The organism is Streptomyces sp. IBSNAI002 (genome assembly GCF_052244475.1).
Classification (GTDB): Bacteria; Actinomycetota; Actinomycetes; order Streptomycetales; family Streptomycetaceae; genus Streptomyces.
The window spans coordinates 6,789,788-6,903,121 of sequence record NZ_JBQPXG010000002.1 but is presented as its reverse complement, the minus strand read 5'-3'; the positions used below and the strand labels follow the sequence as shown (position 1 = coordinate 6,903,121).

Genomic DNA, 113,334 nt, shown 5'->3' with positions numbered 1-113,334 from the left:
GGCCTCGACCACGTCGACCTGTACCTGATCCACTGGCCGCGCCCGATGCGCGACGACTTCGTCTCCATCTGGCAGACCTTCGAGGAGATCGCGGCGGGCGGCCGGGCCAGGGCCGTCGGCGTGTCGAACTTCCGCCCGGCGGACCTGGACCGGCTGGCCGGGGCGAGTGCGCTGGTGCCGGCGGTGAACCAGATCGAGCTGCACCCGCTGTTCCCGCAGGACGAGCTGCGCGCGCTGCACGCGGAGCGCGGGATCACCACCGAGGCCTGGTCCCCGCTGGGCCAGGGCAAGGAGCTGCTGACGCTCCCGGCGGTGACCGCGATCGCCGCCAAGCACGGGCGCAGCGCCGCGCAGGTCGTGCTGCGCTGGCACCTGCGGAACGGCAACGTCGCGATCCCCAAGTCCGTGACCCCGTCCCGGATCCGGGAGAACCTGGACGTCTTCGGCTTCGAGCTGGACGCCGAGGACGCCGCCGCGCTGGACGCCCTGGGCGCGGGCTCCGCCGCCCGGCGGATCGGTCCGGACCCGGCCGTCTTCGACGTGTGAGCGGGCCCCGCGTGAACCTTGCCGAGGGGCTCTACCGGATCCGCAACGTGGACAGCGGCCTGGTGCTCCAGCTGGAGGGGGCCTCCCGGGTGCGGGTGGGCCCCGACGGGCCGCCCGCGCCGGAGGCGGCCCGCCGGTGGCGGATCTCGCCGGTGCACAGCGGCGGCGGGATCTTCCACGTCGTGAGCGAGGACAACGAGCGCCGCCTCGACGTCGCGAACGCCTCCACGGACAGCGGCGCCCGGGTGCAGGTGTGGCGGGCCAACGCCTTCGGCGCGCAGGAGTGGATCGTCGAGGAACACCTCGACGATCCGGGCGTGGTCTCCCTCATCGCGTGCATCAGCGACCTCGTCCTGGAGGCGGACGGCCAAGGCCGCGTCCGCCAGGGCGAGGACACCGACTCCCCGGCCCAGTGGTGGCGCCTGGAACCGGCCTGACCGCACCGGCTCGGGCGAGTTCGCCGTGCCGGACCCCGGCCTCGGCGCCGGGGTCCGGCAGGCGGTGTGCCGTCAGCTCGCGCCGTGGGCCGGGGCGAGGGATTCGACGCGCTCGGCGAGGGCGAAGTCGTTCGCCGTCACCACACCTCCCGCGTCGTGGCTGTTCACCGACAGCCGGACCGTGTTGTAGCCGAGGGTCAGGTCGGAGTGGTGGTTCAACTCCTCCTGGACGGAGGCGATGTGGGTGACGAGGGCGCTCGCCGCGAAGTGCGTGCCCAGCCGGTAGGTGCGGAAGATCCGGTCGTCTTCGAAGGCCCAGCCGGGGAGGTCCCGCAACCGGTCCTCGATCTCCTTCTGTGACAGCGGTTCACTCGGCATCCACCGGCTCCTTTTCCCCGTGACGTGGAGTCAAGGTTCCCACAGTGCGCGCCGGAGCGACCCTTTCGCGCCATAGTGCGCTCGGGTGCTTTCCGGGCCTTCCGCGCCCCACCCGGTCCCCTTAGGCTCCTGCGCCGGACGCGACTGTTACCAACGGTAACAAGGGGACGAAGGGGCGGCACCTCGATGGCGAGCACGGGAAGTTCCAGACGTACGTTCATCGCGGGCACCGCGGCCGCCACGGCCGGCGGAGCCCTGCCCGCGGCCCTGGCCGCGGCGCCGGCGGCCGCGGCGGAGGCGGGCGCCGGGACGGGTCCCGGGGCCGCGCCGAACGGCCGGCGCGTCGCCGTCCTCGGCGGCGGGGTGGCCGGGCTGACCGCGGCGCACGAACTCGCCGAGCGCGGCTACGCCGTCACCGTGTACGAACGCCGCGCGCTCGGCGGCAAGGCGCGCAGCATGGACGTGCCCGGCAGCGCCCGGGGCGGACGCCGCCCGCTGCCCGCCGAGCACGGATTCCGCTTCATCCCCGGCATCTACCACAACCTGCCCGACACCATGCGGCGCATCCCCTTCCCCGGGAACGCGAACGGGGTGTGGGACAACCTCGTCGCCCCGCGCGAGATGATGTTCGCCCGGGCGGGCGGCCGCGAGGACCTGCGCGGGCCCATCCCCTGGCCGGAGCACTCCCCCGCCGAGCTGACGCCCGAGGAGATCCGGCGCGCGCTCACCGGCATCCTGCAGTCGCTGGTCAGGCTGCCGCTGCACGAGACGGCGTACTTCGTCAACCGCGTGCTGGTCTTCCTCACCAGCTGCGACGAGCGGCGCAACGAGGTCTGGGAGCACACCCCTTGGTGGGACTTCGTGCGCGCGGCGCGGATGTCGAACGAGTACCAGCGGATCCTCGCCGTCGGCATCACCCGCAACATCGTCGCGACCAAGGCGGAGGAGGCCTCCACCCGGACCGTGGGCACCCTCGGCGAGGCCTTCGTCTTCAACCTGCTGGGCCGCGGCGCGGACGGTCCGCCGGACCGGATCCTCAACCTGCCCACCAACGAGGCGTGGATCGACCCGTGGGAGGCCCATCTGCGCTCGCTCGGGGTGGAGTTCAGGATCGGCTGGACCGTGCGGGAGGTGCAGTACGGCAGCGGCCGGGTGAGCGGGGTCGCCGTCCTGGACCCGTCCGGTGCGCGGCAGACCGTCACCGCCGACCACTACCTCTCGGCGCTGCCCGTCGAGCACGCCCGGCGCACGTGGAGCGCCGGGCTGCGGGCCGCCGATCCGATGCTGGGGCGCTGCGACAGGCTGGAGACGGACTGGATGACGGGGATCCAGTTCTATCTCACCGAACGGGCCCCGCTGGTGCACGGCCACCTCAACTGCATCGACTCCCCTTGGTCGTTGACGGCGATCCAGCAGGCCGAGCACTGGCCCTCCCGCGACTTCCCCGCCGACTACGGCGACGGCGCGGCGGTCGACTGCCTGTCGGTGGACGTCTCGGAATGGGACAAGCCCGGGATCCTGTACGGGAAGACGGCCAAGCAGTGCACCCGCGAGGAGGTGGCGCGCGAGGTGTGGGCCCAGCTGAAGGCCTCCCTCAACGACACCGGGAAGACGCTGCTGAGCGACTCCGCACTGCACTCGTGGTTCCTGGATCCGGGCGTGGACGGGCTGGGCACCCCCCATCCGACCAACGAGGACGAGCTGCTGATCCACCCGACCGGCACCTTCCACAACCGGCCGAGCGCGGGCACCCGCATCCCGAACTTCTTCCTCAGCGGGGACTACGTGGCGGTCGACATCGACCTGGCGACGATGGAGGGCGCGAACGCATCCGCCCGGGCCGCCGTCAACTCCCTGCTGGACCGGGACGGTTCGAGGGCCGACCGGTGCACGGTCAGGCCGCTGTACCGGGCCCCTGAGGTCGAGCCCGCCAAGCGGCACGACCTGTGGCGCTACCGGATGGGCCTGCGGAACGTCTTCGACCTGGGCTGACCGGGGCGGCGCGCGGCACGCTCGGCTACCGTCGAGGGCATGACCACCACGATGCCCACGGTCGGCACCCTGCTCCGTACGTGGCGGGAGCGGCGCGGCATCAGCCAGCTGGAGCTGGCGGGCCGCGCCGACTCCTCGTCCCGGCACATCAGCTTCATCGAGACCGGGCGGTCCCGGCCGAGCCAGGAGATGGTGCTGAGGCTCGCGGACCGCCTGGACGTGCCGGTGCGGGAGCGCAACGCCCTGCTCCTGGCAGCGGGTTACGCCCCGCACTACGCGCAGACCGCCCTGGACGACCCGTCCATGGCGGCGCTGCGCGAGGGCATCGAACGGCTGCTGACCGGCTATGAGCCCTACCCGGCGCTGGTCGTCGACGCCACCTATCACGTCGTCGCCGCCAACCGGGGCATCCTGATGCTGATGGACGGGCTGCCGGAGCACCTGCTGGCCCCGCCGCTGAACGCCATGCGGATCACCCTGCACCCCGAGGGCCTGGCCCCGCGGATCCGCAACCTCAGGGCGTGGCGCGGGCACCTGCTGGAGCAGATGGGGCGGCAGATCGCGCTGGCCCGGTCCGAGCCGCTGCGCGCCCTGTACGAGGAGGTCGCGGCCTATCCGGTCGCCGAGCGGGCCGGCGGCGAACCGGAGGCGGACGAACCCGTCCCGTACATCGCGCTCCCGCTCGTCATCGAGCACGACGGCCACGTGCTGTCCTTCGTGTCCTCGATCGCCACCTTCAACACGCCGATGGACGTGACCGTCGCCGAGCTGGCCATCGAGACGATGCTCCCGGCCGACCCGGCAACGGCGAAGTACCTTCGCTCACTTGACGGCTGAGCGCAGCGCGAGCTGCTGGAGCAGGGCGAATCCGGCGACGACGAGCGCCTGCGCCGGGATCCACACGGCCCCGGCGGCCGTCGGCGAGAACCAGACGGCGAGGGAGAGCAGGCTCAGCGCCGCCCAGGCGCAGTTGGTCTCGATCACGAGCTTCACCGGCAAGGCCGGCGGACGCCTGCGCGAGGCCAGCAGGCCCACGGCCGCGCCGTAGGCGACGAGCAGGATCCCGAGCCCCAGCAGCACCTGCTGCCCGACCCCGAGCAGCCGGCCCAGCGGGGCCGAGAAGGCGGCGTACGCCAGCCCGTTGCCGGTGGTGACCACGGAGTCGAGGGCGAGGAAGCGGCGCAGCACCGCCTGCGGTTCGGCGGTGCGGGCGATGCTGCCGATCAGGGTTGCGGACATGGGGAATCAGCCTCCGTCGAGGTCGGATACGGGAGGGGGCATCGGGTTCCGGATCCGAGTGCGCGGAACCGGAACCCGATGCCCCCAGCGTGCCGCCCGACCCCCGGCGGGGTCGATTACCTCTGAAGTAGGGCCCGTTGCGGTGCGGCCTCCGCCGGAGGGCCGCGACTACCAACCAGTAGCTTTGCGCCACTTGCGCTCAGCTCCGCCCAACAGGTGCCGCCGTGACCGAAATGAGATGTCATTCCGCTTCCCGGAATGGATCATTTCGCGCGCTTGCTGATGATTTTTGATCTTGTAGGGACGGCTACTTTCAAGCCAGTGATCACTTGCGATGTGCAGGTGACCGAATCGTCATCCCCTGGGGGGATCTTGCGTTACCGAAGAAGACCGGACGGGCCCGCGGGGCGCGTCCGTTCGCCGTTCAGGGCGCCGGCCGGGCTGGGTGCCACGGCCGCCGCGCTGGCCGTCGTGATGACCGTGTCGACGATCTACGGAGCCGAGGCCGCCATCGCCGCCCCGGCTGCCGCGGCCGGCAAGGCGAAGCAGGCCAAGGAGACCGCGCAGTCCGCGGCGGACATACCGTCCGCCCGGGTGGCCGCTCGTCTGTACAAGCACCGCGTGGAGGCGCTCTCGGAGCGTTCCGAGACGTCCACCACGTGGGTGAACCAGGACGGATCGCTGACCACCGAGGTCGCGGCCGGCCCGATCCGCTTCAAGGACGCCGCCACCGGCCAGTGGCGCGACGTCGACGTGAACCTCACGGCCGCGCCCGACGGTTCGGTCGCCTCCAAGGCCCACCCGCAGGGCCTGCGCCTGTCCGGGAAGACCGCCTCGAAGGTGTCCTTCCTGAAGTCGGCCCCGCCGGCCGAGCCCGCGAACGCGGCCGCGGACCTGGTGACGCTGGGTTCCGGCGACGAGGCGATCACGCTCCAGTGGCGCGGCGGCCTGCCCGCCCCGAAGCTGGACGGCACCCGCGCCACCTACGAAGGCGCGATACCCGGCGCGGACCTGATCGTCGAGGCGACCCGGACCGGCTTCGAGCAGTTCGTCGACCTCAAGGCGAAGCCCGAGGCCGGCTTCGGCTACACCCTGCCCCTGAAGACCAAGGGCCTGAAGGTCGAACAGCAACCCGACGGCAGCGTGCTGTTCACCGACAAGAAGTCGAAGAAGACCGCCACCATGCCCGCCCCGGTCATGTGGGACGCCACCGTCGACCCCGCCTCCGGCGAACACACCCGACGCGCCAAGGTCGGCCTCAAGGCCGTCAAGACCAAGGACGGCGTCGACCTCGTCATCACCCCCGACGCCGCCTTCCTCGCGGACCCCGCGACGAAGTACCCCGTCACCGTCGACCCCTCCACCTCCTCACTCGGCAACCTCTTCGACACCTACGTCCAGCAGGGCGAAACCGTCGACTGGTCCAACGACACCGAACTCGACCTCGGCAACCCCGGCACCAAGAACGCCGACGGAACCTGGCGCACCGCCCGTTCCTTCATCACCTGGAACACCGCACCCGTCGCCGACGCACTCATCTCCGACGCCAAGCTCTCCCTGTGGAACTTCCACTCCGGCAACACCGACTGCACCACCCAGCCCTGGGAGGTGTGGACCTCCAACGGACCCACCACCGCCTCCCGCTGGACCAGCCAGCCCGCCATGGTCACCAAAATGGCCACCTCCACCGAGACCAAGGGCAACCCCGGCTGCGCCGCCCAGCCCGACGGCTGGATCAACGCCAACGTCACCAACCTGGTCCAGCACTGGTCCAACAACAAGTGGACGTTCTCCAGCATGGGCCTGCGGGCCACCGACGAGAACAACACCAAGCAGTGGAAGCGCGTCAACTCCTCCAACGCCGCCTCCAACGTCCCCAAGCTGACGGTCACCTACAACTACCGTCCCCGCACCGGCACCAAGCAGGAAGCCGGCCCGCCGTTCTTCTCCTACGGCGGCGCCTACACCGTCAACACCCCGACCCCCACCCTGCGCGACACCTTCGTCGACGCCAACGGCGACCAGGTCAACGGAACGTTCCAGATCTTCGACTCGGCGACCGACACCCAGGTCGGCAACGTCATCGTTTCGCCGTTCGTCGCCTCCGGCGAGGCCGCCTCGGTGACCGTTCCGGCCGGCGTGCTGGCCAACGGCAAGACGTACAAGTTCCGTTCCAACCCCTACGACGGAACCCACTACAACACCGGCTGGTCGGCCTGGAAGACGTTCACCGTCGACACCACCGCCCCCTCCGCCCCCACCGGGCTGACCTCGACGGACTACCCGTCCAACGTCTGGGTCAAGGGCGCCGGGCAAGCGGGGGACTTCACCGTATCCCCGCCCGCCGGCACGGACCACCAGTGGCTCGAATGGTCCCTGGACGCCGTCGAGTGGACGCGCGTGCCCACCGATGGCGCCGCCGGCAGCCGGACCCTGTCCGTCACCCCGCCGTCGAACGGAAGCCACACCCTGTACGTGCGCGCCGTCGACAAGGCCGACAACGAGTCGGAGGCCGTCGAATACGACTTCCACGCCGGACCGGGCGGCTTCGTCCAGCCCGCGGACGGCGAGCGCACGGCGCGACGGCTCCCGCTGACCGCCGAAGCGGACGGCGCCACCTTCAACGCTGCCTCCTTCTCCTGGCGCCGCTCCGAGGCCGACCCCTGGGTGCAGATCCCGCCGGGACACGTCACCAACGGCGGCACGCCGCTCACGGCCTGGCCCGTGTCCATGACCTCGGGGCGCACGCCCGCACTGGTCTGGAACACCACCGACACGGTCGACCCGGACGGCAGCGTCCAGATCAAGGCCGACTTCACCGGCCCGGCGAGCGCCACCGGCGCCACCCAGCCCCTGGCCGTGGTCGTCGACCGCAACGCGAGCGGCGCCGCCACCAGCCCGGTCGGCCCGGGCACGCTGAACCTGCTGACCGGTGACTTCGAGGTGTCGGCCACCGACGTCTCCGCCTTCGGCATGTCCGTCTCCCGCACCACCTCCTCGCGCGACCCGCACAAGGGCGCCAAACAGGAGGGCCAGGCCGCGATTTTCGGCCGGGAGTGGTCCTCCGGCACGGCGGCCGAGATCGTCCAGTCCGACTACTCGCACGTCGCGCGGGTCTCGGACACGGCCGTGGACGTCGTGACCACCTCGGGTGACGCGCTGCACTTCACCGCCAACGCGGCACGCAACGGCTGGGTCTCCGAGCCCGGCGCCGGCATGACCCTGACCGGCAGTGTCAGCGGCTCGTTCACGCTGACCGACGACGGCGGCACGGTCACCGAGTTCACCCGTGGCGACCCGGCGATGACCACCTGGCAGGTCTCCACCACCCAGGTCGGCGGAGTCGACAACTCGACCACCACCGTGGTGTCGGAGGCGGTCACCGTCGACACCAAGAAGCTGGCCCGCCCCAAGCGGGTCATCGCCCCGACCTCCGCCACGACCGCCTCGGCCTGCACCACCACCCCGCAGACCAAGGGATGCCGCTCGCTGGAGTTCGTCTACGCGACCGCCACCACCGCCACCGGATACAGCACCTCCGCCGACTTCGGCGACTTCGCCGGCCAGGTGAAGGAGATCCGGCTGTGGGCCACCGAGCCCGGCGCCGCGAACGCCACCTCGAAGGCGGTCTCCGCCTACCGCTACGACGCCGGCGGCAACCTCCGCCAGCAGAGGGACCCCAACCTGGCGCAGAGCACCCAGACGCAGTACGCGTACGACACCGCGGACCGCGTCAAGTGGCTCCAGGCCAAGTCCGAACTGCCCTGGTCGTTCACGTACGGCCAGGCAGGATCCTCTCCCACCGCCGGTGACGGCATGCTCCTCAAGTCCTCCCGGTCCGGCCTGAAGCCGGGCACGGCGGGCGAGGAGCAGGGCACCGCGGCCACCAGCGTGGTCTACGGCGTCCCGCTGACCGGCGCCGCGGCCCCGTACCCGATGGGCACGGCCGATGTGAAGACGTGGGGGCAGACCGGCGCACCCACCGACGCGACCGCCCTGTTCCCCGCCGACGCGGTCCCCTCGTCGCACTCCGGTCCGGCACTCGCCGCCTCGGCCTACGCCCGGGCGTCGGTCACCTACCTGGGCGCCTCCGGACGGCCCGTCAACAGCGCGGCGCCCGGCGGACACATCACCGCCACCGAGTACGACCGGTACGGGAACACCGTCCGCGAGCTCTCTGCCGCCAACCGCGCCCTGGCCCTGGGCGCCAGCCCCGCGGACCAGGCCGCACAGGCCGACCTGGGCATCGGCCAGCTCACCAGCGCGGAGCGCGCCCTCCAGCTGAGCACCACGACCACGTTCGACGCGGCCGGAGTGCGGCAGCTCGGCAAGCTCGGCCCGCTGAGGCGGGTCGACCTGACCGCCGACCTGAAGAACGGCGCGACCCTGCTGGTTCCGGCCGGCACCTCGGTGACCGCCCGCGACCGGTCGGTCCTCGAATACGACGCCGGTCGGCCCACCGACGGCACCGCCAGGGTCAAGGACCAGGTCACCAAGGCCACCGTCGGAGCCCAGGTCCGTGAGCACCCGACGGTACTCGGCGAGCCCCGCGCCACCGAGACCGTGATCGACTGGGGCAGGGGCCTGCCGGTCAAGACCGTCCGGGACCCCGGTGGTCTGGCTATCACGGAGACCACCGAGTACGACGCCAAGGACCGGGTCTCCAAGCAGCTCCTTCCCGGCGCGAACGGCAGCGACGCCGCCACCCGCGTCACCACGTACTGGTCGGCGACCGGCACCGGCACCTGCCAGGGCCGCCCCGAGTGGGCCGACCTGGTCTGCACGACCGGTCCGGCGGGTGCGGTCACCGGCGGCGGCGGAAACCCGTCGCAGGTGCCGACGACCACCACCGAGTACAACTGGTGGGGCAACCCGGCCAAGCAGATCGAGACGGCGAACGGGTCCACGCGGACCACCACCACCGAGTTCGACGCGGCCGGCCGGACGACCAAGGTCACCACCACCGGCGGTACCGGGACGGCGGCTCCGGAGTCCACCACCGAGTACGACGCGGTGACCGGCCGGGCCGTCAAGAACACCTCGCCCACCGGCGGGACCATCGTCAAGCAGTTCGACAAGCTCGGCCGGACGATCTCCTACACCGATGCCGACGGCGGTGTCACCACCACCGAGTACGACCTGCTCGACCGTCCGACCAAGGTCACGGACAACGTGCCGTCGACCGTCACCTTCACCTACGACCACGCCGCCGAACCCCGGGGCCTTCCCACGAAGACCACCGACTCGGTCGCCGGCGAGTTCCGGCCGACGTTCGACGCGTCGGGCGCCGTCCGCAGCGAGAAGCTGCCCGGCGGGTACACGCTCCACATCAGCACGGACCCGGGCGGTGACGCCACGAAGCGCAGCTACGTGCGCGACAGCGACTCGGCCGTGGTCTACAGCGACACCGTGAACGAATCCGTCCACGGCCAGATCACCACCCACTCCGGCGTCTCCGACCAGCGCTTCCGCTACGACACCGCGGGCCGCCTGGCCTCCGTCGAGGACACGGCGGACACCGTCTGCACCCGTCGCGGCTACACCTTCGACGGGCGTTCGAACCGCACGGGCCTGACCACGGCCGCCGGCGCCCCTGGCGCCGACTGCCCGGCCACCGGCGGAACCACCACCACCCACACCTACGACAGCGCCGACCGGATCGTCGACAGCGGCTACGCCTACGACGAGTTCGGGCGGACCACCACCGTCCCCGGCCACGGGAGCGTCGCCTACTACAACAGCGACCGCACCCGCCAGCAGACCCTGTCCAACCAGCGGCAGACCTGGAGCCTCGACGCGGCCCAGCGCTACCGCGGGTGGACGAAGGAGTCGTACGACGGCTCGGCCTGGACCCAGACCGCGTCCCGCGTCAACCACTACGGCGACGACGCGGACAACCCGCGCTGGATCGTCGAGGACACCGCGACCGGTGCGGTGACCCGCAACGTCGTCTCCGCCGGCGGCCTGACCACGACCAGCAAGACGGGAGACGTCGTCCTGCACCTGACGACGATCCAGGGCTCCGTCGCCGTCCAGCTCCCGCTGACCGCCGGCCAGCCTCCCGTGGTGCTGGACACCGACGAGTACGGCAAGCCCCGCACGGGGCAGGCCGCGGCCCGCTACGGCTGGCTCGGCGGTCACCAGCGCTCCGGCGAGACGCCCAGCGGTCTGACCTTGATGGGCGCCCGTCTCTACAACCCGTCCACCGGCCGCTTCCTCTCCTCGGACCCGGTCTACGGCGGCAGCGCGAACGCGTACGAGTACGCCAACGCGGACCCGGTCAACCAGCGGGACCTGGACGGCCGGATGTCCAAGTCCTGGCGCAAGAAGATCATCGAGGCCAACGCCTGCATGTCGCTCGGATGGCGCGGCTGCGCCCTCGCCTCGGCGATTTCGGCAGCGCTGCTCGCGACCTTCCGGAGCGGCGCGAGGAACAACGCGATCCGGCACTTCATGTGGCAGGCGAGCCTGACCTTCTACTTCGGCGCACGAGCGGCCAAGAGGCTGGGAGACGCGCATGAGTGGGGCCAGACCGGACGCGACACCCAGATCGACCAGCACAACAACGCCGTCGCCCGCAGCTTTGCCGTGCGGAACTGGTGGGCCATGCTGGCCTGGCACTCCTACGGCGTGCTCTGGGCGAGCCTCTACTTCTACGCACGCGTCTACCTCTACAACGGCAAGCTGTGGGGTTAGGAAGGGAACCTGTGATCACCACACAATCGCCGCGCCGCGGACCGTTCGTGGTCCTGGCCGTCACCGTCGGCTGCCTGACCGGGCTCGCCCTGCTGGCCGGGTCGGTGTACGTGCTCTTCTACGGGTCGGAGGGATCGTGCCAGGAGAGCAAGGCGGTCGAGCGCATGGCTCGGGTCTCGGCCGCGGCGCCCGCCGTCATAGCCGGCGCCACGCCGGTCACGGATCGGACCTACGTGGAGTGCATGGACGACAGCGGTGATCCCTGGGTGATGGCGAACAGCGCCTACACCCACGGCACGGACGCCAAGTCGCTGGTCGCCCACTACTGGGACACCGCGGGCAAGGAAGGATGGAAGGCGGTCGGCACCCGGGCTCAGGCCCCGGACCGGTTCCGGAGCGGCCCCGGCATGTGTTTCCACAAGGAGGTGGACGGCGCCCCGGCTCTGCTCCGGGTGGGGTCCGACGGGCCGACGGAGTTCACCGTGACCGTGGAGTCCGCTCTGGACGGATCCACGATCCCCTGCTGAACCGCTGACAGCGCACCGAGGCGCCCGGCGGGCCATTGGCCCGCCGGGCGCCTCTGCCGCTCCTCCGCCCCAACTCCACTGCCATGCCAACCTTTTTTGAGCCGTACGGCAGGAAATGTTGCGTTACCGCTGGTTCGGCGCGGGGCGGGCGGCTAGGCTTCACGCAGCCCAGCCCCCTCGAACGTCTTGTCGACTTACGGAGAAGCAGCCGGTGCGAGCCGCCGCCCGACCCGATCTCACCGCGCTCTGGCAGCGCGTGGAGGAACTGTCGGAGCGGCACGGGCAGGATCCGGCCCACGTGCTGGCCGTACCGCGGCTGAGCCACCTCTCCGGGGTCGAACCCGGCCGGATACCTGCGGTCATCGCGGGCCGGGCCGCCGAACTGCCCCTGGAACAAAGGGTGCACCAGCGCTTCCTGCGACTGCGCGCCACCCGCCGCGACAAGCACGGCCGGGAGTGGCCGCTCGCCGCCATCGCCCAGGACTTCGACGCGCCCGGGGCCTCGCTGGGCCCCCTCAACGCGGGCACCGGACTGCTCCGGCTGGGCCACGCGGCCGGTGTGCAGCGGTTCTTCGGGGTGTACGCCGGCTTCCTGCTGGCCGACGCCAAGAGCGCGGTCGAACGGGCCCTCGCCCTCATCCCCGACGGGCGCGACGACCTGGAACACCTCTCCCGCCTCACCGGCATGACCCCGCAGGCCATCCGGCTCACCCTCGACGGCCGGCCGCCCCGGCTCCCGTTACGGGAGCAGGTGCGCGAGCGGTTCGAGCACCTGCGCCGCACCCGGGTACGGGAGGACGGGCAGCCCCACTCACTGGCGGCGATCGCCAAGTCCTTCGACGCCTCGGGCCAGTCGCTGACCCGCCTCACCCAGGGCGAGGGCCTGCCGAACCTCGCCGCGGCCGCCGGGATCCAGCGGTTCTTCGGCGTGGAGGGCGGATTCCTGATGTCCGACGACACCGAGGCGCTCGGCACCGCCCTCACCGCCCTCGCGCGCGAACTGGAGTGCGCGCAGCGGCAGCAGGAGAATCCGATGCTCGCCGTGCTGCGCGCCCACGACGTACGGAGCATCGTCACCCGGGCCGGCCGGCTCTCCCCGCGGGGGTGGAAGTCCCTCGCCGACCACCTGGACGATCTGCTCGCCCGGGAGGGCCAGCTCGGCCGCCCGGCGCGCGGCGAAACCGGCGGCGACACCGACGGCGAAACCGACGGCTCCCCGTCGGCCACGGACCCGGCCGCCGAGGGGGGAGCGCGATGAGGACCACGCGCGCGATGCGCGGCCTCGCCGGGGAACTGCTGGCCGACCTCCGGCTGTCGCCGCCGGCCGCCGCCGGCGAGATCATCGGGCGGCTGTGCGCCGCCTACGCCCGGCGGCGCGGCGGCCGCACGGTCGACTTCCGTTTCGCCTCCTTCCCGCCCGGCACCGCCAGCGGGCTGTGGCTGGAGATGGACGAGCGCGACCTGCTCGTGATCGAGGAGCGCACCCGCCCCGAGCACCAGCTCGTCATCGCCTGCCACGAGTTGTGGCACGTCGACGAGGGAACCTGCGACGGCCACGGGCCGGGCATGGCGGTGGCCGCGCGCCTGACGGGGCGCCACGGCGACCTCTCCGAACTGCTGTACTCCGACGCCGGACTCACCCAGGTGATCCGGCAGGCCGCCGCCCGGGCCGACCAGGGGGATCCGGCGGAGATCCGCGCCGAGATCTTCGGCCTGCACCTCGGCAAACTCCTCAGGCCGTACCTGCCTCCACCCCGGGAAGAGCAGTTCCCCGAGGCGATCGAGCGCATCCAGACCTCGCTCGGCTGGGGGAGCCCCGGATCACGACGGTGACCGGCGCCCGCCCCAGCCCGCACCCCTCGCGCCGATGCCCTCAGCACGGCCCCGACAGAGAGCACGACACGATGACCCAGTCTTCCCCGCCCCGCCACGCCGTCGTCATCGGCGGCAGTCTGGCCGGCCTGCTCGCGGCCGCCGTCCTCGCCGAGCACGCGACGGTCACCGTCGTCGACGCGGACCCTCTCCCCGAAGGCCCGGCGCCGCGGCGCGGACTGCCCCAGGCCCGGCACACCCACCTCCTGTGGTCCGGTGGTGCCCGCGCGATCGAGAGGATCCTGCCCGGCATCACCGACGACTGGACGGGCGCGGGCGCCATCCGCCGCAGCCTGCCCACCGACCTGGTGACCAAGACCGCGCAGGGCTGGATCCCGCGCTGCGGGGAGAAGCAGTTCAACATCTCCTGCAGCCGCGACCTGCTCGACTCGGTGGTCCGGGCCCGGGTGACCGGCCTGAAGGGCGTCACCACGCTCCAGCAGACCCGCGTCCGGGCCCTGGAGGGCACGGCGGCCCGGGTCACCGGCGTGCGGGTCGACACCGCGGACGAGCAGGGCCTGCTGCTGTCCGCCGACCTCGTGGTCGACGCGAGCGGACGCGGCTCGCGGGCCCGGACCTGGCTCCAGGCCCTGGGCGTGACCGGGATACGGCAGGCCGAGGTCGACTCGGGCCTCGTCTACGCGACGAGGATCTTCGAAGCACCGGCCGGAGCCCACGAGATGGGCTTCCCCATCGTCAACGTGCAGTCGGACCCGCGGGTGCCCGTCCCCGGGCAGACGGCCACGATCGTGCCCATCGAGAACGGCCAGTGGCAGGCCACCCTCTCCGGCACCCGCGGCGGCCAGCCGACCGGCGACCCCGACCGGTTCATCCCCTTCGCCAAGAGCATCCGGGACCCGATCGTCGGCGAACTCCTCGAGGGGAGGAAGCCCCTGACGGACGTGGCCGTCACCCAGGGCACCGCCAACCGCCGGATCTACTTCGAGAAGGCCGAGCTGCCCGACGGGTTCTTCGCCGTCGGCGACTCGGTCGCCACCTTCAACCCGCTGTACGGACAGGGGATGACCGTCGCCGCCCAGGGACTTCAGGCCGTGCGCACCCTGCTGCGGCAGAAGGGGCTCGCCCACCCCGGCTTCGGCCGCGAGGCGCAGCGCGTGATCGCCCCGCAGGTCGCGACCGCCTGGGAGCTCGCCACCTCGCAGGACATCCTGTATCCGGGGGCCACCGGGATGAAGCCGCGGGCCGGAACCGGCCTGCTCAATGGCTACGTCAACCGGCTGATGACGGGCGCCACCACCCACGAGGCGCTCACCGCCGCCCTGTTCAAGGTGCTGACGATGAGCAGCGGGCCCGGCCACTGGCTGCACCCGTCGGTGGTCTGGCACGTCCTGCGCGCGTCGGAGCGGGGCGCGCTCAAGGCGCCGCCGCTCACCGCTGCCGAGCGGGCCGTCGCCGGGCTCGGCCCGGTGCCCGGCCCGGCGGGGCCGGTGGACCCAGTCGGCCCGGCGGACCCCGTCGGACAGGCCCGGTGAGCGAGGAGGTCCTGCGCTACCTGCCGGGATCCGTGATGATCCTGGCGCTGCTGATCAAGGCGCCCACGCTGCGCCGGGGATGGGACCAGCCCCTGAACCGGGCCGCGTGCGCGCTGCTCGTCGTGGGCGCCCCCCTGACGTTCCTGGCGTCGCCGTCGACGATCTCCACGGTCAACCGCCTCACCGGCGTGGTCAACTTCTCCGCGCCGCTGGTGTTCGGCCTGATCACCGTGTTCTCCGGGGCGTGCGTCGTGCTGGTCCTCCAGTGGGGCGGCGGCCCGCCCGCGGCCGTGCGGCGGGCCACCCGGCTGACCGTGGCCGTGTTCGGCTCGGTGACCGTGGCGATCGTGGTGCTGTTCGTGATCGGCGACGCGCCGGTGGAGCGGCTGCGGGACCTGGACACGTACTACGCGACCACGCCGTGGATCCGCGAGATGATCGTCTGCTTCCTGCTGGCCCACACCGCGGGGAGCTCGGCGCTGACCGTGCTGTGCGGGAAGTGGCTGTGGCGCGCGGACCGTTCGCTGCGCCCGCTGCGCACCGGGCTGGCGCTGATCGTCTTCGGCGGGCTGCTGGACCTGGCCTACCTCGCCGGGAAGTGGGCCTCGGTGACGGCCCGCTGGGCCGGCCGCGACTGGGTGGTCGCGGCGGACCTGTCGCTGGGGCTGGCCTACGGGGCGGCCCTGATGATCGGCGCGGGGTTCGTCGCGCCGCTGGTCGGCGGGTCGGCCGCCTGGCAGGACTTCGGCCGGTACCGGCGGCTGCGTCCGCTGTGGAAGGCGCTGCGCGGGTGCGCCGGCGCCCGGGCCCGGACCGTTCCGCTGGCCTGGTGGTCGCCGGTCGGGATCCGCCTGGTCCACCGCGAGTCGGTCATCGACGACGGCATCCTGGCGCTGGCCCCCTGGTTCGACCCGGCCGTACGGGACACCGCGTACGAGGTGGCGCGCGGGCAGGGTCTGGGCGAGGACCGGGCCGCCGTGGTCGCCGACGCGGCGATGCTCGCCGCGGCCTGCCGGCGCCGGGCGGGCGCCGCGTCGGAGGGCGGGCACCCGGAACCGTACCGGCTGGACAGCGGCCCGCTGGACTCCCTGGCCCGGGAGTTCAGCGCCTCGCCCATCGTCGCGGCGGCCCGGGAGGGGGCGACCGCGGGCACCTGAGCGCCGGGCGCGGGGCCCGGCCGCCCGGCCCCGCGCCCCCTCCGGGCCCGCCCCGCGCCCGCTCCGGACCCCGGTCAGGCGGCCGCCGCTGCCGGCTCGCGGGCGGCGGAGGCGGCCTCGCCGGTGAGGACCTTCAGGCGCCGGGTGAAGTAGACCATCACCGCACCCGCCGCGATGACCATGGCGCCCTGCCACAGGAAGTTGAGGCTCTGGCCGATCACCGCGTCCAGCCGCGGCAGCTGCGCCCCGATGGCGTCACCGGTGGCGGCGGCCAGGAACCAGACGCCCATCATCTGGTTGGTGAAGGCGCGCGGCGCGAGCTTGGTGGTGACGGACAGGCCCACCGGGGACAGGCACATCTCGCCCATGACCTGGATGACGTACACGCCCACCAGCCACATCAGCGAGACCTTCACGCCCTTGGAGGCGATCGCGGCCGCGCCCGACATGACCACGAAGGAGGCGCCGGTCAGCAGCAGTGCCAGGCCGAACTTGAACGGCGTGCTCATCCGGCGGCCCCGCCGCACCCAGAAGGCGGCGAAGAGCGGAGCGAGGACGATCACGAACAGCGCGGGCAGGGACTGGGTCCAGCTGGCCGGGATGTGCCAGCCGAGCAGGGACAGGTCGGTCTTCTGGGCGGCGAACATGTTCAGCTCGTTGCCCATCTGGTCGTAGACCAGCCAGAACAGCGTCGCGGCCAGGAAGAGCCAGACGTAGGCGCGCAGCCGGGTCTTCTCGACGGGCGTGACCTTGGGGCTGCGGTACATCGAGAGCAGCACGCCGGCGGGCACGACGACGGCGACCACGGTGAGCACGAAGGTGATGCCGTCGATGCTCAGGGCGTGCCCGGCGGCGAGCAGGGCGATCAGCACGGCCGTGAAGAGCAGGCCGTACGCGGACGTGCGCCGGATCCTGGACCGCTCGGCGGGCGTCAGCCGCACCACGGGCTCCTCGCGCAGCTCCCGGGACAGCCTGCGGCCGCCGAGGACGTACTGGACCAGTCCGAGGGCCATGCCGACCGCGGCGGCGCCGAAGCCGAGGTGCCAGTCGACCTCCTCGCCGAGGTAGCCAACGACGAGCGGGGCGATGACCGCGCCGAGGTTGATGCCCATGTAGAAGATCGAGTAGCCGGCGTCGCGGCGCTGGTCGTCGTCGGCGGCGTAGAGGCGGCCGACGAGGGCGGAGATGTTGGGCTTGAGCAGGCCGGTGCCGATGACGATGAGGACCAGGCCGGGCCAGACGAGGGCGGGCTGCGGGAAGGCCATCAGGACGTGCCCGGCCATGATCACCACACCGCCCCACAGGACGGCCCGGCGAGCCCCGAGGAAGCGGTCGGCGATCCAGCCGCCGGGCAGCGCCAGGAGCGAGATCATGGCCATGTAGACCCCCTCCACCGCCTCCGCGGTGCCCTCGTGGAGGCCCATGCCGCCGTGGCTCCGGGAGGCCGCCAGGAAGTGCACGAGGATCGCGACCATGCCGTAGAGGCTGAAGCGCTCCCACAGCTCGGCGAGGACGAGGGTGGCGAGCCCGCGCGGGTGCCGCTTCGGGCTCCGGGGCTGCTGCGTCTGCGTATCCGTCGGTCCGTTCACCTCCCCAGTGCAGCGCCGCGGCCCGGGTGCGGGGATCGGTCCTTCGGCCCCTTACCGGGGGAAACGCGACGCCCCGGACCGAAGGGCCCGGGGCGTTCGCCGTACGGAGGGGGGTGCGGGGCGGGTCAGAGGTCCGCGAGGTCCAGCCCGGCCTGCGCGGCGGCGGCCCGGACGGTCTGCTCCAGCAGCACGGCGATGGTCATCGGGCCGACCCCGCCCGGTACCGGCGTGATCAGCGAGGCGCGGGCGGCGGCGGACTCGAAGTGCACGTCGCCGACGTTGCCCTCGTTGTACCCGGCGTCCAGGACCACCGCGCCCGGCTTGATGTCCTCGCCGCGGATGAATTCGGCCTTGCCCACGGCGGCGACCAGCACGTCCGCCTGGCGCACGATCGAGGGGAGGTCGCGGGTGCGGGAGTGGCAGTAGGTGACGGTGGCGTTCTGCTCGAGCAGCAGCATGCCGGCCGGCTTGCCCAGGATCGCGCTGCGGCCGACGACCACGGCGTGCTTTCCGGTGAGGTCCACGTCGTAGGCGGCGAGCAGGCGCATGATGCCGCCGGGGGTGCACGAGACGAACCCGGGCAGGCCGAAGCCCATGGCGGCGAAGGAATGCATGGTGACCCCGTCGACGTCCTTGCCCGGGGCGATGGCCTCGAAGGCGGCGCGCTCGTCGATGTGGTGCGGGACGGGGTGCTGGAGCAGGATGCCGCTGATCTCCGGGTCCTCGGAGAGCCGGGTGAGGGTGGCGACCAGTTCCCCGGTGGTGGTCTCGGCCGGCAGCTCCACGTGGCGGGAGGTGATGCCGGCCTTGGCGCAACGGTTCTGCTTCATGCGCACGTACGTGACGGAGGCGGGGTCCTCACCGACCAGCACGGTCGCGAGACAGGGCGCGGTGCCGGTGCGCTCGGTGAGCCGGGCGGCGTGGGCGGCGGTCTCCTCCGAGATGCGGCGGGCGAGGGCGGTGCCGTCCATCAGCCGCGCCGTGGCCGTCTCGGCGGCCGTTCCGTCGGAGGGGGCGGAGGAGGTCTGGGCGGTCGTCACGGGGTCTCCTGAACGTCGCTGCGGATCGCGGTTCGCCCAGGCGCGCGGCAGTCGGCGTACGAGACGTACGCGGGCCGCTCCCCGGTGGTGATCCACCCGAACGCCAGTCACGGCCCGCCGCCCACTGTAGTCGACGGTCGGGCAATCCGGTGGTTGACCGGCGTCCGACCTGGGACGATCCAGACATGACGCGTACTTTCGACCATCTCGTCGCCGAGGCCGAAGAGGTCTCCGTGGACGGCTGGGACTTCTCGTGGCTCGACGGCCGGGCCACCGAGCAGCGCCCGTCCTGGGGCTACCAGCGGCTGCTCGCGCAGCGCCTCGCCCGGGTCCGGTCCGCCCTGGACATCCAGACGGGCGGCGGTGAGGTGCTCGCGGGCGCGGGCCCGCTGCCCCCGCTGACGGCGGCCACCGAGTCCTGGCCGCCGAACATCGAGCGGGCGACCCGGCTGCTGCACCCGCTGGGCGCGGTGGTGGTCGCCGACGCCGACGAGCCGCCGCTGCCCTTCGGCGACGAGGCCTTCGAGCTGGTCGCCAGCCGGCACCCGGTGACCGTCTGGTGGGACGAGATCGCGCGGGTCCTGCGGCCCGGCGGCACCTACCTGTCCCAGCAGGTCGGTCCGGCGAGCGTCTTCGAGCTGGTCGAGTACTTCCTCGGCCCGCAGCCGGAGGAGGTCCGGCGCGGCCGGCACCCCGACGACGCCGTGCGCGACGCCGCCGGGGCCGGCCTCGAAATCGTCGATCTGCGCTCGGAGCGGCTGCGCACGGAGTTCCACGACATCGGAGCCGTGATCTACTTTCTGCGGAAGGTGATCTGGATGGTGCCCGGCTTCACGGTCGGGCAGTACCGGGAGCGGTTGCGCGAGCTGCACGAACGGATCGAACGCGAGGGCCCGTTCGTCGCGCACACCGCCCGCTTCCTCGTCGAAGCCCGCAAAACGGGCTGACGATCGGGGGCGGACGGATCCCGCGCGGATAGGTTGCGCGGCCACAGCGTGGCGCAGGTCACTCAATTCAGCGCGTAACGAATCGACTCGGGCATGCGATGAACCGACAGGCGTCCTCGCGCGGCCCCGGAATACAGACCCCCCTCGGGTCTGTTTCCCGAGTTCGCGCGATGATGTCCCGCCCACCCTTTTTCTGTTCGCAACGAGAGGCTCCTTGTGTCGCTCAGCCCGTCCCGTACGTTCCCTCCGGAGATCGCCGAATCCGAGGCCCTCGTCGCGCTCGTCGAGCGCGGCCGCGAGCAGGGTCACATCAACGGTGACGACGTGCGCCAGGCCTTCGAGGCCGGCCGCATCCCGGTGGACCAGTGGAAGCGGGTCCTGCGCAGCCTGAACCAGGTCCTGGACGAGGAGGGTGTCGCCCTCCACGTCAGCGCCGCCCCCGCCACGAAGGCTGCTGCCAAGAAGCCCCGCAAGGCAGCCGCCGCTCCGGCCCGCACCGTGGCCAAGAAGGCGACCGCGGCGCCGCGCCCCATCGGCGCGCGCAAGACCTCGGCCGCCGCACCCCCGGCCACCGCTGCGGCGATATCCGCTCCGTCGGCCTCCGCCACCGAGGACGAGGCGGCGGCCGAGGCCGCCGCCGAGCCGAAGAAGCGGACGGTCAAGAAGACGGCGACCGCCGCCAAGAAGACCGCCACCAAGAAGACGGCGGCGAAGAAGACCAGCGCCAAGGACGCCGACGAGGGCGAGACCCCCGCGGTCGAGGGCGAGGACTGGGCAGCCGAGGACCTCGCGGACGAGGCCGAGGAGGAGGCCCCCAAGGCCGGGGGCACCCAGGGCTTCGTCCTGTCCGACGACGACGAGGACGACGCTCCGGCTCAGACGGTCATGGTGGCCGGCGCCACCGCCGACCCCGTCAAGGACTACCTCAAGCTGATCGGAAAGGTGCCGCTCCTCAACGCCGAGCAGGAGGTCGAGCTCGCCAAGCGCATCGAGGCGGGCCTGTTCTCGGAGTACAAGCTCGAAGAGGAGGAGGACCACAAGCCCGCGTTCAAGCGCGAGCTGGAGATCCTCGTCGAGGACGGCCGCCGGGCGAAGAACCACCTGCTGGAGGCCAACCTCCGTCTCGTGGTCTCCCTCGCCAAGCGCTACACCGGCCGCGGCATGCTCTTCCTGGACCTGATCCAAGAGGGCAACGTCGGCCTGATCCGCGCCGTGGAGAAGTTCGACTACACCAAGGGCTTCAAGTTCTCCACGTACGCGACCTGGTGGATCCGGCAGGCGATCACGCGTGCCATGGCCGACCAGTCGCGCACCATCCGCATCCCCGTGCACATGGTCGAGATCATCAACAAGCTCGCCCGCGTGCAGCGCCAGATGCTCCAGGACCTGGGCCGCGAGCCCACCCCGGAGGAGCTGGGCAAGGAACTCGACATGACCCCCGAGAAGGTCATCGAGGTCCAGAAGTACGGCCGCGAGCCGATCTCCCTGCACACCCCGCTGGGTGAGGAGGGCGACAGCGAGTTCGGTGACCTCATCGAGGACTCCGAGGCGGTCGTGCCCGCGGACGCGGTCTCCTTCACCTTCCTCCAGGAGCAGCTCCAGTCGATCCTGGGCACGCTCTCCGAGCGTGAGGCCGGCGTGGTCTCCATGCGCTACGGCCTCAACGACGGCCAGCCGAAGACCCTGGACGAGATCGGCCGCGTGTACGGGGTCACCCGTGAGCGCATCCGCCAGATCGAGTCCAAGACCATGTCGAAGCTGCGCCACCCGTCGCGTTCGCAGGTGCTGCGCGACTACCTCGACTAGGCCCTCGGGCCGGTCGGAACGGCAGGGCGGCAGGGCGGCACCCTGCGGAACCGGACACGCGTGCGCGCGCCGGATCCGCAGGGTGCCGCCGTTGCACCACCCGTCCGTGACCACGCGCGCCCCGTCCGTGACCGCGCGCGCCGGAGTCAGCCCGCGGAGTGCTCCAGCAGGTGTTTGAGCTTCTCCTCGCTGCGGGGCATCTCCTTGCGGACCATGGGCTTGACCGCGAGGGGCACCAGCGCCCTGCCCATGCCGTGGCCCTCGAAGTCGACGGACAGGGTGACGCGCGAGCGCGCGCCGTCGTCGAGGGGTTCGATGTAGCCCCGGAGGTCCGGCCGGACCGGCCCGTCGATGCCGTGGACGTGCCAGCTCCTCGGCGGGTCGAGTTCCGTGTACTCCATGGTCGTGGGGACCCGGCGCCGGCCGACCTGCCGGGTGACGAGGACCCTCGAGCCGATGTGGACGGGGAGGTCCCCCATGGGGACGGCGGACACGGCGGTGTCCTGCCACTCCGGCAGGTGGGTGGGGTCCGTCACGTACGCGTAGACGTCCTCGGGCGTACGGTCGATGTCGATGCTGTTGCTGATCGCGGACACGGCGACCCCCTGGAGCCCCCCTGGCTGCGCTCTCCTTCCACGCTACCCCGCGGGTGGGACGGTCGCGCGGCGCCTGCGGGCGGCCAACACGGCGTACACCGCGACCCCCGCGAAGAGGAAGAGCACTCCCTGGTAGACGGCGGCGTAGCCGGAGCCCGCCACCAGCCACATGGAGAAGGCGAAGGCCAGGCCGGCCAGGACGCCGTCGCGGACCAGGCGCCCCCGGTCCACCCGCTCGGACCGGCCCGAGAGCAGGAAGTAGAGCTGCGCGGCGGTGGAGAGCAGGTACGGGACGGTCGCCGTGAACGTGGTGACCAGCACGAGGATCTCGAAGACGCCCTCCGAGCCGGCCGTGTAGTTGTAGACGGTCAGGGCGGAGGCGAGGACCACCGTGACGACCACGCCGACCACCGGGACACCGCGCTTCTTCGTCTCGAAGACCTTCGGGAAGAGCCCGTCCTTGGCGGCGGCGTACGGGGTCTGCGCGCTGAGCAGGGTCCAGCCGTTGAGGGCGCCGACCATCGATACGACGGCCGCGCAGGCGACCACGGTGCCGCCCCAGGTGCCGCCGAACATGGCGTTGACCGCGTCCGTGAAGGGTGCCTGCGAGGAGACGAGGGTGTCGTGGGCGACCAGCCCGAAGACGGCGAGGGTGCCGAGCAGGTAGACGGTGGCCGCGCCGACGGTGCCGAGGATGGTGGCCCGGCCGACGTTGCGGGCGGGGTCGCGGACCTCGCCGGCGCTGACGGCGGCGGACTCGACGCCCAGGTAGCTGAAGAGCAGGATCGCGGCGGAGGCCGACACGGCCCCGACGGCGGTCTGGTCGGTGGCCCGGAAGGGTCCGAGGTTGGCCGGGTCGAAGAACAGCAGACCGCCGACGGCGACGAGCAGCAACGGGGCGAACTTCAGGACGGTGGCGACGAGTTGGACGGCGCCGACGTAGCGGGTGCCGGCCAGGTTGGCGAGCGCGGGCAGCCACTGCACGACGAGGGCGGCCAGGCACATGGACCACTTGTGCGCGCCGATCGCGGGGAAGAGCACGCCGAGGTAGCCGACGGCCGCGACCGCGAGGGCCGCGTTGGAGACCCAGGTGGTGATCCAGTAGCTCCAGGCGGCGAGGAAGCCGGCGAAGTCGCCGAACGCGGCCCGGGCGTAGACGTACGGGCCGCCGGTCTGCGGGTGCCGCCGGGCGAGGCGGCCGAAGACCAGGGCCAGGGCGACCGCCCCCAGGGTGAGCACGGCGAAGGCGACGAGGCTGATGGTGCCGAAGGGGGCCACCGACGCGGGCAGGAGGAAGATTCCGCCGCCGATGATGTTGCCCATGACCAGGCAGGTGGCGACGGGCAGACCGAACCGCCGGTCACCGTGCGGCTGGGGCCGGGGCTGGGGCTGGGGCTCCGCAGTCCTGGGAGTTTCGGTGGGCGGGGCTGCGGTGCTGGTCATCGGTGGTGCGCCTCGGGGTGTCTCACATGGTGGGCAGGTCCCCACATGGTTGACCACGGTCAAGGAGGTACCAAATCACCGGGTTTCGTCCGGCACGGGGCGCCCTGCGGAAGGAAACGTTCCGCCCGGGGTGCGCAACGGCCGGGAATTCTCCTCCCGCTCCGGAACCGGGCGGTACGGCCCGGGCTCTCCGGCTGCGGGGCGTGGACCGTCCTCCCCGGCTGCGGGGCGGGGACCGTCCTGCGGGCCGGAGCTTCGGGCGTCCGGCCGGCGGTCCACCGGGACCTGCGGGCCGTCCGCCTCCCGCAGCCAGCGCCGCAGCACGCCGTGCACCGCCTCGGCGCCCACCAGCTCGCCGCCGGGGTCCGACAGCTCCGTCGGCCACATCAGGAACGGGTGCCCCTGCTCCCCGCCCAGGCCGCCGTGCGAGCCGATCTGCTCCTCGAAGGCGTGCACCTCGCCCGTCCGCGGGTCGTAGGCCGAGTTCACCATCACGTCGGCGACGTGCGGGAAGGTATCGGTCCGGCGCACCGCCGCGGCCGCTCCGGGGCCGAACGGAGCCAGCAGTTCCTCCGCCTCCCCGGGCACGTCCAGGCGGGCCACCGCCCCGCCGGGCCCCAGCACCACGCCGTCCACGAGCACGAAGCCCACGCCGGGGTGGTTCGCCAGGGTCGCCAGCAGAGCCGGGTGCGTGCGCTCGATGCGCGCGCGTGAGGCCCGGCCGGGAACGTCCGGGAAGGAGATCAGCCCGAGGTTGCCGGAGGCGAGCACCACCGGGTCGGACCCGCGCCGCGGACGGGCCTCCTCGCCCTCCTCCACGGGCCGGTGCAGCGCCGCCAGCACGGCCGCCCGGGCCTCGGCGCCGCTGCGGGTGCGGCCGGCCCGGCGCGGGACGGGCAGACCGCAGCCCGCCCGGACCAGGTCCTTCAGGGTGAGCCCGTACCGCCCGAGGAAGGTCTCCCCCGGGCTCTGCCCGTGGTCCGAGAGCAGCACGATCCGATAGGCGCGCGGCGCGTGCTCGGCGACCCGGGCGATCATCGCGAGGCTGCGGTCGAGGCGGGCCAGCACCTGGTCGGTGTCCCGGCCGTGCGGGCCGGAGTGGTGCGCGACCTCGTCGTAGGCGACCAGGTCGGCGTAGACCGCGGCGCGCCCGGCCAGCATGTCGCCGATCACGGCGGCCACGACCACGTCCCGTTCGACCACGGTCGCGAAGGCCCGGATCAGCGGGTACAGCCCGCCGCGCGCGACGCGCGGCCGGTCCCCGCGGATCCGGGCCCGCAGGGACTGGCGGATCTCACGGGCGACCTCGGCCACGAAGGACAGGGCGGTGCGGACGGCGTTGGCCGGATCGGAGAAGTACGCGAAGTAGCCGGCGCGGGACCGGTTCGCGCGGCCCCGGCGGGCGGACACCGAGAGCACCAGCGCCAGCTGGTCCGCTCCCCCGCTGAACAGGTTGCCGCGGCTGGCTCCGTCGAGGGTGAGCAGCCCGCCGTCCGCGGTCCGCGCCACGGCGCGCCGCTGGAGCTCGGCCGCGCTAGTGGGCCGGTTGCAGACGACCACCTCGCCGGTGTCCTTCTCGTACCAGCGGAAGGCGGGCACGTCGAAGGTGGAGCCGTGCAGGATGCCGAGCTGGCTGGCGCCGGTCTGGCTCGACCAGTCGGTGCGCCAGGGCGCGATGCGGTGGCTGCCGACCAGCCAGCCCGCGACGGACGGCATCAGGCCGTCGCCCGCGGCCCGGCGCAGCGTCTCGTACCCGACCCCGTCGAGCTGGAGGAAGACCAGCCCGGGCGCGGACTCGTCGGCCCCGGGCGCCCCCGTCCGCTTCTGCCTGCGCCGGCGCCGGTCGGCGAGGCGGTAGAGGCGCCGCCGGTAGGCCTCGTCGTCGCGCACGGCGAGCGCGGTCGAGGTCGCGGAGGCCACGGCCGACATCACCGCGGCCACCACGACGGCCGTTTCGGGGGCCGCCTCGCCCCGCCCGGCCGGGATCAGGCTCAGGGCTATCAGCAGCAGGGAGCCGTTGAGGAAGAAGACGAGCAGCCCGAGCACCAGGGCGGGCACCAGCAGCAGGGCCCGTACGAGCACGGGCCAGACCAGCGCGCTCAGCAGGCCGAAGGCCCCCGCGCCCCAGGCCGCCGTCAGCCCGATCTGCGTGATGCTGTCGCCGTCCCCGGACTGGAGCCGGAAGTCCGGCAGGATGCCGGCCAGGGCGAGCATCGTCAGGGAGGACACCGCCCAGACGAGAACCACCCGCACCAAGGCGCCGCCCGCGGTCCGCCACCGTCCTCGCCACACGCCGCAACCTCCCGCGAGCCCGTCCCGCCTTCAGGCTCGCACAGCGCGGCGCACCCGGCCGGACGACACGGACGGCGCACGGATGTGCAGGCCGGACCCGGTCCGGGGGACGGCCTACGTGCCGTCGTAGCCGGCCGTCGGCATGGACAGCCGACGGTGCACCTCGGCCTTCATCGCCGAGGTGTACGGGGGCTCCTGGTGTCCGGCGGTCTCCAGCCGCACCCCGCGCCGCTCGCACTCGGCGCTGAACTCCTCGACGGAGCCCAGCGCACGGGCCAGCACCCGCTGGTTGGCGGCGACGAAGAGGTCGACGTGCCCGGCGTCGACGTCGGACCACAGTCCGCAGTGGTCGGCGCGCAGCCCGTAGACGAGCAGGTGCCTCGTGACGACGTACCCGCGGTCGGCGGCCCACCGCGCGCACGCGGCGTGCTGGCTGCGGGTGTCCACGGCGAAGGGGTCGGCGTCGAGTTCCTCGAGCGGGGCCAGGCTGGCGATCGCGGCCACGCGCAGCTCTTCCATGCCGCCCGACCCTACTCCGATCCGGCGCCGGGGAGGAGGGGCGGCGGCCTTCCGGTTCCGGGCGGATCGGCGGGGCAGCCTTTAGGGTCGTGGGAGCCGTGCGCAGCGGTGCGCAGCGTACGGCTCCGCGAGGGAGGGAGGCCGGTGCCGGTGGAGGTCACTTGGTGGGGTCATGCCACGTGCACGGTCGAGGACTCCGGGGTGCGGCTGCTGACGGACCCGCTGTTCGCGCGGCGGCTGGCGCATCTGCGGCGGCGGCGCGGCGCGGTGCCCCCGCCCGAGGCGGCGCGGGCGGACGTGGTGCTGGTCTCGCACCTGCACGCCGACCACCTGCACCTGCCCTCGCTGGCGCGGCTCGCGCCCGGCACCCGGCTGCTGGTACCCCGCGGCGCCCGCCGGGCCGTTCCCGGGCTGGGCCGGACCGCCGGGCTGCGCGGTCTGACGGTGACGGAGGTGGCGCCGGGGGACGAGGTGCCCGTGGGAAGCGGCGTACGGGTACGGGTGGTCAGTGCCCTGCACGACGGCCGGCGGCTGCCGTTCGGGCCGCGGCTCGCGCCGGCCCTCGGGTACGTGGTCCAGGGCGCGGCCCGGACCTACTTCGCCGGGGACACCGGGCTGTTCGCGACGATGGCCGAGGAGGTCGGACCGGTGGACGTGGCCCTGCTGCCGGTGGGCGGCTGGGGTCCCTACCTCGGTCCGGGGCACCTGGACGCGGGCCGGGCGGCGCGCGCGCTGGCCGAGCTGGCCCCGGCGGCGGCGGTCCCGGTGCACTACGGGACGTACTGGCCGATCGGGATGGACGCGGTGCGTCCGCACGAGTTCCACGCGCCGGGCGAGGAGTTCGCGCGGCGTGCGGCGCGGCTCGCGCCGAAGGTGACGGTGCGGGTCCCCGCGCACGGCGAGCGGGTGCGGCTGCCGTGACCTGGTGCGAGACCACGGTGGCGGCGGCCGGTCAGGTACCGCCGGAGACCACCCAGCAGGCGGTGGGGTACCCGGCGTTGTTCGTGCTGGTGGCGCTCGGCGCGCTGGTGCCGGTGATCCCGACGGGGGCGCTGGTGAGTTCGGCGGCGGTGGTGGCGTTCCATCAGGAGTCGCTGCCGTTCGGGGTGTTGCTCGTGTTCGCGGTGTCGGCGCTGGCGGCGTTCACCGGGGACATCGCGCTGTACTGGCTCGGCCGGCGCGGGGTGCGTTCGCGGGGCGGCTCGCGCTGGCTCGAGGCACTGCGCGGCCGGGCCACGCCCGAGCGGCTGGAGCAGGCACAGGCGCGGCTGGACGAGCACGGCGTACTGGTCCTGGTGGTCTCCCGGCTGGTTCCGGCGGGCCGCATCCCGGTGATGCTGGCCTGCCTGCTGGCGGAACTGCCGCTGCGCCGCTTCGCCCGCGGCGACGGCCCGGCCTGTCTCGCCTGGGCGGCGACCTACGGCCTGATCGGCATCCTGGGCGGCTCCCTCTTCTCGGAGCCCTGGAAGGGGGTAGCCCTGGCGGTGGGCCTGACCTTGCTCATCAGCGCGGGCCCGGCGGCGTGGCGGCGGATCCGCCCGGGGCGGGCCGGCCGGGCCTAGGGCCTGTCGGGCCGAGGGTGCGGGAGGCGCCGATCGGGAGGTCCCAGAGGTGCTCGCGGGGCAGGGCGGCGCGGGACCAGGCGGCCCGGACGCGGTGCAGGGGTTCCATGACGGGTTCGGCGGACAGGACGAAGGCCGCCCAGTGCATGGGCGCCATCCGCCGGGCCCCGAGGTCGAGGAAGGCCCGCACGGCCTCCTCGGGGTCGGCGTGGACGTCGCCGAGCCACCAGCGCGGGGCGTAGGCGCCGATGGGCAGCAGCGCGAGGTCGATGCCGGGGTGGCGGCGGCCGATCTCGCCGAACCAGTGGCCGTAGCCGGTGTCCCCCGCGAAGTAGAGCGTGCGCGGGGCCGGGCTGCGGGTGTCGGTGAGGATCCAGCCGCCCCACAGGGACCGGCAGGTGTCGAGGAGCGAGCGCTTGGACCAGTGGTGGGCCGGTACGAACTCGAAGCGTACGCCGTCCAGTTCGGCCGACTCCCACCAGTCGAGCTCGGTGACCCGGGTGAAGCCGCGGCGGCGGAACCAGCGGGCCAGGCCGGCCGGGACGAAGAGCGCGGTGTGCCGCGGCAGCCGCTTGAGGGTGGGCGCGTCGAGGTGGTCGTAGTGGTTGTGGCTGATGACCACCGCGTCCACCGGCGGCAGGTCCTCCCAGCGCACTCCGACGGGCGTCATCCGGGACGGGGTGCCGAGGATCCGCCGGGACCAGACGGGGTCGGTGAGCACGGTCAGCCCGCCGGTCCGCAGCACCCAGCTGGCGTGCCCGGCCCAGGTCACGCAGACCGAGCCGGGGCCCGCCGGGGGCAGCGGGGCGGGCGCGTACGGCAGGTCGGGGATCCCGCGCAGCCCTTGCGGCCCGGGCCGGAAGGCGCCCTCCCGCGCGAGCCGGGCGAAGCCCCGGACCCCGGGGAGCGGGGTGGTCAGCCGGTCCGCGAAGGAACGGGGCCAGCGCCGGTGCTCACCGAGCGGCCGCGGGGCCGGCGCCACGGCCGGCGGGACGACGGCAGCGGTCCGCACCCGGGCGCCGGGGGACGCGGGGGCGGGAGCGGGCCCCACGGGAGCAGCCGCGGGAGCGGCGGCGAAGCCGGGCTCGGAGGCGGCCCCGGCGGGCGAAGCGGCCCCCGCGGGCGGCGCGGCCCCGGCGGGCGGGGTGGGCGGACGGTTGGGCATCGGGCGGGCTCCGTTCACCGGGGTGGGCATCAGGTCAGGCCGGCCAGGACCGATCCGAGGAGGTCCAGGGAGCGCCGTACGTGCGGCAGCGCGAGCGGGTCGGGGGCGGCGAGTGCGGCCAGCCGTTCCTCCGGGGTGGCGCCCAGCAGCGGCCCGGTGGACAGCCGTACCCGCAGGGCGACCGGTTCGTCCGCGAACCGCTGACCGCCGGGTGTGGGCGCCCCCAGCCGGGCGCCGAGCCAGTCCTCCAGCTCCATGGCGTCGCCGACCCCGTGCCGCGCCAGCCCCTCCCGCAGCGGGGTCAGGTCCGCGTAGAGGTGCCGGCCGGCCTCCGGGGGCCGGGCCAGCGCCCCGACGGCCAGGAGCTCCCGGTGCGCGGCGGCCGCGACCGCCCCGTGCAGGGCGGCGGCCGCGCAGGCCCGTCCGGCGACGGCGTCGGGCTCTTCGAGGGCGTACGCGGCGGCCCCGGCGACCGGGCCCGCGACCAGTGCGCCGGTGGCGGTCAGGACGTCGAGGGTGCGGGCGCGCAGCCAGGTCCCGCGCGGGGTGTCGGGGAAGCGGACCACTGCGGCGGGCCAGCCGGTGGGCAGCAGCGCCCCGGACAGGTCGACGAGGACGGCCGCCCGGTCGGGGAGCATCTCGGCGGGGCTCAGGACCAGGGTGTCGCGCGGCCGGTGCACGGTGTCGCGCCAGCTCTCGTCGCTGACGACGAAGAGCCCGGCGGATTCGGCGGCCTCGCAGGCCTCGCGCAGCATCTCGGGCGACGGCACGGTCGCGGTCGGGTCGTCGGCCACCGACAGGAGCAGCACGCGCGGGTCGCCGCCCTCGGCGCGCACCCGCCGTACGGTCTCCAGCAGGGCGTACGGGTCGGGGATGCCTCCGCATTCGGCCGGCGTCGGCACGTGATAGGCCCGCCGTCCCAGCAGCCGGACCTGCGGGGTCCACCAGGCGGGACAGGGGCGGGGCAGCATCACGTCGCCCCCGTACGCGCCGAGCAGCGCGAGCAGCAGCGCGGGGGCTCCGGGGCCGGCGGCCACGTTCTCCGGGGTGGTGATCAGTCCGCGGCGCCCCCAGTGGCGGCAGGCCGCCTCCCGGACGGCCTCCCCGCCGCCGGGGGGTTCGGGGGCCGAGCGTCCGGCGGCCGCGGCGAGCACGCCGACGAGTCCGGGGAGCACGGGCAGCCCGGGCCCGGGCGACGGCGGGCCGAACCGGACCGGGCCGCGGCCCTCCGCCGTGGTGCGCTGCATCCCCTCCACCGTCGTCCGCCTTCCGCGCTCGTCCCGCAGCTCCTCCAGACCTGACCTTTATACGATTAATCGGGACGTTACGCCCGCTTTCGATATCCGGACCGGTCCCGAGGGCTCAGCCCCGCCTCCCCAGCAGTCCCAGCAGCCTCGTCTGCGCGTCCGCCCCGGCCGGCACCTCGAGCGGAGCCGCGTACATCCCGCTCGCCGCGAGCCCGTCGGCGTACGGCATGACCTCCTTGATGGAGAACTCCACGAGGCCGTCCGGCAGCCGGTCGTCCGCGCCGATCGCCCGGGACAGGTCCCAGGTGTGCGCGACGCAGTCGGCGGTCAGCTCGGAGCAGTAGGCGGAGCCCAGCGCGGGCCCGTAGGAGAGCCGGACGGTCCGGGCGAGCGCCCCCGGTGCGGCGAAGGCGGCGTGCGCGGCGGCGGCGGCCCGGTCCCAGGCTGCGACCGGGTCCTCGCCCAGCACGTCGCCGGAGAACGCGTCGCCCAGCTCGGCGACCGTGCGGCCCTCGGAGACCAGCGGCGGGATCCACAGCTGCTCCCCGGTGACGTGGCTGACCAGATCCCGCACGCTCCACTCCGTGCACGGGGTCGGCGCGTCCCACTGGTCGTCCGCGACGGCGCGCAGACGCTCACCGAACAGGCTCAGCGCCTCGGCGTGCCGCTCCAGCAGCGATTCCGGCATGGCTCCCACCACCCTGGCGTGACCGTTCCCCCTGGGCCCCACTCTCCTCGCCCCCACAGGGCCCTGCCAGCCGGGCCGCGAGGAGGTGGGTGTCGGCCCCGGGGCGGGACCCACCGCATCCAGTGCGCATGTCATTCGCTTCCCGTCGCAACGTCCTGACCGTCCTCGCCTCCGCGGCCGCGTCCGTCCCACTCGGCTCCATGACCGCCGCGGCCTCGCCCAGAGCCGCCGCGCCGGCCGCGGCACCGGCCGGCGCCCCCGCCGCCGCACCCGCCGCGGTCGCGGGCGCGCCCGTGCCGCCCGCCCTCACCTCGCCGCGGTCCTCGGTCACCATGCCCCCGCTCGAGCCGTCCTACTTCGCCCAGGTCTCCCTCGGCGCCCCGTCCGCGAAGGTGCTGCCGGAACACCGGAGCGCACGGAGATCACCTCCGGTGGCGCCCGGGTGGCCGTGCTGACCAAGGGGGCGCGCACGGTGGCCGTGACCGGCCCCGAGCGGACCTTCACCGAGAACAAGCAGTCCTTCGCCGACGACTTCCAGCGCACCCTGCCCGACCCGGCGCCGCCGGCCGCGGACCGCACGTACTGGGGCACCTCCCCCGGCGGCGGCAGCTGGTCCACGCTCGGCCCGGCCGACACCGACTACTCGGTGGTCCCGGGCAGCGCGGTCATCGCGCTCACGACCGACTACGCCAGCCGTCACGCCACGCTCCGGGACGACGAGATCACCGACGTCGACGTCCGCGCGGTGGCGGGGTTCGACAAGGTGCCCACAGGCCAGGCCTGTTCTGGACGATCCGAGTGCGCCGCGAGGGCACCCGGATCCAGGTCAAGGCCTGGCGCACCGACTCCGCCGAGCCCGCCGCGTGGGCCGCGGACGTCACCGACGCCACCTTCGCCAAGGGGCGCGTGGGCCTGCGCGCGCTCGCCAACCAGGGCTGCACGAACCTCCCGGTCAAGCTGGTGGTCAGCCGCTTCCAGGTGGACGCCGCGACCTGGCAGCAACCGCCGGCCGTCACGCACACCTCCTGGGTACGGGTCCTGCCCGCGCCCTTCGACGGGACCTGGACCCCGGAGCTGGAGCAGACCGTGCGCGGCTGGGCCGCGTCCACCGGCCCCGACGTCCTCGCGTACGCGGCCGTGTTCCTCGCCGGGGCGCCGGCCGTGGCCGCCGGACCGACCATGTCCGACCTGGGCGGCGCCTCGCCGATCGACGGAACCGGCACGTACGCGCAGAAGCTGCACACCGTGCACCGCATCTGACGAGGCGCCGGCCCGCCCGTCAGTCCGACGGGCGCATGCGGAAGTCGTAGCGGGGCGGGAGCGGGCGGCCGGTGAGCGCCGACCAGGCCTCGCCGAGGGTTTCCTCGCCCTCCCGCAGGTCCGGGATCTCGAAACCGTCCTCGAAGACCCGCCGGGCCGCCGCCACATGCCCCTCGGCCGCCAGGAGCCGGACGGCCAGGAGCCGGAAGCGGCCCCGCTCGCGCAGGGCGGGCCGCAGCCGGTCCCAGACCCGGCGCGCCTCGGGCGGGCGGCCGGCGGCCAGCAGGGCCGCCATCGCCTCCTGCCCGAGCGCGGACTCCGCGGCCGTCCACGACTCGCCGCCGCGGCTCTCCGCGGCCAGGTCGTCGAAGGCCGCCGCGTACCCGTCGGCCGCCCTCGCCCGGTCACCGGCGAGGGCGTCCGCGAGCGCCAGGCAGCGCAGCAGCGGCCAGCGCGAGGGGGCCAGCGCCAGGCCGCGCTCCCAGCTCCGTACCGCCTGGGCCACGTCACCGGCGTGCCACTGGGCCACACCCAGGTGGTACTCGGTCAGCGGCTGCGCCGGGGCCGTCTCAAGCATGTCCCGCCAGTGGGCGGCGACCAGGCTCGGCCCCGGCGGCGCCGCCCGGCGCGGGGGCGGGAAGACCCCGGTGCGCCACAGGTCCAGCCAGGGCTCCTGGGCCTCACCGAGCCGGGACTCCTCGAAGGGGGTGCCCGGCAGCTTGAAGCCGCCGCACAGCACCTCCAGCGAACCCCAGCCGGAGCCCGCGGCCAGCCGCTCCCCCGGTTCGGTGTCGGCGCACCCGCGCCACGCCTCGTACGCCGCGTCCACCCGCTCCCCGGGCAGTACGGCATCCAGCGCGTCCCGCGCCGCGCAGCGGGCGGCCGCCCAGTCGGGGCCGTGCACGGCCGCGGCGTCCGCGGCCAGCGGGCCGTACGCCTCCAGCCAGCTGAACTCCGCCCCGCCCTCGAGCCGTACGTGCTCCAGCTGGGTGCGGGCCAGCCCGGCCTGGATCTCCGCGTAGCCTCCCGTGCCCGGTTCGGTCAGCCATTCCTGCCAGCGGCGGCCGCCGCCGCCCGCGCCCCAGACGAACAGTTTGCGCCCGCGCAGCCGCGCGGTGGAGGTCTGCACGAGGCCGTGCCCGGCGGCGTCCAGGGAGGCGATCCAGGGCCGGGCCCCGTCCGGGACCTCGTAGAAGAAGTCGGCCGGGTACGCGCTGCGCAGCGGGTAGGTGCGGTCCGCACCGTCCCACTCGGGTACGGGGATGCGGCGCAGCGCACGCTCGTACCCGAAGTTCCAGGCCTCGTCGGCGGGGGCCAGGACGCGGGTGCCGGGGTCCTCGGGGACGGCGGTGTTGGACCACCAGTAGACGGGGGCGGGCCGCTCGTGGGGGTTGCGCACGCGGACGCCGACGTAGAGGAACTCCGAATCCCCGGGCAGCCACAGGTCCACCTGGAAGGGCAGGTCGCGCAGCCGCTCCCACTCCCACAGCCGGACCATCACGCCGCCGTCCGGGGCCGGGACGAGCGCGGCGTGCAGCGGAGCGCAGGAGAGGGTGGTGTGGCCGGTGGCCCCGGTGTTCCACTCGATGCCGCCGGAGAACCAGGCGCCGTTGAGGGCGAAGTTGGCGGGCTGGAACACCGGGTTGCGGTAGAGCAGTTCGCGGCCGGTGGGCAGGTGCACGAGGGAGTGGACGCGCCCGCCGAGGCCCGGGAGCACGGTGACCCGCAGGTGCTCGTTCTCGATGACGACCGACTCGAACTCCCCCTGCGGCCGCTCCCGTCCGTAGCCGTCGCGGATCCGCACCGGCAGCAGCGAGCGCAGCGGCTCGTAGCCGATCTGCCGCGCCATGTCGCGCGGCAGCCCTTCGCGGGCCCGCTCGTCCAGTGCGTGGACCCCGTCGGGCGCGCGGAGGGCGGGCAGCGGGTTCTCGGGCCCCAACGGGGCTGCGGGAAGGGTCAGTACGGCGCGTCTGACGGTGGTGGCCATAGGGAAATGGAACACGCAGCGGGGGGCGCTGCACAGAGGTTGCGCAGATCACCGCCGGTCAGGATTGGGCAAAGGCCCTCAGGCGAAGGCGCCCGCGACGAGGTCTGCGAGCAGGGCGCCCGCCCGGCCGTCGGGGTCCAGGTCCGGGTCGTAGATCGTGACGTTGATCCCGACGCATCGCGGGCTGCTCACCAACACGCCCAGGAGTTCTGCGAGTTCGTCGGGCAGCAGGCCGCCGGGGTCCGGGCTGTCCACGGCCGGCATGACACCCGGGTCCAGTACGTCGGCGTCCAGGTGCACCCAGAACCCGGCGGTGGCCGGCGGGTGCAGCCCGTCCAGCGCCGCCCGGGCCGCCGGCCCGGCGCCGTGCTCGCGGATCTCCCCGACGGTCGCCACCCGGATCCCGGCCGCGCGCAGCTCCGCGAGGTCGGCGTCGCCGTCCCGGATCCCGAAGAGCCGTACGTCGTCGTCCCGCAGGTACGGGGAGCGGCCCTCCAGGTCGGCGAGGACGGCCTGCCCGCGTCCCGTCGCGAGGGCGAGCTCCTCCCCGCCGGCGGCGCCGACCGGCCCGTTGACGTCCTCGTTGCCGGGGTGGCGGAAGTCGGCGGAGCCGTCGATGGCGGCCAGTCCGTACCGGCCCAGCCTGCGCATGGCCAGCGAGGCGCCGAGCTGGATCGAGCAGTCCCCGCCGAGGACCACGGGGAACTCCCCGGCCCTCAGGTGCCGTTCGATCCGGTCGGCGAGGGTGACCGTGTACGCGGCCAGGGCGTCGGCGTGGAACACGCCGTCGCCCTCCTTCCAGTCCCCGCGGTCGTAGCGGGGCGGGACCACCACCCCACCCTCGCGCGCGCCGAGCCGGGCCAGCAGACCCTGCTCCCGCAGCGCTCCGGCGAGCTTGTAGACGCCGGGTACCGTGCCGGGCGCGGGCGGGCGCAGGCCGAGGTTGGACGGGGCGTCGAGGAGCACGAGGGATCGCATGGCCCCATCCTGGCCGACGGAGCCCTCAGGGGACGGGCATTTCCTCGGTGACGGCCCAGCGCTCGTGGTCGCGCCAGGCGCCGTCGACGTGGAGGAAGTCCGGGGAGAGTCCCTCCAGGCGGAAGCCCGCGCCGCGGACCAGCGCGATCGAGGCGGTGTTGCCCGGCTGGATGTTGGCCTCCAGCCGGTGCAGGCCGAGGCCGCCGCGGCCGCCGTCGGGGCCCTCACCGCCGTCACCGCCGTCGCCGGCCGGGGCGAAGGCGTGCGCGAGGACCAGGCGCAGGGCCTCGTGGAAGAGTCCCCGGCCCGCGGCGTGCGCGAAGGCCCCGTAGCCGAGGGCTCCGCACCGGAAGGCGCCCCGCACGATGTTGTTGATGTTGACGAAGCCCGCGAGGGCCCCGGTGCCGAGCTCGCACACGAGGAACCCTGCGCGGCCCTCGCCCTCCGTCAGCCGGGCCGCGTACGGCTCGTACTCCTCGATGGTCGCGGGCGGGAACAGCCAGGGGCGGTGGAGCTCCCGGCTCTCGTGCGCGCGTGCGGTGAACTCCGGTCCGTCGGCGAGCCGGAAGGGCCGCAGGCCCACGCGCGGGCCCTGCCGCAGGTATGTGGAAAAGGTCATCCGCCCAGGTTAGGAGGTGTGACAGGATCCCCGGTGTGATCATCGAACCCGACACCGCCGGACTCCTGCGCGCGGCGGCACGCGACAACGCCGAGTGGTGCGACGCGGTCGTGCGCGGCCACGGCCCGGCCGGAGCGTTCGCCCCCGAGGCCTGGACCAGCGCGAGCCGGACCCCGCCGCTGTACCCCGATGCCGTCACCCTCGCCCCGGGTGCCTCGGCGTCGGCGCTGGTGGCCGCCGTCGACACCGGGGGCCCGGGCTGCTCGGTCAAGGACAGCTTCGCCGACCTGGACCTGTCCGGGGACGGCTTCGAGGTGCTGTTGGAGGCCCGGTGGATCCACCGTCCGGCCGCGGCGCCCGCCCCGGCCGCCGGCTCGCGCCTGGAGTGGTCCGCGGTCACCGGCTCCGCCGGTCTGGCGCAGTGGGAGGCCGCCTGGGGCGGCGCAGAGGGCACCGGCCTGTTCCATCCGGCCCTGCCGGGCCGCGGCGTCACCTTCCTGGCGGGCCGCGCCGGGGGCCGGATCCTCGCGGGGGCCGTCGCGCACCGGGGCAGCGGCGCGGTGGTCGGCCTGTCCAACCTGTTCGCACACGAAGACGCCGACGCCGCCGACGCCGATGCCGCCTGGGCGGGCGCGCTCACCGCGATCGCCGCGCGCCGGCCTGACCTGCCGGTCGTCGGCTACGAGTCGGGGGACGGCCTCGACGCCGCCGTGCGCGCCGGGTTCACGCCGATCGGCCCGCTCCGCGTCTGGCTGCACACGGGCGCCTGAAGGGAAGGTCTAGAGCTCGAGCCTCAGCTCCAGCTGGGGCACGTCGGTGCGCTGGATCCCGAACACCTGAGCGTACAGGGAGAGTTCGGCCTCCAGGGCCCGGACCATCGTGTCCGCCCGGCGGAAGCCGTGCCCCTCGCCCTCGAAGGCCAGGTACGCGTGCGGCACCGGCCGCCCCCGCAGGGCGGCGAGGAGGCGCTCCGCCTGGCCCGGCGGGCAGACCGGGTCCGCCAGCCCCTGGAGCAGCACGAACGGGGCGGTGATCCGGTCGGCGCGGGCCACCGGCGAGCGCTCGCGGCAGCGGACGGCGAGGGTCTGCGCGGGTCCGGCCAGGCCCTCGACGTAGCGGGACTCCAGGTCGTGGGTCTCCTCGGCGAAGCGGAGCAGGTCCAGGACCGGGTAGATGATCGCCGCGCAGGCGTACACGTCGGTGGCGGCCAGCGAGGCCGCCGCGGTCCAGCCGCCCGCGCTCGCCCCGCGGATGGCGAGCCGGTCCGGGTCGGCGGTGCCCTCGGCGGCCAGCGCACGCGCCACCGCCGCGCAGTCCTCCACGTCCACGACGCCCCACTGTTCGCGCAGCCGCTCCCGGTAGGCGCGGCCGTAGCCGGTGGAACCCCCGTAGTTGACCTCGACCACTCCGATGCCGCGCGAGGTGAAGTAGGCGATGTGCAGGTCGAGTACGGGCGGCACGTGGTCGGTGGGGCCGCCGTGCGCCCACACCACGTACGGGGGCAGTTCCTCGGCGGCGGCGCGGCAGGCCGGGTGGTGCGGCGGGTAGACGTGCGCGTGGATCTCCCGGTTGTCGGGGCCCAGGAAGGTCCGGCTCTGCGGCTCCGGGTAGTGGGCGGGGTCCACCGGGTCCACCCCGTGCGCGCCGACCGCGCGGGCGTGCCCGGTGGCCGTGTCCAGCTCCACCACCTCGTACGCGCTGCGCGGGCTGGCGGCGACCCCGTACACGCGGGTGCCGCTGACGGCGAGGGTCGGCTGCCAGGCCGTCCACGGACCGGCGGCGTCCACCAGGTCCCCGCTCTCCGGGTCGAGGACGCCCAGCACGCTGGCGCCCTGGCCGTGCAGGACCGCGACCAGGCCTTCGGGCAGCGGGGCGATCCAGCGCAGCCCGGGCTTCCACAGCGGGCCGCCGAACTCCTCTTCCCTGGGGCACAGGCCGGCCGCCTCACCCGTCTCCGGGTCCACCCGGTAGGGGTTCCACCAGCCGCTGCGGTCGCTCACCGCGAGGAGGGTTCCGCCGGCCGTCCACTCGACCTGGGCGACGGCCTCGGCGGGTCCGCCGAGGACGGTACGGGCCCGCTCGAGCCGGCCGTCCCGGGTGATCCCGGCCAGCCGCAGCTCGGTACCGTCCCAGGGCATCCGCGGGTGGTCCCACACCAGCCAGGCCGCGTGCCGCCCGTCCGGGGAGAGCCGCGGTCCGGTGCTGAACCGGTGCCGGCCGTCGGTCAGTTCCCTTACGGCGGACCGGTCGCCGGCCGCCGACCCGTCGAGCGGGACGGCGGCGATCACCCGGCGGACGTCGGTCGGCGCGGGCCCGGTGAACTCCTCGAGCACGCACCAGACCTCGGAGCCGCGCAGCACCGGGTCGGCCCAGCGCAGGCCGCCGCCGACCTCGGAGAGCGGGGTCAGGGGCCGCGGGTGCGCGGCCTCGCCGGGGGCTTCCGGTTCGTACGCGTAGAGCCGCTGGTCGGCGAAGTGGACGAAGACCACCAGCGGTCCGCCTTCGGCCCGTTCGGCTCCGGTCCAGGGCAGGCCGCCGTACTCGGTGACGCGGCTGCGCACGTCCCACGGCGCGGGCAGCTCGGCGGCGCCCCCGCCCCCGTGGCCACCGCCGGCGCCGCCGTCGGCGCGGAGCCGCACCAGGGCCCGCCGGCCGCCTTCCCGCGGCCGGGGTTCGGTCCACCAGACCTCGGTGCCGACCGTGCCCACGTACTCGGGCCGTCCGTCGAGGGAGGCGGCGAGTTCGGCGGCGATGGGTGAGGGCCAGCTCCCGTAGGGCCGGGTCTGCGCCGCCGTCACGGGGTGCCCCTCACAGCGTCCGCAGCGCGTGGTCGAGGACGCGGACGCCGAAGTGCAGGGCCTCGACGGGGACCCGCTCGTCCACGCCGTGGAACAGGGACCAGTAGTCGAAGCCCGGCGGCAGCTTCAGGGGGGAGAAGCCGTAGCCGGTGATGCCGAGGCGGGAGAACTGCTTGGCGTCGGTGCCACCCGCCATGCAGAAGGGCACCACGTGCCCTTCCGGGTCGAACCGCTCGACGGACTCGCGCAGGATCCCGAAGGTCCGCCCGTTCACCGGGGCTTCGAGCGCGACCTCGCGGTGGTGGAACTCCCACCGCACGTCGGGGCCGGTGAGCGCGTCCAGAGTGGCGGTGAACTCGGCCTCGCCGCCCGGCAGCATCCGGCCGTCCACGTAGGCGGTGGCCCGGCCGGGGATCACGTTGACCTTGTAACCGGCGCTGAGCATGGTCGGGTTGGCGCTGTTGCGCACGGTCGCGTCGACCAGGGCGGCGGCCGGGCCGAGGCTGCCGAGGACGCCGTCGAGGTCGAAGCCGGGGGCCCTCGGGTCCACCGACAGGCCCTGGAGGGCCGCGAGTTCGGTGATGCAGGCGACGACGGTGTCGGTCAGGCGGACCGGCCACTCGTGGGCGCCGATCCGGGCGACGGCGGCCGCGAGCCGGGTAACGGCATTGGCCCTGTTGGGCTTGGATCCGTGCCCCGCGACGCCGTGGGCGGTCAGCTCCAGCCAAGCGGTGCCGCGTTCACCGGCGGCGATCGGGTACAGGGCCCGCCCGTCGCCGGGGTGCACGGTGAAGGCGCCGGACTCTCCGATGCCCTCGGTGCAGCCCTCGAAGAGGTGCGGGTGGTGGTCGGCGAGGAAGCCGGCCCCGTCGACCGCGCTGTCCTCCTCGTCGGCGGTGAAGGCGAGCACGATGTCCCGGCGGGGCTGCACGCCGGCCCGCGCCCAGGCCCGTACGACGGCCAGCACCATCGCGTCCATGTTCTTCATGTCGACGGCCCCGCGGCCCCAGACCATGCCGTCGCGGACCTCCCCCGAGAAGGGGTCCACGCTCCATTCGGCGGCCTCGGCGGGCACCACGTCGAGGTGGCCGTGGACGAGGAGCGCCTCGGCGGACGGGTCCGAACCGGCGATCCGGGCCACCACGTTGGTGCGGCCGGGGGTGCGCTCCAGCAGCACCGGTTCCAGTCCGGCGGCGGCGAGCCGTTCGGCGACGTACTCGGCGGCGGGGCGCTCGCGGCAGTCGCCGCCGCCCCGGTTGGCGGTGTCGATCCTGATGAGGCCGGAGGTGAACTCGACCGCCTCGTCGAGGGCGGCCTGGTCCACGGCGTCGGCCGGGGCACGGTCCTGCGCCTGGGCCGGGACCTCGGCGGTGACTACGGGCATGTCAGCCATACTGCTCCTCCACGGCCGCGGAGACGACCGTCGTGACCGCCTTGAAGGCGCGGATCCCCTCGTACATCGTCTCGCTGCTGTACGCGACCCTGCGCTCGCCGCACCGCTCGACGCCCGGGACCACCGCGGCCGTCAGGGCCAGGTGCTCGGCGTCGAACTCCACCTCCACGGTGTGGGGGCCGCCGGACACGGGCTCGTGCCGGACCGCCAGGGCGGTGGCCTCCTTGGCCGCCGCCCGGATGTCGGCGGCGGTGCGGGCGGGGGTCCGGCACACGGCGGCGTAGCGCGAGACGTGGTCCTTCACGGCGACGGTCACCGCGTCCGGGGCGTATCCGGCGGCGTCGACGCAGGTGAGGTCGTCGCCGGTGACCAGGATGACCGGCACCCCGTACTCGGCGACGACGTGCGCGTTGAGCAGGCCCTCGCTGGCCCGGGTCCCGTTGAGCCAGACGCCGGTGATGGAGTTGGCGAGGTAGGTGTGGGCGAGGACCCCCTCGGCGCCGGCCCCGGTGTGGTACCCGACGAAGGCGACCCCGTCGACGTCCCCGTGCTGGACGCCCTCGACCATGGAGAGCGTCTTGTGGCGGCCGGTGAGCAGTTCGGCCCGCGCGTCGAGCTTCTCCAGGAGCAGGTTGCGCATGGTCCAGTGGGCCTCGTTGATGAGGACCTGGTCGGCGCCGCCGTCGTAGAAGCCGAGCACGGCCGCGTTCACGTCGGAGGTGAACAGGCCCCGGCAGCGCTCCCACTGGGAGGCCCCGGGCACCACGTCCTCGGGCCAGGTGACGCCGGTGGCGCCCTCCATGTCGGCGGAGATGAGGATCTTCATCGGGCCCCCGGGGTCGGTTGCGGAGACCCAGCCTAGCTCTCGGACCCCGCTCGGGCCCGGGGGCCACGCCCGGGTTCCGGCGGCTCACCGGGGCCGGGAAGTCCACCCGATCCGGTGAGCCTCCCGGCGGCGCGGGGGCCCGGGATCAGGCCTCGACCTCGGCGGCCAGATTGGCCAGCAGCGTGTCGTAGATGCGGCCGAGGCCCTTGGGGGCGAAGGTGCGCTCGAAGAAGCCGCCGATGCCGCCGGCGCCGTCCCAGACGGTGGTGACCACGGCCTTGGACTTGCCCTCGCCGGCCGGGGTGACGACCCAGGTGGTCACCATGGAGGAGTTGCGGTCCTTCTCCACCAGCTGACCGTCGTTGGGCTCGCTGACCTCCAGCAGGCAGTCGCGCACGCGCTTGCTGGTGGCCTGGAGCTTCCAGTGCACCAGGGTCCCCTCGCCGTCGCCGCCCTCGCGCACCTCGTACTCGCTGAAGTGCTCGGGCAACAGCTTCTTGCGGGTCCCGGTGTAGTCCGCCAGCGCGTCGAACACGGTCTCCGCGTCGGCCGCGATGATCCGCTCCGTGGTGGCCTCGACCTGCGCCATAGCTGTTCCTCCAGCAGTTGTGATCGCTCGTCACGCCGAAGCCAACCACCTCCGGGGCGGTCGCCCAAATCCGGTGCCGGGAAGGGCCCCTCCGCCCGCCCCCGAGCACCTCCCCGCACGATCATGGGAACGTTTGTTCTATTCTTGTGGCGACACCGAGGAGGCGCCCATGCGCCGGGAGAACCTGGCCGGGGGCCCGGGAGGCCCCGCCGCGCTCTTCGGGGCCGACGCCGTCGTGACCCGCACCGTCGACACCCCCGAATTCCGCGGCATCACCTTCCACGAGGTCCGCGCCCGCTCGATCGTCAACCGGGTGCCGGGGGCCTGGCGCATGCCGTTCGAATGGACGGTCAACCCGTACCGCGGGTGCAGCCACGCCTGCGTGTACTGCTTCGCCCGCAAGACGCACGGCTATCTGGACCTCGACACCGGGCTCGGGTTCGACTCGCAGATCGTCGTCAAGACCAACTGGCAGATCCGGGCGCTGCTGCCGTAGACGCATAAAGGCACTGGAGCGTGTGAACTGGCCACTCGCCGTTCCGCCGTCCACGGTCAGCCGGGCAATCGCCTCTCCCCCGTACAGGGTCCCCCAGGGTGCCACGATCAGCCCGCCGGTCAGCGTCTGATCAACCCATGCTCGGGGCACCTCCCCGACTGAGCACGTTGCGATGACGCGGTCATACGGGGCCCCTCCGGCGAACCCCAGCCGGCCGTCTCCGACGATCACCAGCGGGGACAGTCCAGCATTGCGCAGGTTCTCACCAGCGCCCTTCGCGACCTCAGGGTCGAACTCGATGGAGACGACGTTCCCCGCACCGAGTCGGCGTGCGAGTAGCGCTGAGTTCCACCCGGTGCCCGTCCCGATCTCAAGGACCCTGTGCCCGTCCTTCACGGCGAGATCGGCCAGCATCGAGAACACCATGTGAGGCTGAGAACTGGAGCTGGAAGGCATCTTGCCCACCTCGTCCCCGCTGTGGGTCCCGTCGTCCCACTGAGTGGTCAGCGGGATATCGGAGTACACCGCCCTGAGCCATGCCTCCGGGCTCCTCATCCGGTCCACCACGGGGTTTTGCCGGGTGCCGTCCGCGATGCCCGGCCAGATGCGGTCAGGGACGAACATGTCGCGGGGGACTGCCTTGTACGTCGGCAGCCAGTCCGATTGCAGAGCGCCCGAATCAACGAGCGCAGAGGCGAGCCCCGAGGGACCCACCTCCTCTTTGCGCGTGGTCATCCGGTGCTACTTCTTCGCGGGGCCGGAGCCGTCAGAGCTGTTCCCGCCGCTCGTTTCGGAACCGCCGCCCCCGTGCCCGCGTCCGCTGCTGCCGTCGTCCTGCTGGCTGCCGCCCTGACCGCTTCCGGTGCCTCCGCCGTGCTTGGGCATTCGATGCTCCTTCACTCGTGCTGGTGTGGGGATACAGACCCGCCCTGGCAGGGGCGGGAGTTTGTGTCAGGGGCCCTCGATCCTCTCGACAACGGCAACGTCCTCGAACCGCCGGGTGAAGCCCTGATGTCCCGCACGGCCGGTGTGTTCCATGCACGCGACCTCTACAGCAGATGCGTCTTCCACGGGTCCTGTGAGCCGGCCACAGCCCTCTGTGCGGCATGTCGCGGACGCCGCCACCGTCTCACCCAGGTCCCGGCTGATCCGATGGGTAGCGAACCGGAGGACAGCGCGCGTCACCGCTGAGCCTTCCGGCGCTTCTCGCCCGTAGGGTCCTCACAGTCAATGTGTCGGTAAGAGACCACGTCAGGTCCGGAAGCACGCGGGATGGAGCCCCTGCGGCAACGGTCCAGAGTTCTCACCGGCTTGAAGCACGAGGGGCATGTCTCACCCGCCGGGGCGAAAGTCTCGTACTCCCAGAGTCTGGCGTCTGTCTCGGTCATCGCTGCCATGCCTTGCCGCCCCTCGCTGCCGTCGTGGTGATGACGACGCTAGGAGTCACAGTGCCGACTGCCTCATCAACTTGCATGAGCTTGCACGCTATTTCGGCGCAGGCGGTCTTGTCCCTCCCCTCGTAGCGTGGAGTCCGTGATTGCAGGGGAAGTTGGGATTCATGGGGTCCAAGCAACGCACATACACGCCTGAGTTTCGTGAGGGCGCTGTACGCATCGTGATCGAGACGGGCCGACCGATCCCGGAGGTCGCCGAGGAGCTCGGCGTGCACTCCGGCACGCTGCACAGCTGGGTGTCGCGGTGGCGGCGCAACGGGTCGGCGTCGTCCGACCGGTCGACTGAGCCCGCGCCGGGCGGGCGGATGCGCGAGGCCGAGCGCGCCGAGCTGGAGCGGCTACGGCGGGAGATGTCGGAGAAGAACAAGCGGATACGCGAGCTGGAGATGGAGCGTGATGTCCTCAAGCGATGCATGGTCCTCTGGGTGAAGTGACCGAGACGGACCCGGCCGCCCTGGCCGCGTTCATCGGTAACCAGAGGACCGAGCACCGCATCCCGCACCGGCTGGCCTGCCAGGTCCTGGGGGTGTCGGAGTCCTGGTTCTACAAGTGGCGCGACAAGCCCACCACCGCGCGTGAGGTCCGGCGCGGGCAGCTGACCGACAAGATCCGGCAGATCTTCGAGGACTCCGGCGGCACCTACGGCTCCCCGAAGGTCTGGTGCCTCCTGGTCCGCGCAGGCTGGCGGGTCTCGGTGAACACCGTCGCCCGTCTGATGGCCGAGCTCGGGCTGGCCGGACGGAAGGTCCGCCGACGGCGCGGGCTGACCCGGCCCGGCAAGCGTCCGGCGGCCCCCGACTTCGTGCGGCGGGACTTCACCACGGACGCTCCGGACCAGGTCTGGTGCGGCGACATGACCGAGATCACCACCGGTGAGGGCAAGCTCTACCTGGCCACCGTCATCGACCTGTTCTCGCGCCGGCTGCTCGGCTACGCGATGGGCGCACGCCATGACGCCGAGCTGGTCGTGGCGTCCTTGAACATGGCCGCGGCCACCCGCGGCGGTGACGTGAAGGGCGTGATCTTCCACAGCGACCGCGGCAGCGAGTACGGCTCCCGGCGCTTTCGCCGGGCCTGCCGCCGACTGGGCGTGACCCAGTCCATGGGCCGCGTCGGGTCGTGTTTCGACAACGCCGTCAGCGAGGCGTTCAACAGTGTGCTCAAGGTCGAGTACGCCTACCGCCACACGTTCGCCACCCGCACCGAGGCCCGGCTGAGGATTGCGACCTGGATCACCGGCTTCTACAACACGCACCGGCTACACAGCGTGTGCGGCTACCAGAGTCCGATCGACTACGAGCACGACCACCGGGCCAACTCCGCCTTGGAGCTGGCCGCTTAGAAGATCTCCACAGTCCGAGGGGATTGACAGTCTTGACGGACCACCTGATGCAGCAAGGATGGCCATGCAAGTTCAGGCAAACCACATCCGGAGAGAGGCCGCCATGGCGCTACGGTTCGTTGGGATCGACCCGAACACCGACCTGGACCACTGCCCTACCGTCTGGGCAGACGAAGAGGCCGGAGAGCTGGTGTTGCAGGGCTGGAAGGCGGGCCCTCCTCTCCGCGAGATCTGTGAGGCGAGCAGTCCGGCCAAGGGTTCAATCCCTGACAGCGAGGAAGTCATCAGGATTCCGGCACGCATGGTGCCAATGATCAGGGAAGCGTGCGATGCCGTCGAGCGTTCCGCCGTTCAGTGAACTACTGGCCAACGCCCGTGAATCCGCCGTGCACTTCGAGGCTCGGGACGACTACGGGACTAACCCCCGCCTAGAGACATGGCAGCGCGGGGCACGCGTTGACTGGAACGACCGTGAATCCTGGTGGCACCCGTTTCACCAGGCCATCGCGGATGCCGTCGCACGTGGTGTTTCAGTCCGCCGTGCCCGCATGGTGTCGGAGCCGGTCAGTGAGTACATCCACTGGGAGCACTACGCCACGCACGCCAACGTCATTGCTGGCGAAGATGTGCGCTGGCTGCCACGTAGTCAGGCAACGGGCTTCCTGGTGCCCGCCAACGACTTCTGGCTGTTCGACGGCAACCTAATCCGCCTCCACCACTTCGCCGGCGACGGCAGTCACGTCAGAGATGAAATCAGCACGGATGGAGCCACGTTGGCACTCTGCGGCCGGGCATTCGAAGAGATCTGGCAGCGAGCCATCCCGCACAGCGAATACAAGATCTGAGCAACCGGACAGCCAACTGATGTCATCCCCTTCGTCCAAAGCCCAAGAAGCCAGGGAAGCCGTATCCGGCCGGTTGCGGGAAATGAGGCTTGACGCAGGAATCACCGGACGTGAGTTGGCTGTCCGGTGCGGGTGGAGTGAGAGCAAATCATCCCGCATCGAGCACGCTAAGACGCCCCCCAGCGACGCTGACATAAGGGCCTGGTGCACAGCGTGCGGTGTCCCGAAGCTAGCTGACGACTTGATTGCCGCCAACCGTCAGGCTGATTCCATGTACGTCCAGTGGAAACGGCTCCAGCGTACGGGCCTGAGGCAGCTACAGGAATCGGGCGCACCTCCTTATGAACAGACACGGCAGTTTCATGTGTACTGCTCTAATGTGGTGCCTGGTTTCTTTCAAACACCCGGCTACGCAACTTCATTGCTGACCTCAATCGCCGAGTTTCGAGGGATGCCGAACGACGTATCGGAAGCTGTGGCAGCGCGCATAGATCGATCACATGTCATCCGCGAAGGTGAGCACCGATTCGCTGTGCTGGTTGAGGACTCAGTGTTGCGGTACCGGATTGGCAGCGCCGAAGTCATGGCCGCACAGCTAGGTCACCTGCTGTCCGTCATGGCGCTTCCTTCGATCTCGCTGGGCATCATTCCGTTCACGGCCCCCCGGCAAGCATGGCCGTTGGAGACGTTTACCATCTTCGACCGAAAGCGCGTCCACGTGGAAACCCTATCGGCAGCTATTAAGGAAACTCAGCCGAGTGACGTAGCGCTGTACCTAAAGGCTTTCGGGAAACTGAAAGAGCTTGCCGCCTACGGGGCCGATGCTCGAACACTCATCACGTCAGCCATCGACGCCGTGGGATAAAGCGCAGAAATCCCCGCGCCAGCCATCAGGAAGACAGCGAGTGCGGGGCGGCAGGGCCCCGCCCGGATCTCTCCGAACGGGGCCCTGATCGGTGCCTACGCAGCCGGTTCCCATGCGGGCTCGTCAAGCCAGTTGATCTCCATACGGGAATCGCCGTCGAACTGGACTCCTCGCTTGGGTGCGCGATGCACTCGGATACGTCGGATTGCCAGCCTCAGGAGGTCGCGTTTCAGCGGGAGGTCTGCCGCTTCCCACGCTTCTCGCTGGTCCTCCAGTTCCAGCAGGAACGAGATGTCTACCGGGCCGGTACCGCTTATGCCCTCAAGGGTCCTTTGGGCTGCTGTAACTGCCGCGTTGGCCTCGGACAGTTGGGGGGCGAAGAACCGCTCAGAGGGGCCGTCAAAGAGACCAGCCCGCCGGTCCTGCCACAGGCGGGAGAGGACTCGCTCAGCGTCCGCCAGAGCGGCCCTAGCAGTCTGCTCCTCCTCGGATGCCTGCGGGTCCTTCCTGGCTGCCCAGCGGGCCGCCACGATTGCCAGCAGAGGGTCTTCCGGATCGCTGGCGTGCAGACGGGAGGACCAAAACTGAAATACGTACTCCTCAGCGCTGTGTGCGGCTGCATTCGCGGGCGCTGGGCACACGCCGCCAGCACGGGAACGCCAGCAGGCGTAGGAGGTTCCGGCGCTGGGCATGGACGAATTGCACCCAGAGCATTCGAGTAGGTCAGTGAGCAGATGCTTTGGCTTCCATGACTCGGCGTCGGCCGGGGGGCCGCTACCGCGCGAGGCTGCCTGGGCCTCGTTGTACTCCTCCTCGGTAAGCAGTGCAGGGCCGACCATCACACTTACCTTTTCGCCATCTTCATTCAGGTACAGCATTCGCCGTGACCTGTTGTCCGAGCGTCCAGTGATCTGCCACCCGGCATACGCGGGGTTGCCGATCATGTTTGCCACGGTGCTGAACGCCCAATTTCCCCCGCTAGGTGACGGAACAGCGCGGTCATTCAGACGGCGCGCCATCTCTCGTTTGGTCACCCTCGCTACAGGCCATTCGTACGTGACCAAGCGGGCAATCTCCATCTTGGTCACGTGAGGCTCGCCCGGGATACCAGCGGACGTCTCCGGGTCGCGCTGGAGCTTCCGCTCCTCTATCTCCTCGCCGTCCTCATCGAAGGCAGAGACCATGACGACGCGCAGACCATAGGGAGCGACCCCGCTGAGCCACTCGCCGTTTTCGAGCTGGAACGTCTTGGTGTTCCTCACCCGCTCGCTCAGCACCTCGGTTTCCTCGCGAGCATCCTCAGCGCGCCGGATGAGTTCCGAACGGTCACGGGGGTTCGAACTGTCGAGTCCGATTCCGGGGTTGTCCGCGTCGCCGTTGTCGACCAGCAAGCGGCGAGGGCGGCCGTCTGCGGGCTCTACGATCGAGAGAATGGCACCGGCACCCCGGCGAGTCCATCGGTCCAGTCGAAAGACCCACAGCGCCCCGATCTCACCTCGGTCCAGAGCCTGGAGAGCGAGATCCTGCTTGGGAACCTTCTTGGACCGGCGAAAGCGGGAAGCCGATCCAACCTCACGCCATACATGGCGAACCGTCAGGCCGAGCAGTTCGGCCGTCTTACGGCCTCGGGCCTCCTGTGCGCTGACCGAGATTTCACGGCGGCCGGTCTTGCTCTTGACCGCCTGACTCTTCCGGCACACCAAGTCGATGAGGTGGCCTGTGTCGTCCGTCTGGGTGCTCATGGCGGGCATATTTGCACGTCAGGACCACTTAGGGAAGTGTGCAACTTGCCGAGGGCCGCTACCGGCTGATGCCCGCATCATCGAGGCGCTGCGCGACCTGCCCCTCCCTGCCCCTCCTGCGGGAGGCCGCCGCGGTCACCGAGGTCGGGATCTCCGTCTCCGTCGGCTTCACGGACACCGGCCTGTGGCGCACCGTCGAGCCCGGGACGCCCTCGCCCGCCGCCCGGCTGCACACCGTACGGACGCTGACCGACGCCGGGATCGAGTGCGGGGTGCTGATGGCCCCCGTCATCCCCTTCCTCGGCGACGCGCCGGAGCAGCTGCGGGACACCGTCCGCGCCGTCGCCGCGTCCGGGGCCACCTCGGTGACACCCCTGGTACTCCATCTGCGGCCCGGGGCGCGCGAGTGGTTCACGGCCTGGCTGGGCGAACACCACCCGCACCTGGTGGAGCGGTACGAACGGATGTACGCGGGCGGCTCGTACGCACCCACCTGGTACCAGCGGCAGATCACCCGCCAAGTGCACGAACTGGCGGCGGAATTCGGCATCGGCCCGAACGGGCCCCGGCCGGCCCGCCGGACCGCCGTCCCCGGGCGGCCGGTGCCCGCCGGGCCCGCGCAGCTCACCCTCCTCTGACGCCCGTCACCCCCGAGAGGTCATCACATCGGGCCAATAGGCAGCCCAATCCCGCTTTCCGGGCGCGGTTTCCGGGACGATTCCGCCCAGAACCCTCGGCTGGGAGGCCCCATGCTCCACCCCTTGAAGAAGCGCGCCGCTGTCCTGCTGTCGATCTCCACCGTCGCCGCCGTCGCGTCCGTCCTCGTGAGCCCGGTCTCGGCCGCTCCGGCGGCCCCGGCCGCCGCCGCGCCGCAGCAGGCCGCGCTGCGCTGGACGAACTGTTCGACGCCCCGCTACCCGACGCTCCAGTGCGCCTCCCTCAAGGTTCCCCTCGACCACGCCCGGCCCGCCGGCCGCCAGATCTCCCTCGCCCTGACCCGGGTCCCGCACACCGCCGCCACCTCCTCGGGCCCGCTGCTGGTCAACCCCGGCGGCCCGGGCGGCAGCGGGCGCACGCTGGCGGGCTTCGTCGCGTCCGCCCTGCCCAAGGACGTGGCCTCCCGGTACGACGTGATCGGCTTCGACCCGCGGGGCGTCGGCAAGAGCGAGCCGGCCCTCGACTGCGGGGCGGGCCACTTCACCCCGGTCCGGCCCGACTCCGTACCGCTCGACGCGGCGACGGAGCAGGCCAATCTGGACCGGGTGCGCACCTTCGCCGAGTCCTGCCACACCCGGCACGCGGACGTGCTGCCGCACATCGGCACCGTCTCCGCCGCCCGCGACATCGAGGTGCTGCGCACGGCCCTCGGCGCGGAGCGGATCAGCTACTTCGGCTACTCGTACGGGACCTACCTGGGCGCTGTGTACGCCAAGCTCCACCCGCGGCGGGTGCACCGGCTCGTCCTGGACTCCGTGGTCGACCCGGGCGGGGTCTGGTACGAGGACAACCTCGCGCAGGACCGGGCCTTCGACGCCCGGCACAAGGCCTTCCTGGCCTGGGTCGCGCAGCACGACGCCGTCTACGGGCTCGGCACCGGCGCGGCCGGGGTGGAGCAGCGCTGGTACGCGATGCGCGACGAGCTGCGCCGGACGGCCGCGGGCGGCAAGGTGGGCCCGTCCGAGCTGGAGGACACCTACATGCCGGGCGGCTACTTCAACGGCTACTGGCCCAGCCTCGCGGAGGCCTTCGCGGCGTACTCCGTGAAGAAGGACCCGAAGCCGCTGGTGGCGGCGTACGAGCGGTTCGGGGCGGTGGAGCCCTCCGCGGGCAACGGCTACAGCGTCTACACCGCCGTGCAGTGCCGGGACTCGGCCTGGCCGAAGGACTGGAACCAGTGGCGCGCGGACATGTGGCGCACGCACGCCGAGGCTCCCTTCATGACCTGGAACAACGCCTGGTACAACGCCCCGTGCGCGTTCTGGCCCACGGAGCCGCTCCAGGCCCCGGACGTGACCAACGCCGACCTGCCGCCCGCCCTCCTGCTCCAGGCGACGGAGGACGCGGCGACCCCGTTCCGGGGTGCGCTCAGCATGCGGGACAAGCTGAAGGGCGCGGCCCTGGTCGTCGAGGAGGGCGGCGGCAACCACGGGATCTCGCTGAGCGGCAACAAGTGCCTGGACGAGAAGGTCGCGGCCTATCTGCGGACGGGGCAGGCGGCGGACGCCGTCTGCCCCGCCCAGGAGGCACCGAAGCCGACCACGGCGACCCGCGCGGTCCCGGCCTCGGCGGGCGGCGCGGCCCTGCACGGGCTGCTCGGTTTCCGGGGCTGAGGCTCAGCCGGCGGGCAGCACCGCGAAGGCCTCCACCTCCAGCAGCAGTTCCGGCCGGAACAGGGCGGCGACCTGGACGGCCGAGGACGCGGGCAGCCGGTCGGCGGGGATGACGGCGTCGCGCGCCTCCCGCACCGCCGGGAGGTGGGCGACGTCCGTGACGAAGTAGGTCAGCTTCACGACGTCGTCGAAGGTGGCCCCGGCCGCCGCCAGGCAGCGCCGCAGGTTCTCGAAGACGCGGCGGGCCTGGGCGGCGGGGTCGCCCGCGCCGACGACCTCGCCCTGCTCGTCGAGGGCGCACTGCCCGGAGACGGCGACGAACCGCCCGGCGCCCATGACGACGTGGGCGTATCCGGCGGCGGGGGCGACCCCCTCGGGTGCGGGTATGCGGGTGAGGTGGCCGGTCTGGTGATCGTTCATGGGCCGATCCTGTCAGCCGAGCGCCCGCAGCGCGGCGGTGGCCGCCACCGCGAGCCGGGGGTGGGCCTGGGCGCGGGTCAGCAGCTCGCGGGCACGCACGTCTCCGAGGGCGCCGAGGCCCTCCACGCAGGCCAGCGCCACCCGCCAGTACGGGTCGTGCGGGGACAGCAGCCGGGACAGGGCCGTCATCAGGGCGGGGGCCGACTCCGGGGCGCGCAGGGCGGTGAGCAGCCGGACGGGCTGCAGGGCGTAGGCCGTGCGCAGGCCGTTGGTGGCGAGGGCGGCGGCCGCGCGGGCGGTGCGCGGGTCGCCGAGTACGGCGAGCGCTTCGGCGGCGGCCGCGCACCGCGGCGGGTCCCGGTGGTTGAGCAGCAGCACGAGGGCCTCGAAGGCGCGGCGGTCCCCCGCCAGCCCCAGCCGGTACGCGGCCAGTTCGCGGGCCCACAGGGGCAGCCCGGCGGTGGTCAGGGCTGCGGCCAGCCCGTCCGGTCCGGCGGTGAGCAGCGCCTCGTAGCGCGGCTGCTCCGGGGAGCCGGTGGCTTCCGCCCGCAGGCGTTCCAGCACGTCGTTCACGCGGCCACCCTAGGCCTCCGGGGCCGCCGCCACGGGCCGTTCTCAGCGATTGATGATCGATGATCGGTACATTTGGGCGGTACAGGTCACATCTCCGCGCTCTGGCGCACCAGTTACCGGCGGGTTACTGTCGCTTCAACACGTACGAGGGCGGCCTGGTGACGCAGCCGCCCCGTGCCGGTCGGTTCAGCACGACACCACGGCGTGGCCCCGGGACAGGGTGCCGCCGCTTTCGCCCCACGGGCTCCCGCTCCTGCCGGGTTCCCGCCCGCGGGCTCCTCGCCCCACGGCATTCCACGCCGTCATCCCCGCGGCCTCCCGCGCGCAGGGACCGGCATCCGCGCGCGCTGTGCGGCGCGCGCCCCTCAGTCGTCACCCTCTTCCACTGGAGTCCCTCGATGGACCGTCAGTCCAGTCACCCCACCCTCCAGACCATCGCCGTCGTCGGCCTCGGCACGATGGGCACCGGCATCGCCGAGGTCCTGGCCCGCGCCGGCCGCGAGGTCATCGGCATCGACGTCAGCGAGGCCGCAGCCCGCCGGGCCGCGGCCGCGCTCGCGGCGGCCACCGCGCGCTCCGTCACCCGGGAGCGCCTCACCGAGCAGGAGCGGGCGGAGGTGCTCGCCCGCTTCCGCACCTTCACCGATCTGGGCGCCGCCGCCGAGGCCGATCTCGTCATCGAGGTCGTGCCGGAGTCGTACGAGCTCAAGCAGCAGGTCTTCCGCGAGCTCGACGCGATCGTCCGGCCCGACACGATCCTGGCCACCGGGACCAACGCCCTGTCGGTGACCCGGCTCGCCGCCGAGTCCCAGCGCCCCGAGCGCGTGCTGGGCCTGCACTTCTTCAACCCGGCCCCGGCGATGAAGCTGGTCGAGGTCGTCTCCTGCGTGCTGACGGCCCCGCCGGCCGTCGAGGCGGTCACCGGGCTGGCCCGCGAGCTCGGCAAGGAGCCGGTCGCGGTCGGCGACCGCCCCGGCTTCGTCGCCGACGGCCTGCTCTTCGGCTACCTCAACCAGGCCGCCGCCATGTTCGAGGCGAAGTATGCCTCCCGCGAGGACATCGACGCGGCGATGCGGCTCGGCTGCGGTCTGCCCATGGGGCCGCTGGCGCTGCTCGACCTGATCGGCGTGGACACGGCGCGCACCGTCCTGGAGGCCATGTACGCCTCCTCCGGCGACCGGCTGCACGCCCCGGCCCCGATCCTGGGCCAGCTCGCGGAGGCGGGCCTGACCGGGCAGAAGGCCGGACGCGGCTTCTACACGTACGAGGGTCCGGGCAGCTCGGCGGTGGTCCGCGACCAGCAGACCCCGCCGGAGCAGTCCCTGCTGGGCGCGGGGCGTCCGGTCCGCTCGGTCGGCGTGGCCGGCTCGGGCACGATGGCGAGCGGGATCGCGCAGGTCTTCGCGCAGTCCGGCTTCGACGTGGTGCTGGCCGCCCGCAGCCAGGAGAAGGCGGACGCGGCGAAGGCCTCGATCGGCAAGTCCTTGGGCCGTGCGGTGTCCAAGGGCCGGCTGACCGAGGAGGCCGCCGCGCAGACCCTGGGCCGGATCACCCCGGCCGGTTCGCTGGACGCCTTCGCCGAGGTGGACCTGGCCGTGGAGGCCGTGGCCGAGGACCTCGCCGTCAAGCAGGAGCTGTTCGCGGCCCTGGACAAGATCTGCAAGCCGGGCGCCGTGCTGGCGACGACCACCTCCTCGCTGCCGGTGATCGCGGTGGCCCGCGTGACCTCGCGCCCGCAGGACGTGATCGGCATGCACTTCTTCAACCCGGCCCCGGCGATGAAGCTGGTCGAGGTGGTCCGTACGGTCCTGACGGCCGACGACGTGCACGCCACGGTCCGCGAGATCTGCGTCAAGGTGCGCAAGCACCCGGTGGACTGCGGGGACCGGGCCGGGTTCATCGTGAACGCCCTGCTGTTCCCGTACCTCAACAACGCGATCAAGATGGTCGAGCAGCACTACGCGAGCCTCGACCAGATCGACGCGGCGATGAAGCTGGGCGGCGGGTACCCGATGGGGCCCTTCGAGCTCCTCGACGTGGTCGGCCTCGATGTCTCGCTGGCCATCGAGAAGGTCCTCCACAAGGAGTTCCGCGACCCGGGCCTGGCCCCGTCCCCGCTGCTCGAGCACCTGGTGGCGGCGGGCTGCCTGGGCCGGAAGACCGGCCGCGGATTCCGTGAGTACGCCCGCCGGTAACCACAGGCCGGGCCACGAGCCGGATGCGTGGGGAGGGCTCCTCGGGCCCGCCGGACCCTCACGGTGGGCGAACCCTCCCGACGAGCACTGTGTGCCCAGTGCCGGTCCTCCCCCGCATCCACCCCCGTCCCACCCCCCTCGGGCGCGCTCAGGTGCGCAGATGAAGTACGTTCGCTCTATGTCCCAGCCCGCCAAGACCTCGTCCCGCGCCGCCGCGGCCTCCGATCCGCAGGAGAGCACCGCCGGCACCAAGGCGGCCGCCCAGCGGCTCAAGATGCGCCGCGAGCTGGCCACGGCCGCGATGGAGCTGTTCGCGACCAAGGGGTACGAGGCGACGACGGTCGACGAGATCGCCGCGACCGCCGGGGTGGCCCGCCGCACCTTCTTCCGGCACTTCCGGTCCAAGGAAGAGGCGATCTTCCCGGACCACGACGACACCCTGACCCGCGCCGAGGCCGTCCTCGACGCGGCCCCGGCCCACGAGCACCCGCTCGACACGGTGTGCCGGGGGATCAAGGAAGTCATGAAGATGTACGCCGCCTCGCCCGCGGTGTCGGTGGAGCGCTACCGGCTGACCCGCGAGGTGCCGGCGCTGCGGGAGCGGGAGATCGCCTCGGTGGCGCGCTACGAGCGGCTGTTCACCCGCTACCTGCTGGCGCACTTCGACGAGCAGGACCACCACGACGGCAACGACGACCCGCTGCTGGCCGAGGTGGCCGCCTCCGCCGTGGTGACGGCGCACAACCACGTGCTGCGGCGCTGGCTGCGGGCGGGCGGCCAGGGCGACGTGGAGGCTCAGCTGGACCACGCCTTCGGGATCGTGCGCAAGACCTTCGGCACGGGGATCGGCGCCGGCCGCTCCCTGACCGCCGCGGCGCCGTCCGCGCCGGCCGCCGTCCGCACGCAGGGCGAGGTGCTGGTGGCGGTGGCCCGGACCGACGCCCCGCTGGACGAGGTCATGCGGACCATCGAGGAAGCACTGCGCACCACGTAACCCGAGAGCAGCACGCGGCACGGCGCCGCGCGCGATCCTCGTCACACAGGGCCGCCCCCGTTCCGGGGGCGGCCCTCTGCGTATGTCCGGCTTGCCCCTACTCTCGGGTAACTCTGATCGATCATCGCTCATCCGTGCAGGTCAATCGGCAAATGAGAGAAAGTTTTGGCACGCGGTGCCTTGCCGGGTGACACGGGGTGCCATACGTTGAATCTCGTCCGGATGTCCCCGCGGCCCACGCCCACTCGGCACGGAACGCGCCCCGGATGCCTGCGTCACCAGGCACCGCACGCCGCACCACAGGCGTCGCCAGCACCACAGCACCAGCCGGACCGACGGCACACCCGCTCCCGCTCCACGCACCCCGTTTACCTCAGCGCACCCTCATCAGCGCTAGCCGGAGGCTCTACCGTGAAGGACATCCTGGACGCGATCCAGTCGCAGGCCGCTACGGCCGCCGACTTCGCGGCCCTGCCGCTCCCCGACTCGTACCGCGCGGTCACCGTGCACAAGGACGAGGCGGAGATGTTCGCCGGGCTCACCACCCGCGAGAAGGACCCGCGCAAGTCCCTGCACCTCGACCAGGTCCCGCTGCCGGAACTCGGCCCGGGCGAGGCCCTGGTGGCCGTCATGGCCTCGTCGGTCAACTACAACTCGGTGTGGACCTCGATCTTCGAGCCGGTCTCCACCTTCAGCTTCCTGGAGCGCTACGGCAAGCTCAGCGACCTCAGCAAGCGCCACGACCTGCCGTACCACGTCATCGGCTCCGACCTCGCGGGCGTCGTGCTGCGCACCGGGCCCGGCGTCAACGCCTGGCAGCCCGGCGACGAGGTCGTCGCGCACTGCCTCTCGGTCGAGCTGGAGTCCTCCGACGGCCACAACGACACGATGCTCGACCCCGAGCAGCGCATCTGGGGCTTCGAGACGAACTTCGGCGGCCTGGCGGAGATCGCGCTGGTCAAGTCGAACCAGCTGATGCCCAAGCCCGGCCACCTCAGCTGGGAGGAGGCCGCCTCCCCCGGTCTGGTCAACTCCACCGCCTACCGCCAGCTGGTCTCCCGCAACGGCGCCGGCATGAAGCAGGGAGACAACGTCCTGATCTGGGGCGCCAGCGGCGGCCTCGGCTCCTACGCCACCCAGTTCGCGCTGGCCGGCGGCGCCAACCCGATCTGCGTGGTCTCCAGCCCCGAGAAGGCCGACATCTGCCGGGCCATGGGCGCGACCGCGGTCATCGACCGCAACGCCGAGGGCTACACGTTCTGGAAGGACGAGCACACCCAGGACCCGAAGGAGTGGAAGCGCTTCGGCAAGCGCATCCGCGAGCTGACCGGCGGCGAGGACATCGACATCGTCTTCGAGCACCCCGGCCGCGAGACCTTCGGCGCCTCGGTCTACGTCACCCGCAAGGGCGGCACCATCACCACCTGCGCCTCGACCTCCGGCTACATGCACGAGTACGACAACCGCTACCTGTGGATGTCGCTCAAGCGGATCATCGGCTCGCACTTCGCGAACTACCGCGAGGCCTGGGAGGCCAACCGCCTCATCGCCAAGGGCAAGATCCACCCCACCCTCTCGAAGGTGTACTCCCTCGAGGAGACCGGCCAGGCCGCCTACGACGTCCACCGCAACCTCCACCAGGGCAAGGTCGGCGTCCTGGCGCTGGCCCCCGAGGAGGGGCTCGGCGTCCGCGACCACGAGCTGCGCGCCGAGCACCTCGACGCGATCAACCGCTTCCGCAACGTCTGAGTCGGCTCAAAGGCCTTAAGGATCGCCTGAGATGACAGAGCGCCAGAAGGACCGTCCGTGGCTCATGCGGACGTACGCCGGCCACTCCACGGCCGAGGCGTCCAACGAGCTGTACCGCCGCAACCTCGCCAAGGGCCAGACGGGTCTGTCGGTCGCCTTCGACCTGCCGACCCAGACGGGCTACGACCCCGACCACATCCTCGCCCGCGGCGAGGTGGGACGGGTCGGGGTCCCGGTCTCCCATCTGGGCGACATGCGGCGGCTGTTCCAGGACATACCCCTGGAGCAGATGAACACCTCGATGACGATCAACGCCACCGCCATGTGGCTGCTGGCGCTCTACCAGGTGGCCGCCGAGGAGCAGGGGGCCGACGTCTCCAGGCTCCAGGGCACCACCCAGAACGACATCGTCAAGGAGTACCTCTCGCGCGGGACGCACGTCTTCCCGCCGGGGCCCTCGCTCCGCCTGACGACGGACATGATCGCGTACACGGTCAACCACATCCCGAAGTGGAACCCGATCAACATCTGCAGCTACCACCTGCAGGAGGCCGGAGCCACCCCGGTACAGGAGATCTCGTACGCGATGTCCACCGCGATCGCGGTGCTGGACTCGGTGCGCGACTCGGGCCAGGTGCCCGAGGAGCGCTTCGGCGAGGTGGTCGCCCGTATCTCCTTCTTCGTGAACGCGGGCGTCCGCTTCATCGAGGAGATGTGCAAGATGCGCGCCTTCGGCCGCATCTGGGACCAGGTCACCCGGGAGCGCTACGGCATCGAGAACGACAAGCAGCGCCGCTTCCGCTACGGGGTCCAGGTCAACTCCCTGGGCCTCACGGAGGCGCAGCCGGAGAACAACGTCCAGCGGATCGTGCTGGAGATGCTGGCCGTCACCCTCTCCAAGGACGCCCGCGCCCGCGCGGTGCAGCTGCCCGCCTGGAACGAGGCGCTGGGCCTGCCCCGGCCCTGGGACCAGCAGTGGTCGCTGCGCATCCAGCAGGTCCTCGCCCACGAGAGCGACCTGCTGGAGTACGAGGACATCTTCGCCGGATCCCACGTCGTCGAGGCCAAAGTCGACTCCCTGGTCGCCGACTGCCTGGCCGAGATCGACCGGATCCAGGAGATGGGCGGCGCGATGGCCGCCGTCGAGTCCGGGTACCTCAAGGGCGAGCTGGTCTCCTCGCACGCCGAGCGGCGGGCGCGGATCGAGGCCGGCGAGGACAAGATCGTCGGCGTCAACTGCTTCCAGCAGACCGAGGAGAACCCGCTCACGGCCGACCTCGACGGCGCCATCATGACGGTCGACCCGGCCGTGGAGGCGCTGACCGTCGAGCGCATCGTGCGCTGGCGCGCCGAGCGCGAGGAGTCCTCGGAGCGGCAGGGGGGCGGCGACCCGTTCGTCTTCCCCACCACCCGGCAGGCCCTGGAGCGCCTCAAGGAGGCCGCGGCGGGCACCGAGAACCTGATGGAAGCCACCCTGGAGTGCGCCCGGGCGGGCGTCACCACCGGCGAGTGGGCGAGCGCCCTGCGCGAGGTGTTCGGCGAGTTCCGCGCCCCGACCGGGGTCTCCTCGGCCCCGGTGGCGGTCACCGCCGAGCCCGGCACGCCGATGCACGAGGTCCGCGAGAAGGTGACCCGCACGGCCGACGAGCTGGGCACGGGGCGGCTGCGCCTGCTGGTCGGCAAGCCCGGCCTGGACGGGCACTCCAACGGCGCCGAGCAGATCGCCGTCCGGGCCCGCGACGCCGGCTTCGAGGTGGTCTACCAGGGCATCCGGCTGACGCCCGAGGAGATCTCCTCCGCGGCGCTGGCCGAGGACGTGCACTGCGTGGGACTGTCCATCCTGTCCGGCTCCCACAGCGCACTGGTCCCGGACGTCCTGGAGCGGCTGCGCGCGGCGGGGGCGGGTGACATTCCCGTCATCGTCGGAGGCATCATTCCGAACGCGGATGCCGTGACGCTCAAGGCGGCCGGCGTGGCCGCCGTGTTCACGCCGAAGGACTTCGGCATCACGGAGATCATCGGACGTATCGTCGACGAGATCCGCAAAGCCAACAAACTCGCCCCTCTCGAAATCCTTGCAAGCACGGAGGTCCCCGCATGACCACGCCAGTCCACCCGGTCAACCGTCTTCGCCCGCGTCGCTCCTGCCTCGCGGTGCCGGGCTCCAACCCGCGGTTCCTGGAGAAGGCCCAGGGCCTGCCGGCCGACCAGGTGTTCCTGGACCTGGAGGACGCCTGCGCGCCGCTGGCCAAGCCCGAGGCCCGGCACACCATCGTGAAGTTCCTCAACGAGGGTGACTGGACCGGCAAGACCCGGGTCGTGCGCGTCAACGACTGGACCACCCAGTGGACCTACCGGGACGTGGTCACCGTCGTCGAGGGCGCGGGCCAGAACCTCGACTGCATCATGCTGCCGAAGGTGCAGACCGCCGACCAGGTCGTCGCGCTGGACCTGCTGCTCACGCAGATCGAGAAGACCATGGGCTTCGAGGTCGGCAAGATCGGCATCGAGGCCCAGATCGAGAACGCCCAGGGCCTGAACAACGTCAACGCCATCGCCCAGGCCTCGCCGCGCATCGAGACCATCATCTTCGGCCCGGCCGACTTCATGGCCTCGATCAACATGAAGTCCCTGGTCGTCGGCGAGCAGCCGCCCGGCTACCCGGCGGACGCCTACCACTACATCCTGATGAAGATCCTGATGGCGGCCCGCGCGAACAACCTCCAGGCGATCGACGGCCCCTACCTCCAGATCAAGAACGTGGACGGGTTCCGCGCCGTCGCCGGCCGCGCCGCGGCCCTCGGTTTCGACGGCAAGTGGGTGCTGCACCCGGGCCAGGTCGACGCGGCCAACGAGGTCTTCTCCCCCTCCCAGGAGGACTACGACCACGCCGAGCTGATCCTCGACGCGTACGACTGGTGCACCTCGGAGGCCGGCGGCAAGAAGGGCTCCGCGATGCTCGGCGACGAGATGATCGACGAGGCCAGCCGCAAGATGGCCCTGGTCATCGCGGGCAAGGGGCGCGCCGCGGGAATGCAGCGCACCGGCAAGTTCGAGATCCCGGAGGCCTAGGACCATGCAGTTCGGACGCACGTACGAGGAGTTCGAGGTCGGTGCGGTCTACAAGCACTGGCCCGGGAAGACGGTCACGGAGTACGACGACCACCTCTTCTGTCTGCTGACCATGAACCACCACCCGCTCCACATGGACAGCAACTACGCCGAGAACACCACCGATTTCGGCAAGAACGTGGTGGTGGGCAACTACATCTACTCGCTGCTGCTCGGCATGTCCGTGCCGGACGTCTCGGGCAAGGCCATCGCCAACCTGGAGATCGAGTCCCTGCGGCACGTGGCGCCGACCTTCCACGGCGACACGGTCTACGGCGAGACCACGGTCCTCGACAAGACCCCGTCGAAGTCGAAGAACGACCGCGGCATCGTCTACGTCGAGACCAAGGGCTACAAGCAGGACGGCACCCTCGTCTGCGTCTTCCGGCGCAAGGTGATGGTCCCGACCGAGACGTACATCAAGGAGCGCGGCGGCGAGCAGCCCGGCCGCCCGCAGCTGAAGGAACAGGGGAAGTAGCCATGGCCCGACTCGCCCAGACCGCCGGGCTGACCGACGTCCAGCGGGAGATCCTCAAGACCGTCCGGGAGTTCGTCGACAAGGAGATCATCCCGGTCGCGACCCAGCTGGAGCACCGCGACGAGTACCCGCAGGACATCGTCGACGGCCTCAAGGAGCTCGGCCTCTTCGGCCTGATGATCCCGGAGGAGTACGGCGGCCTGGGTGAGTCGCTCCTCACCTACGCGCTGTGCGTCGAGGAGATAGCGCGCGGCTGGATGTCCGTCTCGGGCATCATCAACACGCACTTCATCGTCGCGTACATGCTCAAGCAGCACGGCACGCAGGAGCAGAAGGACCACTTCCTCCCCCGCATGGCGCTGGGCGAGGTGCGCGGCGCGTTCTCCATGTCCGAGCCGGCGCTGGGCTCCGACGTGTCGGCCATCACGTCCAAGGCGGTGAAGGACGGCGACGAGTACGTCCTGAACGGGCAGAAGATGTGGCTGACGAACGGCGGCAGCTCCACCCTGGTGGCCGTTCTGGTGCGAAGTGACGAAGGACACCCCGACGGCACGGCGCCCCACAAGTCGATGACGACCTTCCTCGTCGAGAAGGAGCCGGGCTTCGGTGAGGTCCGGCCGGGTCTGACGATCCCCGGCAAGATCGACAAGATGGGCTACAAGGGCGTCGACACGACCGAGCTCATCATGGACGGACTGCGCATTCCGGCCAATCGGGTCCTCGGCGGCCAGACCGGCCGAGGGTTTTACCAAATGATGGACGGGGTCGAGGTCGGCCGCGTCAACGTGGCGGCCCGTGGCTGCGGTGTCGCTCAGCGTGCTTTCGAACTGGGTGTCTCTTATGCCCAGCAACGTCACACTTTCGGCAAGCCGATCGCCGAGCACCAGGCCATTCAGTTCAAGCTGGCCGAGATGGCTACCAAGGTCGAAGCCGCCCATGCGATGATGGTCAATGCAGCACGCAAAAAGGACTCCGGGGAACGAAACGACCTCGAAGCAGGGATGGCGAAGTACCTCGCCTCCGAGTACTGCAAGGAGGTGGTGGAGGACGCATTCCGCATCCATGGCGGCTACGGGTTCTCCAAGGAGTACGAGATCGAGCGCCTCTACCGGGAGGCTCCGATGCTGCTCATCGGTGAAGGTACCGCCGAGATCCAGAAAATGATCATCGGGCGACGCCTGCTCGAGGAGTACCGACTCCAGGACTAAAAGTCCCTTTTGCGGCGGATCATCCACCGATTCGCCGCGAAAGAGTCACTAGCAGTCACTGGCTGATGGACATCGACTCGGCTTCTGGCTTGCCCAGTTGTTGCGTGCAACCGATAGCATTCCAGTAAAGCCGCCGTCCCGTCCCCCCGTTTGCGGCGCGGCAATCACCCGCTACGAAGGTCATCCATGCCCCACAGCCAAACCTCTGCACCTCGCGACAGCCTCCGTGGCGTACGCCTCGCGCGCGGAGCATCGCCGTGGCTTCTGCCGACCCTCGCCACCGCGGCGCTCAGCCTGACCCGGGCTCGCAAGTCCGGGCGCTGGGCCGCGGCGGCCGTGCCCACCACCGCGCTCGCGGCGGGCATGCTGTGGTTCTTCCGCGACCCCGAGCGCGAGATCGCCCAGGGCCGTGTCATCTCCCCCGCCGACGGTGTGGTGCAGAGCATCATGCCGTGGAAGGACGGACGGACCCGGGTCGCGATCTTCATGAGCCCGCTGAACGTCCACGTCAACCGCGCGCCCCTGGCGGGCACGGTGACGTCCGTGGAGCACATCCCCGGCGGATTCGTCCCGGCGTTCAACAAGGAGAGCGAGAACAACGAGCGCGTTGTCTGGCACTTCGACACCGAGCTCGGTGACATCGAGATGGTGCAGATCGCCGGTGCAGTCGCCCGGCGCATCGTGCCGTACCTGCCGGCCGGAACCAAGGTCGAGCAGGGCGAACGGATCGGTCTGATCCGCTTCGGCTCCCGCGTCGACATCTACCTCCCCGAGGGCGTCGAGGTCGCGGTCGAGGTCGGTCAGGCCACCACCGCGGGGGTGACACGAATTGACCGTGACTGACCCTGAGACTCCGGCAGCCGGCTGGGTGCCCGAGCCCGCCGAGGAGGAGTCCGCCGAGGACGACATGCCGCTCTCGCTGCGGCTGTCGATAGCGGACACCCTCACCCTCGGCAACGCGACGTGCGGATTCATGGCGGTGTACTTCACCACCACCGGAATCCTCATCCCGCACCTCACCGGCAGTGGCGAGTCGGGCATGGCCCGCAACAGCGCCGCGACGGCAGTGATACTGATGCTGCTCGCCGCGGTCTTCGACCTCTTCGACGGCATCGTGGCCCGCAAGCTGCGCAGCTCGCCGATGGGCGCCGAGCTGGACAACCTGTCCGACCTGATCAGCTTCGGCCTGGCTCCCGCGTACTTCGTCCTCGTCTACGGCATGGTCGCCGACGACGCGGTGCAGAAGATGTCGGCGCTGGCCGCGATCGTGGTCCTGCTGGCCGTGGTGCTCAGACTCGCGAGATTCAGCTGCGTGACCATGAAGGACGGCATGTTCCAGGGCATGCCGAGCCCCTTCGGCGCGCTGACGGTCGTCTCGATCGTGCTGCTGGAGCTGCCGTTCGTCCCGACGCTGCTCGCGATCATCGGTGTGGCCTGGCTGATGGTGAGCCGGGTCGAGTACCCCAAGCCGCGGGGTGTCCTCGCGGTGGCGATGCTCTGCTGGATCATCGGTGCGATGGGGCTGCTGGCGGCCTGGGCGTTCGACGCCCCGGGCGGACAGCTGCTGCTCCAGACCGGCTGCGCGCTGCAGATCGCGATGGCGGCGACGATTCCGCTGTTCGCGACGACCCGGCGGGCGAACACCTTCCGGCACAACCGTCGCGAGGCGCGCGCCACCACGCTGCGCTGAGCCTCACACGACGAGAGGGCCCCGGATGCCAGTGGCATCCGGGGCCCTCTCGTCGTGTGAGGCCGGATCCTCAGCCCGCCGGGGTGTACTTCTCGGCCGCGGGGGCCACGGCGGCTTCCTTGACCACCTTCAGGCCGCCCGGGGTCTGCTCGTCCGGTTTCATGATCACGCTTTGCCGGGTGGAGGGGGCCTTCGGGTCCGAGAAGTCGTGGGTGATGCCGAAGCCGCTGTCGTACGCCTTCAGGGTCAGCAGGGCCTTGCCGACGCCCTCCCGGGTGAGGTCCTTGTCCGCGCAGGCCTTCTTCAGGGCCTCGCCGTAGACCGCGGCGGCCGTGTAGCCGGCCACCACGCCGTTGTCGAGCCCCGCGCCCGGGTAGGCCTCCTTGTAGGCCGCTGCCAGGGCCGCCGGGCCCGCCTCCGGGGCGCCGATGGGGAGGCTGGACGCCGCGACGTAGTAGTCCTTCTGCAGGGCCGCGCCCGCCGGGGTGGCGAGCAGCTGCGGGGAGAAGGCCGAGTTGTTGCCGACCACCGGCACGTTCCAGCCGCCGGCCGCGGCGACCCCCACCAGCGACGCCGCCTGCCGCGGGCCCGCACTGATCACCACGGCCTTGACCCCGGCCTGCTTGAGGGCCGCCACCTGGGCCGACATGTCGTTGTCGGTGGGCTTGATCTTCTGCTCGACGACCGTGAGCCCGGCCTCCTTCGCCGCGTGCTTGGCGCCTTCCAGGGCGTTCTCGCCGTAGTCGCCCTCGAAGTACACGTGCCCGATCTTGTCCCCGGAGGCGATGCGCTTCTGGTCGAGGAGGTAGCCGACGGCGTTGACCGTCTCGATGTCGTACGTGGCCCCCACCGTACGGATGGCCGGGCTGCCCAGCAGCGACGCGGACCAGGCCTGCGGGATGACCAGGCCCTTGTCCTGGCCGTCGATGCGGTCCTTGGCGGCGGCGACGAACGGGGAGCCGATGAACTGGGCGAAGCCGAGCACCTCGGGCTCCAGCTCGGTGTAGCCGGCGAGGGCCTTCTGCGGGTCGTAGCCGTGGTCGCGGACCGTCAGCTCCAGCTGCCGGCCGCAGATGCCGCCCGCGGCGTTGGCCTGCTTGATCCAGAGCTGCTGGGCCTGGGTGACGCTCTTGCCGAGGGAGGCGTAGACGCCGGTCATGTCGGTGAGGGCGCCGAGCCTGATGGCGGTGGCGGTGACCCCCTTGCCGGTCTTGACCCCGCCCTCGGCCTGCTTGTCCTCGGTGCCGGAGCCCGCCTTGCCGCTGCATCCGGCGGCTCCGGTGAGGAGGAGCGCGGCCGCGAGGGCCGCCATACCGAGGCGCGCTCGCTTGTCCGTGCCGGGTCTGGTCACGCTGACTCCTTCGGGGGTCGGGTCGGGCGGATCCGGGCGAGGCCGCCCGGGAGGAACAGGACGACGGCGACGACGGCCGCGCCGTACAGATAGCGCGACGCCTCTCCCGGGGAGACCCCGCCGGCGCCGGGGGCGGCGACGAGGGGGAGGGCGTCGCTGTACCGGGTGAGCAGCTGGGGCAGCAGGGAGACGAACCCGGCGCCGATGACGGCGCCCGCCACCGTGCCGAGGCCGCCGATCACGATCATGGCGAGGTATTCGAGGGACAGGACCATGCCGAAGTAGTCGGGCACGGTGCGCTGGAAGACCAGGGCGAGCAGGACCCCCGCCAGGCCCGCGTACATGGACGACACGACGAAGACGGCGGCGCGGTAGCGGGCCACGGGGACGCCCATGACGCCGGCGGCGATGGTGTGGTCCCGGATGGCGTTCATGGCGCGGCCCGGGCGCCCGCGCAGGATGCCGCGGGCGAAGAGGGCGCAGGCCAGGAGCGCGGCGAGGGCGACGTACCAGAGCTTCTCGGCGGACTGGAAGGGGACGGCGGCGATCACGGTCTCGGTGTCGTCGAAGGTGATCCCGAGGAGGGAGAGGGGCTCGACGGCGCGGCCGTTGAACCCGCCGGTGAGCGGGGTGGCGTTGAACAGGACGTGCTGGCCGATGAAGATCAGCGCGAGGGTGGCGATGCCGAGATAGGCGCCGCGCAGCCGGCCGGCGATGGGGCTGAAGAGCCCGCCGGCGGCCCCGGCGAGGGCGACGGCGATCACGGCCGCCAGCCAGCTGGGCAGGCCGAGGCCGACGAGCTCGTGGCCGCCGGAGCGTCCGCCGTCCCCGGCCAGGGCGCAGTAGCCGTACGCGCCGACGGCGAGGAAGAAGGCGTGCCCCATGGAGAGCTGGCCGGTGGCGCCGGTGAGCAGGTTGAGGCCGATGGCGCCGATGCCCGCGGCGATGGCGAACAGCCCGGCCTGGAGCCAGAAGCGCTCCAGGTAGAAGGGCAGCGCGAGGAGCACGGCGGCTCCGGCGGCCCACAGCACCAGGCGCGCCGGGGCGGGGCGCCGCAGGGCCAGGCGCGCCGGGACCGGCCGCCGCAGGGCGGGGCGCGGGGTGTCAGACACGGGCGGGCTCCTTCGTTCCGAAGAGGCCCGCCGGGCGCAGCAGCAGGACCACGACCATGACCAGGTACGGGGCGAGGTCGCCGATACCGCGGCCGAGGAAGGCGAGCTGGCCCTGGTAGCCGGTGGCCATGGCCTCGGTGACGCCGACGATCAGGCCGCCGGCGAGGGCTCCGGTGGTGGAGTCGAGGCCGCCGAGGATGGCCGCGGGGAAGGCCTTGAGGGCGGCCAGCGAGGTGGCCCGTTCCAGGCCGGGGGTGGGGAAGACGGTGAGGAAGAGGGCGGCCACGGCGGCCAGCGCCCCGGCGACCGCCCAGGCCGCCAGGGAGACCCGGCCCAGCCTGACGCCCATCAGCGCGGCGGTCTCCGGCTTCTCGGCGGCGGCGCGCATGGCCACCCCCCAGGCGGTGTACCGGAAGAGCAGCAGGAACGCGCCGATCAGGAGGGCGGCCGAGACGAAGGCCGCGATCCGGGTCTGCGGGAGGGTGACCGGGCCGAGGTGGACCACGGCGTCGCCCCACGGGTCGCCGAGGGCGAGGACGTCCGTACCGATGCGGCGGGTGAGGTCGGTGGTGATCAGGATGTCCACGCCGATGGTGACGATGGCGAGGACGCTCTGGTCCTGGCCGCGGTAGCGGCGCATCACCAGGAACTCCACCCCCGCGCCGACGGCGGCCGCGGCGCCGATGCCGGCGGCCAGGGCGGGCCAGAAGCCGATGTCCTCGTGCAGGACGGCGGTGACCCAGCCGCCCGCCAGGAGGAGCGAGGCGTGGGCGAAGTTGACGACCTCGGTGGCCTTGAAGATCACCACGAAGCCGAGTGCGATCAGGGCGTACACGGAGCCCATGGAGAGGCCGCCGAGCAGCAGTTCCAGGAAGGTGGTCACGCGGCCGGGTCCTCCTCGCCGAGGTAGGCGCGGACGACCGCCGGGTCGCTCTGCACCTGGGCGGGGGTCCCGCCGCCGATCCGTCTGCCGAAGTCGAGTACGGTCACCGCGTCCGCGAGCCGCATCACCACCCCCATGTCGTGTTCGACCAGCACGATCGATATGCCGAGGCCGTCGCGCACACCGGCGATGACGGCGGCGGTGCGCTGCCGTTCGTCGGCCGTCATCCCCGCGACGGGTTCGTCGAGCAGGAGCAGCCGGGGCTCCATGCACAGGGCCCGGGCCAGCTCGACGAGTTTCTGTTTCCCGTACGGGAGGGAGCCCGCGGGCGCGGCCAGGTCGGACCCCAGGCCGACGAAGGCGGCGATCTCGCGGACCCGTTCGCGGTGCCGGCGGTCCTCTCGGACGGCGGAAGGCAGCCGCAGCCCGGCCGCGAGGAACCCGGAGCGCATCAGCCGGTGGCGGCCGAGCAGCAGGCTGTCGGCGACCGTGGTGTGCGGGGGCAGGGCCAGGTTCTGGAAGGTGCGGGCGATGCCGAGCGCGGCGACGGCGTGCGGGGCCAGGCCGGTGAGCTCGGCGGTGCCGAATCGGACACTGCCCGACGCGGCGCGGTAGACCCCGGACAGGACGTTGAAGCAGGTGGACTTGCCGGCGCCGTTGGGGCCGATGACGGCGTGCAGACTGCCGGGCTCGACGGTGAAGGAGACCCGGTCGAGTGCGGTGAGACCGGCGAAGCGGACCGTGACGTCGGTGACCGTGAGCGGCGGTGTCCCCGTCATGCCGACCACCTGCGCAGGGTGTGGGCCGGCCGTGCGGGCGGGGTGTCCCCGTCGGTGATGCCGAGGTAGCGGCGGCGCACCTCGTCCGAGGCGGCCAGCTCCGCGGCCGGGCCGGACAGGGTGACCTCGCCGACCTCCAGGACGTACGCGTGGGAGGCGAGACGCAGCGCGAGGGCGGCGTTCTGCTCCACGAGCAGCACCGAGGTGCCCGCGGCGTTGATCTCGGTGATGGTCGCGGCGATCGTCGCGGCCATCTTCGGCGCCAGGCCCAGGGAGGGCTCGTCCAGGAGCAGCAGCCGGGGGCGGGCCATCAGGGCGCGGCCCAGGGCCAGCATCTGCTGCTCCCCGCCGGAGAGCAGGCCGGCCCGCTGCCGGGACCGTTTGGCGAGGACCGGGAAGAGTTCGTGGACGCGGGCCAGCGAGCGGGCGGTGTCGGCGCGGGAGCCGGCCCGGGCCCCGAGGGTGCCCGCCCGCAGGTTGTCCGCGACGCTCATCCGGGCGAACACCTGGCGCCCTTCGGGGACCTGCACCACTCCGGCGGCCACCGCCCGGGCCGGTGCGAGTCCGTCCAGCGGCATGCCGTCGAAGGTCACGGTGCCGCCGGTGACGGCGCCGCGGTGGAAGGCGAGCGTGCGGGACACCGCCCGCAGCAGGGTCGTCTTGCCCGCGCCGTTCCCGCCGAGTACGACGACCACGGCGCCCTCGGGCACGTCGAGCGACACGGCGCGCAGCGCCCGGACCGGCCCGTAGCCGACGGACAGCTCGCGCACTTGGAGCGAGGCCACTTCCCCTCCCACTTCCCCTCCCACTGCCAGGCCCTGTCCGGGCGCTGTACCGGCGTTGGGCCGGCGTTGTGCTGGCGCACAGACCAGCACCGGGCGGAGCGGCCGTCCACGGCCAGAACCGGAATCGCTGCCGATGACCAGCCGGGGGTGGGGTCCGGTTGTGCAACGGCACAGACCTGTGGACGGGGCCCCTTACGCCGGTGGGCCGCGGATGACATCCTCTGCGGCCATGGGCGGACGCAGGGCGCGTACGGAAGCGGAGTGGTCGGTGCTGCTGACGGCGGCCGAGGTGCTGCTGGGGCGCGTCCCGGAGCTGACCGAGCAGCTGATCGGCGATCTGGCACGGCATTCGCCGCTGTACGACCTGGTGGTACCGCGGGACGAGCACTGGCAGCAGATCAGCGAGGCCATGCGCTACGGCATCGAGGCCTTCGCCGCCCGCCGCTCGGACACGCGCAAGGATCTCGTGTACGCGGAGGAGCTGGGGCGGCGCCGGGCCGAACAGGGGCTGCCGCTGGACCTGTTGCTGTACGCGTACCGGCGCGCGGGGCGGCTGACCTGGGACGCGCTGCTGGACATCGTCACCGAGGAGGACCCGGACGCGCTGCCGGTGCTGGCGCGGACGGCCGGGGCGATGTGGGCGGGGATCGAGCAGCAGGCCGCGACGACGGCGGAGGCCTACCGGGCGGGCGAGCGGGAGATGCGCCGGCGCAGCGACGAGCGGGTGCAGGCCCTGCTGGACGCGCTGCTCCAGGGGGACGCGGTGCCGGGGCTGGCGGCGCGGGCGGCGGCGGGCCTGGACCTGCCGGAGCAGGGGCGGTACGCGGTGGTCGTGCTCCCCGTGGACCGGCGGGACTCGGTGCACCGGGTGGCGGCGGTGGGCGGGATGCGGCTGTTCTGGCGGATGCGGGCGGAGCAGGAGCTGGCGGTGGTGGCCCTCGGGTCGTCCTCCCCGGAGGAGCTGGCGGCGGAACTGGCGGACCGCTGCCACGGGCCCGGCGGGATCAGCCCGGTGGTGGACGGGCTGGCGGAGCTGGGCCGGGCGCGGCGGCTGGCCGAGACGGCGCTGGCCACCTGCGGTGCGGAGGAGCGGTCGCTGGTCCGGCTGTCGCAGCGGCTGCCGACGGCGTTGGTCGTGGGGCAGCCGGAGCTGGCGGGCGAGCTGGTCCAGGCGGTCCTGGGCCCCCTGCTGGAGCTGGACCCGGCGGACCGGGCGGTGCTGCTGGAGACCCTCGACGCATGGCTGGCGGCGGAGGGCTCCGCCGGGCGGGCCGCGACCCGCCTGTACTGCCACCGCAACACGGTGTTCAACCGCCTCCGCCGCCTGGAGCACCTGACCTCCCGCTCCCTCTCCCGCCCCCACGACCTGGTGGCCCTCACCCTGGCCCGGGACGCCCACCGCCTGTCCGCCCCGCCGGTCCCCTGACCGGGCCGGCGCGGCCCCGGGTAGGGTCGGGCATGGGCCGGAGGCCACGGCGGACGGCACGGCGGGCGGCGTAGGCTTGGTGTCGGAAAACCGCCAGCCCGCGGGGCCTGCAAGCCGGATCCTGGAGTCATGCACACCGACACCGAGCGCTGCGTAAGGGCCGTGCAGTCGAAGGACGCCCGATTCGACGGCTGGTTCTTCACGGCCGTTCTGACCACCCGGATCTACTGCCGCCCCAGCTGCCCCGCCGTCCCGCCGAAGGTCGAGAACATGACCTTCCTGCCCAGCGCCGCCGCCTGCCAGCAGGCCGGTTTCCGGGCCTGCAAGCGCTGCCGGCCGGACACCAGCCCCGGTTCCCCCGAGTGGAACGCCCGCGCCGACGCCGTCGCCCGCGCCATGCGCCTGATCCAGGACGGGGTGGTGGACCGCGAGGGGGTGCCGGGCCTCGCCACCCGGCTCGGCTACTCGACCCGGCAGGTCGAGCGGCAGCTCAGCGCCGAGCTCGGCGCCGGCCCGCTGGCCCTCGCCCGGGCCCAGCGCGCCCAGACCGCCCGCCTGCTCATCGAGACCTCCGCGCTCCCGATGGGGGACGTCGCGTTCGCCGCCGGCTTCGCCTCCATCCGCACCTTCAACGACACCGTCCGCGAGGTCTTCGCCCTCTCCCCCAGCGAGCTGCGCCGGCGCGCCGCCAAGACCGGCCCCGGCCGCGAGCAGCCACGGATCCCCGGCACCATCAGCCTCCGGCTGCCGTTCCGGGCCCCTCTCAACCCGGACAACCTCTTCGGGCACCTGGCCGCGACCGCCGTCCCCGGCGTGGAGGAGTGGCGCGACGGCGCCTACCGCCGCACCCTGCGCCTGCCCTACGGCACCGGGGTCGTGGCACTGACCCCGCAGCCCGACCACATCGGCTGCCGACTGGCCCTGACCGACCTGCGCGACCTGACCATCGCCATCAGCCGCTGCCGCTGGATGCTGGATCTGGACGCCGATCCCGAGGCGGTCGACGAGCAGTTGCGCGCCGACCCGCTGCTGGCCCCGCTCGTGGACAAGGCACCCGGGCGCCGGGTGCCCCGTACGGTCGACGCGGCCGAGTTCGCCGTACGGGCGGTCCTCGGCCAGCAGGTGTCCACCGCGGCGGCGCGCACGCACGCGGCCCGGCTGGTCACCGCGCACGGGGAGCCCGTGGAGGACCCGCTGGGCGGGCTGACCCACCTGTTCCCGTCCCCGCGTGCCCTCGCCTCGCTGGACCCGGAGACGCTGGCCATGCCGGGCACCCGGCGCACCACCTTCACCACCCTGGTCTCGGGGCTCGCCGACGGTTCACTGCCGCTCGGCATCGACAGCGACTGGGAGGCGGCGCGGGCGCAGCTGTCCGCGCTGCCGGGTTTCGGCCCGTGGACCACCGAGATCATCGCGATGCGGGCGCTCGGCGACCCGGACGCGTTCCTGCCGTCCGACCTGGCGTCCGGCGGGCGGCGCGCGGGCTCGGGCTGCCGTCGACGCCCTCGGCGCTGACCGCGCGGGCGGCCGGCTGGCGGCCCTGGCGCGCGTACGCCGTCCAGTACTTGTGGGCCACCGACGACCATGCCATCAACCACCTGCCCGCCTGAGGAGCACACCGTGAACAGCACCGTCAAGCAGCACACCGTCGTCGAGAGCCCCTACGGTCCGCTCACCCTCGTCGCCACGGACGGCGTCCTCAGCGGCCTGTACATGACGGGGCAGCGCCACCGCCCGGCCGAGGAGTCCTTCGGGGAGCGGGTCGCCGCGGCCGAGGAGCCCTTCCCCGAAGTGGTGCGGCAGCTGGCCGCGTACTTCGCCGGGGAGCTCACCTCCTTCGACCTGCCGCTGCGGCTGGAGGGCACCGACTTCCAGCGCAGCGTGTGGGACCAGCTGGTACGGATCCCCTACGGCGAGACCTGGTCGTACGGGAAGCTCGCGGCCGAGCTGGGCAAGCCGAACGCCTCGCGCGCCGTGGGCCTGGCCAACGGGAAGAACCCGATCGGCATCATCGTGCCGTGCCACCGCGTGATCGGCGCCTCGGGCGGTATGACCGGCTACGGCGGCGGCCTCGAACGCAAGGTCCGGCTCCTCGACTTCGAGTCCGCGGGCGGGCAGCTCTAGACCACGAGCAGCGGCACCAGCAGGGCGAAGGCCGCGCCCGCCTCGACCGCGTAGCCGTACAGCAAGGGGTGCTGGACCGGGGCGGCGAGCAGGACCACGCTCTGCTGGGTGGCGGCCGCCTGCACCCACTCGACGTCGGCGCCGAGGTTGCCCTGGTACCAGCCTTCGCACGAGCCGGGGCCGCTGACCGCGAGGAGGTCGTCCTCGCGGCGGTAGAAGGCCTGCCACCGGGTGGCGGGCACCGACCAGCCGTCGAAGTCGGTGAACTGGCACCAGCCCCCGTCGCGGATCGCGGTGTCGAAGAGCCAGACCGGCATCCCCTCGGGGGTCACCTCGCCGGCGGACTGCTCATCGGTGGTGAAGTGGACCATGGGCAGGGCGTCGGGCCCGTCGGCGGTGCTGGGCCAGGCGTACATCGTGATCATCAGCTGATTCTGTCCTGCTCGGAGTAAGTCCGGTGTTACGGGGCGCCGCTCGCCGACACGGCCCGGCTGAACGGACGGTCTAGGAGAGGGGCCGGCGGCCGTTCTCGAGTTCCGCGGCTCCCTCGCCCGAGTTCAGGACCCGGTAGGCCTCTTGGACGCGCAGGCCCAGGGAACCGGGGAGGTACGCGGGGAGTTCGGCGGGGCCGACCAGCCGCCAGGAGATCAGTTCCTCCTCCTGGAGCGTGATGGACGCGAGCTGCCCGGCGTCGAGCACCCCGCCGTCGTAGAGGTACGCGACCAGCGGCGGGCGGTCCGCGCCGACGTTCCAGTCCACGGCGAGCAGCCGTCCGAGCGGCACGTCGATGCCGATCTCCTCGGCGCTCTCGCGCCGGGCGGCGGTGCGCGGCGACTCCCCCTGGTCCGACTCGATGGTGCCGCCCGGCAGGGCCCAGCCCTCGCGGTAGTTGGGCTCGACGAGCAGGACCCGTCCCTCGGCGTCCCGGTAGAGGGCGGCCGCGCCGGCCAGCACCCGGGGCAGGCTCGCGATGTAACTGGCGTAGTCATCCGTGGTGGTCACCTCGCCACCCTACCCAGACATCCGCTACGGGGCGTCGGACCCGTCCTCGCGGTCGCGGCCCCTGGACTCGGCGACGCGCCGCAGGCGGGGGTGGCGGGCCGGGCCCTGTTCGGTGATGGCGTCGCCGACCATGGCCCGCACCGCGTCCCGCAGTCCGTGCAGCGCGTGGTGGCGGGCGGGTCCGGCGCCCGGGTCCTCGCGCAGTTCCGTCAGCAGGGCCCAGCAGAGCAGCAGCATGACGATGACGAAGGGCAGGGCGACGAGGATGGTCGCGGTCTGCAGGGACTTGAGGCCTCCGGCGACGAGGAGCACGGCGGCGACCGCCGCCATCAGCACGCCCCAGGTGACGACGAGCCAGGTCGGCGGGTGGAGGGAGCCGCGGCTGGTGAGCGATCCCATGACCAGGGAGGCGGAGTCGGCGCTGGTGACGAAGTAGGTCATGACCAGGGCCATGGCCACCCACGAGGTGACGGCGGACAGCGGCAGGGCGTCCAGCATCGCGAAGAGCGAGGCCTCCGTACCGTCTTTGATCTTGGCGGCGAAGTCCACGGCTCCGGTGGAGTCGAGGCGGATGGCGGTGCCGCCCATCACGCAGAACCAGACGACGGTGGCGCCGCTGGGCACGAGCAGGACGCCCACGAGGAATTCGCGGATGGTGCGGCCGCGCGAGATCCGGGCGATGAAGGTACCGACGAACGGCGCCCACGAGAGCCACCACGCCCAGTAGAAGATGGTCCACGCGCCGAGCCACTTGGCGTCGGTGAAGGCGCCGGTCCGGCTGGCCATGGGCAGCAGCTGGTGCAGGTAGCCGCCGACGCTGGAGGGGATCACGTCGAGCACGTAGACGGTGGGGCCGAGCAGGAAGACGAAGAGCATCAGGGTGGCGGCGAGCACGATGTTGATGGTGCTCAGCCACTTCACGCCCTTGTGCAGGCCGGAGAAGGCGGAGAGCACGAAGGCGGCCGACAGCGAGCCGATGATGATCAGCTCGACGGTGGTCGAGTCCTCGATGCCGGTGGTGAGGCTGAGCCCCTTGGACACCTGGAGCGCGCCGAGCCCGAGGCTGGTCGCGGTGCCGAAGACGGTGGCGAAGACGGCGAGCAGGTCGATGCACTTGCCGGCCCACCCGTTGGCCCGCTCCTCGCCCATGAGGGGGACGAAGGCGGAACTGAGCCGGTTGCCGCGGCCCTTGCGGAAGGTCGCGTAGGCGAGGGCGAGGCCGGCGATGCCGTAGATCGCCCAGGGGGTGAGGGTCCAGTGGAAGAAGGAGTACTCCATGGCCGCCAGGGCGGAGGCGCCGGTGGCCGGGGCCGCGCCGGAGGCGGGGGGCGGGTTCAGGTAGTGGGTGAGCGGCTCCCCCACCCCGTAGAACATCAGGCCGATGCCCATGCCGGCACTGAACATCATCGCGATCCACGCGAGGTTGGTGAACTCCGGCTCGGAGTCGTCGGCGCCGAGCCGGATCCGGCCGAAGCGGCTGACGGCGAGCACGACGCACATCACGAGGAACGCGTCGGCGGCGATCACGAACAGCCAGGCGAAGTTCTCCAGGACCCAGGCGAGCGCGGTGCCCGACGCGGTGTCGAAGGAACCCTTGGCGAGGGCGGCCCAGGCGACCAGGGCGAGCACGGCGACCACGCCCACGATGACGACCGCGCGGTCGGGGGTGCCGTCGGCCGGACCGCCGGGCCCGTCACCCGGGGTATCCGGACGTGGCTGTTCCAGTGAATCCGCGCTCATGCGGCCACACTATGCAGCGATTTATCCCTCTTTAGATACATGGCGCGCCGGGTGTGGCCCAGGCCACTCATGGGCATAGGAGGATCCTCCGGATAAGCTCATGGCGGCGCGACTGCACTGTTCGATAGCAAGGGAATAGCAAGGTGACGGACGGAGCAGTAACTGAGGCCGCGCGCGTGCTCATCGCCGCGGACAAATTCAAGGGCTCGCTCACGGCCGTTCAGGTCGCGGAGCGGGTGACGGCGGGCCTCCGCAAGGCCGTACCGGGCGTGGAGATCGAGACCCTCCCCGTCGCGGACGGCGGCGACGGCACGGTCGCGGCCGCGGTGGCGGCCGGTTTCGAACGCCGGGAGGTACGGGTCACCGGACCGCTCGGCGACCAGGTCACGGCCGCCTTCGCGCTGCGCGAGGGCACCGCGGTGGTCGAGATGGCGGAGGCCTCCGGGCTGCAGCTGCTGCCGGCGGGCACCTTCGCCCCGCTGACGGCCACCACGTACGGCTCGGGCGAGCTGCTGAAGGCCGCGCTGGACGCGGGCGCGCGCTCGATCGTCTTCGGCGTGGGCGGCAGCGCCACCACCGACGGCGGCGCCGGCATGCTGGCGGCGCTGGGCGCGGTGTTCCTGGATGCGAACGGCGAACCGGCCGGTCCGGGCGGCGGCGCGCTGGCCGGCCTGGCCTCGGCCGACCTGTCGGGGATCGACCCGCGCTTCGCCGAGGTCGACTTCGTCCTGGCCAGCGACGTGGACAACCCGCTGACCGGCCCGAAGGGCTGCGCGGCCGTGTACGGCCCGCAGAAGGGCGCCTCGCCCGAGGACGTGGCGGCGCTCGACGCGGCGCTGGCGCACTTCGCGCAGGTCCTGGAGAAGTCCATCGGCGCGAAGGCCGCCGAGTGCGCGGTGCTGCCGGGTGCGGGCGGCGCGGGCGGCATCGGCTACGGGGCGCTGCTGCTCGGCGCCACGTTCCGGCCCGGCATCGAGCTGATGCTGGAGGTGCTGGGCTTCGCCCCGGCGCTGGAGCGCGCGACCCTGGTCATCACCGGTGAGGGCTCGCTGGACGAGCAGACCCTGCACGGCAAGGCCCCGGCGGGTGTCGCGGCGGCGGCCCGGGCCGCCGGCAAGCCGGTGGTGGCGGTGTGCGGACGGCTGCTGCTGACCCAGGAGGCCCTCGAGGCCGCCGGGATCCGCAAGGCGTACCCGCTGACGGATCTGGAGCCCGACCCGGCGAAGTCCATCCCGAACGCCGGTCCCCTGCTGGAGCAGGTGGCGGCCTCGATCGCCGCCGACGTCCTCTGAGCCGTACCGGCAGGTGAGGCCCGGTCCCCCGAGCGGGGCGAATTCCAGGGGTCGTAGCAACACAGTGATCAACTGGCTGTCGCCAGGAGCTTAGCGAGACGCTCGGCTGGGGTTTCCCAGTCGAGCGTTTTGCGTGGGCGGCTGTTGAGCTCGGCTGCGACGGCGTCCAGGTGCTCGCGGGTGTGGACGGAGAGGTCTGTGCCCTTGGGGAAGTACTGCCGTAGCAGCCCGTTGGTGTTCTCGTTCGAGCCGCGCTGCCAGGGGCTGCCGGGATCGCAGAAGTAGACGGCCATGTCCGTGGCGGTGCTGAACTCCTGGTGGAGGTGCATCTCGGAGCCCTGATCCCAGGTGAGTGAGCGCCGGAGGTGGGCCGGGAGAGCGGAGACGGTCTGGATGAGCGCGTCGCGGACCTTGGCGGGGTGTCGGCCGTCAGGCAGGTGGACGAGGGCGACGAAGCGGCTGGATCGCTCCACCAGTGTTCCGATCGCGGACCTGTTGGTCTTGCCGATGATGAGGTCGCCCTCCCAGTGCCCGGGGATCGCGCGGTCGGCTGCCTCGGCCGGCCGTTCGCTGATCATCACCATGTCCTTCGACATGCGCGGCTGACGCTTAGCGGACTGACGGTGCGGGCGTCGCGTCGCCCGTCCCGTCCGAAGGGATCGGGTCAGCTCGCGGCGGAGTTCTCCGCGGCCTTGGACGTAGAGGGCCTGGTAGATCGTCTCGTGGGTCACGTGCATCTCCGGCCGGTCGGGGAAGCGCGTCCGTAGAGTCCGGCAGATCTGTTCAGGACTCCAGCGGCGTGTGAGGTGGTGCTGGATGAAGTCCCGCAGCTCGGGGTTCTGGCCGATCTTCCCGGTCTTGGGCCGGGGCCGACGGGCATCCGCACGCTCTTGCGCGACATACGGCCGATAGGTCCAGTGGGTCGCGTTGCGGGGTGGACGCGTGCCGTTGCGGCGTATCTCCCGGCTGATGGTGGAGGGACTACGACCCAGCTCGGCAGCGATCGCCCGGATCGAGGCCTTCTCCCGGAACCGGTCGGCGATGTGGATCCGCTCGTCGGCCCGGAGGTAGCGGGACGGACCAGTAGGCGGCACCACCGGACGAACCGGTGGTGCCGCCTTCTGCTTGCTGTCTGCCGCACGGCCATTGCGCCAACGGCGGCCGGTCTTGTCGTTGATGCCCACGATCCGGCACGCCTGGTTGTTGCTGAAGCCCTGCTGCATGAGCAGGAAGTATGTTTCCCGCTCACGCAGCAGCCTCTTGCGGCCCTGAGCCACCGTCCGGCTCTCCCGGATCTTGAAGTCCATCGCATCCCCTGAGCTGGGGTGTTGCGACGACCACTAGAACGGAAGAGCGGGGGGGGACCGGGCCTCCGCCATTGCGCGGCCCGCCCGGCCGGTGCCCCGGCGCGGGCCGCCGCCGCGCGGCCGCCCCCAAACCCCCGGGACAGTGTTAGAAAGGGCTCATGACCGGACGTTTTGGTCGCCAGCCGACCGGATGGGGCCCGCGCCTGTGGGCGCGCCTGTCGCTGGGGGCCCGCAGCGTCGCCGGTCAGGTCTTCGCCCTCCAGGCGGCGATCGTGCTGCTGCTGATCGCGGCGGCCGCGGTGGCCCTGGTCCTGCAGTCCCGCTACGACAGCGAGCGCGACGCCCGCAACCGCTCGCTGGCCGCCGCCGAGTCCTTCGCCCACGCCCCCGGCCTCCCGGCGGCGCTGCGGGCGCCGGATCCGACCGCCGTGCTCCAGCCGCTGGCCGACGCCGCCCGCCGGGCCTCCGGGGTCGACTTCATCGCCGTGATGAGCCGCGACGGGATCCGGTACACCGACTCGCGGCCCGAGCTGATCGGCCGGCGCGCCACGGGCGACTTCTCCCGCGCGGTCTCCGGGCACTCCTACACCGAGACGTTCACCGGCGAGCCCAGCGACGCGGTGCGGGCCGTCGTGCCCGTACGGGACGGCCAGGGCAACGTGGTGGGCCTCGTCGGCACCGGCATCGAGGTGGCGAACGTGTCGGACGTGGTCGAGGGCCAGGTCCCGCTGCTGCTCGGCGCCACGGCGGGCGCCCTGCTGCTCGGCACCGGCGGGGCCTTCCTGGTGAGCCGCCGGCTGCGGCGCCAGACCCACGGGCTGCGCGCGGACGAGATGGCCCGGATCAACGAGCACCACGAGGCCGTCCTGCACGCCGTGCGCGAGGGCGTGCTCATCATCGGGACCGACCACCGGCTGGTCCTGGCCAACGACGAGGCCCGCCGGCTCCTCGGTCTGCCGCCCGACGCCGAGGGCCGGCACGTCGCCGACCTCGGACTGGACCCGCGGACCACCGGACTGCTCGTCTCGGGGCGGGTCGTGACGGACGAGGTGCACCTGGCCGGCGACCGGCTGCTCGCGGTCAACGTCCGGCCCACGAAGCCGTACGGGGGCCAGTCCTCCGGCACGGTCATGACCCTGCGCGACTCCACGGAGCTCGCCGCGCTCTCCGGCCGGGCCGAGGTGGCCCGCGGACGGCTCCAGCTGCTCTACGACGCCGGGGTGCGGATCGGCACCACCCTGGACGTGGTGCGGACCGCGGAGGAGCTGTCGGAGGTCGCCGTCCCGCGCTTCGCCGACTTCGTCACCGTGGAGCTGCTGGAGCCGGTGCTGCACGGTGACGAGCCCGTGTCGGGCGCCGGCGTGTACACGGAGATGCGGCGGGCGGCCATGAGCGGGGTCCGTACCGACCAGCCGCTCCAGCCGGTCGGCGACATCATCCGGTTCGTCGTGCCGACGGCTCCGATGGCCGCCGCCCTGGACGCCGGGGAGGCGGTGCTCGCGCCGGACCTGCACGCCGCCATGGGCTGGCGGGCCCAGGATTCGCAAGGGACCCGGGAGGCCCTGGACTACGGGCTGCACTCCCTGATCAGCGTCCCGCTCCAGGCCCGCGGCGTGGTCCTCGGCATGGCGAACTTCTGGCGGGCGGCGGACACCCCCGAGGCCTTCGACGAGGAGGACCGTTCCTTCGCGATGGAGCTCGCGGCGCGCGCGGCCGTCTCGATCGACAACGCCCGCCGCTTCACCCGCGAGCACGCGACGGCCGTGGCCCTCCAGCGCAGCCTGCTCCCCCGGGTGCTGCCGGACCTGACCGCGGTGGACGTCGCCTTCCGCTACCTGCCGGCGAAGGCGGGGGTCGGCGGGGACTGGTTCGACGTGATCCCGCTGCCCGGTGCACGGGTGGCGCTGGTCGTCGGCGACGTCGTGGGCCACGGGGTGCACGCGGCGGCCACGATGGGCCGGCTGCGCACCGCCGTGCACAACTTCTCCACCCTGGACCTGCCCCCCGACGAGCTGCTCGGGCACCTGGACGAGCTGATCAACCGGATCGACCAGAACGACACCGGCGGCGGCCCGGCCGAGGCCGACGAAACCCTCGGGGAGGGCGGTCCCGAGCCCGCCGGGATCACCGGGGCCACCTGCCTGTACACGGTCTACGACCCGGTGTCGGGGCGGTGCGTGATGGCCAGCGCCGGGCACCCCGGGCCCGCGCTGATCCGGCCCGGCGGGGACGTGGAGTTCCCCGAGCTGCCCGCGGGGCTGCCGCTCGGCGTCGGCGGCATGCCCTTCGAGTCGACCGAGTTCCGGCTGCCCGAGGGCAGCCGTCTGGTGCTGTTCACCGACGGCCTGGTGGAGGACCGCCACCGCGACTTCGACACGGGTCTCGGGCTGCTGCGCGAATCGCTGTCCCGGCCCGGCCGCAGCCCCGACCAGGCCTGCGCGGACGTGCTGGCCGCCCTGCTCTCCCCGGTGCCGGGCGACGACATCGCCCTGCTGATCGCCGACGCCCGCCGGCTGGAGGCGGACCGCATCGCCGAGTGGGAGGTGCCGGGCGAGGCGGCGGCCGTCTCCCGGGTGCGCAACGCCGGTGCGGCGCAGCTGGCCGCCTGGGGCCTGGAGGAGGTGTCCTTCACCACCGAGCTGATCCTCAGCGAGCTGATCACCAACGCCATCCGCTACGGGTCCGCGCCCGTACGGGTCCGCCTGCTGCGCGACCGCACGCTGATCTGCGAGGTCTCCGACGGCAGCAGCACCTCCCCGCACCTGCGGTACGCGGCCACCACCGACGAGGGCGGGCGCGGACTGTTCCTCGTCGCGCAGTACGCCGACCGGTGGGGCGTCCGCTACACGGACCGGGGCAAGGTCATCTGGGCGGAACTGCCGCTGACCGCGCGCCCGGAGCCGCCGGCTGCGGCCCCGCTGGACCTGGACGCGCTGGAGGACCTGGCCTGGTGAGGGTGGCCCGGGCGCCCGCCCGGGGCGGCGTCATGCCGGATGTCCCGCGACCGGGCCGGTGCGGGCGAGGAGTACGGCGACGTCGTCCTGCGGATCGCACGGCAGCAGCCGCTCCAGGATCCCGTCGCACAGCTCCTCGAGCGGCTGGGGCGCCCCCGCGAGGGCCCGCCCCAGCTGGTCCATGCCCTGGTCGAGGTCCCGGTCGCGGGCCTCGATCAGTCCGTCGGTGTAGAGCACGAGCAGGCTCCCCGGGGGCAGGCTCACCTCTTCCGTGCGGAAGTCCTGCCCGCCGGTGCCCAGCGGTGTGCCGGGCGGGCCGTGCAGGAAGGTGACGGTCCCGTCCGCCGCGGCCACGGCCGGCGGCGGGTGGCCCGCGCGGGCGATGACGCAGCCGCCCGATGCCGGGTCGTGGACGGCGTAGACGCAGGTGGCCATCTCGTCCTCGCCGAGGTCGGCCACCACGGCGTCGAGCGAGCGGAGCATCTGCTCCGGGGGCACGTCCAGCCGCGCGAGGGTCCGTACCGCCGTGCGCAGCTGGCCCATGACGGCCGCCGCGTGGATCCCGTGGCCCATCACGTCGCCGATGACCAGGCCCGTCCGGCCGCCGGGCAGCTGGATGACGTCGAACCAGTCCCCGCCGACGTCGTGGTCGCTGGCGGGCAGGTAGCGCCCGGTCAGTTCGAGGCCGGTCACCTGGGGGAGCTCGCTGTTGGTGAGGCTGCGCTGGAGGGTCAGCGCGGCGTGCCGCTGGCGGGTGTACATCCGGGCGTTGTCGATGTTGAGGGCGGCGCGGGCGACCAGTTCGTCGACCAGGACGCGGTCCTCGTCGTCGAAGGGCTCGCGCTCGCGCAGCCGGGTTACGGCGACCGCGCCCAGCACCTGCCCCCGGGCGACCAGCGGGACCATCCGGGCGGAGCCGAGGGTGGCGAGGTAGGTGCGCAGGGCTCCGGCCCGCGGGTCGGTGATCAGGGCCGGGATGTCGGGCGTGTAGAGGTCCATCGGCCGGCCCTCGGTGATGATCCGCTCGTAGACGCTGTCCGTGGGGATCTGGAAGGTCTGGCCCGCCTGGAGTTTCGCGGTGGGCGCGTCCGGGTCGGGGAAGGAGGCGGCGAGCCGGCGCATCAGGCCGCGGGTGGAGGCCGCGGCGGCCGCGCCCTCGTCCGGGCCCAGGACCGATTCGAGCAGCTGCACGTCGGCCGAGTCCGCGAGCTGCGGCACCAGCACGTCCACGATCTCCTGGGCGGTCTGGCGGAGGTCCAGGGTGGTGCCGATGCGGGTGCCGGCCTCCGCCAGCAGGGCGAACCGGTGCCGGGCCCGTTCCGCCTCGGCCTGGGCCCGCTGTCCGTCGGTGATGTCGATGAGGGAGGCGATCAGGCCGAGCGGCCGTCCCGAGCCGTCGAGCAGCGGGGCGTACGAACAGGACCAGGTCCGGTCGTGGTCGGGGTCGGAGGCGGTGCGTCCGGTGCGCCGGACGTCGACGACGGCCGTGCCCCGGTGGAGGACCTGGCGCATGGTGGCCTCGAGCACGGCGGCGTTGACCCCCGGCACCACTTCGGTGAGCCGTTTGCCCAGGTGCGCGGCGGCGGGGACGCCGTTCATACGGGCCAGGGCGTCGTTGACGCGCAGGAAGCGCAGGTCGGTGCCGAGGGTGGCGAGGCCGATGGGCGACTGGGTGAACAGGCTCTGGAGCGCGGCGAGCGAGTCGCGCATGTGGAGCACCTCGGAGGTCTCCACGGCGACGAGCATGGCGCCCGTACGCCCCTGCCGGTCGGCGGCGGGGACGATCCACATCTCCATCACGACGCGGTGGCCGTCGCGGTGGCGCACGGGCAGGGTGCCGACGACGGTCTCGCCGGCCTGGACGCGGCGGGTCAGGTCGTCGGCGAGCCCGCGGTTGGCCTCGGGGACGAGTACGGAGGCCCCGGGTCGGCCGAGGATGTCCTCGGGGCGGTGTCCGAGCAGGTCCTGGGCGGCGAGCGACCACTCGACGATGCGGCCGTCCGCGTCCTCCCGCCACAGGGCGATCGGGAGCAGCTCGCGGAGCACGCCCGCGTACCCGACGGCTGCGTCCGGCGGGTCCGGCACTTCGCTCGTCGACTGGTAAGTGTCCACCTCACCGACCTCACCCCGGGGGGCCTGATTCCTACCGATTCACCCTAGCCGAGGGCTAGCCGGGCGGCTCTGTGTCCGGCCGGGGGTAGAGCCAGGGGTGGACCGCGGTGACCACGAAGAGGACGGCGTAGACCATGAGCGCCGCCCACCACCCGCCGGGCCCGTCGCGGCCGAACTGGACGAGGGCGGCCGCTCCCCCGGCCACCAGCGCGGCCAGGACCCCTCGCCACCAGCGCGCCGGGTCCGTCCTGGCCGCGGCCAGCGCTCCCGACCAGGCCTGCCAGGCTCCCGGCTCCTGCCACTCGGTAGGCACCGCCGGCATCAGGGCGGTCAGCCGGCCGTTCGCCACCGCCAGCGGGGCGATCGCGTCGGCCGGCGCCTCCCCGCCCGCGAGTGCTTCTCCGTAGGCCCTGAGCAGCAGCCTGTCCCGGGCGGCGATGAGGGTGGCGATCGCGTACCGGTAGGTGTAGAGGAGCCCCCTGCGCTCTTCGAGCCCGGCCGCGTCCACGGGCTCGGCCACGGCCTCGTACGCGCGGATCCAGTCCATGAGGAGCCGGACGGTCCGGGCGAGGCCATGGGCGACCTGAGCGGGAAGGGGCGACCGATGTCGGCGCCGGCGGCGCGCAGCCGCCGGATGAGGCGCGCCGAACTCTCCTCCCCCGTCTGGGCGTCCAGCGGCTCCAGCGGGCCCGGGGGATTCCGAACCGGTCTTCACCGCCAGGGACTTCACCGCGAGCCGGACGGCCCGGGTGACCCGGCGCCTGCCGCCCGCGGCCGGCGCCGGCGGGAAGGGCGGTACGGGCTGCAGGAACAGCAGCCACCGGTCGACCTTCCGGGTGACGGGGGTTCCCGCTATGGCACGGACCGCCCAGGCGACGGGGATGTTGTCGAGCGGGCCCCCGTCGACCAGTTCGACGCAGCCGCCGCTGTTCTCGTCGGGGTGGCCGGTCTCGCTGCTGACTCCCCGCATGTCGACCCGCGGGGGTTCGTCCCAGGCCGGCGCATCGCCGCCCACGAAGATCCTTCCCGGCTCGAACGCCCCCGGGAAGGAGGACGAGGTACGGGCCGCGAAGGCGAGCCGGTTCAGGGCCCGCCACTCGGCGTGGGGGTCGCCGGGGAAGTCGGTCGTCGGGGCTCGGTGCCGGAACCGGAAGAAGGCGTTCGATCGCCCTACCAGGAGCGGTGCCCCGCGGGTGGGCCGCACCCAGTCCCGGCGGGGCCTGAGCCGGGTCGCGGTGAGGATCAGGCGGAGCAAGCGGGCGAGGCGCGGGGCCGTCTGCTGCGGTGTGGCCAGCAGGTCGTCGAGCGACCGGCGCAGTTGCGTGAAGACGACCTCGTCCCCGCGCAGCAGCGAGTCCGGTACGCGGAAGGGGGTCGAGCGGCGCAGCAGCCCTTCGAGGTCGCCGAGGCGCAGCCACACGTCCCGTACGCCCGCGTCGAACGGCATCCCGTAGACGAGGTGGCAGGCGAGCAGCACCCCGTTGAGGCCGCCGGCGCTGGTTCCGACGACGACGTCGATGTCCACGTCGTCGTACCCGCAGGCGCCGAGCAGAGCCCGGTAGACGGAGTCGCCCGGCTCCGGCTCGCCGTCCGCGGGCAGGGGCGCCGCCCGCCGCAGCGCCGCCGTCTCGCAGCAGGCCCCGCCCATCCATACGGCCAGGCTCAACCCGCCCCTCATGGCGAGGGCCAGCCGGAGTTCCGAACTCGTCGCACCCGGACCGGTGGCGTTCACGCTCCCGGCGTCACCCCGGATCAAACGGGCCGCACTCCAGCCCTTGACTCGAGAGAAATAAGGAGGAAACTCATCAATACACCGGAAAACCGGAAAAGAGCCGCACCTCCCTCCGGAGACGTCCAGAGGCCCGCGTGACCCTTGTCCAGGCTCTGGCCAGGCCCCCGGCAGCATTCGCGCTCCACGGGAGCCATCGGCGACGGCGGATGGCTCATGGAAGCGGCGGAACTGCCGGGGACTGTCGTGTGTTCCGGGCGTCGCGACGCCGCGGGCATCCGTCAGACACTCCCTAGCGCGCGAGGCCCTCGAGCGGCCGCGGCGCGGGAGCCTCGTCCAGGACCGCGGCGACGGCCTGCGCGAGCCGCGGGATCCGGTGTCCGGCGATCCCCGCGATGTTGATCCGCCCCGACGTGGTGCCGTAGACCGCGTACCGCCCGCGCAGTTCGAGCATCTGGCCGGGTGTGAGCGGCAGCATCGAGAACATGCCCTTCTGCCGGCCGAGTCCGCGCGCCGCGTCCGCGTGGCCCAGCGCGCTCAGGTGGGTCGCCAGGTCGGCCCGGTTGGCCGTGATCCTGCCTCGCATGACCTCCAGTTCCGCCCGCCAGGCGGACCGCAGCCCGTCGTCCTCCAGGATCGTCGCCACGACGGCCGCGCCGTGCTCGGGCGGCATGGAGTACAGCGTCCGGGCCGCGTTCTGCAGGGCCGTCTCGGCGTGCCCGAGCGCCCGGGCGGACGTACCGAGGACCATCGCGCAGCCGGTGCGGTCGCTGTAGAGCCCGAAGTTCTTCGAGCAGCTGACGGCGATCAGCATCTCGGGCACCCGCGCGGCCAGGATGCGGGTGGGCAGCAGGTCGGCCTCCAGGCCGTCGCCGAGCCCGTGGTAGGCGAGGTCGACGAACGGCACCCAGCCGTCGCGCGCGGAGAGTTCGGCCAGCGCCTCCCACGCGTCCAGCGTGGGGTCGGCCCCGGTGGGGTTGTGGCAGCAGCCCTGGAGCAGGACGACGTCGCCGCGCCGCGCGGCGCCCAGTTCCCGCAGGACGCCCTCCGCGTCGAAGGCTCCTTCGGCGTCGCGCCAGCCGAACGTGCGGACCTCCAGCCCGGCGCCCTCCAGGATGGGCCGGTGGTTGACGTACGCCGGGTCGCTGATCCACACCGTGGTGCCCGGGCGGGTGCGGCCGATCAGGTCGGCGAGCAGCCGCAGCGCGCCGGATCCGGCGACGGTCTGGACGGTCGCGGCCCGGCCGGCCGGCGTATCGGACCCCAGGACCATCGTCTGCATCGCGCGGTTGAAGGCGGTGTTGCCGGAGAGCCCCCGGTACTCCTTGGACTCGGCGCGCTCGGCCAGGCGGACCTCCGCCTCGCGCACGGCGGCCATGACGGGCGTGCGGCCCGTGTGGTCGCGGTAGACGCCGAGCACCAGGCCCAGGCGTTCGGGCCGTTCGTCGGCGGCGAACGCGGCGGTCAGTTCCCACAGCGGGTCGGTGGGCGGCGGCGGGAGGAGCTCAAGCATGTGCGGGAACCTCGGGTCGTGGGCGCCGGTTGGCGAGGAACACGCCGGCGGTGATGAGGGGGACGCCGATGAGGACGGCGGGGCTCGGGGTCTCCCCGAGCAGGGGGACGGCCAGCAGGACGACGGCCACGGGGCTGAGGCTGCCGCCGACGGAGCTGCGCTCCGCGCCGAGCCTGCGGATGGCGACCGCGTACAGCAGGCCGGCGCAGAGGCCGACTCCGAGCCCCTGGACGACGAGGAACAGGGCGATGTCGCCGCCCGCGGCGTGCGCGAGGCCGGTCGGGAGCACTCCGGCCAGCACCAGGACCCCGACGATCGCGAAGGAGGGCAGGCACAGCAGGCCGATCGATCCGACGGGGTCGAGGGCCACGTCCCGCAGGCCCACCGTGTACAGGGCCCACAGGCCGCTGGCCACCAGGAGGGTGCCGGCCCCTTCCAGCACGTCCGCGTCGACGGGGACGACGTAGCGCCAGACGAGGGCGGCCACGCCCGCCGCGATCAGGGCGAGCCCGGCCGCCTGCGTTCCGCGCGGGGCGCCGTGGCCGCGGGCCGCCATCAGCGCGGAGACGAACAGCGGGACCATTCCGGGGACGATCGAGCCCACGAAGGCCGCCGAGGTCAGGGAGCCGCCGTGCATGGCCGCGAGGAAGAACGGCACCCCGGCACCGCAGACGATCTTCAGGGCGGGGCCGGGCCGGACCGCCGCGATGCTGTGGCGGCGGCGCCACAGCGCGGGCAGCAGGATCACGAGCGGGACGCCGAAGCGCAGCAGCGCGGCGTCGGCGGGCAGGAGGGTCGAGGCGCTCAGGGCCCGGGCGCTGAGCGCGAAGGCGGCCCAGATCGACACGGTCACCAGCAGGGCCAGGACGCCCTCGGTCTGCGGGGAGAGCCCGCGCCGGCGGGGGGTCCCCCCGGCGGTCGCGGGGGGAGGGTCTCCGGCCGGCGGGCCCGCCGTACGGGGAGGCGCGGTCGCCCCGGTGATGTGCGTTGCGACCACGGTCGTCTGCTCCAGCCTTGCCGGGAACGGACCGGTCTGGTCCGCTCCAGGGCAACGCTAGGGCTTCGGCCGGGGCAGCCGATTGCCAGTTCTGCCTCTCGGACATACGTTTGGGGCAGGATCTGCCAAGAATCGCCGACGATCCGCCGAGGAGTGACCGTGGACGCAGTCGATCTGCAGATCATCCGGGAATTGCAGGCCGACGGACGCCTGTCCAACCAGGACCTGGCCGACCGCGTACGGCTCTCCCCGTCGCCCTGCCTGCGCCGGGTCCGCCGGCTGGAAGAGGCGGGGCTCATCCGCGGCTACACGGCCATGGTCGACCAGGTGGCCTTCGGGCTCCCGGTCACCGTCTTCGTCCGGATCCGGCTGGAGCGGCACACGGCGGACGCGGTCCGGCTCTTCGAGGAGCACGTCGCGGTCATCGAACACATCCAGGACTGCTACCTGATGGCGGGCAGCAGCGACTACCTGCTGCGCGTGGTCATCGAGGACCTGGAGGCGTACGAGGCCCTGGTGCGCCACCGCATCCACGCCATCCCCGGCATCGCCTCGATCGAGTCGAGCTTCGCGTACGGCAGCGTCAAGCAGTCCCGTACCTACCCCCGGCCCGCCCCCCGCTCCTCGCGCGGGGCCTCAGCCCAGCGATGAGGCGGTCGGCACGACGACTCCGTACAGGTCGGCGATGGTCGCGAGCGCGGCCTGGTGGATCTGTTCGGCGGGCAGGTCGGCGACCGCCGTGCCCAGGGGCCGGGTGGCGCAGGCGTCGGCGACCACGGTGGGCTGGTTGCCGCGCAGGTACGCGCCTTCCACGGTGAAGGTGACGCACATGTTCGTCATGAAGCCGATGACGATGACGTTCTTGTGGCCGGCTGCGTCGAGGTGTTCACCGAGACCGGTCCCGACGAAGGCGTTGGGCGCGGCCGTCTTGACGACGACGGTCTCGCCCTCGGCGGGGGCCACGCTGGAATGGATCCGGCCGATGTCGGCGCGGATGTCGTACGGGGAGCCCTCGCCGCCGTCGTGCTGGACGTGGATGACCTTCGTGCCGGCCGCGCGGGCCGCGGCCAGCAGTGCGGCGGCCGAGTCGAGGGCGGCCCGCCAGCCCGTCAGCTCCAGTACGCCCCGGGTGTAGGTGTTCTGGTAGTCGATCAGGACCAGCGTCGCATCGGCCAGCGAAGCCGGGGTCCGGTCGAGGCCGCTGAGCTCGCGCAGGGTGGTCGCAGACATGGGAGTACCGTCCTCGGAAATCGTGGGAAAGGGGCCGGGCCGCCGCTCGGCGGCCGTGTATGGAACGCTATGACCCACCGCAGGTGTCGGCAATGTCATCCGACTTGCAGATACGGACATCGCGTGGGCGCGGCCGAACGGAGACCAGTTGAGCACCGTCAGACGCTTCGTCGTCATCGTCCTCTTCGACGGCGTCGACCTGCTGGACGTCACCGGACCGCCCGAGGTGTTCTCGCTGCTGCGGCGCGAGGTGGGCGAGGAGACGGGCTACCGCGTCGTACTGGCCGCCGAGACCATGGACCCCGTCACCACCTCCGCCGGGGTGCGCATCCTTCCCGACACCACCTTCCCGGAGCTGTCGGGAAGGAGCATCGACACCCTGCTGGTGCCCGGCGCGGTCGAACTCGACGCCCGGGGCCGGGTGCACGCCGTGACCGACCCCGCGGTCGTCGGCCGGGTGAAGGAACTCGCCGGCCGGACGCGGCGCGTGGCCTCCGTCTGCGTGGGCGCCCACATCCTCGCGGACGCCGGGCTGCTGGACGGCAGGCGCGCCACCACCCACTGGTCGACGGCGCGCCAGCTCGCCGCCGAGCACCCCTCGATCGAGGTCGACGCGGATCCGATCTTCATCCGCGACCAGGACGTGTGGACCGGCGCGGGCATCAGCGCCTGCCTCGACCTGTCCCTGGCCCTGGTGGCCGACGACTTCGGCGAGGCCGTAGCGCTGCGCATCGCCCGCCAGCTGGTGATGTACCTGAAGCGGCCGGGCGGACAGAGCCAGTTCAGCGTCCCGCTCGAACCCGTCTCGACGACGCGCCGCGTCGAGGACCTGCGCCACCACATCACGCGCAACATCGCCGACCCGCTCACCGTCCCCGACCTCGCGGCCCACGCCCACGTGAGCGAACGGCAGCTGACCCGGATCTTCAAGACGGAACTGGGCATGACCCCGGCCGCCTACGTCGAATCGGCGCGCGTCGAAGTGGCCCGCAACCAGCTCGAGTCCACGGACGCCACTCTCGAACGCGTCGCGTCCGCCTGCGGCTTCAACACGACCGACACCCTCATCCGCGCCTTCCGCCGCACCCTCGACACCACCCCGACGGAATACCGCAACCGCTTCCGCTCCGCCCCGTCGGGGGCCCTGCCGTAGTCCTTGGCCGTAGTCCTTGGCCGTAGTCCTAGCGCGCAGCCTCGACGGCCACCGTGAAGGCCGTGTGGGCACGGTCGTCGAAGAGCACGAAGCGGACCTCCTCCACCTCGGTGCGGGCCGCCCGTACGGTCTGGACGGCGATCCGTGCGCCGTCGTCCAGGGGCCATCCGTAGATCCCGGTGGAGATGGCCGGGAAGGCGACCGTGCGGGCCCCCAGTTCGTCGGCCACCCGCAGGGACTCCCGGTAGCAGGAGGCGAGCAGACCGGAGCGGTCCTCCTCGCGCGACCAGACCGGGCCGACGGTGTGGATCACGTGCCGTGCCGGGAGGCGGCCCGCGGTGGTCGCCACGGCGCGGCCCGTCGGGAGGCCCTTGCCGTAGTGCGAGCGGCGCAGGTCCTCGCAGGCGGCGAGGATCTCCGGGCCGCCGCGCCGGTGGATGGCGCCGTCGACCCCGCCGCCGCCGAGCAGCGAGGAGTTGGCGGCGTTGACGATCGCGTCGGCCTTCTCCGCGGTGATGTCGCCGCGGACCAGCGTGATGCGGACCATCAGGAGTCCTTTCTCAGGTGGCGCCACACCGCCTTGGCGGCGTTGTGGCCGGACATGCCGTGCACCCCCGGGCCGGGCGGGGTGCCCGAGGAGCACAGGAAGACCGCCGGGTTGCCCGTCGTGTACGGGGAGAGGGTGATCTTGGGGCGCAGCAGGAGCTGGAGTCCCGAGGCCGCACCGCAGGCGATGTCCCCGCCGACGTAGTTGGGGTTGCGGGCGGCGAGCTCGGGCGGGCCGGCCGTGGCGCGGGCCAGGACCAGGTCGCGGAAGCCGGGGGCGAAGCGCTCCAGCTGGCGCTCGATGGCCTCCGTGAGATCGCCCTGCCAGCCCTGGGGGACATGGCCGTACGCCCAGAACACGTGCTTGCCCGCGGGTGCGCGGCCGGGGTCGACGAGGCTTGGCTGCGCGGTGATGAGGAAGGGCGTACGGGGGGCCCGGCCGCCCGAGGCCAGTTGCAGGGCCGCGTCGATGTCGCGGGTGCGCGGGCCGATCTGGACGGTCCCCGCCCGGCGCGGCTCCTCGGCGGTCCACGGGACCGGCCCGTCCAGCGCGTAGTCGATCTTGAACGCGGCGGCGCCGTACCGGTAGCCGTCGTACGCGCGGCCCAGGCGGGCGATGCGGGCCAGGGCGGTCGGCGAGGTGTCGAAGACGTAGGCGCGGGCGGGCGGCAGATCGTCGAGCCGTTTGACCTCGAAGCCGGTGTGGACCGTGCCGCCGAGGTCGCGCAGGTACCCGGCGAGGGCGTCGGACACCGACTGTGAGCCGCCGCGCGGCATCGGCCAGCCGTTCGCGTGCGCGGCCAGGGCGAAGACGAGGCCGACGGCGCTGGTGGCGATCCCGTCGAGCGGGGCGATGACGTGCGCCACCAGCCCGGCGAACAGCGCGCGGGCCCGCTCGTCGCGGAAGCGGCGCAGCAGCCAGGTGGAGGGCGGCAGCCCGGCCAGCCCGAAGCGGGCGAGGGTGACGGGGTCGCGGGGCAGCGCGGTGCCGGGCAGCGACATGAAGTCCCGGGCCAGGGTGTCCCACCTGCCGAGGAACGGTTCGACGAGCCGCCGGTACGTGCCGGCGTCGCGCGGCCCGAAGGACGCCGCCGTCTCGGCGACCGAGCGGGACAGGACCGCTGCCGTGCCGTCGTCGAAGGGGTGCGCCATGGGCAGCGGGGCGTGCAGCCATTCCAGCCCGTACCGCTTCAGCGGCATCGTCGCGAAGACCGGCGAGCCCGCCCCGAGCGGGTGGACCGCGGAGCACGGGTCGTGGCGGAAGCCGGGGAGGGTCAGCTCCTCCGTCCGCGCCCCGCCGCCGACGGTGTCCGCGGCTTCGAAGAGGGCAACCGAGAAGCCCCGCCGGGCCAGTTCGACGGCGGCCGTCAGCCCGTTGGGCCCCGCCCCCACCACGACCGCATCGAGAATCGACGGCACTTGCGACTCCTTCGTCCGGCGACGCCACTGCCCCCAGGATATTCCGGCTCGGTGCGGCTCAAGAGACGGCCTAGCCCCGGAGCAGGTCGCGGATGCGGATCGTCGTGGCCTCGTCGCGGCCGACGGCGAAGGGCAGGGCGTTGTCCCGGTCCACCCGGAAGGGGACCCCGTCGACGGTGCTCTGCGTGCTGCCGGCCTCGGCGACCAGCAGCAGTCCGGCCGCGTGGTCCCAGGCCGAGGGCCAGGTGAAGGCCAGGGCGTCCATTTCGCCGCGCGCGACCTTCAGGTACTCCAGGCCGGCCGATCCGCAGGGCCGGACCGCGATGCCGGGCACGTCCAGCCGGCCCAGGGTGCGCTTGTCCTCCTCGGAGGTGTACAGGGGGTGCGCCATGGCGACCCGCAGCGCCGCGCCCGGCTCGGGCGAGCCGCTGCGGATCGCCTCTCCGTTGACGTGGGCGCCCTGCCCGCGCACGGCGGTGGCCAGCTCCTCCAGCGCCGGGGCGAAGGTCCAGGAGGCGAGGATCTCCCCGCGGTGGGCCAGCGCCACCAGGGTGCAGAAGGCCGGGTCGCCGGAGACGAACTGCCGGGTGCCGTCGACCGGGTCGACGATCCACACCGGGGCGTCGGCGCGCAGCGCCCCGTACACGGTCGGATCGGCGTGGACGGCCTCCTCGCCCACCACGGCCGAGCCGGGGAGCAGCCGCTGGAGCGAGGCCGTGAGGTGCTCCTCGGCCTTGCGGTCGGCCACGGTCACCAGGTCGTGCGGTCCGCTCTTCTCGTCGACCTCGTGGTCGGCGAGCTGCCGGAACCTCGGCATGATCTCGATCGCCGCCGCCTTGCGGACGGCCTCTTCCACGTCGGACAGGCCATGGGTAAGGAACTCATCGATCATGTGCCCATCACATCACGCCTCGGCGGCAAACCCCACCGACAATCCTCGACGGACGGCTGGACTCCGGGTGTACCCGGGGTGAACCGCCCCGGGGCGGCCCACCGCGAGCGCGCGTGCGTCCCGGTGGGCGGCCCCGTACGGGTGTCAGCCGACGGGTGTCAGCCGACGGGGGACGGGTGGCGGGGGTCGGCCGGGCGGGGGACGAAGACCGGGGACTCGGACTGGTAGAAGAGGTCGATGTCGGCCTCCTCGCCGCCGACGATCAGGGTGTCCCAGGCTCCGCTCTCGCGCAGGGTGCGCAGGGTGGCCGGGGCGATCGAGGCGAGGTGGGAGCGCAGTTCCCCGTCGCCGGGCAGGCCGGGCATCCGGGGCGCGAGCCGTTCGCGGATCCCGGCCATCCGCTCCACCAGCGCGTCCAGGTCGTTCCCGTCCGCGGCGCCGGAGCCGCCGGTCTCCGCGCCGCGCGCGATGATGTCCTTGATGGCGCGGGTGACGCCCTGCTCGTCGGTGGTCACCATGGCGTTCCAGGCCCGGCTCTTGTGCCGGTACTGGAGCATGGACATCGCCGCCTCGTGCCGGATGAAGTCGGCGTCCCGCAGCGGCTTGCCCCGCCAGGCCCGGCTGAGCGAACGGGCCAGCGAAGTGGCCGAGGCCAGGCCGCTGTTGAGGCCGCGGCCGGGCCAGAAGTGAATGGCGTTGGCCGCGTCGCCCAGCAGGAAGCCGTAGGTGCCCGGGGCGGTCGCGGTCGGCCGGTGCAGCTGCGCGGTGAACCGCGGGCGCTGCACCATGTCCAGCCGGAACGAGGTGATCGCCGACAGGTCCTCCTCCGCCACCCCGAACAGGCTGAGGCCCTGCCTGATCTCCTTCCACAGCGGGGAGCCGCGCAGCAGGGCGGGCAGGAAGAGGGTGCCGTGGGTGGGGCAGCGGAACTCGTTGTCCTCCTCCTGCCGGCTCATCAGGCAGGGGCGGGCGGCGATGCACTCCTCGAAGACGTGCCGGACCGGGTCGATGCCGATGACGCTCTTGGTCTCCTCGCGGGTGAGCCGCATGTTCAGGAAGCCCTCGCCGCGCAGCGAGTTGAGCAGGAACCGGTTCTGGGACACGGTGAGCAGCACGCTCATCGGGTCCGGCAGCCTCGACGTGACGCGCAGCCCGAGCACGACGTCCTGGAGGTGCTCGCCGTCGAGGGAGTAGATCGAGGCGTCGGCCGCGCCGAAGCGGTCGGCGTAGTGCTCCCGGGTGCGGGAGCGGCCGCCCTCGGCGACGACCAGGACGTGTTCCTGGGTGATCCGGTGCTGCTCCTCCGCCGCGTCGAAGCGCTTGGGAACGAGCCGGATCGACGGCTTGCGGCCGGCCAGGTCCAGCAGCCGGTCCTCTATGTGGGCGATCCGGATGTTGCGGGGCGGGCGGCCGTCGACCGAGTCCGGGCCGACGGGCCACATCTCGGAGTAGGCGGCGCCGTCGTCGAAGAGGGCGTCGCGCACTTCCTCGGACAGGGCGAGGTACTGCCGGCTCTGGACGGTCACCACCTGCTGGCGGCGGAAGTTCCCCTGGGTCTCGTCCTTCCAGACGACCGAGGAGCCCTTCCTGGTCCAGCGCCCGTCGTAGACGGTGACGGCGGTCCGCCCGGGCAGCATCTCGTCGAGCGCCAGGGCGAAGGCGAGGCCGACCGGGCCGCCTCCGGTGACGGTGACCCGCAGCGTGCCGGGGTCGGCGGCGCTCGGCCGGGGCACGTCCAGGAGGGAGAGGTCCATGACCGTCTCCATAGCGTCCTGCGCCTCGTACAGGAACGTTTCGTCGCCGATCCGGATGCTGTCGTTCGGACGCAGTACGTGCCGCGTGACGCGCTGGTCGTTGACGAACGTGCCGTTGCGGCTGTCCCGGTCGTAGAGGACGAAACCGGGGTCCTCGGTGAGGATCTCGGCGTGCAGCCGGGAGGCACTGGGGCTGACGATCACGACGCCGTTGTCGCTCTTGCGCCCGAAACTGAGGGGCTCGCTGCCCAGAACCACGCTCTGCCCGGTGAAGGGACCCGTGCGTCCGACGATGACCGAAGCCACTCCACACTCCTTGAAAAAGACGCCTGCTGACTGCTCGTACGACAGCAACACGCCAGGGCGGACGTATTCGGTTCAACCAATTTCGAAAAATTCCGGTCGCGCCGTTGAACCGGGTGTACGGGGACGTACGTGATGTTCGCGTCGGCAGGCGATCAGAGGGAGAACCGCCCCCATGCACAACGAGGAATCCGAGACCGTGACGGAGAACGCGCTCGCGGCCACCGGCGCGGGCACGGCCACCACCGCGGCCACCACTGCGGCCACCACCGCGGCCACGACCACGGCCGCGACTTCGGCCACCACCGCCGCCACCGCCGAGGAACGCCTGATCGCGGGCCGCTACCGGCTGCTGTCCCGGCTCGGCGAGGGCGGCATGGGCACCGTGTGGCGGGCCCGCGACGAGGTCCTGCACCGCGAGGTCGCCGTCAAGGAGGTCCGGGCCCCGGCCTACCTGCGGGCCGACGACATCGCGCGGATGTACAGCAGGCTGGAGCGGGAGGCCTGGGCCGCGGCCCGGATACCCGACCGCAACGTGGTGACGGTCCACGACGTCGTCATGGAGCACGACCGGCCCTGGATCGTCATGGAACTGGTCCGCGGGCAGTCGCTGGCCGACCTGCTGCGCGCCGAGGGGCCCCTCACCCCGCGCCACGCCGCGCACTTCGGCGCGGAGGTGCTGAGCGCGCTGCGCGCCGCGCACGCCGTCGGGGTCGAGCACCGCGACGTGAAGCCGGCGAACGTGCTGCTCGCCGAGGACGGGCGGGTGGTGCTCAGCGACTTCGGCATCGCGATGGTCGAGGGCAGCACCGCGCTGACCATGACCGGCGAGGTCGTCGGCTCCCCCGAGTACCTGCCGCCGGAGCGGGCACTGGGCCGCCCCTCGGGCCCCGAGTCGGACCTGTGGTCCCTCGGGGTGCTGCTGTACGCGGCCGTGGAGGGGGTCTCCCCGTTCCGTCAGGACACCGCGCTGAGCACCCTGCGGGCCGTCGTGGACGAGGAACCGCCCGAGCCGACCCGGGCGGGACCGCTCGCCCCGGTCATCGCCGGGCTGCTCCGCAAGGAGCCGGCCGAGCGGACCCCGGCCGCCGAAGCCGCGGCGGCCCTGCGGGACATCGCCCACGAACCGGACGCCACGACCACCGCCGCCCGCGTCCTGCCGGCGCCCGCACCGGAACCGGCCCCCGCCGCGCCGCGGCCCGCGGAGACGACGGAGCCCGCGGGGACGACGGAGCCCGCGGAGACGACGGAGCCCGCGCTCACGACCCCCGCGGCCCCGCCCCGCAAGCGGCGTACGGTGGCCTTCGCCGCGGCCGGCGCCGCCGTCTGCCTGCTGGCCGCCGCCGGTCTGTCCTACGCCCTGACCGGCAACGACGAGGACACCGCCCCGGGTTCGGGCGGGGTACGGATGTCGGTGGCGGGCGAGAACACCACCTACACCGGCAGCTGCCCGACCCCCGAGAGCAAGGCCCCCGCGTTCACCGCGACCTTCACCGCCTCCGAGCCGACCCTGATCTCCTACCGCTGGGTGTCCGGCGACGGCTCGGTGGTGGATCCGCACTGGCGCACCATGTCCATCGGGGACAAGGCCGACCCCAGCGGGCACGACACCGTGCGGCTGACGACCTACGCGAAGTCCGGCACCCTCACCACCGGGATGGCGGTGGAACTCCAGAGCCCCACCCGCACCACCTCCAACCCGGTCCCCTTCTCCATCACCTGCACCGGCTGATCCCGGCCGTTCAGCCGTCAGCCATCGTCCGTCAGCCGTTGACCGCCGGGATGACGTGCTCGCCGTAGGCGTCGATCACCGCCTCCTTCGCGTCGTGCATGTCGTAGACGGCGAACTGGTCGACGCCGAGGTCGCGCTCGCCGTCGCGCACCCCACCGAGACCGTCCTCGACCAGCATCAATGGCGCGCAGTGCATCAAACCCGAGCCCAGATTCGCGGCGCCCGAAGGTCTGCCTTTCCGACCCCCGTGTACCGGCCCGCCGTCCAGGAGTCTGGCTTGTGATTTACACACCGCGCGCATACCGCCTGCGCAAGACAGAAGAGGACGCCGCACATGGGCAGCAGAAAACGCCGGGCTTCGAGCACAAGGGTATGGCTGGCGGCAGTCATATCCTCCGTGCTCATTTCTGTACTGGCGGCCCCCTACGCCAGTGCGGCAACCAGTCGTAGCGCATCGATTCCAGACACCCCGAGTGAATTCACGAACGGCAATTTCGAGAATCCGCGCTGGGTTGGCGGGATGCCCTTTCGCTGGAGTGCGACACCAGAAGGCTGGACGCTGACGGGGCAGGATAAGACTGCGGTGCCCCCGATGTGGTTCGTCAGCGATTCACCTTTTGAGCAGAACGTAATCCTCGGTAAAAACGCTTTCTTGTCCCGGAGTTTTCGGGTGGAGCAGAGAGCCTCGCTTCGATTCAGCTTCGATGTGAAATCGACTGCGGCAGAGGGGACGCTGTCCTATGGATTCAATAACATGGGAATCCCCTCTAGCAGTGTGGCGGCGAATGCAAATTGGAAAAACGTAACGGGTGAATTCTATAACGGCGACTGGCAGGCTGAAACAGCTATTTTCAAGTCGTCGGTCGACGGGATCGCGCTGCGCAATGTGAAGATCGAATATGTGCCTGTGGTTGCGGTCAGGGCCCAGCAGTCAGCCGTGCCATTGGAGGTCGACAAGTCGGCCGAAGTGGCGGTGGATGTCGCGGACGAAGGCGGAGCGCCGGGGTCCGGGGCCGCGTTCGGCGCCGTATTTCCGCGCGGAATCACGTACGCCCCCGGGTCGGCGAAGGTCAACGGCAATGCGGCTCCGGGGGCGAAGTTGGACGATAGCGGCAGGCTCACGATCCCGATCGGTAGTGGTGCCGAGAGTGGGCAGGGAGGCGAGCTGAAGCGGGGCGACAAGTACACCGTGACCTACCGGGTTGAGGTGGACCCCAGGCACCTGAACGAGTTGAGTAAGGCAAAGTCGTTTGCCCAGAAGATCGAACTCAAGCTCGACGGGAGGTGGAGGGAGAACCTGGGGGTAACCAGTTTTAACATAGTCCATGCAGATGTGGGATTCGGTAAGGGCGGTTTCACGAAGACTGATGGATATATGCCCGGCGACAAGGCCGATGTCGTCTTCTTCGTAAAAAACAGTGGTCCGGAAACAGCTCAGAACGTGAAGCTCTCCGTAAAAAAGCCGGTGGGAATCAAGGATTTCAAGGCGTCGGATGGTGACGGTTGCGTCGAGAATGACGGCGACACGGAATGCATCGTCGGCACCTTGGAAAAGAATGCGTCGAAAAGTATCACATTTTCGGGCACGGTGGAAAACGTAGGATCTCTCGAGGCAGTCGGGAAGATTTCGTCGAGCGCCTATAACCCGACGGGCAGCGACGGCTCGATCACGTACACGAGCAAGTCCAGCAATGATATAGATCTAGGCGTACACGCCAAGATTCTTGACGGTGACACCGGAGACCAACTGCCGGAGGGCAGTGTGGTGAAGCCAGGGCAGAAGCTACGGCTCGTCGTCGATGCCAGCAATGCCGGCCCTTCGCCCACCGGCCGGTTCAAGGTGCATGTCCAGCTTCCCCAGGGCGTTGTGCCGAGCGAGCCCGCGGACGGTTACGACCAGGCGACCGGGGAGTGGAACATTGGTCAGATGCAGGCCGGTGGACGGGCGTCCTTGACGTTGCCGGTAACGGTGCCAGCCGACGAAACACGGCTGGCCTTCAGGGCGGATATCGACCCGGATTCCTACAAGGACCTGAAGGAGACCGACTCGAAGAACAACATGTCCCAGACGTCTGTGGATGTGGCGCGGAAGGCCGAGTTGAAGGTGGCGGTGTCGGCGGCGCCGTCCGCTGGTGGTGCCTCGCAGGAGTACACGCCGGGTGAGTCGGTCACGTACACGATCGACGTCACGAACGACGGGCCCTCCACGGCTCCGGGTGTGAAGGTCGCGCATGTCATGCCGACGGGCATGAAGCCGGAAGACCCGACCGGTCCGAACGAGACGTCTTACAGGGACGGGGTGTGGACCATCTCGAGCATCTCGGCCGGTGAGACCGTCGAGTTGACGGTGAAGGGGATCGTCCCCGCGGATCAGGAGAAGACCGTTCATCGGGTGTGCGTCGTGGGCACCGCGTCCGGTTTCCCCGGTGAGTACAAGCCCTGTGACGAGAGCAACGACATGGCCGGCCATGTGGCGGTCAGTGAGCTGCATGTGGTGCAGCGTGCTGCCGCGCTGGTGACGGTCGTTCCGGAGGGGGGCACGGGCGCGCGTCCGCTGCCGGGGCAGAAGGTGTCGTGGACGGTGAAGTCGGCAAATCCTGGTGTGTCGCAGGCGAAGGGGCTGGAAATCGAGGTTCCGGTTCCTGCCGGGGTGACCGGGGCGGAGTCCGTGCTGGAGGGCGGCGGCTCGTACGAGGACGGTCTGTGGAAGCCGGCCGATGTGCCGGTTGGCGGCGCGGCGGTGCTGAAGCTGACCGGTACGGTGCTGCCTGACCACGACCAGCTGGAATACCGGGCGACGGTGAAGAAGTCGACGACGGCGCTGGACGAGTCCAAGAGCATCAAGACGGCCGAGAGCACGGTTGCGGTGCAGCAGGTGGCGGGTCTGGATGTCGCGATCGCGCCGGTCGACGGCAAGGACTCGGTCAAGGTGGGTGAGCAGGCCAGGGTGAAGGTCACGGTCTCCAACAAGGAAGGCCCGTCCACGGCCCGCGGGACCGTGGCCGAGCTGGGCATCCAGCCGGTGGAGGGACTGACCCATGACGGCGGCTCCGACTTCAACGGCGAGCCGGGTGGTGATGGATTCGGGACCTGGAAGATCGGGGATCTGAAGCCCGGTCAGGAGAAGTCGCTGACCTTGACCTTCACTCCGAAGGAGGCGAAGGATTTCACCTTCGACGTGCTGTCGGTCCGTTCGGATGCGGCCAACCCGCAGGAATGCCAGGACGTCTGCGCCAGCACCCAGGTGAAGGTCACCGCCGACGCACCAAATGACAACCCGGACAAGCCCAACGACCCCGACAGGCCCAACGACCCCGACAAGCCGAACGGCCCGGACACGCCTGGCGATCAGACCCCGCCGCCGGGTGACGGTCAGGAACCGCCCGCCGATAGCGGCGGAAGCAAGGGCGGCGACGACGGCGGGAAGTCCCTCGTCGACCAGGTCCTCGCCAGCACTGGTAGCAGCGCCGTGTGGTGGGGCGCCGGCGCCCTGGGCGCTGCCGGGATCGGAGCGGCCCTGCTGATCGCAGCCCGCCGCCGCTGACTCCGCACAGCCCGCCGCATGACCCCGGAAGGAACCCGCCCGCCTGTGAAGCGGGGGTCCCTTCCGGGGCCGTGTGATGCGGGGCGGGCAGCGGTCCGTTCGACACCCAGATCGAACAGCTCCTCACCGCCTACAGCCGCGCCGCCACCCACCCCGCCTTCCAGGGCAGGCTCGAGACCCACCTGACCGACCTCTGCATCCGCCACCACCGGCGACTCAGCCCATACGTGCGAACAACGTCGAGGAGAATGAGGATCTTTGCTGCCTCCTCACTCGCATGTCCGTCAATCACCGGTGCGCTTCGGTGGCGCCCCCTCTTGGCCTTCGGCGCATTGAGGAGAGCCACGAAGTGTCTGGGTTTCACGCGACCCAGCTAGGCGCGAACTTCGAACAACCTAACGGAGTCCTATTAGGCAGTATCGCGGCAACAGCCCGCACGCATGGTGGCGACGAAGAAGTCGCTCGACTTCGCCCGGGGGCACGCGCGCTTCGCCACGGACACACCCCCACCCCTCGTGGACCTTCCTCGCTTGGGGAGCCTCCGCTTGCATGTACGCGAGGGATCAGTCTCGCACTACCGGAATGATGTGCTGTCCGTACGCGTCGATGGTCGCTTCCCGGGCGTCGTGCATGTCGTAGACAGCGAACTGGTCAACGCCGAGATCCCGCAGGGCGCGCAGCTTCTCGACGTGAGCCTCGACGGGGCCCAGAAGGCAGAAGCGGTCGACGATCTCGTCGGGGACGAAGTCGGCGGACGGATTCCCGGTACGGCCGTGGTGACTGTAGTCGTAGCCCTGGCGGGACTTGACGTACTCGGTCAACTCGTCCGGGACCATCGAAGAGTGCTCCCCGTAGCGGGAGACCAGGTCTGCCACGTGGTTGCCGACCATCCCGCCGAACCAGCGGCACTGGTCGCGCGCGTGCGCCAGGTCGTCGCCCACGTACGCCGGGGCCGCCACGCAGATGGTGATCGCGGAGGGATCCCGGCCTGCCTCGGCCGCGGCCTGGCGGACTGCCTTGATCATCCACTCGGTGAGGTAGAGGTCGGCGAGCTGCAGGATGAACCCGTCCGCCTTCTGCCCGGCCAGGGCCAGCGCCTTGGGTCCGTACGCCGCCATCCAGACGGGCAGCTTTCCGTCGCGGATCCACGGAATCCGCAGTGGCTTGCCGTCCACCTCAGCTTCGCGCCCCTCGGCGAGATCACGGATGACGTCGATGGCCTCGCCGAGGCGGGCGAGTGTGTTGGGAGCGCGCCCGGCGACCCGCATCGCCGAGTCCCCGCGGCCGATCCCGCACACGGTGCGGTTGCCGTACATGTCGTTGAGCGTGGCGAAGGTGGAGGCGGTGACCTCCCAGGTGCGGGTGCCCGGGTTGGTGACCATCGGGCCGACGTGCATCTCCTGGGTGTGCTCCAGGATCTGGCTGTAGATGACGAAGGGCTCCTGCCACAGCACGGCGGAGTCGAACGTCCAGCCGTAGCGGAAGCCGTTGCGCTCGGCACGGCGCATGAGGCTGACGACCTGTGAGGCGGGCGGGTCGGTTTGCAGGACGAGGCCGAAGTCCATACGGGCGGCTCCTTACAGGCGTTACAGGTACTGGCAGGTGGAGCGGGGGATGAAGACGCCGTGGCCGGGCCGGCCGGCGTACTCGCGCCGGTCGATGACGAGTTCGCCGCGCGAGAGCACGGTGTCGACGCGTCCGGTGATCCGCCTGCCCTCGTACGCCGAGTAGTCCACGTTCATGTGGTGCGTCTCGGCGGAGATGACCTGCTCGGCGTGCGGATCGTAGAGGACGATGTCGGCGTCGGAGCCGGGCGCGATGGTGCCCTTCTGCGGGTAGAGGCCGAACATCCGGGCCGGGGTCGCGCAGGCGATCTCGATCCAGCGGCGGCGGCTGATGTGCCCGTCCAGGACGGCCTGGTGGAGCAGGTCCATCCGGTTCTCCACCCCCGGCAGCCCGTTGGGGATCTTGGAGAAGTCGCCGCGGCCCAGCTCCTTCTGGCCCCGGAAGCAGAACGGGCAGTGGTCGGTGGAGACCACCTGGAGGTCGTTGGTCCGCAGCCCCCGCCACAGCGCCGCCTGGTGCTCGCGCGGCCTCAGCGGGGTGGAGCAGACGTACTTGGCACCCTGGAAGTCGGGCTCGGCGAGGTTGTCGGTGGACAGGAACAGGTACTGCGGGCAGGTCTCCCCGAAGACGGGCAGGCCCTTGTCGCGGGCCGCGGCCAGCTCGGCGACCGCCTCCTCCGCCGAGACGTGGACCACGTACAGCGGGGAGCCCGCGACCCGGGCGAGCTGGATGGCCCGGTGGGTGGCCTCGGCCTCCAGGAGCACTTTGCGGACCTCGCCGTGGTGACGGGGGTCGGTCTCCCCGCGGGCCAGGGCCTGTTCGACGAGGACGTCGATGGCGATGCCGTTCTCGGCGTGCATCATGATCAGCCCGCCGTTGCCGGAGGCCCGCTGCATGGCCCGCAGGATCTGCCCGTCGTCGCTGTAGAAGACGCCCGGGTAGGCCATGAACAGCTTGAAGGAGGTGACCCCCTCCCCGACCAGCAGGTCCATCTCCTTGAGGGTGCCCTCGTTGACGTCCGAGAGGATCATGTGGAAGGCGTAGTCGACGGCGCAGTTGCCGTCGGCCTTGGCGTACCAGGTGTCGAGGCCCTCGCGCAGGGCGTGGCCCACGCTCTGCACCGCGAAGTCGACGATGGTGGTGGTGCCGCCCCAGGCGGCGGCCCTGGTTCCGGTCTCGAAGGTGTCCGAGGCGGAGGTGCCGCCGAAGGGGAGCTCCATGTGGGTGTGCGCGTCGACCCCGCCCGGGATCACGTACTTCCCGCTCGCGTCGATCGTACGGTCGGCCGTCCAGGCCGCGGCGGCCGCCGAGCCGTGCGCGGCGAGGGCCGCCACCCGGCCGTCCTCGATCAGGACGTCCGCGTGCAGTTCGTCGGCGGCCGTGACGACCAGGCCGCCGCTGATCAGGGTGCGGATGCTCATGTACGTCCCCCTACTGGATGGTGCGCAGAGCCTGTTCGAGGATCTCGGCGCCCTCTTCCGCCTCTGCGACGGTGAGGGAGAGCGGCGGCGCGATGCGCAGCACGCTGGTGTCGTGGCCGCCGCCCTTGCCGATCAGCAGGCCGCCCGCGCGGGCGGCCTCCAGGACGGCTGCGGCCGCGTCCGGGTCGGCCCGGTCGGTGCCGGGCCTGGTCAGTTCCAGTCCGGCCATCAGACCCCGGCCGCGTACTTCCCGTACGGCGGGCACGTGGGCGGCGACGGCCCGCAGCCGGTCCAGGAGGAGGCCGCCGACGCGGCGGGCGTTGCCCTGGAGGTCGTGCTCCAGCAGGTACGTGAGGTTGGCGAGCCCGGCCGCCATGGTGACGGGGGAACCGCCGAAGGTGGAGATGGAGTTGGAGTCGAGGCAGTTCATCACCTCGGCCCGGGCCACGACCCCGCCCACCGACATGCCGTTGCCGATGCCCTTGGCGAAGGTGAGGATGTCCGGCGGGCCGTTCTGGGCGTGGGCCTGCCAGCCCCAGAAGTGTTCGCCGGTGCGGCCCCAGCCGGTCTGCACCTCGTCGCTGATCCACAGGATGCCGTGCCGGTCCAGGACCTCGCGGAGGGCCCCGTACAGGCCGTCGGGCGGGGAGGTGAACCCGCCGACGCCCTGGATCGGCTCGGCGATGAGCGCGGCCACTCCCCCGCGGGCCTGGCCGAGGACGTCCTCGAGGTCGGCGACGGCCGCGGCGGTGAAGGCGGTGTCGTCGAGGTCCGCGAAGGGGCCGCGGGTGCGGACGGCGCCGTGGACGTAGTACGTCTGGAGCGGCGAGAGGCTGGTCGGGGACCAGCCCCGGTTGCCCGTGATCGACACGGTGGAGAAGGACCGGCCGTGGTAGCTGTTGCGCATCGCCAGGATCTGGTTGGAGCGGCGGTAGGTCGTCGCGAGCAGCAGCGCGGTGTCGTTGGCCTCGGTGCCCGAGGTGGTGAAGAAGACCCGGGCGTCGGGGATGCCGGAGAGCGCGGCGACCCGTTCGGCCAGCTCGATCATCGGGCGGTTCAGGTACAGGGTGGAGGAGTGGATGATCCGCCCGGCCTGTTCGGAGACGGCCTTGGTCACCTCGGGCAGCGCGTGGGCGGTCATCGTGGTGAGGATGCCGCCGAAGAAGTCGAGGTAGCGGTTGCCGTCGGCGTCCCAGACGTGGCGGCCCTCGCCGTGGGTGAGTTCGACGGGGCGGTCGTAGTAGAGCGCGAGCCAGTCGGGCAGGACGGCGGCGTGGCGGCTGTGCAGGGGCATCGGGTTGGTCACGGCTGTACGAGCCCTCCGTAGGCGTCGGGGCGGCGGTCGCGGTAGAAGGCCCACTGGTCGCGGACCTCCTTGATCAGGTCGAGGTCGAGGTCGCGGACGAGGAGTTCCTCCTCCTTGTCGCTGGCGACCTCTCCGACGAACCGGCCGCGGGGGTCCACGAAGTAGCTGGTGCCGTAGAAGTCGTTGTCGCCGTACTCCTCCTGGCCGACGCGGTTGATCGCGGCGATGAAGTACTCGTTGGCGACGGCCGCGGCGGGCTGCTCCAGCTGCCACAGGTACGCGGACAGGCCGCGGTGGGTGGCGGACGGGTTGTAGACCAGCTGCGCACCGGCCAGCCCCAGTTGGCGCCAGCCCTCCGGGAAGTGCCGGTCGTAGCAGATGTAGACCCCGACCCTGCCGACGGCGGTGTCGAAGACCGGCCAGCCCAGGTTGCCCGGGCGGAAGTAGTACTTCTCCCAGAAGCCCTTGACCTGGGGGATGTGGTGTTTGCGGTACTTGCCGAGGTAGCTGCCGTCGGCGTCGATGACGGCGGCGGTGTTGTAGTAGAAGCCGGCGCTCTCCAGCTCGAAGACCGGGACGACGATGACCATGCCGGTCTCGCGGGCGAGCTCCTGCATGCGGCGGACGGTCGGGCCGTCCGGGACGGCCTCGGCCCAGCGGTAGTGCTCGGGCTCCTGGACCTGGCAGAAGTAGGGGGCGTTGAACACCTCCTGGAAGCCGATGATCTGCGCGCCCTGGGCGGCGGCCCGCCGGGCGTGCTCCTCGTGTTTGGCGATCATCGATTCGGTGTCTCCGGTCCAGGTGGCCTGGACCAGCGCGGCGCGGACGACTTGGGCCATGAGCTGCTCCTCGCGACGGGAACGCCGGGTTCTACGCACGTAGACGGTGTCCGTAGGGAGTAGAACGTAGGCCTCGGCACAGCGCGGGGCAAGACCGCGTTGCGCGGTTGGAGTAGTCGATCAAGTTACGTCGCCCAGCGGTCGTTTGCGGTCAGGCGGCGGGCGGTTTACGCCGTGGCGATACCGGCCACGCGGAGGGCGTGGACCAGGTCCCGATGGTGGGTCGCGGAGGTCTCCGCGGCGGCCTGGAGCAGCCGGGGGGCGAACCACCTCGGGTCCCGGCGGGCGAGTGCGGCGGCCTCCTCCGCGGTGCGGACCCGGACGAAGGCGCCGAGCAGGGTGTCGGCCTCGCGGGTCCGGCCGGAGGCGCCGAGAGCGAGCGCCGCGTCAGCGATCTCGGCGGTGGGGCGGGCCACGCCCTGGCGCAGCAGCCGGTCGCAGTCGGCCTCGCGGCCGGACTCGCCGAGGGCGGCCGCGGCCGCGGCGAGCCGCTCGGGCGGCAGCGAGGCCACCTCCCAGAGCAGGGTGGCCCAGTCGGCCGCGAGCCCGGCGCGGGCCAGCCGGCCGGCGAGGCCGGGCAGCTGGTCCGCGGGCCAGGCGGCGATCTCGCAGAGCAGCGCGTGGGCCTCACCGCCGCGGCCCTGGGCGCGCAGCGCGGTCAGCTCCCCGACGACCTCCCGCGCGTCTCCCGACGGGGGCCGGGCCGTCGGCGATTCGGCGGTCGGTGCCGGGGTCGGGGCCGCGGTCGGGGTCGCGGTCGGGGTCGGGGCCGCGGTCGGGGTCGCGGTCGGGGTCGGGGCCGTCGCGGCGGGGGGTTCGGGCGCCGTCGGCCCCCGCCCGAACCGGGCCCCGCGCGGCGCGGGCACGGCGAACTCCGCCGCCCCGTCCTGCTCGCCGCCCCCTAAGGGGTGTCCGGGCGGCGGCGCGAAGCCCTGCGCGGCGGACTCCGCCATCCCCGCGTACCGCGCACCCCCGGCCCGCCGTCCCCGCAGCCACCGCCCCTCGGCCCGCCCCACGGGCCCCTGCCCGTCCGGCGCGGCACCGGGATCGGCCACGTCCGACGCCGCCCCCTCGGGAAGCGGCCACCCCTCGCCTTCGGCGGGCGCCCAGGCCGGGGCGTGCACATGAGCCGCCGCCGGGGGATCCGCGGGCGGCCGGGAATCGGCGTCCGCACGGGCCGGCGCCGGGGCCTGCGCGTGACTCCGCACCGGGGCTCCCGTGGGCGGCGGCGCCGGGGGCCAGGGGCGTGGGGTGCGCTGGCGGGGGACTCCGGGGAGCGGGGATCCCGGGGTGGCGGCGGGCCCGTGGGCTGCCAGGCGGCTCGCCAGGTCCTCGTGGCGGGCCGTGGCACGGGCCTCGTCGTCGTGGGTCCAGGAGAGCTCCCGGGCGAGGGCGTCCGCCTCCACCGGGTCGGCGGCCGCGCCGAGCCGGGCCGTCAGGTTCCGCACGGCCGCCTGCGCCGCGGCCCGCTGCGCGGCCGCCGCCGCGTGCTCGGTGCGGAGCCGCTCCGCGGCGCCCGGCAGCCCGTCCCACGCGCCGACCGCCGAGGCCCGCAGCCGGGCCGCGTACGCGCCCTCCCGCGCCGCGAGCTCCTCGCCCCGCGCCGCCGCCAGATCCCGCAGGAGCGACTCGACCACGTCCCACGGGGGCAGCGCGGCCCCGTCGAGACAGGCCCGCACGCCGTCCGGGTCCCGGCGCAGGAACTCCCCGTACCAGCCTGCCCCGGGATCCAGCCTCTGGGTCAACCCCCTCAGGTACTCGGCGAACTGACCGATCTCCAGCGAAGTCGAGGTCTCCATGGCCGCATTGGATCCCAGCCGTGTTACGGGCGGGCTACGGGCACCTCAAAGCTTGACGGCGATCGCGGTGTGCGGCCGGCGGCCCCGCCGCGCCAGCATCGCCGGGACGTCCACCGTCCAGAACTGCCAGGTGTACTTGCGCATCATGAGCCCGCGCACCCGCTTCAGGCCCGCCTCGTCGAGCAGCCGGGCCTCGCCCTCCCGCGCGGGCACCCCCTCCGCCAGGCGTCCGCGCACGTCGCAAGGCGTGACGGTGACCCGCCCGTTGTTGCGGATCCGCTTGACCTTCCACGAATCGCTGCGCGTCCACACGTACAGCTCCGCACCGTCGGCGACCGCCCACACCGGCGTCGCCACGGGCGTGCCGTCCTTGCGGAAGGTGGTGAGACTGACGTAGCGCGCCTTGCCCAGCTCTGCGAGGTCCATGCCGGAACCCTAGGGGGTCTCCACCCGCGGCCGCCCACCGGCCACCGGCTACCGGCCGCGTGCGCTCGCGCCGGGCTTGGCCGACGGCGAGGCCCGGCCGTCGGGCGCGGCGCAGGCCGCCATCAGCAGGCCTCCCGCGAGGAGCGCGCCGAGGAGTCCGAAACCGAGTCGCTTGGATGCGTTCGTGGCTGACACGCCCTCACGCTTGCCCCGCGCCCCGGCGGCCCCACCGCCGATTGGGCCGTTCGGCCTCGGGACACTCCCTTCAGGCGGGTGTTCTCAGGCAGGTACGGCCACGGCCGCCGGCACCGGCGCGCAGCGGCGCAGCACCTCGTCCAGGGAGAGTCCGAGCACCTCGGCGAGCGCGGCCACCGTGAAGAAGGCGGGGGTCGGCGCGCGGCCGGTCTCGATCTTGCGGAGGGTTTCGGCCGAGAGTCCGGCTCCGGCCGCGATCTCGACCATGCTGCGCGGACCGCGCGCCTCGCGCAGCAGCGCGCCCAGGCGCTCGCCGCGCTCGCGCTCTTCGGGGGTCAGGGGGGTGCGGACCATGCCTTCATCCTACCCCGCCCGCCAATAAGTATCCCGTTACAGTTATACCGGTATAGTTATTGGCATGGTGGAACTCAAGACGGACAAGTCGATCGACGAGATGCGTGCCGCCGGCCGCGTCGTCGCCCATGCCCTCGCGGCCGTAAGGGAGACCGCGCGGGTCGGACTCTCCCTGCGGGACCTGGACGAGGTGGCCCGCGGCGTGCTCCGGGAGGCGGGCGCGGCCTCCCCCTTCCTCGGCTACCGGCCGAAATTCGCCCCGGTGCCCTTCCCCGCCGTGATCTGCGCCTCGGTCAACGACGCCATCGTGCACGGCATCCCCGGCGGCTACCGGCTGCGCGACGGCGACCTGGTCAGCATCGACTGCGGGGCCCGGCTCGGCGGCTGGGTCGGCGACGCGGCGGTCACCTTCACCGTGGGCCGGGCCCGCCCCGCCGACCTGCGGCTCATCGAGACGGCCGAGGCGGCCCTCGCCGCCGGCATCGCGGCGGCCGTGCCCGGCAACCGGATCGGCGACATCGCCCACGCGGTGGGCACCGTCTGCCGCGCCGCCGGCTACGGCATCCCGGACGGCTTCGGCGGCCACGGCGTGGGCCGCCGCATGCACGAGGACCCGGGCGTGCCGAACGAGGGCCCGCCGGGACGCGGCATGAAGCTGCGCCCCGGCATGGTCCTCGCGATCGAGCCGATGCTGACCGCGGGCGGCACCGACGACTACACGTGCGACGGGGACGGCTGGACCCTGCGCACCGCCGACGGCAGCCGCGCCGCGCACGCGGAGCACACGGTCGCGATCACCGCCGACGGTCCGAGGATCCTCACCGCTCCCTGAGCCGGCCCGGCGGCCCGGCAGCCGTCCGGCGCTCCCGCGTCCCGCGCTCCCGTGCTCCGTGCTCCGTGCTCCTACGGCCTGCCGTGCGGGTGGACGACCATCGCCGAGCCACCGCCCCGGCGGCTCGTCTCGGCCGCCGCCAGCCAGCGTCCGTCCGGCAGCCGCTGCACTCCGGTCGCGGCGCCGATCTCCGGGTTCTGCCGGAAGCCCTGGCCGAGCGCTTCCAGCTCCGCGCGCAGCGGACTGTTCCACAGTCCCGGCTCCAGCTCGGTGGTGGTCTGGTTGCGCTGGCTGGCCCGCGGTGCGGCGATCGCGTCGACCAGCGGCAGGCCCCGGTCCAGATGGCCGGTCAGGGTCTGCAGGACGGTGGTGATGATGGTGGCGCCGCCCGGGGAGCCCAGCGCGAGCACCGGCCGCCCGTGTTCGAGGACGATCGTCGGCGCCATGGAGGACCGCGGCCGCTTGCCGGGACCGGGCAGGTTCGGGTCCGGGACGCCGGGCGCGGCCGGGGCGAAGGAGAAGTCGGTCAGTTCGTTGTTGAGCAGGAAGCCGCGGCCCGGGACGGTGATCGCGCTGCCGCCGGTGGACTCGATGGTCAGGGTGTAGGACACCACGTTGCCCCAGCGGTCGGCGACCGTCAGGTGGGTGGTGTTCTCCCCCTCGTACGTGGTCGGCGCCGCCTGCCCGGTGGTGGCGCACGGCGCCGGATCGCGCGGGTCCCCCGGGGCCAGCGGACTGGTCAGCGTCCGGTCGGGCTCGATCAGGCAGGCGCGCGAGTCGGCGAACCGCTGCGAGAGCAGTTCCCTCGTCGGCACGTCCTCGGCGGCCGGGTCCCCGACCCAGCGGCCCCGGTCGGCGAAGGAGATCCGCGAGGCCTCGATGAAGCGGTGCAGGTACTGGGCCTCGGACAGCCGCGAAAGGTCGGTGCCCTCCAGCATGTTGAGCGCCTCGCCGACGGTGGTGCCGCCGGAGGACGAGGGGGCCATGCTGTAGACGTCCAGGCCCCGGTAGCCCACCCGGGTCGGGTCCTGCCGCTTGGTCCCGTACGCGCGCAGGTCCGCGGCGGTCAGGTCGCCGGACCGGACGTTGCGGGTGGCCGCGGGGTCCACCGGGGGCTTGCGGACGGCCCGCACGATGTCCTCGGCGATCGGCCCCCGGTAGAGCGCGCCGGTGCCCTTGCGGGCGAGTTCCGCATAAGTGGCGGCCAGGTCCGGGTTCTTGAAGGTGGAGCCGACCACCGGCAGGGCTCCGCCGGGCAGGAACAGCTTCCGGGTGTCCGGGAAGTCCCGGAACCGGGCCTCGTTGGCCTCGGTCTGGGCGCGGAAGGTGGCGTCGACCGTGAAGCCGTCGCGGGCCAGTTTCTCGGCGGGCTTCAGCAGTTGGCGCAGCGGGCGGCTGCCCCAGGCGTCGAGGGCGCTCTTCCAGGTGGCCGGGGTGCCGGGCACGCCGACCCCGCGGCCGCTGGTCTGGCCCTCGGCGAACGGGATGGGCTGGCCGTTCTCCTGGAACAGCTCGGCGGTCGCCGTGGCGGGCGCGGTCTCGCGGCCGTCGATGGTGTGCACGCGGCGGGACGCGGCGTCGTAGTAGACGAAGTAGCCGCCTCCGCCGATGCCCGCCGAGTAGGGCTCGGTGACGCCGAGCGCGGCGGCGGTCGCGACCGCCGCGTCCACGGCGTTGCCGCCGGAGCGCAGCACGGCGATCCCGGCCGCGGAGGCGTCGGGGTCCACGCTGGCGACGGCCCCGCCGTAGCCGGCGGCCACGGGCACCTTGGGCGGGGTGCCGGTGCCCGGCGGGGCGGCGGCCCCGGTGGAGACGAGGGCGGCTACGAGGGCCAGGAGCGGTAACGGGCGGGCGGCGAAACGGTGCATCCGAACCTCCATCGGCAGCGTGCGCCGAGCCTATCGGGCGCGCTGTCGCCCCGTCAGGGCACCGGGCCGCGGCGGGCGTCGCACGGCGGCGGAGACCGGCCGGTGAACCCCGGGGCGGGATGCCCTAGCATCCCGCGCATGAACGACGACGTGCGCAACATCGTGCTCGGGGTGATAGCCACCGCCCTCAGCGGCGGGTTCGGCTGGTTCACCCGGACCTACCAGTGGCGCCGCGCGCTCCGCCGCAAGCAGGCCTTCTTCGGCCTGCCGACCGGCTCCGACTGCCTGTTCGTGGTCAACCGGCAGATGGGCGGCACCGATTCCTCGCTGCACCGCAACGACGCCTTCGCGCTGCTGGAGATATCCGCCCTGATCAAGGACTGCGGGGCGACCGTGCAGATCGTCACGCACGACGCGGCCCGGCAGGGGTTCGGCGACCGGGCCGAGTTCTGTGTCGGCGGGCCGGTGTCCAACACCCGGACGACGGCGCACCTGCACTCGATGCTCCCGGGGGTGCGGGTCGACGTCTCCACCGAGCCCGGGCCGGACCGGGGTTCGATCAAGGTGGGCGGGGAGACGTACCGCTGGGAGAAGGGACTGGCCGAGTTCGTGCTGCTGGCGCGGCTGACGACGGGGCGGGGCTCCCGGCCGGTGTTCCTGCTGTCGGGGCAGACCGCCAACAGCAACCAGGCCGCGGCCCGCTACCTCGCCCGGCACCACCGGGAGCTGGCCCGCCGGTACGGGGGCGAGTCCTTCTGCGTCGTGCTGAAGGTGGTGAACTCCGATGCCTACGGGCCGGACGTGACCGAGCTGGTGGCGGATGTCACCGGGCCCGCGCGGACACCCGCAGCGGCAGCCGTGTGATCCCGTTGATGAAGTTGGACACCAGCCGCCGGGGCGGGCCGGCCAGTTCGGGCGCGGGCATGGCCGTGCACCACTCCTCGTAGAGGACGCGCAGCTGGAGCCGGGCGAAATGGGCGCCCAGGCAGACGTGCGGGCCGTCGCCGAAGGAGACGTGCGGGTTGGGCGCGCGGCCCAGGTCCAGCCTCGCGGGGTCGGTGAAGACGCGCTCGTCGTGGTTGGCGGAGGCGTGGAAGACCACGACCTTGTCCCCGGCCCTGATCCGCTGTCCGGCCAGTTCGGTGTCGGCGGCGGCGGTCCGGCGGAAGCTGAGCACCGGCGGGTGGACGCGCAGGAGTTCGTCGACGGCGCGGCCCGGCGGGACCGCGCCCCCGGCCAGCGCCCGGTACGCGTCGGGGTCGCGGGCCAGTGCGAGCAGGCCTCCGGGGGCCGCGCTGCGCACGGTGTCGTTGCCCGCGACGGTGAGCAGGAAGAAGAACATCTCCAGCTCGGCCGGGTCCAGTCCGGCGTGGGCGAGGGAGGTCATCACGTCGTCGCCGGGGTGCGCACGCTTGTACCCGGCCAGTTCGCGGGCGTACGCGAACATCTCGCCGAGCAGCGCCGGGGACCGCGGGTTGAGCGGCTTGCCGTCGGGGCCGAGCCGGGGCGCGGGCGCGTCCTCGGGGTCCTGGTAGCCGATGATCCGTACGGTCCACTCCAGCAGCAGGGCGCGGTCGGCGGCCGGGACGCCCAGCAGGTCGGTGAGGTTGACCAGCGCGTACTCGTCGGTGACGGTGCGCACCAGGTCGGCGGCTCCGTCCTCGGCCCCGTCCCGGGCAGCGGCGAGCAGGGTCCGGGCGCGTTCGCGGACCCGTCCTGCGAAGGCGTCGACGCGGGCGGGGGTGAAGGCGCGGGAGACCAGCCGCCGCAGCATTCCGTGGTCGCCGGAGGCCTTGCCCGGGTCCTGGTTGAGCATGGTGCGGCGCAGGAAGGGCAGGTCGGCGGGGTCGGGGTCGCGGATCTGGGTGGCGCCGAGCCAGGAGGAGTAGGTGCGGTGGTCGCGCAGGACGGTGACGACGTCGGCGTGCCGGGTGACCGCCCAGAACCCGGGGCCGGCGGGCCAGCCCTGGATCTCGGGCTCGGCCTGCCAGGCGACCGGATGCCGCTCGCGCAGCAGCCGGTACCGGTCGTGGGGGACGCCCTCGGCGTAGATCCGGGGGTCGAAGACGTCGGGGACGTCACCGGCGTGATCCATGGGACCACGGTGCGGGCCGGGGAGCCCGCTACGCAAGGGGACGGTCGGCGGCTCCCTCGCATGCGGCCGGTTCGAGGTCGAGTGCCGCGTCGGTCCCCTTGAGGGCGACGGTGAACCGGTCGCCGCGACCGCCGGTGGTGACGAGGGTGCACACCAGCTGGCGGCGGGCGGTCGGCGTCAGGTCCGCGGCCGCGAACGGCAGCTGGACGCGCATCACGTCGCGCGTCGGGAAGGTCACCACCGAGGTGTCCAGGCGTCGGCCGTGGACGGACGGCACCTGGGTGGTGAGGCCGGCCGCCAGCTCCCGCTCGCCGGGCCCGTCGAGCAGCCGGGTGAGTGCCTGGAGCGGCGCGAGCGTGGGTACGTCCCGCTGCGGGGACGGTACGAGGTGGCCCTCCGGCGAGACGAAGTAGAGCACGGCGGAGCCGTCGGGGACGGGCACGTCCACCGTGGCGGCGGAGCCGCTGTCGACCGGTCCGGTGGGTTTGATCCCGCATCCGGCGAGCAGCAGCGGTCCCAGCAGGGCCGCCGCGGCGGCCGCCGCCGCCCGGGTCCGGGTCCGGGTCGGGCTCATGCGCGGGCCTCCAGCGGCATGTCGAGGGTGAAGACCGCTCCCCCGGCGGGCCCGTTCCCCGCGCGGAGCGTGCCTCCGTGCAGGCGCACGTTCTCCTGGGTGATGGCGAGGCCGAGGCCGCTGCCCGCCGAGCGGGTGCGGGCCGCGTCGGCCTTGAAGAAGCGGTCGAAGATGTGCGGGAGCACCTCGGGCGCGATACCGGGTCCGCTGTCGGCGACCTCGATGAGCAGCCGGTCGCCCCCGCCGTCCGGCCCGGGGCGGGTGCCCACGGTGATCCGCACGGGGGCGCTGCCGTGCCGGAGGGCGTTGCCGACGAGGTTGGCGAGGACCACGTCGAAGCGGCGCGGGTCGAGCCGGGCGCGGACCTCGTGGGGCAGATCGGTGACGGTGACCACCCGGCCGTCGTCCCAGTGCCGGCGCTCCAGGCTCTTCCCGACGGCTTCGGCCAGGTCCACGTCGTCCAGGTTGAGCTCGGCGGCGCGGGCGTCGAAGCGGGATATCTCCATCAGGTCCTCGACGAGGACGGCGAGTTTCCCGGTCTCGGCGCTGATCAGCCGCAGCGCCTTCGCGGTGTCCGGGTCGAGCTGCTCGGCGTCCTCGTCGAGGACCTCGGTCACGGCGAGCATCCCGGCGAGCGGGGTGCGCAGTTCGTGCGAGACGTCGGCGGCGAAGCGGCGGGCCCGGGCCTCCGCCTCCCGGAGCTCGGCGACGGACTGTTCGAGGGCGCGGGCCGTCTCGTTGAAGGTACGGGCGAGCCCGGCGAGTTCGTCGGCGCCCTTGACCTCGATACGGGTGTCCAGGCGGCCCCGGCCGAGCCGCTGGGCGGCCCGGCGCATGTCCCGTACCGGGCGGAGCACGCTGCGCGCGGCCAGCAGGGCGGGGATCAGGGCGATGGCGAGGCCGGGGACGGCGCCCTGCTGGGCGGCGTCGACCATGGCCTTCACCGTGGCCTCTTCGGCGTCGAGCGGCATCGTGGCGAAGTAGACGACGCCGGTGGCCTGGCGGAGCCCGCGCTGGGTGAACACGGCCGGCATGCCGACGACGAGGTAGGGGTTGCCGGAGCGGTCCTCGACCCGCTGGAACGCGCCGTGCGGGTTGGCGGTCACCCGTCGGCGGAGCGCCTCGGTGACCACGCCGGAGGTCGCGGGGGTCCCGTTGGAGGAGGCCCGCAGGGTGCCGTACTCGCCGAAGATCGTCCAGGGGTGCG

Annotated in this window: 95 protein-coding genes, 5 pseudogenes and 1 riboswitch (2 of these 101 only partly in view); of the genes and pseudogenes, 45 read left to right on the top strand and 55 right to left on the bottom strand. The window is 72.5% G+C overall.

The annotated features are described in order from the left end of the window. A protein-coding gene (locus ACTVZO_RS32550) for an aldo/keto reductase (RefSeq protein ID WP_443301726.1) crosses the window boundary here: on the top strand, positions 1-546 show its 3' portion. The gene continues 303 nt to the left of window position 1, outside the view; only the last 546 of its 849 coding nucleotides appear in the window; its start codon lies beyond the left edge, outside the window; it ends in the stop codon at positions 544-546. 11 nt (positions 547-557) lie between these two features. Beyond that, a complete protein-coding gene (locus ACTVZO_RS32545) occupies positions 558-983 on the top strand; it encodes an RICIN domain-containing protein (protein WP_443301725.1) in 426 nt (141 codons plus the stop codon). A gap of 72 nt (positions 984-1,055) precedes the next feature. On the opposite strand, the gene ACTVZO_RS32540 is transcribed toward ACTVZO_RS32545, so the two are convergent. Continuing rightward, complete coding sequence (locus tag ACTVZO_RS32540) at positions 1,056-1,361, bottom strand: 4a-hydroxytetrahydrobiopterin dehydratase (protein WP_443301724.1); 306 nt, start codon at positions 1,359-1,361, stop codon at positions 1,056-1,058. A gap of 186 nt (positions 1,362-1,547) precedes the next feature. Here ACTVZO_RS32540 and ACTVZO_RS32535 point away from each other — a divergent pair, with 186 nt between their 5' ends. Both ACTVZO_RS32535 and ACTVZO_RS32530 read left to right on the top strand, forming a co-directional pair. Continuing rightward, entirely contained in the window at positions 1,548-3,353 is a 1,806-nt protein-coding gene (locus ACTVZO_RS32535; RefSeq protein ID WP_443301723.1) for a hydroxysqualene dehydroxylase, read from the top strand. 39 nt (positions 3,354-3,392) lie between these two features. Next, complete coding sequence (locus ACTVZO_RS32530; RefSeq protein WP_443301722.1) at positions 3,393-4,190, top strand: helix-turn-helix domain-containing protein; 798 nt, start codon at positions 3,393-3,395, stop codon at positions 4,188-4,190. On the opposite strand, the gene ACTVZO_RS32525 is transcribed toward ACTVZO_RS32530, so the two are convergent. Then, positions 4,176-4,592, bottom strand: coding sequence for a hypothetical protein (locus ACTVZO_RS32525; protein WP_443301721.1), 417 nt, complete (start codon positions 4,590-4,592; stop codon positions 4,176-4,178). The genes ACTVZO_RS32530 and ACTVZO_RS32525 overlap by 15 nt on opposite strands. A 474-nt stretch (positions 4,593-5,066) precedes the next feature. On the opposite strand from ACTVZO_RS32525, the gene ACTVZO_RS32520 reads away from it, so the two are divergent. The 6 genes from ACTVZO_RS32520 to ACTVZO_RS32495 all read left to right on the top strand — a co-directional run bounded on the left by ACTVZO_RS32520 (position 5,067) and on the right by ACTVZO_RS32495 (position 16,337). Further along, positions 5,067-11,288: an RHS repeat-associated core domain-containing protein gene (locus tag ACTVZO_RS32520; RefSeq protein ID WP_443303340.1), complete on the top strand. Its 6,222-nt coding sequence runs from the start codon at positions 5,067-5,069 to the stop codon at positions 11,286-11,288. Between the two features lie 11 nt (positions 11,289-11,299). Then, positions 11,300-11,815 carry a hypothetical protein gene (locus ACTVZO_RS32515; RefSeq protein ID WP_443301720.1) on the top strand — a complete coding sequence of 172 codons (516 nt, stop codon included), beginning with the start codon at positions 11,300-11,302 and terminating at the stop codon, positions 11,813-11,815. Between the two features lie 211 nt (positions 11,816-12,026). Continuing rightward, on the top strand, positions 12,027-13,073 hold the full coding sequence (locus ACTVZO_RS32510; protein WP_443301719.1) for a hypothetical protein: 1,047 nt from the start codon (positions 12,027-12,029) through the stop codon (positions 13,071-13,073). Then, positions 13,070-13,648 (top strand): toxin-antitoxin system, toxin component, encoded by a 579-nt coding sequence (locus ACTVZO_RS32505; RefSeq protein WP_443301718.1) that lies wholly within the window; start codon positions 13,070-13,072, stop codon positions 13,646-13,648. The genes ACTVZO_RS32510 and ACTVZO_RS32505 overlap by 4 nt, the downstream gene beginning before the upstream one ends. A gap of 71 nt (positions 13,649-13,719) precedes the next feature. Continuing rightward, positions 13,720-15,180, top strand: a complete 1,461-nt coding sequence (locus ACTVZO_RS32500; protein ID WP_443301717.1) for an NAD(P)/FAD-dependent oxidoreductase — start codon at positions 13,720-13,722, stop codon at positions 15,178-15,180. After that, positions 15,177-16,337: a DUF6545 domain-containing protein gene (locus ACTVZO_RS32495; RefSeq protein ID WP_443301716.1), complete on the top strand. Its 1,161-nt coding sequence runs from the start codon at positions 15,177-15,179 to the stop codon at positions 16,335-16,337. The genes ACTVZO_RS32500 and ACTVZO_RS32495 overlap by 4 nt, the downstream gene beginning before the upstream one ends. Positions 16,338-16,411: 74 nt before the next feature. On the opposite strand, the gene ACTVZO_RS32490 is transcribed toward ACTVZO_RS32495, so the two are convergent. Both ACTVZO_RS32490 and ACTVZO_RS32485 read right to left on the bottom strand, forming a co-directional pair. After that, the gene (locus tag ACTVZO_RS32490) at positions 16,412-17,926 is read right to left on the bottom strand and encodes a peptide MFS transporter (RefSeq protein ID WP_443301715.1); all 1,515 of its coding nucleotides are present in this window, start codon (positions 17,924-17,926) and stop codon (positions 16,412-16,414) included. 125 nt (positions 17,927-18,051) lie between these two features. Continuing rightward, positions 18,052-18,897 (bottom strand): bifunctional 5,10-methylenetetrahydrofolate dehydrogenase/5,10-methenyltetrahydrofolate cyclohydrolase, encoded by an 846-nt coding sequence (locus ACTVZO_RS32485; RefSeq protein ID WP_443303339.1) that lies wholly within the window; start codon positions 18,895-18,897, stop codon positions 18,052-18,054. 96 nt (positions 18,898-18,993) lie between these two features. Beyond that, positions 18,994-19,087, bottom strand: a riboswitch (ZMP/ZTP riboswitch). Between the two features lie 64 nt (positions 19,088-19,151). On the opposite strand from ACTVZO_RS32485, the gene ACTVZO_RS32480 reads away from it, so the two are divergent. Beyond that, the gene (locus tag ACTVZO_RS32480) at positions 19,152-19,913 is read left to right on the top strand and encodes a class I SAM-dependent methyltransferase (protein WP_443301714.1); all 762 of its coding nucleotides are present in this window, start codon (positions 19,152-19,154) and stop codon (positions 19,911-19,913) included. 216 nt (positions 19,914-20,129) lie between these two features. Then, positions 20,130-21,719 carry an RNA polymerase sigma factor gene (locus ACTVZO_RS32475; protein WP_443301713.1) on the top strand — a complete coding sequence of 530 codons (1,590 nt, stop codon included), beginning with the start codon at positions 20,130-20,132 and terminating at the stop codon, positions 21,717-21,719. A 146-nt stretch (positions 21,720-21,865) separates the two neighbouring features. Here the strand turns inward: ACTVZO_RS32475 and ACTVZO_RS32470 are convergent, their stop codons facing one another. From ACTVZO_RS32470 to ACTVZO_RS32455, 4 genes are all read right to left on the bottom strand, one after another. Then, positions 21,866-22,315, bottom strand: a complete 450-nt coding sequence (locus tag ACTVZO_RS32470; protein ID WP_443301712.1) for an SRPBCC family protein — start codon at positions 22,313-22,315, stop codon at positions 21,866-21,868. A 42-nt stretch (positions 22,316-22,357) separates the two neighbouring features. Then, entirely contained in the window at positions 22,358-23,758 is a 1,401-nt protein-coding gene (locus ACTVZO_RS32465) for an amino acid permease (RefSeq protein WP_443301711.1), read from the bottom strand. Positions 23,759-23,833: 75 nt separating this feature from the next. Next, a complete protein-coding gene (locus ACTVZO_RS32460; RefSeq protein WP_443301710.1) occupies positions 23,834-26,050 on the bottom strand; it encodes a phage holin family protein in 2,217 nt (738 codons plus the stop codon). A 114-nt stretch (positions 26,051-26,164) separates the two neighbouring features. Further along, positions 26,165-26,569: a hypothetical protein gene (locus ACTVZO_RS32455; RefSeq protein WP_443301709.1), complete on the bottom strand. Its 405-nt coding sequence runs from the start codon at positions 26,567-26,569 to the stop codon at positions 26,165-26,167. A gap of 144 nt (positions 26,570-26,713) precedes the next feature. On the opposite strand from ACTVZO_RS32455, the gene ACTVZO_RS32450 reads away from it, so the two are divergent. Beyond that, positions 26,714-27,490, top strand: a complete 777-nt coding sequence (locus ACTVZO_RS32450) for an MBL fold metallo-hydrolase (RefSeq protein WP_443301708.1) — start codon at positions 26,714-26,716, stop codon at positions 27,488-27,490. Continuing rightward, the gene (locus ACTVZO_RS32445; protein WP_443301707.1) at positions 27,487-28,131 is read left to right on the top strand and encodes a DedA family protein; all 645 of its coding nucleotides are present in this window, start codon (positions 27,487-27,489) and stop codon (positions 28,129-28,131) included. Before ACTVZO_RS32450 ends, ACTVZO_RS32445 begins: the two co-directional genes overlap by 4 nt. Here the strand turns inward: ACTVZO_RS32445 and ACTVZO_RS32440 are convergent. From ACTVZO_RS32440 to ACTVZO_RS32430, 3 genes are all read right to left on the bottom strand, one after another. Next, positions 28,073-29,296: an MBL fold metallo-hydrolase gene (locus ACTVZO_RS32440; RefSeq protein WP_443301706.1), complete on the bottom strand. Its 1,224-nt coding sequence runs from the start codon at positions 29,294-29,296 to the stop codon at positions 28,073-28,075. The two genes, ACTVZO_RS32445 and ACTVZO_RS32440, sit on opposite strands and share 59 nt — an antisense overlap. A 29-nt stretch (positions 29,297-29,325) precedes the next feature. Continuing rightward, complete coding sequence (locus ACTVZO_RS32435) at positions 29,326-30,543, bottom strand: aminotransferase class I/II-fold pyridoxal phosphate-dependent enzyme (protein WP_443301705.1); 1,218 nt, start codon at positions 30,541-30,543, stop codon at positions 29,326-29,328. Positions 30,544-30,658: 115 nt separating this feature from the next. Then, positions 30,659-31,231: a TIGR03086 family metal-binding protein gene (locus tag ACTVZO_RS32430; protein ID WP_443301704.1), complete on the bottom strand. Its 573-nt coding sequence runs from the start codon at positions 31,229-31,231 to the stop codon at positions 30,659-30,661. 128 nt (positions 31,232-31,359) lie between these two features. Here ACTVZO_RS32430 and ACTVZO_RS32425 point away from each other — a divergent pair, with 128 nt between their 5' ends. Further along, a complete protein-coding gene (locus ACTVZO_RS32425) occupies positions 31,360-31,686 on the top strand; it encodes a hypothetical protein (RefSeq protein ID WP_443301703.1) in 327 nt (108 codons plus the stop codon). A 343-nt stretch (positions 31,687-32,029) separates the two neighbouring features. Then, positions 32,030-32,491 carry a hypothetical protein gene (locus tag ACTVZO_RS32420; protein WP_443301702.1) on the top strand — a complete coding sequence of 154 codons (462 nt, stop codon included), beginning with the start codon at positions 32,030-32,032 and terminating at the stop codon, positions 32,489-32,491. A gap of 19 nt (positions 32,492-32,510) precedes the next feature. On the opposite strand, the gene ACTVZO_RS32415 is transcribed toward ACTVZO_RS32420, so the two are convergent. From ACTVZO_RS32415 to ACTVZO_RS32405, 3 genes are all read right to left on the bottom strand, one after another. After that, positions 32,511-34,478 carry a DUF5107 domain-containing protein gene (locus ACTVZO_RS32415; protein ID WP_443301701.1) on the bottom strand — a complete coding sequence of 656 codons (1,968 nt, stop codon included), beginning with the start codon at positions 34,476-34,478 and terminating at the stop codon, positions 32,511-32,513. 78 nt (positions 34,479-34,556) lie between these two features. Further along, positions 34,557-35,456: an arginase family protein gene (locus ACTVZO_RS32410; RefSeq protein ID WP_443301700.1), complete on the bottom strand. Its 900-nt coding sequence runs from the start codon at positions 35,454-35,456 to the stop codon at positions 34,557-34,559. A gap of 25 nt (positions 35,457-35,481) precedes the next feature. Beyond that, entirely contained in the window at positions 35,482-36,075 is a 594-nt protein-coding gene (locus ACTVZO_RS32405) for a GNAT family N-acetyltransferase (RefSeq protein ID WP_443301699.1), read from the bottom strand. 35 nt (positions 36,076-36,110) lie between these two features. Here ACTVZO_RS32405 and ACTVZO_RS32400 point away from each other — a divergent pair, with 35 nt between their 5' ends. After that, positions 36,111-36,845 carry a hypothetical protein gene (locus ACTVZO_RS32400; protein ID WP_443301698.1) on the top strand — a complete coding sequence of 245 codons (735 nt, stop codon included), beginning with the start codon at positions 36,111-36,113 and terminating at the stop codon, positions 36,843-36,845. Positions 36,846-36,854: 9 nt separating this feature from the next. Here the strand turns inward: ACTVZO_RS32400 and ACTVZO_RS32395 are convergent, their stop codons facing one another. The 4 genes from ACTVZO_RS32395 to ACTVZO_RS32380 form a co-directional block, all read right to left on the bottom strand. Further along, on the bottom strand, positions 36,855-38,873 hold the full coding sequence (locus ACTVZO_RS32395) for a prolyl oligopeptidase family serine peptidase (RefSeq protein ID WP_443301697.1): 2,019 nt from the start codon (positions 38,871-38,873) through the stop codon (positions 36,855-36,857). A gap of 10 nt (positions 38,874-38,883) precedes the next feature. Further along, complete coding sequence (locus tag ACTVZO_RS32390; protein WP_443301696.1) at positions 38,884-40,257, bottom strand: M20/M25/M40 family metallo-hydrolase; 1,374 nt, start codon at positions 40,255-40,257, stop codon at positions 38,884-38,886. 1 nt (position 40,258) lies between these two features. Continuing rightward, positions 40,259-41,092: a M55 family metallopeptidase gene (locus ACTVZO_RS32385; RefSeq protein ID WP_443301695.1), complete on the bottom strand. Its 834-nt coding sequence runs from the start codon at positions 41,090-41,092 to the stop codon at positions 40,259-40,261. 145 nt (positions 41,093-41,237) lie between these two features. Next, positions 41,238-41,681 (bottom strand): SRPBCC family protein, encoded by a 444-nt coding sequence (locus tag ACTVZO_RS32380; RefSeq protein ID WP_443301694.1) that lies wholly within the window; start codon positions 41,679-41,681, stop codon positions 41,238-41,240. A gap of 169 nt (positions 41,682-41,850) precedes the next feature. On the opposite strand from ACTVZO_RS32380, the pseudogene ACTVZO_RS32375 reads away from it, so the two are divergent. After that, positions 41,851-42,150, top strand: a pseudogene (locus ACTVZO_RS32375) (Rv2578c family radical SAM protein); the annotation flags it as partial. Positions 42,151-42,276: 126 nt separating this feature from the next. Here ACTVZO_RS32375 and ACTVZO_RS32370 read toward each other — a convergent pair. The 3 genes and pseudogenes from ACTVZO_RS32370 to ACTVZO_RS32360 form a co-directional block, all read right to left on the bottom strand. Further along, positions 42,277-42,732, bottom strand: a pseudogene (locus tag ACTVZO_RS32370) (methyltransferase domain-containing protein); the annotation flags it as partial. Positions 42,733-42,918: 186 nt separating this feature from the next. After that, positions 42,919-43,062 carry a hypothetical protein gene (locus ACTVZO_RS32365; protein ID WP_019885290.1) on the bottom strand — a complete coding sequence of 48 codons (144 nt, stop codon included), beginning with the start codon at positions 43,060-43,062 and terminating at the stop codon, positions 42,919-42,921. Positions 43,063-43,128: 66 nt separating this feature from the next. After that, complete coding sequence (locus tag ACTVZO_RS32360) at positions 43,129-43,362, bottom strand: DUF7848 domain-containing protein (RefSeq protein WP_443301693.1); 234 nt, start codon at positions 43,360-43,362, stop codon at positions 43,129-43,131. Positions 43,363-43,735: 373 nt separating this feature from the next. On the opposite strand from ACTVZO_RS32360, the gene ACTVZO_RS32355 reads away from it, so the two are divergent. The 5 genes from ACTVZO_RS32355 to ACTVZO_RS32335 all read left to right on the top strand — a co-directional run bounded on the left by ACTVZO_RS32355 (position 43,736) and on the right by ACTVZO_RS32335 (position 46,683). Continuing rightward, positions 43,736-44,065 (top strand): transposase, encoded by a 330-nt coding sequence (locus ACTVZO_RS32355; protein ID WP_443300103.1) that lies wholly within the window; start codon positions 43,736-43,738, stop codon positions 44,063-44,065. Beyond that, positions 44,062-44,973 (top strand): IS3 family transposase, encoded by a 912-nt coding sequence (locus tag ACTVZO_RS32350; protein WP_443300102.1) that lies wholly within the window; start codon positions 44,062-44,064, stop codon positions 44,971-44,973. The genes ACTVZO_RS32355 and ACTVZO_RS32350 overlap by 4 nt, the downstream gene beginning before the upstream one ends. A gap of 103 nt (positions 44,974-45,076) precedes the next feature. Then, positions 45,077-45,331, top strand: a complete 255-nt coding sequence (locus tag ACTVZO_RS32345; protein WP_443303338.1) for a hypothetical protein — start codon at positions 45,077-45,079, stop codon at positions 45,329-45,331. After that, positions 45,303-45,818 (top strand): DUF6879 family protein, encoded by a 516-nt coding sequence (locus ACTVZO_RS32340; RefSeq protein ID WP_443301692.1) that lies wholly within the window; start codon positions 45,303-45,305, stop codon positions 45,816-45,818. The genes ACTVZO_RS32345 and ACTVZO_RS32340 overlap by 29 nt, the downstream gene beginning before the upstream one ends. A 19-nt stretch (positions 45,819-45,837) precedes the next feature. After that, the gene (locus tag ACTVZO_RS32335; protein WP_443301691.1) at positions 45,838-46,683 is read left to right on the top strand and encodes a helix-turn-helix domain-containing protein; all 846 of its coding nucleotides are present in this window, start codon (positions 45,838-45,840) and stop codon (positions 46,681-46,683) included. Positions 46,684-46,778: 95 nt separating this feature from the next. On the opposite strand, the gene ACTVZO_RS32330 is transcribed toward ACTVZO_RS32335, so the two are convergent. Next, entirely contained in the window at positions 46,779-48,425 is a 1,647-nt protein-coding gene (locus ACTVZO_RS32330) for a recombinase family protein (protein WP_443301690.1), read from the bottom strand. Between the two features lie 107 nt (positions 48,426-48,532). On the opposite strand from ACTVZO_RS32330, the pseudogene ACTVZO_RS32325 reads away from it, so the two are divergent. Continuing rightward, a pseudogene (locus ACTVZO_RS32325) lies at positions 48,533-49,063 on the top strand (Rv2578c family radical SAM protein); the annotation flags it as partial. A gap of 111 nt (positions 49,064-49,174) precedes the next feature. Further along, positions 49,175-50,755 (top strand): alpha/beta hydrolase, encoded by a 1,581-nt coding sequence (locus ACTVZO_RS32320; RefSeq protein ID WP_443301689.1) that lies wholly within the window; start codon positions 49,175-49,177, stop codon positions 50,753-50,755. Positions 50,756-50,758: 3 nt separating this feature from the next. Here ACTVZO_RS32320 and ACTVZO_RS32315 read toward each other — a convergent pair whose 3' ends face one another. Both ACTVZO_RS32315 and ACTVZO_RS32310 read right to left on the bottom strand, forming a co-directional pair. Further along, complete coding sequence (locus ACTVZO_RS32315; RefSeq protein WP_443301688.1) at positions 50,759-51,175, bottom strand: RidA family protein; 417 nt, start codon at positions 51,173-51,175, stop codon at positions 50,759-50,761. 12 nt (positions 51,176-51,187) lie between these two features. Further along, positions 51,188-51,748 carry an adenylosuccinate lyase gene (locus ACTVZO_RS32310; RefSeq protein ID WP_443301687.1) on the bottom strand — a complete coding sequence of 187 codons (561 nt, stop codon included), beginning with the start codon at positions 51,746-51,748 and terminating at the stop codon, positions 51,188-51,190. Positions 51,749-52,146: 398 nt separating this feature from the next. Between ACTVZO_RS32310 and ACTVZO_RS32305 the strand changes: the two genes are divergently transcribed. From ACTVZO_RS32305 to pssA, 9 genes are all read left to right on the top strand, one after another. After that, positions 52,147-53,943 (top strand): 3-hydroxyacyl-CoA dehydrogenase family protein, encoded by a 1,797-nt coding sequence (locus ACTVZO_RS32305; RefSeq protein ID WP_443301686.1) that lies wholly within the window; start codon positions 52,147-52,149, stop codon positions 53,941-53,943. A 178-nt stretch (positions 53,944-54,121) separates the two neighbouring features. Beyond that, on the top strand, positions 54,122-54,937 hold the full coding sequence (locus tag ACTVZO_RS32300) for a TetR family transcriptional regulator (RefSeq protein WP_443301685.1): 816 nt from the start codon (positions 54,122-54,124) through the stop codon (positions 54,935-54,937). Positions 54,938-55,348: 411 nt separating this feature from the next. After that, positions 55,349-56,686 carry a crotonyl-CoA carboxylase/reductase gene (gene ccrA, locus ACTVZO_RS32295; RefSeq protein WP_443301684.1) on the top strand — a complete coding sequence of 446 codons (1,338 nt, stop codon included), beginning with the start codon at positions 55,349-55,351 and terminating at the stop codon, positions 56,684-56,686. A gap of 31 nt (positions 56,687-56,717) precedes the next feature. Then, positions 56,718-58,787, top strand: a complete 2,070-nt coding sequence (locus ACTVZO_RS32290; RefSeq protein WP_443301683.1) for a protein meaA — start codon at positions 56,718-56,720, stop codon at positions 58,785-58,787. Continuing rightward, positions 58,784-59,758 (top strand): HpcH/HpaI aldolase/citrate lyase family protein, encoded by a 975-nt coding sequence (locus ACTVZO_RS32285; protein WP_443301682.1) that lies wholly within the window; start codon positions 58,784-58,786, stop codon positions 59,756-59,758. The genes ACTVZO_RS32290 and ACTVZO_RS32285 overlap by 4 nt, the downstream gene beginning before the upstream one ends. Before the next feature lie 4 nt (positions 59,759-59,762). Continuing rightward, on the top strand, positions 59,763-60,275 hold the full coding sequence (locus tag ACTVZO_RS32280; RefSeq protein ID WP_362299656.1) for a MaoC family dehydratase: 513 nt from the start codon (positions 59,763-59,765) through the stop codon (positions 60,273-60,275). A 2-nt stretch (positions 60,276-60,277) separates the two neighbouring features. Further along, positions 60,278-61,483: an acyl-CoA dehydrogenase family protein gene (locus ACTVZO_RS32275; RefSeq protein ID WP_443301681.1), complete on the top strand. Its 1,206-nt coding sequence runs from the start codon at positions 60,278-60,280 to the stop codon at positions 61,481-61,483. A gap of 186 nt (positions 61,484-61,669) precedes the next feature. After that, positions 61,670-62,326, top strand: coding sequence for a phosphatidylserine decarboxylase (locus ACTVZO_RS32270; protein WP_069922629.1), 657 nt, complete (start codon positions 61,670-61,672; stop codon positions 62,324-62,326). Then, entirely contained in the window at positions 62,313-63,173 is an 861-nt protein-coding gene (pssA, locus tag ACTVZO_RS32265; protein WP_436844276.1) for a CDP-diacylglycerol--serine O-phosphatidyltransferase, read from the top strand. The genes ACTVZO_RS32270 and pssA overlap by 14 nt, the downstream gene beginning before the upstream one ends. Positions 63,174-63,243: 70 nt before the next feature. Here the strand turns inward: pssA and ACTVZO_RS32260 are convergent, their stop codons facing one another. From ACTVZO_RS32260 to ACTVZO_RS32240, 5 genes are read right to left on the bottom strand one after another with little or no spacing between them, the layout of a single operon-like run. Continuing rightward, the gene (locus ACTVZO_RS32260) at positions 63,244-64,485 is read right to left on the bottom strand and encodes an ABC transporter substrate-binding protein (RefSeq protein ID WP_443303337.1); all 1,242 of its coding nucleotides are present in this window, start codon (positions 64,483-64,485) and stop codon (positions 63,244-63,246) included. A 35-nt stretch (positions 64,486-64,520) separates the two neighbouring features. Then, a complete protein-coding gene (locus tag ACTVZO_RS32255) occupies positions 64,521-65,636 on the bottom strand; it encodes a branched-chain amino acid ABC transporter permease (protein WP_443301680.1) in 1,116 nt (371 codons plus the stop codon). After that, on the bottom strand, positions 65,629-66,519 hold the full coding sequence (locus ACTVZO_RS32250) for a branched-chain amino acid ABC transporter permease (RefSeq protein ID WP_443301679.1): 891 nt from the start codon (positions 66,517-66,519) through the stop codon (positions 65,629-65,631). The genes ACTVZO_RS32255 and ACTVZO_RS32250 overlap by 8 nt, the downstream gene beginning before the upstream one ends. Beyond that, complete coding sequence (locus tag ACTVZO_RS32245) at positions 66,516-67,298, bottom strand: ABC transporter ATP-binding protein (RefSeq protein ID WP_443301678.1); 783 nt, start codon at positions 67,296-67,298, stop codon at positions 66,516-66,518. Before ACTVZO_RS32245 ends, ACTVZO_RS32250 begins: the two co-directional genes overlap by 4 nt. Continuing rightward, positions 67,295-68,083, bottom strand: coding sequence for an ABC transporter ATP-binding protein (locus ACTVZO_RS32240; protein WP_443303335.1), 789 nt, complete (start codon positions 68,081-68,083; stop codon positions 67,295-67,297). Before ACTVZO_RS32240 ends, ACTVZO_RS32245 begins: the two co-directional genes overlap by 4 nt. Positions 68,084-68,312: 229 nt before the next feature. Between ACTVZO_RS32240 and ACTVZO_RS32235 the strand changes: the two genes are divergently transcribed. The 3 genes and pseudogenes from ACTVZO_RS32235 (at position 68,313) to ACTVZO_RS32225 (ending at position 71,633) form a co-directional block, all read left to right on the top strand. After that, on the top strand, positions 68,313-69,509 hold the full coding sequence (locus tag ACTVZO_RS32235; protein ID WP_443301677.1) for a PucR family transcriptional regulator: 1,197 nt from the start codon (positions 68,313-68,315) through the stop codon (positions 69,507-69,509). A 129-nt stretch (positions 69,510-69,638) separates the two neighbouring features. Further along, positions 69,639-71,119 (top strand): annotated as a pseudogene (locus ACTVZO_RS32230) (AlkA N-terminal domain-containing protein). Then, positions 71,094-71,633, top strand: a complete 540-nt coding sequence (locus ACTVZO_RS32225; RefSeq protein WP_443301676.1) for a methylated-DNA--[protein]-cysteine S-methyltransferase — start codon at positions 71,094-71,096, stop codon at positions 71,631-71,633. Before ACTVZO_RS32230 ends, ACTVZO_RS32225 begins: the two are co-directional and overlap by 26 nt. On the opposite strand, the gene ACTVZO_RS32220 is transcribed toward ACTVZO_RS32225, so the two are convergent. The 3 genes from ACTVZO_RS32220 to ACTVZO_RS32210 form a co-directional block, all read right to left on the bottom strand. Then, positions 71,630-72,058 carry a hypothetical protein gene (locus ACTVZO_RS32220; RefSeq protein ID WP_443301675.1) on the bottom strand — a complete coding sequence of 143 codons (429 nt, stop codon included), beginning with the start codon at positions 72,056-72,058 and terminating at the stop codon, positions 71,630-71,632. The genes ACTVZO_RS32225 and ACTVZO_RS32220 overlap by 4 nt on opposite strands. Before the next feature lie 79 nt (positions 72,059-72,137). Then, positions 72,138-72,635, bottom strand: coding sequence for an NUDIX domain-containing protein (locus tag ACTVZO_RS32215; protein ID WP_443301674.1), 498 nt, complete (start codon positions 72,633-72,635; stop codon positions 72,138-72,140). 24 nt (positions 72,636-72,659) lie between these two features. Beyond that, positions 72,660-74,375 (bottom strand): BCCT family transporter, encoded by a 1,716-nt coding sequence (locus tag ACTVZO_RS32210; RefSeq protein WP_443301673.1) that lies wholly within the window; start codon positions 74,373-74,375, stop codon positions 72,660-72,662. 143 nt (positions 74,376-74,518) lie between these two features. Between ACTVZO_RS32210 and ACTVZO_RS32205 the strand changes: the two genes are divergently transcribed. Continuing rightward, positions 74,519-75,667, top strand: a complete 1,149-nt coding sequence (locus tag ACTVZO_RS32205) for a glycerate kinase (RefSeq protein WP_443301672.1) — start codon at positions 74,519-74,521, stop codon at positions 75,665-75,667. Positions 75,668-75,735: 68 nt separating this feature from the next. Here ACTVZO_RS32205 and ACTVZO_RS32200 read toward each other — a convergent pair whose 3' ends face one another. Next, a complete protein-coding gene (locus ACTVZO_RS32200; RefSeq protein ID WP_443303122.1) occupies positions 75,736-76,890 on the bottom strand; it encodes an IS30 family transposase in 1,155 nt (384 codons plus the stop codon). Positions 76,891-77,132: 242 nt separating this feature from the next. On the opposite strand from ACTVZO_RS32200, the gene ACTVZO_RS32195 reads away from it, so the two are divergent. Continuing rightward, positions 77,133-79,928, top strand: a complete 2,796-nt coding sequence (locus ACTVZO_RS32195) for a SpoIIE family protein phosphatase (protein ID WP_443301671.1) — start codon at positions 77,133-77,135, stop codon at positions 79,926-79,928. Between the two features lie 30 nt (positions 79,929-79,958). On the opposite strand, the gene ACTVZO_RS32190 is transcribed toward ACTVZO_RS32195, so the two are convergent. The 4 genes from ACTVZO_RS32190 to ACTVZO_RS32175 all read right to left on the bottom strand — a co-directional run bounded on the left by ACTVZO_RS32190 (position 79,959) and on the right by ACTVZO_RS32175 (position 86,279). Next, a complete protein-coding gene (locus ACTVZO_RS32190; RefSeq protein WP_443301670.1) occupies positions 79,959-82,040 on the bottom strand; it encodes a SpoIIE family protein phosphatase in 2,082 nt (693 codons plus the stop codon). 55 nt (positions 82,041-82,095) lie between these two features. Beyond that, on the bottom strand, positions 82,096-83,772 hold the full coding sequence (locus tag ACTVZO_RS32185) for a patatin-like phospholipase family protein (protein ID WP_443301669.1): 1,677 nt from the start codon (positions 83,770-83,772) through the stop codon (positions 82,096-82,098). A 289-nt stretch (positions 83,773-84,061) separates the two neighbouring features. Next, positions 84,062-85,282: an amino acid aminotransferase gene (locus ACTVZO_RS32180; RefSeq protein WP_443301668.1), complete on the bottom strand. Its 1,221-nt coding sequence runs from the start codon at positions 85,280-85,282 to the stop codon at positions 84,062-84,064. Beyond that, positions 85,275-86,279: a DMT family transporter gene (locus tag ACTVZO_RS32175; RefSeq protein WP_443301667.1), complete on the bottom strand. Its 1,005-nt coding sequence runs from the start codon at positions 86,277-86,279 to the stop codon at positions 85,275-85,277. Before ACTVZO_RS32175 ends, ACTVZO_RS32180 begins: the two co-directional genes overlap by 8 nt. A 159-nt stretch (positions 86,280-86,438) precedes the next feature. Between ACTVZO_RS32175 and ACTVZO_RS32170 the strand changes: the two genes are divergently transcribed. Beyond that, positions 86,439-86,930, top strand: coding sequence for an Lrp/AsnC family transcriptional regulator (locus tag ACTVZO_RS32170; RefSeq protein ID WP_443301666.1), 492 nt, complete (start codon positions 86,439-86,441; stop codon positions 86,928-86,930). Here the strand turns inward: ACTVZO_RS32170 and ACTVZO_RS32165 are convergent. After that, positions 86,916-87,509, bottom strand: coding sequence for an isochorismatase family protein (locus tag ACTVZO_RS32165; RefSeq protein ID WP_443301665.1), 594 nt, complete (start codon positions 87,507-87,509; stop codon positions 86,916-86,918). The genes ACTVZO_RS32170 and ACTVZO_RS32165 overlap by 15 nt on opposite strands. Before the next feature lie 148 nt (positions 87,510-87,657). Here ACTVZO_RS32165 and ACTVZO_RS32160 point away from each other — a divergent pair, with 148 nt between their 5' ends. Continuing rightward, the gene (locus ACTVZO_RS32160; protein WP_443301664.1) at positions 87,658-88,662 is read left to right on the top strand and encodes a GlxA family transcriptional regulator; all 1,005 of its coding nucleotides are present in this window, start codon (positions 87,658-87,660) and stop codon (positions 88,660-88,662) included. 28 nt (positions 88,663-88,690) lie between these two features. Here the strand turns inward: ACTVZO_RS32160 and ACTVZO_RS32155 are convergent, their stop codons facing one another. From ACTVZO_RS32155 to ACTVZO_RS32140, 4 genes are all read right to left on the bottom strand, one after another. After that, entirely contained in the window at positions 88,691-89,209 is a 519-nt protein-coding gene (locus tag ACTVZO_RS32155; protein WP_443301663.1) for an O-acetyl-ADP-ribose deacetylase, read from the bottom strand. Further along, the gene (locus ACTVZO_RS32150; protein ID WP_443301662.1) at positions 89,209-90,627 is read right to left on the bottom strand and encodes a phytoene desaturase family protein; all 1,419 of its coding nucleotides are present in this window, start codon (positions 90,625-90,627) and stop codon (positions 89,209-89,211) included. The genes ACTVZO_RS32155 and ACTVZO_RS32150 overlap by 1 nt, the downstream gene beginning before the upstream one ends. Positions 90,628-90,697: 70 nt before the next feature. Continuing rightward, positions 90,698-91,519: an inositol monophosphatase family protein gene (locus tag ACTVZO_RS32145; protein WP_443301661.1), complete on the bottom strand. Its 822-nt coding sequence runs from the start codon at positions 91,517-91,519 to the stop codon at positions 90,698-90,700. Between the two features lie 158 nt (positions 91,520-91,677). Continuing rightward, complete coding sequence (locus tag ACTVZO_RS32140; RefSeq protein WP_443301660.1) at positions 91,678-93,579, bottom strand: FHA domain-containing protein; 1,902 nt, start codon at positions 93,577-93,579, stop codon at positions 91,678-91,680. A 172-nt stretch (positions 93,580-93,751) separates the two neighbouring features. On the opposite strand from ACTVZO_RS32140, the gene ACTVZO_RS32135 reads away from it, so the two are divergent. Further along, positions 93,752-95,308 carry a serine/threonine-protein kinase gene (locus tag ACTVZO_RS32135; protein ID WP_443301659.1) on the top strand — a complete coding sequence of 519 codons (1,557 nt, stop codon included), beginning with the start codon at positions 93,752-93,754 and terminating at the stop codon, positions 95,306-95,308. A 31-nt stretch (positions 95,309-95,339) separates the two neighbouring features. Here ACTVZO_RS32135 and ACTVZO_RS32130 read toward each other — a convergent pair. Beyond that, positions 95,340-95,444: pseudogene (locus ACTVZO_RS32130) on the bottom strand (TIGR03842 family LLM class F420-dependent oxidoreductase); the annotation flags it as partial. A 198-nt stretch (positions 95,445-95,642) separates the two neighbouring features. On the opposite strand from ACTVZO_RS32130, the gene ACTVZO_RS32125 reads away from it, so the two are divergent. Further along, entirely contained in the window at positions 95,643-98,852 is a 3,210-nt protein-coding gene (locus ACTVZO_RS32125; RefSeq protein ID WP_443301658.1) for a hypothetical protein, read from the top strand. A gap of 563 nt (positions 98,853-99,415) precedes the next feature. Here ACTVZO_RS32125 and ACTVZO_RS32120 read toward each other — a convergent pair. From ACTVZO_RS32120 to ACTVZO_RS32085, 8 genes are all read right to left on the bottom strand, one after another. After that, positions 99,416-100,417, bottom strand: a complete 1,002-nt coding sequence (locus tag ACTVZO_RS32120) for a TIGR03842 family LLM class F420-dependent oxidoreductase (protein ID WP_443301657.1) — start codon at positions 100,415-100,417, stop codon at positions 99,416-99,418. Between the two features lie 21 nt (positions 100,418-100,438). Next, entirely contained in the window at positions 100,439-101,839 is a 1,401-nt protein-coding gene (hydA, locus tag ACTVZO_RS32115; RefSeq protein ID WP_443301656.1) for a dihydropyrimidinase, read from the bottom strand. Positions 101,840-101,849: 10 nt separating this feature from the next. Beyond that, complete coding sequence (locus ACTVZO_RS32110; protein ID WP_443303334.1) at positions 101,850-103,133, bottom strand: aspartate aminotransferase family protein; 1,284 nt, start codon at positions 103,131-103,133, stop codon at positions 101,850-101,852. Positions 103,134-103,141: 8 nt separating this feature from the next. Next, on the bottom strand, positions 103,142-103,984 hold the full coding sequence (locus ACTVZO_RS32105; RefSeq protein ID WP_443301655.1) for a nitrilase-related carbon-nitrogen hydrolase: 843 nt from the start codon (positions 103,982-103,984) through the stop codon (positions 103,142-103,144). Positions 103,985-104,151: 167 nt separating this feature from the next. Next, a complete protein-coding gene (locus ACTVZO_RS32100; protein ID WP_443301654.1) occupies positions 104,152-105,783 on the bottom strand; it encodes a hypothetical protein in 1,632 nt (543 codons plus the stop codon). 45 nt (positions 105,784-105,828) lie between these two features. Next, a complete protein-coding gene (locus ACTVZO_RS32095; RefSeq protein ID WP_443301653.1) occupies positions 105,829-106,209 on the bottom strand; it encodes a PPOX class F420-dependent oxidoreductase in 381 nt (126 codons plus the stop codon). 48 nt (positions 106,210-106,257) lie between these two features. Then, on the bottom strand, positions 106,258-106,404 hold the full coding sequence (locus ACTVZO_RS32090) for a hypothetical protein (protein WP_443301652.1): 147 nt from the start codon (positions 106,402-106,404) through the stop codon (positions 106,258-106,260). An 84-nt stretch (positions 106,405-106,488) separates the two neighbouring features. Then, on the bottom strand, positions 106,489-106,758 hold the full coding sequence (locus tag ACTVZO_RS32085) for a helix-turn-helix domain-containing protein (RefSeq protein ID WP_443301651.1): 270 nt from the start codon (positions 106,756-106,758) through the stop codon (positions 106,489-106,491). Positions 106,759-106,822: 64 nt separating this feature from the next. Between ACTVZO_RS32085 and map the strand changes: the two genes are divergently transcribed. Further along, the gene (map, locus tag ACTVZO_RS32080; protein WP_443301650.1) at positions 106,823-107,590 is read left to right on the top strand and encodes a type I methionyl aminopeptidase; all 768 of its coding nucleotides are present in this window, start codon (positions 106,823-106,825) and stop codon (positions 107,588-107,590) included. A 71-nt stretch (positions 107,591-107,661) separates the two neighbouring features. On the opposite strand, the gene ggt is transcribed toward map, so the two are convergent. Then, complete coding sequence (gene ggt / locus ACTVZO_RS32075) at positions 107,662-109,458, bottom strand: gamma-glutamyltransferase (RefSeq protein ID WP_443301649.1); 1,797 nt, start codon at positions 109,456-109,458, stop codon at positions 107,662-107,664. 138 nt (positions 109,459-109,596) lie between these two features. Here ggt and ACTVZO_RS32070 point away from each other — a divergent pair, with 138 nt between their 5' ends. Next, positions 109,597-110,322, top strand: a complete 726-nt coding sequence (locus ACTVZO_RS32070) for a hypothetical protein (protein ID WP_443301648.1) — start codon at positions 109,597-109,599, stop codon at positions 110,320-110,322. Here the strand turns inward: ACTVZO_RS32070 and ACTVZO_RS32065 are convergent. The 3 genes in view from ACTVZO_RS32065 to ACTVZO_RS32055 are tightly spaced (at most 28 nt apart) and all read right to left on the bottom strand, a layout consistent with a single transcriptional unit that may run on beyond the window. After that, a complete protein-coding gene (locus tag ACTVZO_RS32065) occupies positions 110,282-111,553 on the bottom strand; it encodes a cytochrome P450 (RefSeq protein WP_443301647.1) in 1,272 nt (423 codons plus the stop codon). The two genes, ACTVZO_RS32070 and ACTVZO_RS32065, sit on opposite strands and share 41 nt — an antisense overlap. A 28-nt stretch (positions 111,554-111,581) precedes the next feature. Continuing rightward, positions 111,582-112,127 carry a hypothetical protein gene (locus ACTVZO_RS32060; protein ID WP_443301646.1) on the bottom strand — a complete coding sequence of 182 codons (546 nt, stop codon included), beginning with the start codon at positions 112,125-112,127 and terminating at the stop codon, positions 111,582-111,584. Next, positions 112,124-113,334 carry the 3' portion of an ATP-binding protein gene (locus ACTVZO_RS32055; protein WP_443301645.1) on the bottom strand. The gene runs 250 nt beyond the window's last position, so only the last 1,211 of its 1,461 coding nucleotides appear in the window; its start codon lies off the right edge, out of view; it ends in the stop codon at positions 112,124-112,126. The genes ACTVZO_RS32060 and ACTVZO_RS32055 overlap by 4 nt, the downstream gene beginning before the upstream one ends.

What these genes read in the sequence shown, in the direction of transcription:
- ACTVZO_RS32120 (WP_443301657.1), bottom strand. Translation starts at nt 100,417, where the DNA reads ATGGACTTCGGCCTCGTCCTGCAAACCGACCCGCCCGCCTCACAGGTC.
- ACTVZO_RS32275 (WP_443301681.1), top strand. Translation starts at nt 60,278, where the DNA reads ATGGCCCGACTCGCCCAGACCGCCGGGCTGACCGACGTCCAGCGGGAG.
- ACTVZO_RS32110 (WP_443303334.1), bottom strand. Translation starts at nt 103,133, where the DNA reads ATGCCCCTGCACAGCCGCCACGCCGCCGTCCTGCCCGACTGGCTCGCG.
- ACTVZO_RS32425 (WP_443301703.1), top strand. Translation starts at nt 31,360, where the DNA reads ATGTCATTCGCTTCCCGTCGCAACGTCCTGACCGTCCTCGCCTCCGCG.
- ACTVZO_RS32385 (WP_443301695.1), bottom strand. Translation starts at nt 41,092, where the DNA reads ATGAAGATCCTCATCTCCGCCGACATGGAGGGCGCCACCGGCGTCACC.
- ACTVZO_RS32455 (WP_443301709.1), bottom strand. Translation starts at nt 26,569, where the DNA reads ATGGAAGAGCTGCGCGTGGCCGCGATCGCCAGCCTGGCCCCGCTCGAG.
- ACTVZO_RS32320 (WP_443301689.1), top strand. Translation starts at nt 49,175, where the DNA reads ATGCTCCACCCCTTGAAGAAGCGCGCCGCTGTCCTGCTGTCGATCTCC.
- ACTVZO_RS32355 (WP_443300103.1), top strand. Translation starts at nt 43,736, where the DNA reads ATGGGGTCCAAGCAACGCACATACACGCCTGAGTTTCGTGAGGGCGCT.
- ACTVZO_RS32280 (WP_362299656.1), top strand. Translation starts at nt 59,763, where the DNA reads ATGCAGTTCGGACGCACGTACGAGGAGTTCGAGGTCGGTGCGGTCTAC.
- ACTVZO_RS32180 (WP_443301668.1), bottom strand. Translation starts at nt 85,282, where the DNA reads ATGCTTGAGCTCCTCCCGCCGCCGCCCACCGACCCGCTGTGGGAACTG.
- ACTVZO_RS32135 (WP_443301659.1), top strand. Translation starts at nt 93,752, where the DNA reads ATGCACAACGAGGAATCCGAGACCGTGACGGAGAACGCGCTCGCGGCC.
- ACTVZO_RS32430 (WP_443301704.1), bottom strand. Translation starts at nt 31,231, where the DNA reads ATGCCGGAATCGCTGCTGGAGCGGCACGCCGAGGCGCTGAGCCTGTTC.
- ACTVZO_RS32260 (WP_443303337.1), bottom strand. Translation starts at nt 64,485, where the DNA reads ATGGCGGCCCTCGCGGCCGCGCTCCTCCTCACCGGAGCCGCCGGATGC.
- ACTVZO_RS32505 (WP_443301718.1), top strand. Translation starts at nt 13,070, where the DNA reads ATGAGGACCACGCGCGCGATGCGCGGCCTCGCCGGGGAACTGCTGGCC.
- ACTVZO_RS32525 (WP_443301721.1), bottom strand. Translation starts at nt 4,592, where the DNA reads ATGTCCGCAACCCTGATCGGCAGCATCGCCCGCACCGCCGAACCGCAG.
- ACTVZO_RS32100 (WP_443301654.1), bottom strand. Translation starts at nt 105,783, where the DNA reads ATGGAGACCTCGACTTCGCTGGAGATCGGTCAGTTCGCCGAGTACCTG.
- ACTVZO_RS32485 (WP_443303339.1), bottom strand. Translation starts at nt 18,897, where the DNA reads ATGGACGGCACCGCCCTCGCCCGCCGCATCTCGGAGGAGACCGCCGCC.
- ACTVZO_RS32290 (WP_443301683.1), top strand. Translation starts at nt 56,718, where the DNA reads ATGACAGAGCGCCAGAAGGACCGTCCGTGGCTCATGCGGACGTACGCC.
- ACTVZO_RS32220 (WP_443301675.1), bottom strand. Translation starts at nt 72,058, where the DNA reads ATGATCACGATGTACGCCTGGCCCAGCACCGCCGACGGGCCCGACGCC.
- ACTVZO_RS32235 (WP_443301677.1), top strand. Translation starts at nt 68,313, where the DNA reads ATGGGCGGACGCAGGGCGCGTACGGAAGCGGAGTGGTCGGTGCTGCTG.
- ACTVZO_RS32070 (WP_443301648.1), top strand. Translation starts at nt 109,597, where the DNA reads ATGAACGACGACGTGCGCAACATCGTGCTCGGGGTGATAGCCACCGCC.
- ACTVZO_RS32125 (WP_443301658.1), top strand. Translation starts at nt 95,643, where the DNA reads ATGGGCAGCAGAAAACGCCGGGCTTCGAGCACAAGGGTATGGCTGGCG.
- ACTVZO_RS32285 (WP_443301682.1), top strand. Translation starts at nt 58,784, where the DNA reads ATGACCACGCCAGTCCACCCGGTCAACCGTCTTCGCCCGCGTCGCTCC.
- ACTVZO_RS32435 (WP_443301705.1), bottom strand. Translation starts at nt 30,543, where the DNA reads ATGCAGCGCACCACGGCGGAGGGCCGCGGCCCGGTCCGGTTCGGCCCG.
- ACTVZO_RS32065 (WP_443301647.1), bottom strand. Translation starts at nt 111,553, where the DNA reads ATGGATCACGCCGGTGACGTCCCCGACGTCTTCGACCCCCGGATCTAC.
- ACTVZO_RS32195 (WP_443301671.1), top strand. Translation starts at nt 77,133, where the DNA reads ATGACCGGACGTTTTGGTCGCCAGCCGACCGGATGGGGCCCGCGCCTG.
- hydA (WP_443301656.1), bottom strand. Translation starts at nt 101,839, where the DNA reads ATGAGCATCCGCACCCTGATCAGCGGCGGCCTGGTCGTCACGGCCGCC.
- ACTVZO_RS32415 (WP_443301701.1), bottom strand. Translation starts at nt 34,478, where the DNA reads ATGGCCACCACCGTCAGACGCGCCGTACTGACCCTTCCCGCAGCCCCG.
- ACTVZO_RS32500 (WP_443301717.1), top strand. Translation starts at nt 13,720, where the DNA reads ATGACCCAGTCTTCCCCGCCCCGCCACGCCGTCGTCATCGGCGGCAGT.
- ACTVZO_RS32410 (WP_443301700.1), bottom strand. Translation starts at nt 35,456, where the DNA reads ATGCGATCCCTCGTGCTCCTCGACGCCCCGTCCAACCTCGGCCTGCGC.
- ACTVZO_RS32165 (WP_443301665.1), bottom strand. Translation starts at nt 87,509, where the DNA reads ATGTCTGCGACCACCCTGCGCGAGCTCAGCGGCCTCGACCGGACCCCG.
- ACTVZO_RS32365 (WP_019885290.1), bottom strand. Translation starts at nt 43,062, where the DNA reads ATGCCCAAGCACGGCGGAGGCACCGGAAGCGGTCAGGGCGGCAGCCAG.
- ACTVZO_RS32335 (WP_443301691.1), top strand. Translation starts at nt 45,838, where the DNA reads ATGTCATCCCCTTCGTCCAAAGCCCAAGAAGCCAGGGAAGCCGTATCC.
- ACTVZO_RS32465 (WP_443301711.1), bottom strand. Translation starts at nt 23,758, where the DNA reads ATGACCAGCACCGCAGCCCCGCCCACCGAAACTCCCAGGACTGCGGAG.
- ACTVZO_RS32380 (WP_443301694.1), bottom strand. Translation starts at nt 41,681, where the DNA reads ATGGCGCAGGTCGAGGCCACCACGGAGCGGATCATCGCGGCCGACGCG.
- ACTVZO_RS32530 (WP_443301722.1), top strand. Translation starts at nt 3,393, where the DNA reads ATGACCACCACGATGCCCACGGTCGGCACCCTGCTCCGTACGTGGCGG.
- ACTVZO_RS32535 (WP_443301723.1), top strand. Translation starts at nt 1,548, where the DNA reads ATGGCGAGCACGGGAAGTTCCAGACGTACGTTCATCGCGGGCACCGCG.
- ACTVZO_RS32345 (WP_443303338.1), top strand. Translation starts at nt 45,077, where the DNA reads ATGGCGCTACGGTTCGTTGGGATCGACCCGAACACCGACCTGGACCAC.
- map (WP_443301650.1), top strand. Translation starts at nt 106,823, where the DNA reads ATGGTGGAACTCAAGACGGACAAGTCGATCGACGAGATGCGTGCCGCC.
- ACTVZO_RS32540 (WP_443301724.1), bottom strand. Translation starts at nt 1,361, where the DNA reads ATGCCGAGTGAACCGCTGTCACAGAAGGAGATCGAGGACCGGTTGCGG.
- ACTVZO_RS32210 (WP_443301673.1), bottom strand. Translation starts at nt 74,375, where the DNA reads ATGAGCGCGGATTCACTGGAACAGCCACGTCCGGATACCCCGGGTGAC.
- ACTVZO_RS32315 (WP_443301688.1), bottom strand. Translation starts at nt 51,175, where the DNA reads ATGAACGATCACCAGACCGGCCACCTCACCCGCATACCCGCACCCGAG.
- ACTVZO_RS32340 (WP_443301692.1), top strand. Translation starts at nt 45,303, where the DNA reads ATGCCGTCGAGCGTTCCGCCGTTCAGTGAACTACTGGCCAACGCCCGT.
- ACTVZO_RS32390 (WP_443301696.1), bottom strand. Translation starts at nt 40,257, where the DNA reads ATGCCCGTAGTCACCGCCGAGGTCCCGGCCCAGGCGCAGGACCGTGCC.
- ACTVZO_RS32480 (WP_443301714.1), top strand. Translation starts at nt 19,152, where the DNA reads ATGACGCGTACTTTCGACCATCTCGTCGCCGAGGCCGAAGAGGTCTCC.
- ACTVZO_RS32095 (WP_443301653.1), bottom strand. Translation starts at nt 106,209, where the DNA reads ATGGACCTCGCAGAGCTGGGCAAGGCGCGCTACGTCAGTCTCACCACC.
- ACTVZO_RS32520 (WP_443303340.1), top strand. Translation starts at nt 5,067, where the DNA reads ATGACCGTGTCGACGATCTACGGAGCCGAGGCCGCCATCGCCGCCCCG.
- ACTVZO_RS32305 (WP_443301686.1), top strand. Translation starts at nt 52,147, where the DNA reads ATGGACCGTCAGTCCAGTCACCCCACCCTCCAGACCATCGCCGTCGTC.
- ggt (WP_443301649.1), bottom strand. Translation starts at nt 109,458, where the DNA reads ATGCACCGTTTCGCCGCCCGCCCGTTACCGCTCCTGGCCCTCGTAGCC.
- ACTVZO_RS32200 (WP_443303122.1), bottom strand. Translation starts at nt 76,890, where the DNA reads ATGCAGCAGGGCTTCAGCAACAACCAGGCGTGCCGGATCGTGGGCATC.
- ACTVZO_RS32300 (WP_443301685.1), top strand. Translation starts at nt 54,122, where the DNA reads ATGTCCCAGCCCGCCAAGACCTCGTCCCGCGCCGCCGCGGCCTCCGAT.
- ACTVZO_RS32145 (WP_443301661.1), bottom strand. Translation starts at nt 91,519, where the DNA reads ATGATCGATGAGTTCCTTACCCATGGCCTGTCCGACGTGGAAGAGGCC.
- ACTVZO_RS32330 (WP_443301690.1), bottom strand. Translation starts at nt 48,425, where the DNA reads ATGAGCACCCAGACGGACGACACAGGCCACCTCATCGACTTGGTGTGC.
- ACTVZO_RS32105 (WP_443301655.1), bottom strand. Translation starts at nt 103,984, where the DNA reads ATGGCCCAAGTCGTCCGCGCCGCGCTGGTCCAGGCCACCTGGACCGGA.
- ACTVZO_RS32085 (WP_443301651.1), bottom strand. Translation starts at nt 106,758, where the DNA reads ATGGTCCGCACCCCCCTGACCCCCGAAGAGCGCGAGCGCGGCGAGCGC.
- ACTVZO_RS32245 (WP_443301678.1), bottom strand. Translation starts at nt 67,298, where the DNA reads ATGACGGGGACACCGCCGCTCACGGTCACCGACGTCACGGTCCGCTTC.
- ACTVZO_RS32155 (WP_443301663.1), bottom strand. Translation starts at nt 89,209, where the DNA reads ATGGTCCGCATCACGCTGGTCCGCGGCGACATCACCGCGGAGAAGGCC.
- ACTVZO_RS32225 (WP_443301676.1), top strand. Translation starts at nt 71,094, where the DNA reads ATGCCATCAACCACCTGCCCGCCTGAGGAGCACACCGTGAACAGCACC.
- ACTVZO_RS32270 (WP_069922629.1), top strand. Translation starts at nt 61,670, where the DNA reads ATGCCCCACAGCCAAACCTCTGCACCTCGCGACAGCCTCCGTGGCGTA.
- ACTVZO_RS32405 (WP_443301699.1), bottom strand. Translation starts at nt 36,075, where the DNA reads ATGACCTTTTCCACATACCTGCGGCAGGGCCCGCGCGTGGGCCTGCGG.
- ACTVZO_RS32440 (WP_443301706.1), bottom strand. Translation starts at nt 29,296, where the DNA reads ATGCCCAACCGTCCGCCCACCCCGCCCGCCGGGGCCGCGCCGCCCGCG.
- ACTVZO_RS32060 (WP_443301646.1), bottom strand. Translation starts at nt 112,127, where the DNA reads ATGAGCCCGACCCGGACCCGGACCCGGGCGGCGGCGGCCGCCGCGGCG.